112 protein-coding genes (2 of these 112 running past the window's edge) are annotated in these 113,075 nt (G+C 75.5%); 58 read left to right on the top strand and 54 right to left on the bottom strand.

Annotation, left to right across the window (positions count from 1 at the left end; genetic code table 11):
• The 3 genes from KPL57_RS46705 to KPL57_RS46715 form a co-directional block, all read right to left on the bottom strand.
• Positions 1-431: the 5' portion of an ATP-binding cassette domain-containing protein gene (locus KPL57_RS46705; RefSeq protein WP_226356885.1), read on the bottom strand. Its footprint begins 385 nt before the window's first position; 431 of the gene's 816 nt are visible here — the first part of the coding sequence; the start codon lies at positions 429-431; the stop codon falls past the left edge of the window.
• 7 nt (positions 432-438) lie between these two features.
• A complete protein-coding gene (locus KPL57_RS46710) occupies positions 439-1,521 on the bottom strand; it encodes an ABC transporter permease (protein ID WP_226356886.1) in 1,083 nt (360 codons plus the stop codon).
• 68 nt (positions 1,522-1,589) lie between these two features.
• Positions 1,590-2,564 (bottom strand): substrate-binding domain-containing protein, encoded by a 975-nt coding sequence (locus KPL57_RS46715; protein WP_226356887.1) that lies wholly within the window; start codon positions 2,562-2,564, stop codon positions 1,590-1,592.
• A 180-nt stretch (positions 2,565-2,744) separates the two neighbouring features.
• On the opposite strand from KPL57_RS46715, the gene KPL57_RS46720 reads away from it, so the two are divergent.
• Positions 2,745-3,506: a GntR family transcriptional regulator gene (locus KPL57_RS46720; RefSeq protein ID WP_226356888.1), complete on the top strand. Its 762-nt coding sequence runs from the start codon at positions 2,745-2,747 to the stop codon at positions 3,504-3,506.
• Between the two features lie 7 nt (positions 3,507-3,513).
• Here KPL57_RS46720 and KPL57_RS46725 read toward each other — a convergent pair whose 3' ends face one another.
• Positions 3,514-4,551, bottom strand: coding sequence for a LacI family DNA-binding transcriptional regulator (locus tag KPL57_RS46725; protein WP_226356889.1), 1,038 nt, complete (start codon positions 4,549-4,551; stop codon positions 3,514-3,516).
• A 146-nt stretch (positions 4,552-4,697) separates the two neighbouring features.
• On the opposite strand from KPL57_RS46725, the gene KPL57_RS46730 reads away from it, so the two are divergent.
• Genes KPL57_RS46730 through KPL57_RS46740 form a run of 3 tightly spaced genes read left to right on the top strand, consistent with a single transcriptional unit; the run spans position 4,698 to position 7,539 of the window.
• Positions 4,698-5,624, top strand: coding sequence for a sugar phosphate isomerase/epimerase (locus KPL57_RS46730; protein WP_226356890.1), 927 nt, complete (start codon positions 4,698-4,700; stop codon positions 5,622-5,624).
• A gap of 35 nt (positions 5,625-5,659) precedes the next feature.
• On the top strand, positions 5,660-6,655 hold the full coding sequence (locus KPL57_RS46735) for a Gfo/Idh/MocA family protein (protein WP_226356891.1): 996 nt from the start codon (positions 5,660-5,662) through the stop codon (positions 6,653-6,655).
• Positions 6,652-7,539 (top strand): sugar phosphate isomerase/epimerase family protein, encoded by an 888-nt coding sequence (locus KPL57_RS46740; protein WP_226356892.1) that lies wholly within the window; start codon positions 6,652-6,654, stop codon positions 7,537-7,539. Before KPL57_RS46735 ends, KPL57_RS46740 begins: the two co-directional genes overlap by 4 nt.
• Before the next feature lie 6 nt (positions 7,540-7,545).
• Here the strand turns inward: KPL57_RS46740 and KPL57_RS46745 are convergent, their stop codons facing one another.
• Positions 7,546-8,028, bottom strand: coding sequence for an Lrp/AsnC family transcriptional regulator (locus KPL57_RS46745; protein WP_226356893.1), 483 nt, complete (start codon positions 8,026-8,028; stop codon positions 7,546-7,548).
• Between the two features lie 81 nt (positions 8,029-8,109).
• On the opposite strand from KPL57_RS46745, the gene KPL57_RS46750 reads away from it, so the two are divergent.
• The 3 genes from KPL57_RS46750 to KPL57_RS67965 all read left to right on the top strand — a co-directional run bounded on the left by KPL57_RS46750 (position 8,110) and on the right by KPL57_RS67965 (position 9,594).
• Positions 8,110-8,730, top strand: a complete 621-nt coding sequence (locus KPL57_RS46750; RefSeq protein ID WP_226356894.1) for a LysE family translocator — start codon at positions 8,110-8,112, stop codon at positions 8,728-8,730.
• Between the two features lie 30 nt (positions 8,731-8,760).
• The gene (locus tag KPL57_RS46755) at positions 8,761-9,324 is read left to right on the top strand and encodes a hypothetical protein (protein ID WP_226356895.1); all 564 of its coding nucleotides are present in this window, start codon (positions 8,761-8,763) and stop codon (positions 9,322-9,324) included.
• A gap of 141 nt (positions 9,325-9,465) precedes the next feature.
• Entirely contained in the window at positions 9,466-9,594 is a 129-nt protein-coding gene (locus tag KPL57_RS67965) for a hypothetical protein (protein WP_255655334.1), read from the top strand.
• A gap of 13 nt (positions 9,595-9,607) precedes the next feature.
• Here KPL57_RS67965 and KPL57_RS46760 read toward each other — a convergent pair whose 3' ends face one another.
• The 4 genes from KPL57_RS46760 to KPL57_RS46775 all read right to left on the bottom strand — a co-directional run bounded on the left by KPL57_RS46760 (position 9,608) and on the right by KPL57_RS46775 (position 13,547).
• Entirely contained in the window at positions 9,608-10,408 is an 801-nt protein-coding gene (locus tag KPL57_RS46760) for a glycosyltransferase family 2 protein (RefSeq protein ID WP_226356896.1), read from the bottom strand.
• Positions 10,405-11,439: a glycosyltransferase gene (locus KPL57_RS46765; protein WP_226356897.1), complete on the bottom strand. Its 1,035-nt coding sequence runs from the start codon at positions 11,437-11,439 to the stop codon at positions 10,405-10,407. The genes KPL57_RS46760 and KPL57_RS46765 overlap by 4 nt, the downstream gene beginning before the upstream one ends.
• Complete coding sequence (locus KPL57_RS46770) at positions 11,436-12,497, bottom strand: glycosyltransferase (protein ID WP_226356898.1); 1,062 nt, start codon at positions 12,495-12,497, stop codon at positions 11,436-11,438. Before KPL57_RS46770 ends, KPL57_RS46765 begins: the two co-directional genes overlap by 4 nt.
• Positions 12,498-12,644: 147 nt before the next feature.
• On the bottom strand, positions 12,645-13,547 hold the full coding sequence (locus tag KPL57_RS46775; RefSeq protein ID WP_226356899.1) for a WcbI family polysaccharide biosynthesis putative acetyltransferase: 903 nt from the start codon (positions 13,545-13,547) through the stop codon (positions 12,645-12,647).
• Between the two features lie 75 nt (positions 13,548-13,622).
• Between KPL57_RS46775 and KPL57_RS46780 the strand changes: the two genes are divergently transcribed.
• Genes KPL57_RS46780 through KPL57_RS46795 form a run of 4 tightly spaced genes read left to right on the top strand, consistent with a single transcriptional unit; the run spans position 13,623 to position 17,976 of the window.
• On the top strand, positions 13,623-14,636 hold the full coding sequence (locus KPL57_RS46780) for a glycosyltransferase family 1 protein (protein ID WP_226356900.1): 1,014 nt from the start codon (positions 13,623-13,625) through the stop codon (positions 14,634-14,636).
• A complete protein-coding gene (locus tag KPL57_RS46785; protein WP_226356901.1) occupies positions 14,633-15,592 on the top strand; it encodes a hypothetical protein in 960 nt (319 codons plus the stop codon). Before KPL57_RS46780 ends, KPL57_RS46785 begins: the two co-directional genes overlap by 4 nt.
• A complete protein-coding gene (locus tag KPL57_RS46790; protein WP_226356902.1) occupies positions 15,589-16,842 on the top strand; it encodes a glycosyltransferase family 2 protein in 1,254 nt (417 codons plus the stop codon). The genes KPL57_RS46785 and KPL57_RS46790 overlap by 4 nt, the downstream gene beginning before the upstream one ends.
• A gap of 45 nt (positions 16,843-16,887) precedes the next feature.
• Positions 16,888-17,976 carry a hypothetical protein gene (locus KPL57_RS46795; RefSeq protein ID WP_226356903.1) on the top strand — a complete coding sequence of 363 codons (1,089 nt, stop codon included), beginning with the start codon at positions 16,888-16,890 and terminating at the stop codon, positions 17,974-17,976.
• Between the two features lie 347 nt (positions 17,977-18,323).
• Here KPL57_RS46795 and KPL57_RS46800 read toward each other — a convergent pair whose 3' ends face one another.
• The 5 genes from KPL57_RS46800 to KPL57_RS46820 all read right to left on the bottom strand — a co-directional run bounded on the left by KPL57_RS46800 (position 18,324) and on the right by KPL57_RS46820 (position 24,029).
• The gene (locus KPL57_RS46800; protein ID WP_226356904.1) at positions 18,324-19,577 is read right to left on the bottom strand and encodes a hypothetical protein; all 1,254 of its coding nucleotides are present in this window, start codon (positions 19,575-19,577) and stop codon (positions 18,324-18,326) included.
• A gap of 111 nt (positions 19,578-19,688) precedes the next feature.
• On the bottom strand, positions 19,689-21,431 hold the full coding sequence (locus KPL57_RS46805; RefSeq protein WP_226356905.1) for a DUF222 domain-containing protein: 1,743 nt from the start codon (positions 21,429-21,431) through the stop codon (positions 19,689-19,691).
• 155 nt (positions 21,432-21,586) lie between these two features.
• On the bottom strand, positions 21,587-22,561 hold the full coding sequence (locus tag KPL57_RS46810; RefSeq protein WP_226356906.1) for a heme-dependent oxidative N-demethylase subunit alpha family protein: 975 nt from the start codon (positions 22,559-22,561) through the stop codon (positions 21,587-21,589).
• Positions 22,558-23,496: a PDR/VanB family oxidoreductase gene (locus KPL57_RS46815; protein WP_226356907.1), complete on the bottom strand. Its 939-nt coding sequence runs from the start codon at positions 23,494-23,496 to the stop codon at positions 22,558-22,560. The genes KPL57_RS46810 and KPL57_RS46815 overlap by 4 nt, the downstream gene beginning before the upstream one ends.
• A complete protein-coding gene (locus KPL57_RS46820; protein ID WP_226356908.1) occupies positions 23,493-24,029 on the bottom strand; it encodes a dimethylamine monooxygenase subunit DmmA family protein in 537 nt (178 codons plus the stop codon). The genes KPL57_RS46815 and KPL57_RS46820 overlap by 4 nt, the downstream gene beginning before the upstream one ends.
• A gap of 72 nt (positions 24,030-24,101) precedes the next feature.
• On the opposite strand from KPL57_RS46820, the gene KPL57_RS46825 reads away from it, so the two are divergent.
• The 3 genes from KPL57_RS46825 to KPL57_RS46835 all read left to right on the top strand — a co-directional run bounded on the left by KPL57_RS46825 (position 24,102) and on the right by KPL57_RS46835 (position 27,260).
• Positions 24,102-25,082 (top strand): hypothetical protein, encoded by a 981-nt coding sequence (locus tag KPL57_RS46825; protein ID WP_226356909.1) that lies wholly within the window; start codon positions 24,102-24,104, stop codon positions 25,080-25,082.
• A 55-nt stretch (positions 25,083-25,137) separates the two neighbouring features.
• Complete coding sequence (locus tag KPL57_RS46830) at positions 25,138-25,800, top strand: SDR family NAD(P)-dependent oxidoreductase (RefSeq protein ID WP_226356910.1); 663 nt, start codon at positions 25,138-25,140, stop codon at positions 25,798-25,800.
• A gap of 101 nt (positions 25,801-25,901) precedes the next feature.
• On the top strand, positions 25,902-27,260 hold the full coding sequence (locus KPL57_RS46835) for an AI-2E family transporter (RefSeq protein WP_226356911.1): 1,359 nt from the start codon (positions 25,902-25,904) through the stop codon (positions 27,258-27,260).
• Here the strand turns inward: KPL57_RS46835 and KPL57_RS46840 are convergent.
• Positions 27,245-29,788: an HAD-IC family P-type ATPase gene (locus KPL57_RS46840; protein WP_226356912.1), complete on the bottom strand. Its 2,544-nt coding sequence runs from the start codon at positions 29,786-29,788 to the stop codon at positions 27,245-27,247. The genes KPL57_RS46835 and KPL57_RS46840 overlap by 16 nt on opposite strands.
• 82 nt (positions 29,789-29,870) lie before the next feature.
• On the bottom strand, positions 29,871-31,043 hold the full coding sequence (locus KPL57_RS46845) for an acyl-CoA dehydrogenase family protein (protein ID WP_226356913.1): 1,173 nt from the start codon (positions 31,041-31,043) through the stop codon (positions 29,871-29,873).
• 126 nt (positions 31,044-31,169) lie between these two features.
• On the opposite strand from KPL57_RS46845, the gene msrA reads away from it, so the two are divergent.
• Positions 31,170-31,682, top strand: coding sequence for a peptide-methionine (S)-S-oxide reductase MsrA (msrA, locus tag KPL57_RS46850; RefSeq protein WP_226356914.1), 513 nt, complete (start codon positions 31,170-31,172; stop codon positions 31,680-31,682).
• A 90-nt stretch (positions 31,683-31,772) separates the two neighbouring features.
• Here the strand turns inward: msrA and KPL57_RS46855 are convergent, their stop codons facing one another.
• The gene (locus KPL57_RS46855) at positions 31,773-32,345 is read right to left on the bottom strand and encodes a L,D-transpeptidase (RefSeq protein ID WP_226356915.1); all 573 of its coding nucleotides are present in this window, start codon (positions 32,343-32,345) and stop codon (positions 31,773-31,775) included.
• A 314-nt stretch (positions 32,346-32,659) separates the two neighbouring features.
• Here KPL57_RS46855 and KPL57_RS46860 point away from each other — a divergent pair, with 314 nt between their 5' ends.
• On the top strand, positions 32,660-33,238 hold the full coding sequence (locus KPL57_RS46860) for a hypothetical protein (RefSeq protein WP_226356916.1): 579 nt from the start codon (positions 32,660-32,662) through the stop codon (positions 33,236-33,238).
• Between the two features lie 34 nt (positions 33,239-33,272).
• On the opposite strand, the gene KPL57_RS46865 is transcribed toward KPL57_RS46860, so the two are convergent.
• Positions 33,273-33,731 (bottom strand): pyridoxamine 5'-phosphate oxidase family protein, encoded by a 459-nt coding sequence (locus tag KPL57_RS46865; RefSeq protein WP_226356917.1) that lies wholly within the window; start codon positions 33,729-33,731, stop codon positions 33,273-33,275.
• Positions 33,732-33,812: 81 nt separating this feature from the next.
• On the opposite strand from KPL57_RS46865, the gene KPL57_RS46870 reads away from it, so the two are divergent.
• The 12 genes from KPL57_RS46870 to KPL57_RS46925 all read left to right on the top strand — a co-directional run bounded on the left by KPL57_RS46870 (position 33,813) and on the right by KPL57_RS46925 (position 44,996).
• Positions 33,813-34,820 carry an AraC family transcriptional regulator gene (locus tag KPL57_RS46870; RefSeq protein ID WP_226356918.1) on the top strand — a complete coding sequence of 336 codons (1,008 nt, stop codon included), beginning with the start codon at positions 33,813-33,815 and terminating at the stop codon, positions 34,818-34,820.
• A gap of 11 nt (positions 34,821-34,831) precedes the next feature.
• Positions 34,832-35,416 (top strand): dienelactone hydrolase family protein, encoded by a 585-nt coding sequence (locus tag KPL57_RS46875; RefSeq protein WP_226356919.1) that lies wholly within the window; start codon positions 34,832-34,834, stop codon positions 35,414-35,416.
• The gene (locus KPL57_RS46880) at positions 35,413-36,363 is read left to right on the top strand and encodes a LysR family transcriptional regulator (protein ID WP_226356920.1); all 951 of its coding nucleotides are present in this window, start codon (positions 35,413-35,415) and stop codon (positions 36,361-36,363) included. Before KPL57_RS46875 ends, KPL57_RS46880 begins: the two co-directional genes overlap by 4 nt.
• An 85-nt stretch (positions 36,364-36,448) precedes the next feature.
• Entirely contained in the window at positions 36,449-37,756 is a 1,308-nt protein-coding gene (locus KPL57_RS46885; protein WP_226356921.1) for an FAD-dependent oxidoreductase, read from the top strand.
• Positions 37,757-37,804: 48 nt separating this feature from the next.
• Positions 37,805-39,085 carry an aconitase X catalytic domain-containing protein gene (locus tag KPL57_RS46890; protein WP_226356922.1) on the top strand — a complete coding sequence of 427 codons (1,281 nt, stop codon included), beginning with the start codon at positions 37,805-37,807 and terminating at the stop codon, positions 39,083-39,085.
• Positions 39,082-39,534 (top strand): aconitase X swivel domain-containing protein, encoded by a 453-nt coding sequence (locus KPL57_RS46895; RefSeq protein ID WP_226356923.1) that lies wholly within the window; start codon positions 39,082-39,084, stop codon positions 39,532-39,534. The genes KPL57_RS46890 and KPL57_RS46895 overlap by 4 nt, the downstream gene beginning before the upstream one ends.
• Complete coding sequence (locus KPL57_RS46900) at positions 39,531-39,971, top strand: Rieske (2Fe-2S) protein (protein WP_226356924.1); 441 nt, start codon at positions 39,531-39,533, stop codon at positions 39,969-39,971. The genes KPL57_RS46895 and KPL57_RS46900 overlap by 4 nt, the downstream gene beginning before the upstream one ends.
• A complete protein-coding gene (locus KPL57_RS46905; protein ID WP_226356925.1) occupies positions 39,968-41,104 on the top strand; it encodes an amidohydrolase family protein in 1,137 nt (378 codons plus the stop codon). Before KPL57_RS46900 ends, KPL57_RS46905 begins: the two co-directional genes overlap by 4 nt.
• Complete coding sequence (locus KPL57_RS46910; RefSeq protein WP_226356926.1) at positions 41,101-42,216, top strand: amidohydrolase family protein; 1,116 nt, start codon at positions 41,101-41,103, stop codon at positions 42,214-42,216. Before KPL57_RS46905 ends, KPL57_RS46910 begins: the two co-directional genes overlap by 4 nt.
• Entirely contained in the window at positions 42,213-43,241 is a 1,029-nt protein-coding gene (locus KPL57_RS46915) for an ABC transporter substrate-binding protein (RefSeq protein WP_226356927.1), read from the top strand. The genes KPL57_RS46910 and KPL57_RS46915 overlap by 4 nt, the downstream gene beginning before the upstream one ends.
• Before the next feature lie 47 nt (positions 43,242-43,288).
• A complete protein-coding gene (locus KPL57_RS46920) occupies positions 43,289-44,137 on the top strand; it encodes an ABC transporter ATP-binding protein (RefSeq protein WP_226356928.1) in 849 nt (282 codons plus the stop codon).
• 4 nt (positions 44,138-44,141) lie between these two features.
• Entirely contained in the window at positions 44,142-44,996 is an 855-nt protein-coding gene (locus KPL57_RS46925; protein ID WP_083474056.1) for an ABC transporter permease, read from the top strand.
• A 32-nt stretch (positions 44,997-45,028) separates the two neighbouring features.
• Here the strand turns inward: KPL57_RS46925 and KPL57_RS46930 are convergent, their stop codons facing one another.
• From KPL57_RS46930 to KPL57_RS46960, 7 genes are all read right to left on the bottom strand, one after another.
• Complete coding sequence (locus KPL57_RS46930) at positions 45,029-45,871, bottom strand: alpha/beta fold hydrolase (protein ID WP_226356929.1); 843 nt, start codon at positions 45,869-45,871, stop codon at positions 45,029-45,031.
• Between the two features lie 31 nt (positions 45,872-45,902).
• On the bottom strand, positions 45,903-46,529 hold the full coding sequence (locus tag KPL57_RS46935; RefSeq protein ID WP_226356930.1) for a TetR/AcrR family transcriptional regulator: 627 nt from the start codon (positions 46,527-46,529) through the stop codon (positions 45,903-45,905).
• On the bottom strand, positions 46,522-48,471 hold the full coding sequence (locus KPL57_RS46940) for an MFS transporter (protein ID WP_226356931.1): 1,950 nt from the start codon (positions 48,469-48,471) through the stop codon (positions 46,522-46,524). The genes KPL57_RS46935 and KPL57_RS46940 overlap by 8 nt, the downstream gene beginning before the upstream one ends.
• 188 nt (positions 48,472-48,659) lie before the next feature.
• Positions 48,660-49,607, bottom strand: coding sequence for an acyl-CoA desaturase (locus KPL57_RS46945; protein WP_374203879.1), 948 nt, complete (start codon positions 49,605-49,607; stop codon positions 48,660-48,662).
• A gap of 76 nt (positions 49,608-49,683) precedes the next feature.
• Complete coding sequence (locus tag KPL57_RS46950) at positions 49,684-50,763, bottom strand: LLM class flavin-dependent oxidoreductase (protein WP_226356932.1); 1,080 nt, start codon at positions 50,761-50,763, stop codon at positions 49,684-49,686.
• The gene (locus KPL57_RS46955) at positions 50,764-51,405 is read right to left on the bottom strand and encodes an isochorismatase family protein (RefSeq protein WP_226356933.1); all 642 of its coding nucleotides are present in this window, start codon (positions 51,403-51,405) and stop codon (positions 50,764-50,766) included.
• Entirely contained in the window at positions 51,402-52,058 is a 657-nt protein-coding gene (locus tag KPL57_RS46960; RefSeq protein ID WP_226356934.1) for a GntR family transcriptional regulator, read from the bottom strand. Before KPL57_RS46960 ends, KPL57_RS46955 begins: the two co-directional genes overlap by 4 nt.
• Positions 52,059-52,196: 138 nt before the next feature.
• Between KPL57_RS46960 and KPL57_RS46965 the strand changes: the two genes are divergently transcribed.
• From KPL57_RS46965 to KPL57_RS46980, 4 genes are all read left to right on the top strand, one after another.
• Entirely contained in the window at positions 52,197-53,096 is a 900-nt protein-coding gene (locus KPL57_RS46965; RefSeq protein WP_226356935.1) for an oxaloacetate decarboxylase, read from the top strand.
• Positions 53,097-53,278: 182 nt separating this feature from the next.
• Positions 53,279-53,479 (top strand): hypothetical protein, encoded by a 201-nt coding sequence (locus KPL57_RS46970; protein WP_226356936.1) that lies wholly within the window; start codon positions 53,279-53,281, stop codon positions 53,477-53,479.
• A complete protein-coding gene (locus KPL57_RS46975) occupies positions 53,476-53,916 on the top strand; it encodes a hypothetical protein (protein WP_226356937.1) in 441 nt (146 codons plus the stop codon). Before KPL57_RS46970 ends, KPL57_RS46975 begins: the two co-directional genes overlap by 4 nt.
• 351 nt (positions 53,917-54,267) lie before the next feature.
• Complete coding sequence (locus KPL57_RS46980; protein ID WP_226356938.1) at positions 54,268-54,723, top strand: sodium-independent anion transporter; 456 nt, start codon at positions 54,268-54,270, stop codon at positions 54,721-54,723.
• Positions 54,724-54,743: 20 nt separating this feature from the next.
• On the opposite strand, the gene alc is transcribed toward KPL57_RS46980, so the two are convergent.
• Genes alc through KPL57_RS47010 form a run of 6 tightly spaced genes read right to left on the bottom strand, consistent with a single transcriptional unit; the run spans position 54,744 to position 60,771 of the window.
• Positions 54,744-55,736, bottom strand: a complete 993-nt coding sequence (alc, locus tag KPL57_RS46985; protein ID WP_100877899.1) for an allantoicase — start codon at positions 55,734-55,736, stop codon at positions 54,744-54,746.
• A complete protein-coding gene (locus KPL57_RS46990; protein ID WP_226356939.1) occupies positions 55,733-56,905 on the bottom strand; it encodes a glycerate kinase in 1,173 nt (390 codons plus the stop codon). The genes alc and KPL57_RS46990 overlap by 4 nt, the downstream gene beginning before the upstream one ends.
• Positions 56,902-58,692: a glyoxylate carboligase gene (gcl, locus tag KPL57_RS46995; protein ID WP_226356940.1), complete on the bottom strand. Its 1,791-nt coding sequence runs from the start codon at positions 58,690-58,692 to the stop codon at positions 56,902-56,904. The genes KPL57_RS46990 and gcl overlap by 4 nt, the downstream gene beginning before the upstream one ends.
• Positions 58,689-59,573 carry an NAD(P)-dependent oxidoreductase gene (locus KPL57_RS47000; RefSeq protein WP_264199408.1) on the bottom strand — a complete coding sequence of 295 codons (885 nt, stop codon included), beginning with the start codon at positions 59,571-59,573 and terminating at the stop codon, positions 58,689-58,691. The genes gcl and KPL57_RS47000 overlap by 4 nt, the downstream gene beginning before the upstream one ends.
• Complete coding sequence (locus KPL57_RS47005; protein ID WP_226356941.1) at positions 59,570-60,358, bottom strand: hydroxypyruvate isomerase family protein; 789 nt, start codon at positions 60,356-60,358, stop codon at positions 59,570-59,572. Before KPL57_RS47005 ends, KPL57_RS47000 begins: the two co-directional genes overlap by 4 nt.
• 20 nt (positions 60,359-60,378) lie before the next feature.
• The gene (locus KPL57_RS47010) at positions 60,379-60,771 is read right to left on the bottom strand and encodes an amidase (protein WP_226356942.1); all 393 of its coding nucleotides are present in this window, start codon (positions 60,769-60,771) and stop codon (positions 60,379-60,381) included.
• 288 nt (positions 60,772-61,059) lie between these two features.
• Here KPL57_RS47010 and KPL57_RS47015 point away from each other — a divergent pair, with 288 nt between their 5' ends.
• From KPL57_RS47015 to KPL57_RS47035, 5 genes are all read left to right on the top strand, one after another.
• A complete protein-coding gene (locus KPL57_RS47015) occupies positions 61,060-62,535 on the top strand; it encodes an NCS1 family nucleobase:cation symporter-1 (protein ID WP_226356943.1) in 1,476 nt (491 codons plus the stop codon).
• Entirely contained in the window at positions 62,535-63,269 is a 735-nt protein-coding gene (locus tag KPL57_RS47020; protein WP_226356944.1) for an aspartate/glutamate racemase family protein, read from the top strand. The genes KPL57_RS47015 and KPL57_RS47020 overlap by 1 nt, the downstream gene beginning before the upstream one ends.
• The gene (gene allB, locus KPL57_RS47025; protein ID WP_226356945.1) at positions 63,266-64,675 is read left to right on the top strand and encodes an allantoinase AllB; all 1,410 of its coding nucleotides are present in this window, start codon (positions 63,266-63,268) and stop codon (positions 64,673-64,675) included. The genes KPL57_RS47020 and allB overlap by 4 nt, the downstream gene beginning before the upstream one ends.
• Positions 64,676-64,684: 9 nt before the next feature.
• On the top strand, positions 64,685-65,506 hold the full coding sequence (locus tag KPL57_RS47030) for an IclR family transcriptional regulator (protein WP_226356946.1): 822 nt from the start codon (positions 64,685-64,687) through the stop codon (positions 65,504-65,506).
• Positions 65,507-65,649: 143 nt separating this feature from the next.
• Positions 65,650-66,528 carry a type IV toxin-antitoxin system AbiEi family antitoxin domain-containing protein gene (locus KPL57_RS47035; RefSeq protein WP_226356947.1) on the top strand — a complete coding sequence of 293 codons (879 nt, stop codon included), beginning with the start codon at positions 65,650-65,652 and terminating at the stop codon, positions 66,526-66,528.
• Between the two features lie 59 nt (positions 66,529-66,587).
• On the opposite strand, the gene KPL57_RS47040 is transcribed toward KPL57_RS47035, so the two are convergent.
• From KPL57_RS47040 to uraD, 4 genes are read right to left on the bottom strand one after another with little or no spacing between them, the layout of a single operon-like run.
• The gene (locus tag KPL57_RS47040) at positions 66,588-68,066 is read right to left on the bottom strand and encodes a nucleobase:cation symporter-2 family protein (RefSeq protein ID WP_226356948.1); all 1,479 of its coding nucleotides are present in this window, start codon (positions 68,064-68,066) and stop codon (positions 66,588-66,590) included.
• Between the two features lie 28 nt (positions 68,067-68,094).
• On the bottom strand, positions 68,095-69,009 hold the full coding sequence (gene pucL / locus KPL57_RS47045; protein ID WP_226356949.1) for a factor-independent urate hydroxylase: 915 nt from the start codon (positions 69,007-69,009) through the stop codon (positions 68,095-68,097).
• Positions 69,010-69,011: 2 nt separating this feature from the next.
• On the bottom strand, positions 69,012-69,317 hold the full coding sequence (locus tag KPL57_RS47050; RefSeq protein WP_100877890.1) for a hydroxyisourate hydrolase: 306 nt from the start codon (positions 69,315-69,317) through the stop codon (positions 69,012-69,014).
• Positions 69,314-69,820: a 2-oxo-4-hydroxy-4-carboxy-5-ureidoimidazoline decarboxylase gene (uraD, locus tag KPL57_RS47055; protein ID WP_226356950.1), complete on the bottom strand. Its 507-nt coding sequence runs from the start codon at positions 69,818-69,820 to the stop codon at positions 69,314-69,316. The genes KPL57_RS47050 and uraD overlap by 4 nt, the downstream gene beginning before the upstream one ends.
• Before the next feature lie 359 nt (positions 69,821-70,179).
• Between uraD and KPL57_RS47060 the strand changes: the two genes are divergently transcribed.
• Positions 70,180-71,823: a cytosine permease gene (locus tag KPL57_RS47060; protein WP_226356951.1), complete on the top strand. Its 1,644-nt coding sequence runs from the start codon at positions 70,180-70,182 to the stop codon at positions 71,821-71,823.
• A 58-nt stretch (positions 71,824-71,881) separates the two neighbouring features.
• On the opposite strand, the gene KPL57_RS47065 is transcribed toward KPL57_RS47060, so the two are convergent.
• Genes KPL57_RS47065 through KPL57_RS47090 form a run of 6 tightly spaced genes read right to left on the bottom strand, consistent with a single transcriptional unit; the run spans position 71,882 to position 76,368 of the window.
• Entirely contained in the window at positions 71,882-72,634 is a 753-nt protein-coding gene (locus KPL57_RS47065) for an urease accessory protein UreD (RefSeq protein WP_226356952.1), read from the bottom strand.
• Position 72,635: 1 nt separating this feature from the next.
• Positions 72,636-73,361 (bottom strand): urease accessory protein UreG, encoded by a 726-nt coding sequence (gene ureG, locus KPL57_RS47070; protein WP_226356953.1) that lies wholly within the window; start codon positions 73,359-73,361, stop codon positions 72,636-72,638.
• Positions 73,351-74,034 carry an urease accessory protein UreF gene (locus tag KPL57_RS47075; RefSeq protein ID WP_226357488.1) on the bottom strand — a complete coding sequence of 228 codons (684 nt, stop codon included), beginning with the start codon at positions 74,032-74,034 and terminating at the stop codon, positions 73,351-73,353. The genes ureG and KPL57_RS47075 overlap by 11 nt, the downstream gene beginning before the upstream one ends.
• A complete protein-coding gene (locus KPL57_RS47080; protein WP_226356954.1) occupies positions 74,031-75,746 on the bottom strand; it encodes an urease subunit alpha in 1,716 nt (571 codons plus the stop codon). The genes KPL57_RS47075 and KPL57_RS47080 overlap by 4 nt, the downstream gene beginning before the upstream one ends.
• Positions 75,743-76,069, bottom strand: coding sequence for an urease subunit beta (locus tag KPL57_RS47085; RefSeq protein ID WP_226356955.1), 327 nt, complete (start codon positions 76,067-76,069; stop codon positions 75,743-75,745). Before KPL57_RS47085 ends, KPL57_RS47080 begins: the two co-directional genes overlap by 4 nt.
• Positions 76,066-76,368, bottom strand: a complete 303-nt coding sequence (locus KPL57_RS47090) for an urease subunit gamma (RefSeq protein WP_020622559.1) — start codon at positions 76,366-76,368, stop codon at positions 76,066-76,068. The genes KPL57_RS47085 and KPL57_RS47090 overlap by 4 nt, the downstream gene beginning before the upstream one ends.
• A 249-nt stretch (positions 76,369-76,617) precedes the next feature.
• Between KPL57_RS47090 and KPL57_RS47095 the strand changes: the two genes are divergently transcribed.
• The 3 genes from KPL57_RS47095 to yidC all read left to right on the top strand — a co-directional run bounded on the left by KPL57_RS47095 (position 76,618) and on the right by yidC (position 79,970).
• Positions 76,618-78,543: a solute carrier family 23 protein gene (locus tag KPL57_RS47095; RefSeq protein WP_226356956.1), complete on the top strand. Its 1,926-nt coding sequence runs from the start codon at positions 76,618-76,620 to the stop codon at positions 78,541-78,543.
• A gap of 91 nt (positions 78,544-78,634) precedes the next feature.
• Positions 78,635-78,973, top strand: a complete 339-nt coding sequence (locus KPL57_RS47100; protein WP_226356957.1) for a DUF6412 domain-containing protein — start codon at positions 78,635-78,637, stop codon at positions 78,971-78,973.
• 97 nt (positions 78,974-79,070) lie between these two features.
• Positions 79,071-79,970 carry a membrane protein insertase YidC gene (gene yidC / locus KPL57_RS47105; RefSeq protein WP_226356958.1) on the top strand — a complete coding sequence of 300 codons (900 nt, stop codon included), beginning with the start codon at positions 79,071-79,073 and terminating at the stop codon, positions 79,968-79,970.
• 7 nt (positions 79,971-79,977) lie between these two features.
• Here yidC and KPL57_RS47110 read toward each other — a convergent pair whose 3' ends face one another.
• Positions 79,978-81,531 carry a PucR family transcriptional regulator ligand-binding domain-containing protein gene (locus tag KPL57_RS47110; RefSeq protein ID WP_226356959.1) on the bottom strand — a complete coding sequence of 518 codons (1,554 nt, stop codon included), beginning with the start codon at positions 81,529-81,531 and terminating at the stop codon, positions 79,978-79,980.
• A gap of 92 nt (positions 81,532-81,623) precedes the next feature.
• Here KPL57_RS47110 and KPL57_RS47115 point away from each other — a divergent pair, with 92 nt between their 5' ends.
• Genes KPL57_RS47115 through KPL57_RS47125 form a run of 3 tightly spaced genes read left to right on the top strand, consistent with a single transcriptional unit; the run spans position 81,624 to position 86,531 of the window.
• Entirely contained in the window at positions 81,624-83,000 is a 1,377-nt protein-coding gene (locus tag KPL57_RS47115; RefSeq protein ID WP_226356960.1) for an 8-oxoguanine deaminase, read from the top strand.
• 4 nt (positions 83,001-83,004) lie between these two features.
• Positions 83,005-83,811, top strand: a complete 807-nt coding sequence (locus KPL57_RS47120; protein WP_226356961.1) for an FAD binding domain-containing protein — start codon at positions 83,005-83,007, stop codon at positions 83,809-83,811.
• Positions 83,808-86,531 (top strand): molybdopterin-dependent oxidoreductase, encoded by a 2,724-nt coding sequence (locus KPL57_RS47125; protein ID WP_226356962.1) that lies wholly within the window; start codon positions 83,808-83,810, stop codon positions 86,529-86,531. Before KPL57_RS47120 ends, KPL57_RS47125 begins: the two co-directional genes overlap by 4 nt.
• A gap of 25 nt (positions 86,532-86,556) precedes the next feature.
• Here KPL57_RS47125 and hchA read toward each other — a convergent pair whose 3' ends face one another.
• Entirely contained in the window at positions 86,557-87,435 is an 879-nt protein-coding gene (hchA, locus tag KPL57_RS47130; protein WP_226356963.1) for a glyoxalase III HchA, read from the bottom strand.
• A gap of 140 nt (positions 87,436-87,575) precedes the next feature.
• Between hchA and KPL57_RS47135 the strand changes: the two genes are divergently transcribed.
• Positions 87,576-88,631: an alcohol dehydrogenase catalytic domain-containing protein gene (locus KPL57_RS47135; RefSeq protein ID WP_226356964.1), complete on the top strand. Its 1,056-nt coding sequence runs from the start codon at positions 87,576-87,578 to the stop codon at positions 88,629-88,631.
• A gap of 733 nt (positions 88,632-89,364) precedes the next feature.
• On the opposite strand, the gene KPL57_RS47145 is transcribed toward KPL57_RS47135, so the two are convergent.
• Complete coding sequence (locus KPL57_RS47145; protein ID WP_202968498.1) at positions 89,365-90,099, bottom strand: GntR family transcriptional regulator; 735 nt, start codon at positions 90,097-90,099, stop codon at positions 89,365-89,367.
• 125 nt (positions 90,100-90,224) lie between these two features.
• Here KPL57_RS47145 and KPL57_RS47150 point away from each other — a divergent pair, with 125 nt between their 5' ends.
• The 5 genes from KPL57_RS47150 to KPL57_RS47170 are packed head-to-tail and all read left to right on the top strand — an operon-like array spanning position 90,225 to position 94,564.
• Positions 90,225-91,400, top strand: coding sequence for a TIGR03364 family FAD-dependent oxidoreductase (locus KPL57_RS47150; RefSeq protein ID WP_226356965.1), 1,176 nt, complete (start codon positions 90,225-90,227; stop codon positions 91,398-91,400).
• Between the two features lie 14 nt (positions 91,401-91,414).
• Positions 91,415-92,326: a phosphate/phosphite/phosphonate ABC transporter substrate-binding protein gene (locus tag KPL57_RS47155; protein ID WP_226356966.1), complete on the top strand. Its 912-nt coding sequence runs from the start codon at positions 91,415-91,417 to the stop codon at positions 92,324-92,326.
• The gene (locus tag KPL57_RS47160; protein ID WP_226356967.1) at positions 92,323-93,066 is read left to right on the top strand and encodes a phosphonate ABC transporter ATP-binding protein; all 744 of its coding nucleotides are present in this window, start codon (positions 92,323-92,325) and stop codon (positions 93,064-93,066) included. The genes KPL57_RS47155 and KPL57_RS47160 overlap by 4 nt, the downstream gene beginning before the upstream one ends.
• Positions 93,063-93,893: a phosphonate ABC transporter, permease protein PhnE gene (phnE, locus tag KPL57_RS47165; protein WP_226356968.1), complete on the top strand. Its 831-nt coding sequence runs from the start codon at positions 93,063-93,065 to the stop codon at positions 93,891-93,893. The genes KPL57_RS47160 and phnE overlap by 4 nt, the downstream gene beginning before the upstream one ends.
• Positions 93,890-94,564: a phosphonatase-like hydrolase gene (locus tag KPL57_RS47170; RefSeq protein ID WP_226356969.1), complete on the top strand. Its 675-nt coding sequence runs from the start codon at positions 93,890-93,892 to the stop codon at positions 94,562-94,564. Before phnE ends, KPL57_RS47170 begins: the two co-directional genes overlap by 4 nt.
• Here KPL57_RS47170 and KPL57_RS47175 read toward each other — a convergent pair.
• Both KPL57_RS47175 and KPL57_RS47180 read right to left on the bottom strand, forming a co-directional pair.
• On the bottom strand, positions 94,552-94,839 hold the full coding sequence (locus KPL57_RS47175; RefSeq protein WP_226356970.1) for a YrhK family protein: 288 nt from the start codon (positions 94,837-94,839) through the stop codon (positions 94,552-94,554). The genes KPL57_RS47170 and KPL57_RS47175 overlap by 13 nt on opposite strands.
• A 56-nt stretch (positions 94,840-94,895) precedes the next feature.
• On the bottom strand, positions 94,896-95,369 hold the full coding sequence (locus tag KPL57_RS47180; RefSeq protein ID WP_226356971.1) for a MarR family winged helix-turn-helix transcriptional regulator: 474 nt from the start codon (positions 95,367-95,369) through the stop codon (positions 94,896-94,898).
• 84 nt (positions 95,370-95,453) lie between these two features.
• Here KPL57_RS47180 and KPL57_RS47185 point away from each other — a divergent pair, with 84 nt between their 5' ends.
• Positions 95,454-97,256 carry an ABC transporter ATP-binding protein gene (locus tag KPL57_RS47185; RefSeq protein WP_308253110.1) on the top strand — a complete coding sequence of 601 codons (1,803 nt, stop codon included), beginning with the start codon at positions 95,454-95,456 and terminating at the stop codon, positions 97,254-97,256.
• A 19-nt stretch (positions 97,257-97,275) separates the two neighbouring features.
• Here KPL57_RS47185 and mdlC read toward each other — a convergent pair whose 3' ends face one another.
• Positions 97,276-98,865 (bottom strand): benzoylformate decarboxylase, encoded by a 1,590-nt coding sequence (gene mdlC, locus KPL57_RS47190; RefSeq protein WP_226356972.1) that lies wholly within the window; start codon positions 98,863-98,865, stop codon positions 97,276-97,278.
• Between the two features lie 40 nt (positions 98,866-98,905).
• Entirely contained in the window at positions 98,906-99,127 is a 222-nt protein-coding gene (locus tag KPL57_RS47195; RefSeq protein ID WP_226356973.1) for a hypothetical protein, read from the bottom strand.
• Between the two features lie 199 nt (positions 99,128-99,326).
• Between KPL57_RS47195 and KPL57_RS47200 the strand changes: the two genes are divergently transcribed.
• The gene (locus tag KPL57_RS47200) at positions 99,327-100,244 is read left to right on the top strand and encodes an MEDS domain-containing protein (protein ID WP_226356974.1); all 918 of its coding nucleotides are present in this window, start codon (positions 99,327-99,329) and stop codon (positions 100,242-100,244) included.
• Positions 100,241-101,182, top strand: coding sequence for an ATP-binding protein (locus KPL57_RS47205; protein ID WP_226356975.1), 942 nt, complete (start codon positions 100,241-100,243; stop codon positions 101,180-101,182). Before KPL57_RS47200 ends, KPL57_RS47205 begins: the two co-directional genes overlap by 4 nt.
• A 21-nt stretch (positions 101,183-101,203) precedes the next feature.
• Here the strand turns inward: KPL57_RS47205 and KPL57_RS47210 are convergent, their stop codons facing one another.
• Both KPL57_RS47210 and KPL57_RS47215 read right to left on the bottom strand, forming a co-directional pair.
• On the bottom strand, positions 101,204-101,971 hold the full coding sequence (locus KPL57_RS47210; RefSeq protein ID WP_226356976.1) for a PIG-L deacetylase family protein: 768 nt from the start codon (positions 101,969-101,971) through the stop codon (positions 101,204-101,206).
• A 14-nt stretch (positions 101,972-101,985) separates the two neighbouring features.
• The gene (locus tag KPL57_RS47215) at positions 101,986-102,408 is read right to left on the bottom strand and encodes a hypothetical protein (RefSeq protein ID WP_226356977.1); all 423 of its coding nucleotides are present in this window, start codon (positions 102,406-102,408) and stop codon (positions 101,986-101,988) included.
• 49 nt (positions 102,409-102,457) lie between these two features.
• Here KPL57_RS47215 and KPL57_RS47220 point away from each other — a divergent pair, with 49 nt between their 5' ends.
• Entirely contained in the window at positions 102,458-103,621 is a 1,164-nt protein-coding gene (locus KPL57_RS47220) for an SGNH/GDSL hydrolase family protein (protein ID WP_226356978.1), read from the top strand.
• A 27-nt stretch (positions 103,622-103,648) separates the two neighbouring features.
• Here KPL57_RS47220 and KPL57_RS47225 read toward each other — a convergent pair whose 3' ends face one another.
• Entirely contained in the window at positions 103,649-104,338 is a 690-nt protein-coding gene (locus KPL57_RS47225) for a DUF4190 domain-containing protein (protein ID WP_226356979.1), read from the bottom strand.
• 183 nt (positions 104,339-104,521) lie between these two features.
• Between KPL57_RS47225 and KPL57_RS47230 the strand changes: the two genes are divergently transcribed.
• From KPL57_RS47230 to KPL57_RS47240, 3 genes are all read left to right on the top strand, one after another.
• Positions 104,522-105,199 carry a maleylpyruvate isomerase family mycothiol-dependent enzyme gene (locus KPL57_RS47230; protein WP_226356980.1) on the top strand — a complete coding sequence of 226 codons (678 nt, stop codon included), beginning with the start codon at positions 104,522-104,524 and terminating at the stop codon, positions 105,197-105,199.
• 70 nt (positions 105,200-105,269) lie between these two features.
• Positions 105,270-108,680 carry a bifunctional proline dehydrogenase/L-glutamate gamma-semialdehyde dehydrogenase gene (locus KPL57_RS47235; RefSeq protein ID WP_226356981.1) on the top strand — a complete coding sequence of 1,137 codons (3,411 nt, stop codon included), beginning with the start codon at positions 105,270-105,272 and terminating at the stop codon, positions 108,678-108,680.
• A gap of 40 nt (positions 108,681-108,720) precedes the next feature.
• Complete coding sequence (locus KPL57_RS47240; protein WP_226356982.1) at positions 108,721-109,569, top strand: CBS domain-containing protein; 849 nt, start codon at positions 108,721-108,723, stop codon at positions 109,567-109,569.
• A 3-nt stretch (positions 109,570-109,572) separates the two neighbouring features.
• Here the strand turns inward: KPL57_RS47240 and KPL57_RS47245 are convergent, their stop codons facing one another.
• Positions 109,573-109,878 (bottom strand): hypothetical protein, encoded by a 306-nt coding sequence (locus tag KPL57_RS47245; RefSeq protein ID WP_226356983.1) that lies wholly within the window; start codon positions 109,876-109,878, stop codon positions 109,573-109,575.
• 190 nt (positions 109,879-110,068) lie between these two features.
• Between KPL57_RS47245 and KPL57_RS47250 the strand changes: the two genes are divergently transcribed.
• Complete coding sequence (locus KPL57_RS47250; RefSeq protein WP_226356984.1) at positions 110,069-110,746, top strand: class II aldolase/adducin family protein; 678 nt, start codon at positions 110,069-110,071, stop codon at positions 110,744-110,746.
• On the opposite strand, the gene mtnA is transcribed toward KPL57_RS47250, so the two are convergent.
• Positions 110,664-111,719, bottom strand: a complete 1,056-nt coding sequence (gene mtnA, locus KPL57_RS47255; protein ID WP_226356985.1) for an S-methyl-5-thioribose-1-phosphate isomerase — start codon at positions 111,717-111,719, stop codon at positions 110,664-110,666. The genes KPL57_RS47250 and mtnA overlap by 83 nt on opposite strands.
• Before the next feature lie 104 nt (positions 111,720-111,823).
• Positions 111,824-113,075, bottom strand: the 3' portion of a protein-coding gene (locus KPL57_RS47260) for a sorbosone dehydrogenase family protein (RefSeq protein ID WP_226356986.1). It continues 101 nt past the right edge of the window; only the last 1,252 of its 1,353 coding nucleotides appear in the window; its start codon lies beyond the right edge, outside the window; it ends in the stop codon at positions 111,824-111,826.

Raw genomic sequence — 113,075 nt, forward strand, 5'->3', positions numbered from 1 at the left:
AGCTCGGCGTCGGCGATCTCGCGCATGCCGGCGATGTCGAGCGGAGCCAGGGGGTAGTTGCCCTTGCGCAGCTCGGAGCCGAGGAAGAAGTTGCGCCAGACCTCCATCAGCGGGACGACGGCGAGGTCCTGGTAGACCGTCGCGATGCCGAGGTCCAGCGACTGGCGCGGCGAGGAGAACGTGGTGTCGCGCCCGTGCACGGTCAGGGTGCCCTCGGAGTGCGGGTGCAGCCCGGACATGATCTTGATGAGGGTGGACTTGCCGGCGCCGTTGTCCCCCAGCACGCAGGTGACCTCGCCGGCGTTGACGGTCAGGTCGATGCCCTCCAGGGCCCGGATGGCGCCGTAGGCCTTGCCCACCCCGCGCATCCGCACCAGGGGCTCGCCCGCGCGCAGGTCGGAGGCGGCGTTCTCGGCGATCGTGTCGGTCATCTCGGGCTCACTTCCGCGTCGTCGCGTAGTTCTTGATGTAGAGGTTCAGCACGACCGCGAGCAGCAGCATCGCGCCGAGGAAGGCGTAGAACCAGTTCGGGTCGAAGCCCGCGAACACGATGCCCTGGGTGGTCATGCCGAGGATGAACGCGCCGATCGCGGCACCGATCGCCGAGCCGAAGCCACCGGTCAGCAGACAGCCGCCGACGACCGCCGCGACGATGTAGATGAGCTCGTTGCCGACACCGAGGCCGGACTGCACGGAGCTGAAGTTGAACAGGATGTGCATGCCCAGGATCCAGCCGACGAAGCCGACCCCCATGAACAGGCCGATCTTGACCTTCTTCACCGGGACGCCGACGGCGCGGGCGGACGGGGCGTTGCCACCGACCGCGAAGATCCAGTTCCCGAGACGGGTGCGGAACAGGATCCAGGAGGCGACCGCGGCCAGCGCCAGCCACCACAGCACGGTGACCTTGACCGTCATGAAGCCCAGCGGGATGTCCGAGGCGAAGATCGCGTGTGCGGAGGCGAAGCCGTCCAGCTCGGAGGCGTTGTTGGTGGCCACCGTGCCGGTCACGGCCTTGGTGACGCCGATGTTCGCGCCGCGCAGGACGAAGAACATCGACAGCGTGATCAGGAAGCTCGGGATGCCGGTGGTGACCACCAGCCAGCCGTTGATGAAGCCCACCAGCAGCGCCGCCACCAGGCTGAGCACCACGCCGACCCACATGTTCAGCGAGAGCTGGTAGGCGAACAGTGCCGCGGTCAGCGCCGAGGTGGTGACCCCGACCCCGGACGACAGGTCGAACTCGCCGCCGATCATCAGCAGCGCCACACCGACGGCCACGATCCCGATCGTCGAGGCGGCGTAGAGCACGGTCGCGAACGAGTCCAGCGTGCGGAACGGCTCGGCGATCGCGAAGAAGAACACGAAGATCACGACGGCGGCGATGATCGTCCCGAACTCGGGGCGGGTGAACAGCCGGGCCGAGAGCGAGCGGGACTGCGGGGCCGCGGGCGCCGGTTCGGGCGCGGGCGGGGTCGGGGTGGACGCGCCGGCCTCGCCGGCGGCGGTGGGTGTGCTCATGGGAGGCTCCTGGTCGAGGCGGACGTCCGGGGGCGGCCGGTGCGCGGGCCGCCCCCGGACGCGCCGGGTCAGCGCTTGTTGGCCTGGGTGTAGGGCAGGATCTGTCCGATGTTCGAGCTGTCCACCAGCGACGGGCCGGTGAGCACGGGCTTGCCACCGCCGAGGTCGTTGCCGTTGGAGAGGTTCAGCCACAGCGACTCGACGGCCATGTAGCCCTGGACGTAGGGCTGCTGGTCGACCGAGAAGAGGATCTTCCCGTCCTGGATGGCCTTGGCCGCGTCCTGGTTGAGGTCGAAGGTCGCGATCTTCGCGGTCGAGCCGGTGCCCTCCTGGGCCTGCATCGCGGCCAGCGCGATCGGGGCGCCGAGCGTGACGATGTCGGTGATCGACTTGTCCTCGGAGAGCTTGGCGTTCAGCGTCTGCTGCACCGACGGCAGGTCAGCGCCGTTGACCTGGATGTTCTCGGTGTTCGGGTAGGCCTTCTTGACACCCTCGCAGCGGGTCTCCAGCGCGACCGAGCCCTGGGCCTGGATCACACAGAGGACCTTGCCGCCGGGGCTGGTCTGGGAGAGCTTCTGCCCGACGGTCTGGCCGGCCAGGCTCTCGTCGGACCCGAAGTACATCTTCGCGCCGGCGGCCTTGTACTGGTCGATGCCCTGGTTGAAGGCGACGACGGGGATGCCCGCGTCGGCGGCCTTCTTGGCGACCGGGACGACGGCGTCGGCGGAGGAGAGGGTGACGGCGATGCCGTTCACCTTGGAGTCGATGGCGTTCTGGACGAGTGTGGCCTGCTCCGGGCCCTGCTCGTTGTTCGAGTACTTCAGGTCGATGCCGTGGGTGGCGGCGGCGTCCTCGGCCCCGGCGCGGATCTTGTCCCAGAAGGTGTCGCCCGCCTGCTCGTGGGTGATCATCGCGATCGTGTAGCGCTGCCCCTGGGTCGCCGCGGCGTCGTTCTGCGCGCCTCCCTGGCTGCTGCAGGCCGTCAGTCCGAGGACCAGCGAAGCTGCGGCCAGTCCGGCGCCGATCTTCCGAATACTCCTCATCGAGCATCTCTCTCTGTGATCGCGACGCGGGTCGACCGGTCGCGGCGAGTGTGGCGGTCTCCTCCGAGGGCCCCGATGTCGGAGGGTGATGCGGACCACGCATAGATGTACGCTCACCGCACTGTCTCGTCAATGGTTTGTCAGGACAAACTGACGCCCTCATCAGAAATGGGGAGTGCCGTGCCCGACCCGGTCGGCGTCCGCGTGGACCGCGGCAGCCCGGTGCCGCTGTACTTCCAGGTCGCGAGCCGGCTGCGGGCGATGGTGGAGTCCGGCGAGCTGCCCGCCGGGTCCCGACTGCCCGGCGAGGCCGAGCTCGTCGGGCGCCTCGGGGCGACCCGCCCGACGCTGCGCCGGGCGGTGTCCTACCTGGTGGAGCAGGGGGTACTGGCGCGCAAGCGCGGCGCCGGGACGCGGGTGCTGCCGCCCCCGCTGGCGCGACCCGCCGACCTGACGAGCCTGCACGACGACCTGCTGCGCGCCGGCCGGACGCCCGCGACGGTGCTGCGGCGGTGCACCACCGGGCCGGTCGACGACGGCGTCGCGCGTGCCCTCGGGGTGCCGCCCGGCACCGTCGCCACCCGGATCGAGCGGCTGCGCCTGGCCGACGGCGAGCCGCTCGCCCTGATGACCAACGTCGTGCCGGTGTCGGTCCTCGCGCCGCGCGTGGAGGACCTCGTGGCGCACGGGCTCTACGCGCTGCTGCGCTCCGCCGGTCACGCTCCGCGACTGGCCCGGCAGGTCGTCGGGGCCCGGGCGGCGACCGCGGACGAGGCGTCCGCGCTCGGCGAGCCGCCCGGCGCGCCGCTGCTGACGACGGTGCGCACCGCCTGGGACGAGTCCGGGCACGCCGTCGAGTACGGCACGCACCTGTACCGGCCGAGCCGCTACGCCATCGAGGTCACGCTGCCCGCCGGGGCCGCCGCGCCGGCCCCGGTCTGACGGCCGCTCAGCGGACGGGGCCGGTCGTGCCCCGCACCACCAGGTGCGGGTCCAGCACCAGCTCCACCGGCCCGGCCGCCGGGTCGTCGAGCCGGGCGCGGACGGCGTCGACCGCGCCCCGGGCCAGCGCGGCCGTGTCCTGGCGGACCGTCGTGAGGTCGACGTGCGCGAGCCGCGACACCCGGTCGTCGTTGTAGCCGGCGACCGACATCCGCCCGGGGACGTCCACCCCGGACCGGCGCAGCGTGTCCAGCAGGCCGATCGCGCACCGGTCGTTCCCGGCCACGACGGCCGTCGGCGGCGCGGGGTCGCCGGGCCCGCCGGCCAGCAGCCGGTGCGCGGCGGCGATGCCGGCCTCCTCGTCGTAGGCGCCGGGCAGCACGCGCACCTCCCCGGACAGCCCGGCGGCGGTCATCGCGGCGGTGTAGCCGTCGCGGCGGGCCGCGGCGTTCGGGCCCGGGCCGCCGTCGACGTGGGTGATCCGGCGGTGACCGGCGGCGATCAGGTGCTCGGTGACGGCGCGCAGGCCCGCCTCGTCGTCGGTGTGGGCGCTGTCCACCCCGCGCACCCCGCGCCCGACGACGACGAGCGCGGTCCGCCGGGCCAGCGCGATCAGCTCCGCGTCCGGGGCCTCGGGGCCGAGCAGGACCAGCGCCTCGCAGCGGTGGGCGAGCAGCTCGTCGACCGCGGTCCGCTCGTCGTGCCCGGGGGTGCGGGCGCTGAGCAGCACGCCGTAGCCGTAGCGGCCGGCCTCGGCGTAGAGGCACTCGATCAGCGCCGCCTCGAACGGCTCGCCGACCGTGGTGAGCACGCCGATGGTGCGGCTGCGCCCGCGGGCGAGCAGCCGTGCGGCGCTGTCGGGGGTGTAGCCGAGCTCGTCGGCGGCGGTGAGCACGCGGGCCCGGGTCGCGTCCGAGGCCCCGGGCCGGTCGCGGAACACGATCGACACCAGGGCGCGCGATACGCCCGCGCGCTCGGCGACGTCGGACATCGTCGGGCGCCGCCGCCGGGGCGTCGCGGCGGCGGGGGGATCCAGCTCGGGCACGGGGCCTCCCGTTCGTGCCGACGCGGCCAATCTTTGTCTTGACATAGTCGGTACGGCGCCGGATAGTTGCCGACCGAGCGTACTAGCGCGCTCTAGTTGTTTGCCGGTGGTGCCCCACCGGCGCACCGAGGACCGGGAGAGACACCGTGGCCACCCCCTCCAGGATCACCGTCGGTTCGGCACCGGACTCGTGGGGAGTCTGGTTCCCGTCCGACCCCGAGCAGACGACCGCGGACCGCTTCCTGCGCGAGGTGTCCGGCGCCGGCTACGACTGGATCGAGCTCGGGCCCTACGGCTACCTGCCCACCGACCCGTCGGAGCTGGCCGATGCGCTCAGCACCCACGGGCTGCGGGTCTCGGCGGGCACCGTGTTCGAGCACCTGCACCGCCCGGACTCCTGGGAGGACGTCTGGAAGCAGGTCACCGACGTCGCCGCGCTGACGAAGGCGGTCGGCGGCGGGCACATCATCGTCATCCCCGAGCCGTGGCGCGACCACCGGACCGGGGCGGCCATCGAGAGCCCGGAGCTGCCCGCGGAGCAGTGGCGCGCGCTCACCACCGGCATGGACGAGCTGGGCCGGCGCATCCTCGACGAGTACGGCCTCCACGTGCAGTTCCACAGCCACGCCGACTCCCACGTCGGGTACCAGCGCGACATCGAGCGCTTCCTCGCCGACACCGACCCCCGGTACGTGAACCTCTGCCTCGACACCGGGCACGTGTCCTACTACCGCGGGGACAACGTCGACCTGATCCGCCGCCACCCCGACCGGATCGGCTACCTGCACCTCAAGCAGGTCGACCCGGCCGTGCTGGACCAGGTCGAGGCCGAGGACCTCACCTTCCCCGAGGCCGTGCGCCGCGGCGTCATGTGCGAGCCCCCGCACGGCGTGCCCGCGATGGAGCCGCTGCTCGACGCCGTCGCCGCGCTCGGCCGCGACCTCTACGCGATCGTCGAGCAGGACATGTACCCCTGCCCGCCCGACGCGCCGCTGCCGATCGCCCGGCGCACCCACACCCACCTCGCCGGCTGCGGCAACCGCGCCGTCGAGATCGGCACCCCCCGCCCCTGACCACGGGCACCGAAGACCGAGCAAGGAGGCTCACCATGTCCGAGCTGCGCGTCGCCGTGATCGGCGTCGGAGCGATGGGCGCGTTCCACGTGGACTCGCTCGCCCACCGGGTCCGGGGCGCCCGCGTCGCCGTCGTCGCCGACGCCGACGCCGACCGGGCCGCCGGGGTCGCCGCCGGGGTCGGGGCCCGGGTCGAGACCGACCCGATCGCCGCGATCACCGCCGACGACGTCGACGCCGTCGTCCTCGCCAGCCCCGGGGCCGCCCACGAGAAGCAGGTGCTGGCCTGCCTGGAGGCCGGCAGGCCGGTGCTCTGCGAGAAGCCGCTGACGATGGACGAGCCGAGCGCGCTCGCCGTCGTCCGCGCCGAGGCCGCGACCGGGCGGCGCCTGGTCCAGGTCGGGTTCATGCGCCGCTTCGACCGCGAGTACGCCGCACTGCGGGCGCTGGTCGAGTCCGGCGGGATCGGGGATCCGCTGATGCTGCACTGCGTGCACCGCAACCCGGCGGTGCCCGAGCACTTCACCTCGGTGTTCGCGATGGCCGACTCGGTGGTGCACGAGGTCGACTGCACCCGTTTCCTGCTGGGCGAGGAGATCACCGCGGTCACCGTGCTGACCCCCCGCGCGAGTTCGGCCTCGCCCGCGGGCAACGCCGACCCGATGCTGGTGCTGTTCGAGACCGCGTCCGGCCGGCTGGTCGACGTCGAGTCCTTCGTCCGTACCGGCGTCGGCTACGAGGTCCGCACCGAGCTCGTCGCCGAGCGCGGCCAGGCCACCATCGGGCTCGACCAGAACCTCGTCCTGCGTTCCGCGGGACGCTGGGGAGGGTCCATCGCGCCGGACTTCGTGGTCCGCTTCGGGCAGGCCTACGACACCCAGATGCAGGCGTTCGTCGACGCCGCCGCCCGCGGCACGGTCGCCGGCCCCGGCGCCTGGGACGGCTACGCCGCCGTCGCCGTCTGCGCGGCCGGGGTGCAGGCCGTCACCACCGGGCGCCGCGTCGAGGTCCGGCTGGGGGAGCGGCCGTGAAGCTGGCGCTCGACCCGCAGATGTTCCACGCGACGCACGCGGTGCACGAGCTGCCCGACGTCGTCGCGCGGATGGGCTACTCCTGGATGGAGCTCTCGCCCAAGGACGACTTCCTCCCGTTCTTCCGGTACCCCCGCGCCGACGACGCCGCGGTCGCGCGGCTGCGCAGGCGGGCCGCCGACGCCGGGGTCGGGATCGCCTCGGTGCTGCCGGTGCTGCGCTGGTCCGGGCCCGGTGAGGACGAGCGGCAGGCCGCGGTCCGGGCCTGGAAGCGGGCGATCCGGATGACCGTCGACCTGGGCGTCGAGGTCATGAACTCGGAGTTCAACGGGCGCCCGGAGTCCCCGGAGCACGCCGAGAGTCAGTTCCTGCGCTCGCTCGACGAGCTCGCGCCGGTGTTCGAGCGCGAGGGTGTGCGGCTGGTGCTGGAGCCGCACCCCGACGACTTCGTCGAGGACGGGCACGCCGCGGTGAACCTGGTGCGCGGGCTGAACGCCGACTGGATCGACTTCCTCTACTGCACCCCGCACACCTTCCACCAGGGCGACGACGCCGCCGGGATCATCGCCGCGGCGGACGGGAAGCTCGCCCACGTCCACCTCGCCGACACCCTGGACCACACGGCGTCGCACGGACTGCGCTACATCGTCAACCCGCCCGGGTCGACGGTCCGGGTGCACCAGCACGCCGAGATGGGACGCGGCGAGGTCGACTTCGACGCGGTGTTCGCCGCGCTCGCCGCGACCGGGTTCGACGGCGTGCTGTCCAGCTGCGTGTTCGGCTGGGAGGAGCACGCCGCCGAGATCAGCGTGCGGCAGCGGGAGACGATCGTCGCGCTGGTCGCGAAGCACTTCGGCGAGGGGCACCTCCCGGCCGGCCGCTAGCCCGTCTCACCCCGCCCGGCCGGGGGTGAGCCCGTGCTCCAGCGGCAGCCCCCGGTCGGCGACGACGTCCTTCATCACCAGCGTCGAGGACAGCCGCTGCACCCCGGGCAGCGTGGTGAGGCGCTCGTCGTAGAGGCGCTGGAACGCGGGCAGGTCCCGGGTGATGATCCGCAGCAGGTAGTCCGGGTCGCCGAACAGCCGCTGGGCGGCGACGACCTGCTCGATGGCGTCGACGGCCGACTCGAACGCCTGCACCGTGTCCTGCACCGCCTCGTGCATGGTCACGAACACCAGCGCGTCGAAGCCCAGGCCGAGCCGGTGCGCGTCGAGGTGGGCGCGGTAGCCCGCGATCGCCCCGGACGACTCCAGGGCACGCAGCCTGCGGTGGCACGGCGACACCGACAGCCGCACCCGCTCGGCCAGCTCGGTGACGGTCAGGCGGCCGTCGGCCTGCAGCTCGGCAAGAATCTTCCGGTCGATCGCGTCCACGGAGAGGAATCTTGCACCATCCGGGGCGCGCGGTGGGAACATCGGGAACACCTGTCGGCGCATCCTGCCTAGCGTCGGGGCATGCCGATCGGAAGCGTGCTGGGGTTCTCCGGCCTGTCGTTGCTGCTGGTCCTGACGCCCGGCGCGGACTGGGCGTACATGATCCGCGCGGGGCTGCGCGGGCGGACGGTGCTGCCGTCGCTGGCGGGTCTGCTCAGCGGGCACCTGGCACTCGCCGTGCTCGTCGCGGCCGGGATCGCGGCGGTCGTCGCGCGCCGGCCGGAGGTCCTCACCGTGCTCACCGCTGTCGGTGCCGCCTACCTGCTGGTCCTCGGCGCGACGACGCTGCTCCGCCCGGCCGGCCCCGCCGCCGCGGCCGTGGACACCGGCGGGTCCGGCCTCGGCGACCTGGTCCGCGGCGCCGGGGTGAGCGGGCTCAACCCGAAGGCGCTGCTGCTGTTCCTGGCGCTGCTGCCGCAGTTCACCGACCCGGCGGCGCCGGTCCCCGTCGGCGGGCAGATCCTCCTGCTCGGTCTCGTGCACGTGCTGGGCTGCGCCCTCGTCTACACCGGCGTGGGCGTCGGCGCCCGCACCGTCCTGGCCGCGCGGCCCGCCGCGGCGCGCGTGGTGTCCCGGGTCGCGGGCGCGGCGATGGTGACCCTCGGCGCCGTCCTGCTGGCGTCCCAGCTCATTACAGTGTAATCCTGTAATCATCGATGCAGGAGGTGCGCGATGACAGGACGAGGACGCGGACGGGGTGGCTGGCAGCAGGCCGACCTCCCCCCGGCCGACGACGCCGCGGCGTGGTTCACCGGACGGCTGCCCGACGGGTGGTTCACCGGCGCGCCGGAGGTGACGGTCGACCGGGACGAGATCGTCGTGGTGGGGGAGCTGCCCCCGCCGGGCGGCGACCACCCCGACACCGATGCGGGACGGGCCGACGCCGCGGCCGCCGAGAGCGGGCGGATCTCGCGGTTCCGCGAGGAGACCCGGGACGCGCGGATCGAGATCGCCCGCCAGGCCGAGAGCCGCTACCGGCGCAAGGTCGCCTGGGGTGCGCGGATCGGCGGGACCACCGAGCTGTTCACGACGATCTCGGTGCCGGTGATGACCCGGCTGCGCCAGCCCGAGCGGGCGGTGCTCGACACCCTCGTCGACGCCGGTGTGGCCCGGTCCCGGTCGGACGCGCTGGCCTGGTCGGTGCGCCTGGTCGGCCGGCACGCCGACGAGTGGCTGACCGAGCTGCGCGAGGCGATGGGACGGGTGGAGGAGCTGCGCTCGCAGGGCCCGGAGTGACCCCGCGCTGAGACGGTCGGCCGCAGCCGCTCGCCCGGACGTCGCGGCGGTTGCGGCCGTCCGCCGCAGCTGCGGGGCCGTCCGTCCCCTCGACCGGTCCGGTCGCGTGTGACGGCGGTGTCCCCGGGAAAGGTCCCGGTCATGTCGATCCTCGCGTTCGCACACCGGGCGCTGACCCGCCGTGCGCGGCCGGGCCGGGCGTCGGACCTGTGCTACTCGTGCATGCGGCCGGTGCAGTTCTGCGCCTGCCCGCCCCGCACCGCCCGCTGAGCCCCGGCCGGTCTCACCCGACCCGCAGCACGTCACGCCGCGGGTCGAACTCCACTGCGCCCGTCGCGTGCAGCTCGCGCAGCCAGCCCGCCATGGGCCACCACCCCCAGCGGTCGTGGAACAGCCGGGCGTTGCCGACGATCTCGGCGATCCGGGCCGGGTCGGTCCGGGCCGGCGGATGGTGCTGGTGGTACGCGTGCGCCCCGCCCACCCACACCAGGTCCAGCCCGCAGGACAGCGCGAAGTCGGTGTCCTCGCCGCCGTAGCCGGCGTAGTCCTCGCAGAACCCGCCGCCGGCCCGCCACGCGCCGGCGGAGACGGCGAACGACAGCGACCAGAACAGCTCCCGGCGCGGCTCGGCGACCAGCACCCCGTCGGCCGGTGCCGGGCGCGCCGGGTGCGGGTCGGTGTGGTGGTGCAGGTCCCGCTCCGGCAGCACCCCCGCCGGCAGGTAGGTGACCGGCCCGCACAGCAGCGCGTCCGGGCGTCGTGCCGCGGCGCGGAGGTAGCCGTCGACCAGGCCGTCCCCGGGCAGGCAGTCGACGTCGAGGAACACCAGCAGCGTCGCCCCGCCGGCGAGCGCGGCGCCCGCCCCGGCGTTGCGCGCCGTCGCCAGCGGCAACGGCCCCGGCGCGGGCACGGTGAGCATGTGGGTCGGCGGGCCCGCACCGTCGGTGGCGGGCTCTTCGCCCATCCCGACGACGACGTGGGTCACCGGCGGTCCTGCGGCGAGCACCCGGCGCTGGCGGGCGAGGTGGTCGGCGCGGCCGCGGACCACGGTGACCACGGCGACCCGCGCTCCGGTCGCGCTCACGTGGCGATCCGGTCGAGCACCGCGGCCGCGCGTTCCGCGGCCCGCCCGTCGGACCAGCGCGACCAGCCCGCCCCGCCGCGGGAGACCGCCTCGTCGAGCACCCCGGGCCAGTCGGCCGCTGCGGGCCAGTGGTCGCGGACCGTGGCGAGCCCGGCCGCCCGCAGCACCGCGCCGGTCGCGACCTGCTCGCCGTAGGGACGCTCGGCCGGGACGATGACGGCGGCGCGGCGCGCGGCGGCGATCTCGGCGACGACGTTCTGCCCGGCGTGCCCGACGACGACGTCGGCGTCCTGCAGCTCGGCCCACACCCCGCCCGTCCACCCGGCGCAGGCGAGGTTCGGCGGGGCGTCGCGCAACGCGCCGGTGAGGCCGCCGGCGACCCGCCAGGTCCAGTCCGGGGTGGCGGCCGCGGCGGCGGCGAGTGCGGCCGGGTCGGCGCCGCCGTCGCCGCTGCCGGTCAGGACCAGCACCCGGCGACGGCCCGGACCCGGGCGGGCGGTGCGGTCGTCGTAGCGGGACAGGCCGCCCAGGTGCACCGTGCGGCGGGTCAGCTCCGGGCGCCACGGCCGCGGCGGATCGGCGGGCCACGGCGCGAGCAGGACCTCCGCCAGGTCGTAGACGGTGCGGTGCGCCCGGTCGAGCCGCTCCCCGGGCTGCGCGACGACGGCGACCGGCACCCCGTGCAGCCGGGCCAGCAGCGCGATCTCCACCGACACGTCGGCGACGAGCAGCCGGGCCGGGCCCGCGGCGAGCAGCGCCGAGACCGCGGCGGTCCGGGCGCGCAGACCGTCGTGGTGGCGGGGCACCCAGTGCAACGTCCCGCCCGCGGTCACGTCGGCGGTGCCGGCGGTGTCGCTGTCGCTGCCGCCGGTGTCGAGGGGCAGCTCGTGCCAGGTGCCGGGCCAGCCGTGCGGGGCGGGCCGGGACCCGACCCCGACGACCGGGGTGCGGCAGTGCGCGGCGATCGCGGCGGCGCGGTGGGCGTGCCCGCTGCCGTGGTGGTGCACGTAGTAGACGATCGTGCCGGTCATGCCGCGGCCAGGGCCTGGTAGAGCCGCTCGTAGCCGTCGATCATCACCTCGGCCGAGCAGGTCGCCTCGGCGTGCCGGCGGGCGTCGGTGCGGTGGAGCAGCGACGCCGCGCGGATCGCCTCGGCCAGCCCCTCGACGTCGCCGGGCTCGGCCAGCACCCCGCTGAGCGGGTCGACGATCTCGGGCAGCGCACCCCGGGCGAACCCGGCGATCGGGGTGCCGCAGGCCAGCGCCTCGGCGACGACCAGACCGTAGGGCTCGTCCCAGCACGGCGACACGACGGCGACGGTCGCGTCCCCGACCAGGCGGGCCAGCGCCCGGTGGTCGAGGTGCCCGACGTAGTCGACGCCGTCGCCCAGCAGCGGGGCGACGCAGGCGTCGAAGAACGCCCGGTCCGGGCACGGCCCGGCCAGCCGCAGCCCGGTCCCGGCCAGCCGCGCCGCCCGGATCGCCTCCACCGGGCCCTTCTCCGGGACGACCCGGCCCGACCACACCGGGACCCCGCCGCCCGGCCCGTACTCCCAGGCCGCGGTGTCGACCCCGTTGCGGACCACCGTCGCGCGGGCACCGGTCGGCGCCCAGGCGCGGGCGGTGTGCGCGCTGACCGCGGCGAACCGCAGCCGGTGCGGGTCGCCGAGCCGCACGGCGGACTCCATCCACGGCGTCGGCGGCGTGTGCAGCGTGGTCAGGACGGGTGCGTCGAGGGTGTCGGCCAGCGCGAGCGGCAGGTAGTGCAGGGAGTTGTTGTGCACCACGTCGTAGCGGCCGCGCTCGCGCGAGAGCGCCAGCAGCAGCTCCAGGTAGGAGTGGTGCTCGGCGAGGAACCACTCCGGCGGCATGCCGACGTCGCTGCGGGCGGCACGCGAGATGGGGGGCAGCACCGCCATCTCCCGGACCCGCAGTCCGGGGTCGGAGCCGGGCGCGCCGAAGACGGTCACGTCGTGACCGCGGCGTCGCAGCCGGGACGCGAGCCCGGCGGTGTGCGCCTCGAGCCCTCCCGGGAACGGTTCACGGATCGGGTAGCGGGCGGAGGCGATGAGCGCGATCCGGGCGGTCACCGGTGGAAGGCGGACGGGATCATGGGTCGATACGCTCCGAGGCTCGTAGGGCGGAACCGTGCGAGCTGGCGGCTGAACCCGGACGTTCCACCGATCATGCGGTGCCCCGGGCCCTCCCACAACTCGACCTTGGGCCCCCCTGTCCGGCTACAGCCCCAGCAGGTCCAGGGTGTCGGCGTGCCGGGCCAGCCCGGCGTCCACCCATCCGGGGTGCGTGGCGTACCAGGCCCGTTGCGCGGCGGCGACCTCGTCCTCGCCGATCGCCCGGTCGGAGACGCACCAGCGCGGGCGCGGCGGCGTGTCCAGCCCGAGGGCGTCGACGACGTCGGCGCGCAGCGGGGCCCGGATCCCGCCGAGCAGGGTGCGTCCGGGGTCACACACGACGCCCGGCATCCCGGCGGCGTCGAGGATCCGCCCGGCGAGCAGCATCAGCACCCCGTTGCCGGGGTGGTTGAGGGTGTGCGCGGCCGCCGCGCCGAACCCGGCGATCGCGTCGGACACCCCGGCGTCGGTGTCGCGGGCCTCCCGCCGGGCGAGCTCGGCGATGCCGCGGCGGCCCACCTCGCGCAGCGCGTCGGGCGTCGGCGGCGGCCCCGGCTCGCGTCCCGCGGCGGCCGCGAGGGCCCGCAGGTCGTGGTAGGGCACCCCCGGCGGGACGGCGGCCGGGTCGGACGGGTGGCGCACGATCGCCGACCACGGGTGCAGTGCGGGATGGCGGATCACCGGCCAGCGCACGACGACCGCCCCCGGCGCCAGCCCGTCGGCGATCTGGGCGGTGCCCAGCGGCAGGTCGCGGTAGTCGTCGCGGACCGGCTGGGACGCGAGCAGCCGGGTCCGGGACAGCAGCCGGCGCAGGTGGGGCAGGTCCTCGGCGGTGAGCTCGTGCACCGGCGGGATGCGCACCGGGGTGACCGGCAGGCCGTCGACGCCGGCGAGCAGCACCCGGACCGACTCGGCCTGGCAGTTGCCCCACACCAGGGCGAGCGGTCCCGGCGGCGGCGCCTCGAGGCCGTAGAGGACGCCGTAGTGGCGGCGGCGCGGATCGGTCACCCGGTCATCGTGGCCCGCGCGGTTGATCCGCGCCCGGACGGGCATCCCGGGGGACCCGAGGAGAGGAGCCGTCGCGTGCGCGTGGCGTCCGTGCCCACCGCCCATCCCTACGTGGCATCGCTGCACCACCCCGAGGTGGTCCGGCTCCCGGACCCGCCGGTCCCGGGTGCCCGTCCGGGGGTGTGGTGGCCCTCGCCCTGGCTCGACGCCGACCACCTGCGCGCACACGCCGCGGACGTCGACCTGCTGCACGTCCACTTCGGCTTCGACGACCGCACCCCCGACCAGCTGCGGGCACTCGTCGCGGCACTGGGGGAGACGGGTGTACCGCTGGTGCTGACCGTGCACGACCTGCGCAACCCGCACCACGCCGACCCCGCGCCGCACGCCGCGGCCCTCGACGTGCTGGTACCGGCCGCCGCCGGGCTCGTCACGCTGACCCCGGGTGCCGCCGCGCGGATCCGGGAACGCTGGGGACGCGAGGCGCTGGTGCTGGGGCACCCGGCCGTCGTCGGGCCGGAGTGGCTGCGCCGCCCCCGGCCCCGCCGCGCCGACGGGTTCGTCGTCGGCCTGCACGCCAAGAGCCACCGCACCAACGCCGACCCGGTCGGGGTGGCCCGCGCGCTCGCCGCGACCGCCCCGCGGGACGTCCGGCTGCGGGTCGACGCGCACGACGACGCGCGCGGCCGCGCCGTGGCCTACGCCCTGCGCGACGAGCCCCGCCTGGAGCTGCGGGTGCACCCCCCGTTCGACGACGACGGCCTCCACACCTACCTCCAGGAGCTCGACGTGTCGGTGCTCCCGTACCGGTGGGGGACCCATTCCGGCTGGCTGGAGGCCTGTCACGACCTCGGCACGACCGCGCTGGTGCCCGACGTCGGGCACTTCCGCGAGCAGGCGCCCTGCCTGACCTACACCCTCACCGACGACGGTCCCGACCACGCCTCGCTGCGCGCCGCCGTCGCGCTGGCGCACCGGACCCGCCCGGCCTGGCGGGCCGACCCCGGCGACCGGGAACGGCGCCGCGCCGAGGTCGCCGACGCCCACGCCCGCGAGTACCGCCGCGTCCTGGCCGGGGTGGCGCGGTGACCGTCACCGTGCGGGTCGTCGCGCCCGGGGCGTCCGGGCACGGCGTGGTCCGGCACGCCGCCGCCGTCGCCGCCGCGGTGGTCGCCGACGGCGTCGTCCCGGTCGGCTCCGGCCAGGCCGACCTCACCCACGCCCAGTTCACCGACGCGCTGTGGGGCGCCGGGGTCGCCGCGGCCGCCGACGCCTTCGTCGAGCAGGCGCAGGTCCTGCCGCGGCCGCTGGTCGTGACCCTGCACGACCTGCCCGGCGCCGACCCCGACCCGGCCCGCGACGTCCGCCGCTGCGCCGGGTACCGGCGCGTGGTCGCGGTCGCCGACGCGGTCGTCGTGTCCGCGGGGCACGAGGCCGATAAGGCCCGCGCGCTCGGCGCGGCCGACCCGGTGACCCTGCCGCTGCCGCTGCCGGTCGTCGTGCCCGCGGAGCAGGCGCCGGGCTGGGCGGGGCGCTCCACGCTGGGCGTGCTCGGGTTCGTCTACCCCGGCAAGGGGCACGAGGCCGTCATCGACGCGGCGGCGGCGCACCCGGACCGGCCGGCGGTCGTCGCCGCGGGGGCGGTGTCCGACGGGCACGACGAGCTCGCGCGGTCCCTCGCCGGGCACGCCCGATCCCGCGGGGTGGACTGGATCCTCACCGGGCACCTGGAGCCGGCGGCGCTCGCCGCGGCCGCCGCCGCGGTCACCGTCCCGGTCGCGCCGAGCCGCACCGTCAGTGCCAGCGGCTCGCTGCTGGCGTGGCTGGCCCACGGCCGCCACCCGCTGGCCGCAGCCGGTGCCTACGCCCGCGAGGTCCACGCCGCCGCCCCGGGCGCCCTGACGCTCTACGACGACGACACCCGCCGCGACGCCCTCGTCGCCGACGCCCTGACCCGGCCCGGCGCGACCCGCGGCCCGGTCCCGGACTGGCCGGACGCCGGGGCCGGGCACGCCGCCCTCTACCGGCGGATGGTCGCCCGGTGAGCGTGCCGGGGAACCGCTGGGACCTGCTCGCGCCGCACACCGGGCCGCCGCCGTCGGTGGGGGTGGTGGTGTGCCACTACCGCCAGCCCGCGCAGCTGGCCCGCACCGTCGCCGCGCTGCAGACGCAGACCCGGTCGCCGGTGTCGGTGGTCGTCGCCGACGACGGGTCCCCGGAGCCGCCCGACCCGGGCGCGCCGGCCGGGCCGGTCCCGGTGCGGGTGGTGACCCAGGAGGACCGCGGCTTCCGCGCCGCCGCTGCGCGCAACCGCGGCGCCGCGCAGGTCGAGGGTGACGTCCTGGTGTTCCTCGACGCCGACACCGTCCCCGGGCCCGGCTTCGTCGCGGCGCTCACCGCGCGGATCGCGGCCTGCCCGGACGTGCTCGCCGTCGGGCGTCGCCGGCACGCGGACCTGTCCGGCACCGCCCCCGGCGACGACCCGGCCGCCGCGCCGCAGCTGCCCGACCCGGCCTGGCTCGCCGACGGCTACCGCCGCACCCGCGACCTGCTCGACGCGTCGGGCACGGACTGGCAGCTGGTCATCAGCGCCGTGCTCGCCCTGCACCGCAGCCTGTTCGACGACCTCGGCGGCTTCGACGAGCGCTACGTCGGCTACGGCGGCGAGGACTGGGATCTGGCCTACCGGGCCTGGAACAACGGTGCGCTGCTCGTCCACGAACCGGCCGCGGTGGCCTGGCACGACGGCCCCGACTGGGGTGCACGTCCGGAGGACCACGACGCCGTCGGCGGGGGCAAGGACGGCGAACGCATCCGGATCGCCGCGCTCGTCCCCGACCCGGGAGTGCGCGGCGCACCGCTGCCCGGCGCGGTCCCGGACGTGCTCGCGACCGTCGACGCGGATGCGCACGGCTGGGAGCTGGTGGAGATCGTCGACGCGGTGCTGAACCAGACCCATCGCGACGTGCGGGTCCGGCTGCCCGGCGGCGACCCGCGGCTCGACGAGCTCTACCGCGGCGTCGCCGACACCGGCCCGTGGAGCCCCGACCGGCTGCGTCGCGCCCGGGCCCGGCTGCACGTCCACGCGCCGCTCCCGCCAGACGCGCTGGCCCGCGCCATGGACCTGCTCACCGGCCACGACCTCGGTCGCGTCGAGATCGCCGGTCCGGACGGGCGGACCCTCGCCGCACTCGTCTCCAGCCGGGCGGCGGGCCGGGCCCGGCGCGGGCGGGTCGACGACGCCGTCACCCAGCACCGGCAGGGCGTCGCGACCCTGCTCGCCGGGATGCCGTAGCCCTACGGAGGCCCGACCGCCCCGGATGGCCCTAGCCTCGCCGGCATGACCGCACCAGCTGCCTCCCCGGTCCGCGGGGCCCGCCGCGCGATGATCGTCGCGGTGGTCGCCTCGCTGCTCGTCGCCTCGCTCTGCGGGATCGTCGCCCTGCTCGGCGGCGGCTTCGGTGACCTGCAGGCCCGGATCGTCGCGACCACCCTGATCGTCGCCGCGTTCGGCACCTCGGCGCTCTGCCACCTCGCCGTCGTCACCCGCGCCGTGCGGGCCCTCGGGTTCGCCGGCCTGGCGGCGAGCGTCGTCGCCGCGGGGGCCGCGCTGTGGCTGGTCTGGGGCGGCGACGGGCTCTTCGAGGGCGACGGCGACGGCTCGGTGCTGAAGACCCTGCTGGTGGCGACGATCGTCGCGATCAGCCTGGCGCACGCAAACCTGCTCCTGCTGCTCGCCGAGCGGCGCCGCACCGTGATCCGCGCGGGCCTCGGGCTGACCCTGGCCGCGATCGCCGTCGTCGCGACGATGCTGGCGCTGCCGGTGATCACCGACGGCGCGGTCGGCGACCGCGAGTGGTACTGGCGCTGGTTCGGTGTCGCGGGGATCGTCGACGCGCTCGGCACCATCGCCCTGCCCGTGCTGGCGCTCGTCCTGCGCGGCCGGCGGCACGAGCCCGCTGCCACCGAGCCCGCCGCCACCGAGCTCGCGCCCACCGAGCCCGCGCCCACCGAGCCCGCGCCCACCGAGCCCGCCGCCACCGAGCCCGCCTCCGCCGGGACTCAGCCCGCCTCCGCCGGGGCCGCCACCGAGGCGGTGTCGTCCGGGACCGCCTCCGCCGGGTCCACGTCTCCCGGGCCCGCGTCCGCCGGGAACACGGCCACGCGGGCCGCGACCGCCGGCACCGCGTCGGCCGGTGCGCGGGCCGACGGTGAGGCGACGACGGCACCCACTGCCGCTGTGGTGGGTTCCGACGGCGCCGGGGGCGACGACGCCGGTACCCCGAGCGCGGAGTCGGACGTGGCGCCGGTCCGGATCGTGCTCGACCTGCCTGCGGACCTGGTCGCCCGGCTCGACGCCGCCGCGGACGGGCAGGCACGGGACGCCGCGGCGCTGCGCGTTCTGCGGAACGCTCTCGCCCAGGGCTGACCCGCCGGATCCACCCCGGTTCCGGGTTCACCGCACCGCACCGCGCGTGACGGACGGCGTCCTCGATGCGGTGCTTGCGCTCCTTGAGCTCGACCTCGGTCGCCGCGCCGGCCTCGCCAAGCTGGCCGGCGGCGTCGCCGTCCGCACCGCACCGCGACACACCGCGCCGCACCGCCGGTCCGGCCGTCACGACCGCTGCCGGAGCCGCGCGGACACCGTCGTCATCGGCACTGTCGCCGCCACTGCCCGGGAGTGCAGTCGGTGCGACAGCCGGTCCGCCGTCGTCAGGGAGCGACCGCAAGCCGCAGCCGCGGCCGTGGCCGGAGCGGGCGCGTGGCCGGTGTCGGTCAGGCCGGGGTGCCCCCGCCGTGGTCACCGTCGTCGGCCCGGTCCAGCCGTGCCCGCCGTTCCTGCTCCCGGCGGCTGTATGCGGCCTGGCGGACCGCGCCGTCGTCGGCGAACCCGGAACCGAGTGCCCCGGCGACCGTCCCCATGGACGTCGACAGCCAGGCGATCATGATCCAGTCGTCCGGCCCGGACTCGCGCATCAGCGTCGAGGAGAGGTAGTCCGGCGGGATGACGAGGACTGCCGCGACCAGCGCGAGGACGAACAGCAGCGCGAACATCGCCAGCACCCCGCACGCCACCGTGATCACCGTCGACAGGTTCGACAGCAGCATCTCCTCGCGCAGCGAGCGGTGTCGCCGCGACTCCCACAGCCGGTTGTCGAGGATCAGCCACGCGGTCATCCCGACCAGGGCGATCAGCATGACCGTCACCTGCCGGGCGGTCCCGAGCGCGGTCGCCAGCTCCCAGATGTTGGAGTAGAAGATCCCGAACGCGGCACCGGCCGCCGCCGCGGCGATGGCGGGGGACAGGCTCGGCACCAGCCGCCACGGACGGTTCGCGCGGACCATCCCGGCCAGCAGTCGGACCCGCCCGCGGAGCCCGGTGAGGGCGAGGCGGACGTCGACGTCGTCCTCCACCCCGCCGCTGCCGGCATCGGAGTCGTCCGCGGGCCCGCGCCGGGCGGGGTCGCTGTCCGCCCGATCCCGATCCCGATCCCGGTCGCGGTCCTGATCGCGGTCCTGGTCGTGGTGGTCGCCGTCGGTCCCGGCCCGGGGCCCCGAGTCGATCCGGGTCAGCGGTCCTGCATGACCGGCGTCCGGTGCTCCGCTCTCCCCGGCGCCCGCGCGGTCCGGGGGCACCAGGTGCCCGGTCACGAGACGGACCACCGTGTCGCGGCACCGCCGGTACTGGTTGATCGCGCCCAGCGCGGGCAGCGACACCAGGCCCACCCGGTGCCCGGTCCCGCCGTCGGCGACGACCGGATCCGCCCCGGAGCGGCGCGGCAGGTCGGTGAGCAGCACGACGGCGTCGGCGCCGTCCCGCTCGCGCACCCGGTCGCCGATGTCGAGAGCGGGCAGCGCGCCGCGCTCGTCCAGGACGATCGGCTCGTCGGCGAGGCGGACCTCCCAGCGGGCGTCGTCGTGCTCCCCGAGCGCGGCGGGCAGGTCGCGGACGAGCCGGTGGGCGAGCTCGGTCGGCAGCCCGGGGTCGGCGACGAGGTCGAGCACGGTGGTGCGGGTCGCGTCGGTCACGGCGCGCGAGGCTAGTACCTGTCGGTCGCGATCGGGCGGTGGGTGGTCGGGCGGTGCAGCGCGATGCCGTCGCGTTCCGCGGAACGCGGGCGGCGGCACCTGCTCGTGGTGTCAGGCCGCGGCCGCCGGAGCGGTGACGGGAGGCAGGAGCGCGTCCAGGATGGGGCCGGGATCGAGGCGGTCGCCGTACCAGTCGGGGGTCAGGGTGTCGCGGTCGATGCGGAGCCGGGCCCGGGTGTTGATCTCCAGGAGGGTGTCGGCGCAGCCGTCGAGCGGAGCTCCGGTGGGACGGACGACGGTGCCGTCGGGGCGGTGGAAGGTCCAGGTCTCCCCGGGCGGCCGGAGGATCGCGTAGCCGTGGTCGTGCACGAGCCGGTGGTGGAAGCTGCACAACAGCACGAGGTTGTCGACGTCGGTGGGGCCTCCGTGCAACCAGTGGCGGACGTGGTGTGCATGCAGGTGCCGGGTGTGTGCGCAGCCGGGGAAGCGGCACCCGGGCCGGCCCTCGGCGACGCCTGCGGCGCTGAGCGCGGCGATCTGTCCGGGTCCGGCGAGCCGACGGGAGCGGCCCAGGTAGAGGTGGTTCGCGTGGCGGTCGGTGAGCAGGACACGGGCCCGCGCGTCGCAGGCGAGCCGCTCGGCCGTCGGCGCGGGGATCTCGGGGCCGCCGTCGAGGCGGGCGGTGCCGGTGGCGGCGTCGACGACGACCGTGACCCGGGTGTCGGGACGGGACACGACCGGTCCGCCGGTGTCGTCGCCGTCGCGCGTGGCGAGGTGCAGCAGTGCATCGGCGCGGCGGGCGGCCAGGGTGTCGACGACGGCGCCCGGGGCGTGCTCGGCGGCCTCGCGGGCCCGCTCGTGGGGACCGACCCGCGGGTCGGGTTCGGGGGACGGCGCCGCGGTCGAGGGAGCCACGGCGACGACATGTGCCTCGATCGCGGCGACCAGGGCCGCGCCGTCGTCGGGAGTGAGGCGGGCGCGCAGGACGAACGAGCCGTCCGTGTCGTGGTACCAGCTCACACCACGCAGGGCCGCGGTGTGCGCGGGCGGTGCGACGCGGCGGCGGGCCGCGCGGACCACGGTCTCGACGTGGCTCGCGGTGCCGGTCAGGGCCAGGTCGAGCAGGACCTGCTCCGCGGACGGGGGCGCGGATGCCGGCGACGCGGTGTCCGCAGCGGGGTCGGTCGCGTCGGTCGGGCCGTCGGTCGGTCGCGCGGGCGCGGGTGGGGTGCCGTCGGTGCCGAGCCCGGCCGGGTCGGGGCCGCCGGTGGGTGCAGCACGCGTCGCGGGTTCGGGGGCCCTGTGCGATCCGGTTCCCGCGGGGGCGCCCGCTCCGGCCTCGGTCCCCGGGGCGGTGCTGGTGTCGGGGGTGATGTCGGCAGTGCGGTCGTCGGCCGGAGGGTCGGTGCCGGGGTCCGTGTCGGAACGGGTGGATGCGGCGGTCCGGGACGGGGCGGCGGCCGGTGACGTGTGGGTGGCGGTGATGCGGGCCAGGACGGAGTCCTCGGCGCCGGCGAGGCGGGTGATCGCGCGGACCTTGGAGTAGGAGATCCGGCCGGCCGCGAACGCCTCGGTGATCCGGGGCAGCCGGGTCAGCGCGTGCGCGACGCGCAGGTGCTCGGTGGCGGTGCGCAGGCTCATCCCTGCGCGCCAGGTCAGCCAGTGGGCGCAGGACCGGACGCCGACGCCGCACCAGCCGCCGCGGTCGTCGAACTCGGCGAGCAGGCGCAGGAACCGGCACTCGGCGGCGGCGATGTGGCCGGCGAGACCGAGCAGCTCCGACTCGAGGGCGTGCAGACTGAGCGGTGGGCCGGGCTCCGCTGCGGGGGTGGTCGGGTCGATGGACGGATCCACTGCGGCCTCCTGTATCGAACGTGTGTTCGCATCAGCGTGGCCGAGGGGTCCGACAGTTCGGGGCGAGCCGTAGGGGAGACGGGGCTCTGGGGCGCGTTCCGCGGAACGCGCACGGACGCCCCGCGCACCGGTAGGGACGCCACCGCCGGTGCCGGTCAGGACCCGGCGCGCAGCCACCCCGCGGCGATCGAGGCCAGCGGCTCCAGCTCCTTGTACTCCGCGACCTCCGGCGGCAGCGTCTCCAGGACCGACACGAGGCGCTCGCGCCAGGCCGGGACCCGCGCGACCTCGTCCAGCGGCAGCAGGCGGATCCCGATCAGGAACAGCACCGCGCCGGTCAGCGGCAGCCGCACCAGGTGCTGCACCTCGGTGCGCAGGTGGATCTGCCGGCCGGGGTCGGAGAGGTCGAGCCGGGTCCGGGCGGGCTGCCACAGCGGGGCGGCGTCGAGGGACAGGTCGCGGCGGTCGTCGGGCTGCAGCCCCCAGTTCAGACGGCGGTAGGCCTCGCCGGGATGCAGCCGCAGCAGGAAACGTTCGGCGCGCTCGAACACCCCGCCCGGACCGTTGCCGGGGACCGGGCCGTGCAGCTCCCGGAAGCTCATGCCGGCGTCGAACCCGAGCGACCAGACCGAGGCGAACGCGACGGCACCGGCGTCGAGCCACAGCGCGTCGTCGCGGGCGCCGAGCACCACCACGTCCTCCGCGACGAGCCGGGACACCCAGCGCAACGGGTGCTCGGGCAGGGTGGCGTCGTCGCCGAACACGAACTCGTGGTCGGTGCCGGTGGCCGCGTCACAGAACCGCCACCCGCCCGTGCTGCCGGGCCGGCCGGGGGTGCGGGTCAGGGTGCAGGTGCCGGGCTGCTCGGCGGCGAGGCGCCCGAGCAGGTACAGGCAGGCGTCCCAGCAGGACGCGCGGGCGTGCGGTGCGGCGACGAACCGGGCGGGTTCGCGGTCCAGGGTCGACGCACGTTCGGCGGCGACGGCGGGACGGTCCGGGCCGTCGTGCACGATCCGCGCGCCCCAGCGTCCGGCCTCGGTGCGGCGCTCGACCCCGGCCGGTTCGACGTTCGCGCTGATCCGGTAGGTCGGGTGCGGCAGCGGGAACGGGTAGTCCTCGACGCCGGTCACAGGTCCAGCTCCAGTGTCGTCCCGGCGGCGCGGGACACGCAGAGCGCCATCCGGTCGGCGCGCTCGTCGGCGGTCAGGACCGTGTCGCGGTGCTCCACCCGGCCGTCGACGACGGGTGTCACGCACTCGCCGCAGACCCCGCGCCGGCACATCGCGGGCGCGGTGACCCCGGCGCGGTGCACGGCGTCGAGCAGGGTCTCGCGGGCACCGACCTCGACCGTGCGACCGCTGCGGCGCAGCACCGCACGGAACGGGGTACCGGGCTCGGGTTCGGGAACGAACGCCTCGGCGTGGATGCGGGCGTCGACCCAGTGCGCGGCGCGGGCGGTCCGCGCGGCCGCGGCGATCAGACCGGGCGGGCCGCAGGTGTGGACGTGGCTGCCGAACGGCGCCGTGGTCAGCAGCCGCTCCAGCGTGGCGTGGGCCTCGACGCGGCCGGTGGCCTCGACGAGCCGGTCCCCGCAGAGCGCGCGCAGCTCGTCGCGGTGCGGGGCGGGACCGGGGCGGTGGACGGTGAGCATTTTGAACGGGTTCCCCCAGAACGCGTGCCAGCGGGCGTGGGACAGGACCGCGGTCACCCCGATCCCGCCCGCGACGAGCAGGTGGTGGCGTGCGGTGTCGACCGGCGGGAACGAGCTGCGCGGCGTCGTCGCCACGACCGCGTCGCCGGGGGTGAGACCGTGCGCCCACACCGGGCCGCCGCGGGAGTCCGGGCGTCGCGCGACCGAGATGTGCCAGCGGTCGGGTGCGGGGGACGGCGCGGTCAGCGAGTAGGAGTTCCAGCGGCCGGGCGCCCACTCGACGCCGATGTGGCCGCCGGGCGGGGCCGCGGGCAGCGGCCCGGTCCCCGGTGCGGCGGCGAGCTCCAGGGAACGGACTCCGGGCGCGGCGTCGGTGACCGCGGCGACCCGCAGGTGCACGGCGGGCCGGGTCACGGCGCCCGCTGCGGGGTGGGCGCGCCGAGGAACGCCGCGAGCCGGCGCGAGTGGTGCCCGGCGACGTGCAGCACGAGTCGGCAGCCGGGGCAGGCCACGGCGTCCCCGACGTCGGCGTGCACGACGACGCGGTGGTGGCAGTGTCCGCAGTGCACCGTCCGGTCCCGGGTGGGGTCGGCGACGTCGGTCGGGATCAGGACGAGTTCCTCGTCGAGGGCGCCCCGGTGCAGCGCCGCGGCGCGCACGGCCTGCACGACGGTCTCGGGGCCGGTGACCAGGATCCTGGTGCCGGTGACCAGCGTCGCGAGCTCCCGGTCCAGCAGGCTCGCCGCGTCCCCGCCGGTGGGCAGCCGGACCAGGCGGTCGTCGGGTCCGAGGCCGGGATCCGGTGCCGACCCGGCGACGACGACCAGGTGCGGCGCGTCGCCGCGGCCGGCCGGGCCGGCGTAGCGCGGCACCGTGGTCCGGCCCGGTGCGACGTGCGCGGACGGGGCGGCCGCGCCGGTGCGCAGCGGGCGGACGGGATCGGCCATGACGGGCGCGATGTTACGAGCGTCGCGTGAACGGTGGATGGCGCCCAGCGAATGCGCGGGTCGCCATTTCTGGTGAAACTGTCGGGAGTCGGTGACGATCTCGGCGCCGGCGCGATGAACTGCGTGAAGCGCCCGCACGCCGGAGAGGGGGACGTCATGGACGGCACGTCGTACCGCCCGCGGCACGCCCTGCGTGAGACCCCGCCCACGATCGCCGTCCCGGCGCAGCGGGGCGCCCCGCGGGCCGAGGCCGTGACCCGGCCGGACGTCGACGACCACCGCGCCGCCGCACCGCAGCGGGAGGTGTCCGCCCACCGGATCGCCGTACCGCAGCCCCGCCCGGCGCCGCGGACCACCGCGCAGCAGCACGGCGCCGCGCCGCAGCACGGCACGGCGCCCTGGTGGGCGGCCGTCCCCGCACCCCGTGACGGGGCGCACCCCGCGCCGCCCGCCCCGGCACCGGAGCGGCCCTGGTTCACCCCGGCCCCGGTCGTCGTCGAGCCCGCCGCCGGGCCCGGCGCCGACGGGAGGCTGCCCGGCTTCCCGACCACGCTGCTGCCGCGCCGCCGTCGTCCGCTCGCGGTCGGTGCGGGCCTGGCCGCCGGGATCGCCGGGATGCTCGTCGTGTTCGCGGTGGTCGTCGGCGCCGCGGGTGCGGCGGGCCGCGGGATCGACGACGCCGCCACCGCGACGGCCGCGGTCGGCGACTGGCGGGCCGCGGGCGGCCAGGTGCACGTCACCGCGATCACCGAGGCCCTGCGTGACATCGCGCGCGCCGGGTCCGGCGGCGGGACCGTCGCGCTGGTCGAGGCCTGCCGCGACCTGCGCGACGAGGTCGCCTCCGCGCAGGCGTACCCGGCGATCCCGGACGCCGTCGCCCAGGTGTACTGGCGTGACGGGCTCGCCGCGGGCGCCGACGCCGCCCGGCACTGCATCGCGGGCGCCTCCCTCGGCGACCCCGGGCTGCTCGGCGACGCCGCCCAGGAGCTCAACGGGATGAGCACCCAGCTGGGTGCCGTCGCGGACCGGCTCACCCTGCTCTCGGGCGGCTGACCCAGCGGGCACCGCGGACCGTGCGCGTCCGCGCCACGACCCGCATGATCACGCCATGACCACCATCGCGATCGTCGGTGCCGGACCGGGGCTCGGCGCGGCGACGGCCCGGCGCTTCGGGCGCGAGGGGTTCGACGTCGCCCTGATCGGACGGCGCCGCGACCGCGCCGAGGCGCTGGCCGCCGAGCTGGCCGCCGACGGCGTCGCCGCGCACCCCTTCACCGCCGACGCCCGCGACCCCGCCGCCCTGGCCGCGACGCTGGAGCGGGTCGCGGAGACCGTCGGGCCGGTCGAGGTGCTGCAGTACAGCCCCGCACCGCAGAAGGACTTCCTGCGGCCGCTGCTCGAGACCACCCCGGCCGACCTCGTCGGGCCGGTCGAGATGTCGGTGTACGGCCCGGTCGCGGCCGTGCACCAGGTGCTGCCCGGGATGCGCGCGCTGGGCCGCGGCACGGTGCTGTTCGTCAACGGCGGCAGCGGGGCCCGGCCGTCGTCGCGGGTGGCGGGCACCTCCATCGCCTTCGCCGGGCTCGGCGCGTTCGCGGCGATGCTGCACGACGAGCTGGCCGGCGACGGCGTGCACGTCGCCCAGCTGATCGTCCCCGGCGCGATCGAGCCCGGGCACCCCCGCAAGGACCCCGCCGTGCTCGCCGGGACCCTGTGGACCCTGCACCGCGACCGGCCCGCCGGGTTCCGCCATCTCGCCGACGACCTCTGAGCGCCCTCCCGGGGGTGTGGCGTAGTCGTTGCGGCGGGCACCGGGGCCCCTGCGCCGCTAGGGTTCCCGCCGCAGATCAACCGGTACGAACGGAGTGGGTCATGGATTCGGGGTCGCAACCGACCGCGCGTGCCGGGAACCGTGGGGCGCGGCGGGACCCGGCGGGGGGCGGGCTGCTGAGCCCGTCGCCGACGGCCCCGGCCGCGAGCCGCGGCACCGTCATCGGCAACGGGCTCACCTGGCTGGCGGCGTGGAGCCTGCGGGTCGCGCTGATCGCCGTCGGGCTGGTGATCCTCGGCTACGTCATCGGCATGCTGTGGGTCGTCGCCTGGCCCGTCGTGCTCGCGATCCTGCTGGCCACCGTCCTGCGTCCGCCCGCGGCGCTGCTCATCAGGTGGCGGGTGCCGGCCGCGGCGGCCTCGGCGATCGTGCTGCTCGTCGGCATCGCCGCGGTGACCGGGCTGTTCGTGAGCATCGCGCCGTCGATCGCCGGGCAGACCCAGCAGATCACCTCCGGGGTGATCGCGGCGCTCGGGCAGATCCAGCAGTGGGTGTCCGGGCCGCCGCTGAACCTCGGCGACGGCCAGATCGGTGACATCGTCAACCAGGTCACCCAGCAGCTGCAGCAGAGCGCGACCGCCATCGCCGGTGGCGTCCTGACCGGGGTGTCCACCCTGGCGTCCGGGCTGATCTCGCTGGTGCTGGCGCTGGTGCTGACGTTCTTCTTCGTCAAGGACGGGCCCCGGTTCCTGCCGTGGCTGACCTCGATCACCGGGCGCAGCGCGGGCGGGCACATCGCCGAGGTGCTGCGCCGGATGTGGGACGTCCTCGGCGGCTTCATCCGCGTCCAGGCCCTGGTGAGCCTCATCGACGCCGTGTTCATCGGCATCGGCCTGGTGCTGCTGGGCATCCCGCTGGCGCTGCCGCTCGCCGTGCTGACCTTCGTCGGCGGGTTCATCCCGATCGTCGGTGCGGTCGTCGCGGGCTCGCTGGCGGTGCTCATCGCGCTGGTCACGCAGGGCTTCGGCACCGCGGTCGCGGTGGCGGTGCTGGTCGTGGCGGTGCAGCAGATCGAGGGCAACGTGCTGCAGCCCTTCCTGCAGGGTCAGAGCCTCAAGCTGCACGGCGCCGTCGTGCTGCTGGCGGTGACGGCGGGCGGGTCGCTGGCCGGGATCGCCGGTGCGTTCCTGGCGGTGCCGATCGCGGCCGTCGTCGCGGTGCTGCTGCGCTACCTCGGCGAGCAGATCGACCTGCGGGACCGCCGGTTCTCCGGTGTCGACGACGTCGCCGCGGGCACCCCGGTCACCGCCGCCGACGGCGCGGCCCCGGCCTCCGCCGCAACCGGCACCGGCACCGACACCGGCACGAAGACCGAGACCGAGACCGACACAGCCACCGGGAACGAGAACAAGACCGCCGTGCCCGCCCCGCCGGACTCCGCCCGTCAGGACGGCGGCTGACCGACCCGCCCGGGCAGCCGGTCGGTCCCCAGCATCCGGTCCATCAACCGGAACCGCAGCACCACCCACATCAGGGCGAACCAGCAGACCAGGACCGGCAGCACCACCAGGAACACCGGCCGCGCCGCGCCGGTGAGCCCGAAGTACGACGACAGCGTCGGGGTCCCGACCACGCCCGCGAACACCACGATCAGGCCGAGCACCAGCCAGGCCGGGCGACGGTCGGACACCGGCGCCGTCCACGCCGCGAGGAACCGGTGCGGCGGCAGCAGGAAGAGGATCAGCACGAACGACGCCAGCCCCACGAACGTCGACAGCCCGGTCTGCGCGCCGAGCGTCGCGGCCGCACCGGCGAAGTCGGCGTCGGCGCCGTAGGTCAGCCCGGTGTAGCTCTGGAACTGGTCGATCACCTGCGCCGGGGTCCGCCCGCTGGTGAAGCCCTGCAGGATGCCCTGGTAGAGCACCGTGTAGACGACCGTCCCCGCGCCCGCGGTCACCACCGACGCCGGCACCACGAAGCGGGCGAGGTTGCCCAGCAGGTCCGGGTCCGGTTCGGACGGCGTCGCCCACAGCGTCAGGAACAGCGTGGGCACGCCGACGGTCAGCAGCGTCAGCGCGACCTGGGTGGGGGAGTAGGGGAACCCGAGCCCGAGCATGGTCACGGCCATGATCACCAGGCCCTGGGTGGCGACCCGGGTGAGGAACACGTACATCGACACCGCGATGCCGTCGATGATCCGGCGGCCCTCGGTGCGCGCCGGCAGCAGCGCGGCGAACGAGTCGTCGACGAGCACGATGTCGGCGACGTCGCGGGTCACCGCCGAGCCGCTGCGCATCGCGACGCCGACGTGGGCCCGTTTGAGGGCACGGGCGTCGTTCACACCGTCGCCGAGCATCGCGACGTGCGCACCGCCCCGGCGCAGGCTCGCGACGACCCGCTCCTTCTGCTCCGGGGTGACCCGCCCGAACACCGTGGTCCGGGCGACGAGCGCGTCGAGCGCGGCCCGGTCCCCGGCGGAGTCGTCGAGCTCCTCGATCTCGGACCCGGCGACCGCCTCACCCACGTCGAGTCCGGCCTTCGCGGCGAGCGCGGCGACGGTGCGCGGGTCGTCGCCCGAGAGCACCTTCACCGCGACCCCGTCCGCGGCGAACCGCTCCAGGGCGTCGGCGACGCCGGGACGCAGCTCGTCGGACAGCACCACCAGCGCCACCGGCTCCAGGGCGGGCAGGGTGGGACGGCCGTCGTCGTCGCGCAGCCCGGCGCCCGCCCGCGCGGCCCGGGCCAGCAGCAGCACCCGCAGCCCGGCGGTGGCACGGGCCTCCACCCGGTCGGCGACGGCGTCGGGGTCGCCCAGGTGCGGCGCGAGCGCGTCCGGGGCGCCGAGCACGAACGCCTCCCCGCCGGAGGTGACCTGCCCGGACCAGCGCAGCGACGAGGTGAACGCGACCTCGTCGCGCAGCTCCCACGGCGTGCCGGGCAGTGCCGCGGCGAGCGCGGCGGAGGTGAGGTTCGGGTCGGCCACCGTCGCCGCGAACCGCGCGAGCACCGGCCCCGGGTCGGTGCCGTCGAGCGGGTCGAGCCCGTCGAGGCGCAGCGCACCGGTGGTCAGGGTGCCGGTCTTGTCGGTGCAGACGACGTCGACGTGGGTGACCGCCTCCACCGCGTTGACCTGCTGCACCAGCGCGCCGCGCCCGGCCAGCCGGGCCGCGCCGCGGGTGTAGGCGACGGCGATCAGGAAGAACAGGCCGTAGGGGACCAGCCCGGACAGCACCGCGGTGATCTGCACGACCCGCAGCAGCGAGAACCCCTCCAGGAACGCCTGGGCCAGGATCGCGCCGCTCATCAGCACGACCAGCACCATGGTCAGCCGGACGACGAAGTCGATGCGCCGCTGCAGCGGTGTCGCCTCGGTGGTGTCCGCGCGGGCCTGCAGCGTCAGCCGGCCGGCGTAGCTGTCGGCACCGACGGCGGCCGCGCGCTGGCGGGCGGTCCCGGCGACGCAGTGGCTGCCCGAGCGCAGCAGGTCGCCGGGGGTCTTGACGACCGGGTCGGACTCGCCGGTGAGCAGCGACTCGTCGGCCTCGGCGCGCCCGGTCAGTACCGGCCCGTCGACGACGACCTGCTCGCCCGCCCGCACCACCAGCACGTCCCCGGCGACGACGTCGGCGGCGGGCACCCGCTGCTCGGCCCCGTCCCGCACGACGGTGACCTCCGCGGCGTCGAGCAGCTGCAGCCGGTCCAGCTTCCGCTTGGCCCGCATCTCCTGCACCGCCCCGACGACGGCGTTGACCAGGCCGAGACCGACGCTGGTCAGGGCGTCGCCGTAGCGGCCCAGCACCAGCAGGACCAGGCCGATCGCGAACAGGATCGTGTTGTAGGAGGAGAAGACGTTGGTGCGCAGGATCCGCCCGTAGCCGCGCGTCCCGGCGGTCACCGGCGCGTTCGTCCGGCCCGCCCGGCGCGCCGCGGCGACCTGTGCCGCACTCAGCCCGTCGTCGGGTGCCGCCTCCACGATCCCGGCCGCCACGCCGTCCCCTCCCCGCCGTCGGTCCCTCGAGTGGCGATCATGGCAGGCCCCGATGTGTGCCGACTGTGCGTGAGCTGAAGGCTCACCAGCGTTCCAGGCCCCCGCGCTTGACGAGCTGGGCGGCGATCACGTTGCGCTGGATCTCGTTGGTGCCCTCCCCGACGATCATCAGCGGGGCGTCGCGGAAGTACCGCTCGACGTCGAACTCGGTGGAGTAGCCGTAGCCGCCGTGGATGCGCACCGCGTCCAGGGCGACCTCCATCGCGGTCTCGGAGGCGAACAGCTTCGCCATGCCCGCCTCCATGTCGCACCGCTGTCCGGACTCGTACCTCCGGGCGGCGTGCAGGATCAGGGTCCGTGCGGCGGTGATCTTCGTGGCCATGTCGGCGAGGTGGTTGCCGACCGACTGGTGCTGCCAGACCGGCTTGCCGAACGACTCGCGTTCCTGGGCGTAGGCCAGGGAGTCGGCGAGCGCGGCGTCGGCGACGCCGAGTGCGCGCGCCGCGACCTGGATCCGGCCGGTCTCCAGGCCCTTCATCATCTGGGCGAAGCCGCGTCCGGGCTCCCCGCCGAGCACCGCGTCGGCGGGGACGGCCATGTCGGTGAACACCAGCTCGCAGGACTCGACGCCCTTGTAGCCGAGCTTGGGCAGGTCCTTGGACACGGTCAGGCCCGGGCCGTGCTCGACGAGCAGCACCGAGATGCCGCGGTGGCGAGGTTCGGCGGCCGGGTCGGTCTTGCACAGCAGCGCGATCAGCCCCGAGCGCCGCGAGTTGGTGATCCAGGTCTTGGCCCCGTTGACCACCCAGCCGTCGTCGGTGCGACGGGCGTGGGTCGTCATCGCCTGCAGGTCCGAGCCGCCGCCGGGCTCGGTCAGCGCCATCGTCGCGCGCAGCTCACCGGTCGCCATCCGCGGCAGGTACCGGTCCTGCTGCTCGCGGGTGCCGAAGGCGACCAGCAGCTTCGCGACGACGGTGTGCCCGCCCATCGCGCCGGCCAGGCTCATCCAGCCACGGGCCAGCTCGGCGGTGACCAGGGCGTAGCAGGGCATCGACACCGGGGCCTCGCCCCACGGCTCGGGGACGGCGAGCCCGAAGATCCCGAGCTGCTTCATCTGCTCGATGAGCTCCTCGGGATAGGTGTTCGCGTGCTCCAGCTCCCGCACCACCGGGCGGACGTCCCGGTCGACGAAGTCGCGCACCGTCTCCACGACGGCCTGTTCCTCGGTGGTCAGTTCACCCGTGCCCGCTCCCATGTGTGTGAGCATCGGTCATCGGCGGGGCCGGCGCGAGACCGGGGAGACCCGTCGTGCGCGACGGAACATCGGCGGTGCCCGCACCGTTGTAGCCGTCGAGACCCGATACAGGGAGGTTCAAGCCTGATGACCGAGACCGCGATCCTCGCCGGTGGGTGCTTCTGGGGTGTCCAGGAGCTGCTCCGCGAGCGCCCGGGCGTCGAGTCCACCCGGGTCGGCTACTCCGGCGACCCGAACACCCCGAACGCGACCTACCGGCGCCACGGCGACCACGCCGAGGCCGTCGAGATCGTCTTCGACCCGGAGCGGATCTCCTACCGCGAGATCCTGGAGTTCTTCTTCCAGATCCACGACCCGTCGACGAAGGACCGGCAGGGCAACGACATCGGCCGCAGCTACCGCTCCGCGATCTTCTACACGAGCGAGGAGCAGAAGGCGGTCGCCCTGGACACCATCGCCGACGTCGACGCGTCCGGGCTCTGGCCGGGCCGCGCGAGCACCGACGTCGAGCCGGCCGGTGACTTCTGGGAGGCCGAGCCGGAGCACCAGGACTACCTGCAGAAGTTCCCCTACGGCTACACCTGCCACTTCCCGCGCCCGAACTGGGTGCTGCCGCGGCGGGCGGCCAGCACCAGCTGAGCACCCACCGCTCCCACCGCACCCGGACCGGCCCGCGACCCCAGGTCGCGGGCCGGTCCCGTGTGGGGGGCGGGCGCCGGCCGGCGTCGCTCAGACGCGGCCGCGGGCCTCCGCGCGGTGCCTGCGCTCCACCGACCCGTTCACGACCTGCACCTTGTCCCCGACCTGTAGGGTCTCGAAGAACCGCTTCGCGTCGCGGGCGCCGAGCTTGACGCAGCCCGCCGACTCGCGGCTGAGGTCGCCGCCGTGGAAGGCGATCCCGCCGTCGGCGAAGAACACCGACCACGGCATCCGCGCCGGGCGGCCGTCCGGGCCGGGGAACTCGCCGCTGCGGTGGTCGGCCTCCTTGCGGTACACCCGGAACGAGTGCCCGACCGGGGTGGCCTTCCCCTCGCCCCCGGTGGTGACCCGGAACGGTCCGCCGGTGACCTTCCCGTCGCGGACCAGCCACGCCTGCCGCGTCTCGAGGTCCACGCACGCCCGCACCGACGCCGCGCACGGTGTTCCGGGGGCGGCCGGCTCGGCGTGCGCCTGCTTCGCGACCCGGCTCTGCTCCGGGTCGGCGGTGGCGATCGCGGTGCCACCCAGCCCCACCCCGGCCACGAGCACGAGCCCGGTCACCAGAACGCCACGACGGCGACGGAGCCGCTCGGTCCGGGACATGCCCACCTCCACGTCACAGATCACCCACCCGGGTGACATCGGGGCAGACGCCCGTCCGGGTGTCGCGGTTGCCCGGGCGGGCCCCGCGGCGGCGAGTGGGCAGCGGTGCACGGCGAACGGGTGGGCGGCGGGCCCGGCGGCGGATCGTTGCGCGGCCGACCGTCCGGGTACGGGAGGGGACCGCACGGCGTCCGGAGGGCGTGATCTCCGTCCCGAGGGGATGTCACGGGGCGATAACGGGGGTAGTTCTCGGTGACCGCCCCCTCACCCGCGGTGCTGGGGACGACCCGTCGTGACCGACCCCTGGAGGAACGATGCGCGCAGCCGACCGGCCGGGCTCCGAGCCGGGACCCGCTGACCGGCTCCGCCGTCGGGCGTCCCGTCGCGAGGACCTGCTGGCGGTGCTGCTCGGGCTGCTCGCCGCCTGCGGGCTGGTCGTGGCGTGGCTCGCCGGTGCCGCGGCCCACGGGTCGGTCCTGGAGCGGGGCGCGGTCGAGGCCCACCAGCGGGTGCCGGTCGCGGCGACGGTCACCGCGCGGGCGAGTGCGGTGGGCGACCTGCAGACCGGCCAGCAGTCGCTCACGCTGAGCTGGACCGGCCCCGACGGGCAGCCGCACTCCGGCGGCAGCACGCTGCCCGGCGTCTACGACGTCGGCGACCGGGTGCCGGCCTGGGTCGGCACCGACGGACGGCTGGCGCCGCCGCCGTCGACCCCCGCCGACGCCGTCACGGTCGCCGTCGCGGCCGGGTTCATCACCGCGGTCGTGTGGGCCGCCGGGGTGCTGGTCGCCGGACGGCTGGTCTTCGCCTGGAACGGGCGTGCGTTCGCCCGTGCCTGGGAGGAGGACTGGGCGGCCGTCGAGCCCGAGTGGTCGGGCCGCCGCACCCCCTGAGCCGGGCGCCCGGAGCGGCGGGGTCGGACCGGGGTCAGAACATCAGCCGCCGCACCCGCTCGGGGTGGATCACCAGCCGCACCTGGTCCTCGGCGAGGATCGCCGCGAGGTCCGCGGCGCGCGTGGGGTCGTCCAGGTCCCAGTAGCGCTGCGCCAGCCGCTGCGCCAGCGCGTGCGCCCCGTCGGTCTCGACGGTCGTCAAGCCCTCGACCGCGACCCAGCGCTCGCGTTCCCCGACCGGCGCGGCGACGACGATCGAGGCCCGCGGGTCCTTGCGCCTGCGGCGGATGTGCAGCGACTCCGGTCCGGTGAACAGCTGCACGGTGCCGTCGTCGGTCGCCTCGAACCAGACCGGGCGGGGCTGCGGCGGCACCGGGCCGCCCGCGACGCTCAGGAAGCCGTGCAGCGGGCGGGCGAGGAAGACGCGGTCGTCGTCGGTGAGTGCGGTGCGGTCGTCGGTGTGGGTGTCGGTGTGGACGTCGGTGGTGGGCATGGGTCCACGACACCACCGCGGCGCGGACGACGACATGGGTGAGACGCCGGAACTCCTGTCCGGTCGTCTAACCTCGGTGCGGTGGACCCCTTCGGTGACCTCGTCCGCGGGCTGCGGTCGCACGGCTCGCTGTTCGGCAGCACCACCCTGACCCCGCCCTGGTCGCTGCACTTCGTCGACGGCGCACCGCTGACCCTGTGCGCGATGCTCACCGGCGCGGGGTGGATCCTCGTCCCCGGTGCCGACCCGGTGCGGCTGGCCGCGGGGGAGACCGCCGTCGTGCGTGGCCCGGCCGGTTTCCACGTGGTCGACGAGGTCGGCACCCCGGCCGAGCCGATCGTCTGCGGCGTGGACTGCGCGACGCCCGAGCAGGGCGGCACCCGCCACCGGCTCGGCTGGCACGACCCGGCGCCGGCGCCGGGCAGCGACGCGAGCACCCTGATCACCGGGGCCTCCCCGGCCGGGGGCGAGGTCGGTGCCCGGCTGCTCGACGCGCTCCCGCCGGTGCTGCGGGTCGGTGCCGGGGGCAGCGGGGACACGGTGCTCGACCACGTCGCCGCCGAGGTCGCCGTCGACGCCCCCGGCCAGCAGGTGGTGCTCGACCGGCTCCTGGACTGGCTGCTGGTCTGCACCCTGCGCGAGTGGTTCGACCGGCCGGACGGACGCCGTCCGCGCTGGTGGACGGCCCAGCACGACCCCGTGGTCGGGCGGGCGCTGCGGCTGCTGCACGCCGACCCCGCCGCGGCCTGGACCGTCGCCGGGCTCGCCGCCGCCACCGGGGTGTCCCGGGCGACGCTGGCCAAGCGGTTCACCGACCGGGTGGGCGAGCCGCCGCTGACGTACCTCACCGGCTGGCGGATGACCCTGGCCGCGGACCTGCTGCTCGCCGAGCCCGGCGCGACGCTGGCCGGGATCGCGCGCCGGGTCGGGTACGCCGACCCGTTCGGCTTCAGCGCGGCCTTCACCCGGGTCCGCGGCGTCACCCCGAGCGCGTTCCGCCGGGGCGAGCGGCAGGGTGGGGGACAGGGCGGGGGACAGCGCGGACGGCACGGTGACCGGGTGGGTGCTCCGGACGGGGTGAGCGGCTAGCCTGCGGCGCCGTGACCACCGTCGCCGTCCTGCACCACGCCCTCGGCCGCACCACGGGTGTGACCGGCTTCGCCGAGACCCTGGCCGCCGACGGGCACACCGTCGTCGTGCCGGACCTGTTCGACGGCCGCACCTTCACCGAGGTCGCCGACGGGGTCGCGTACGCGGACGCGCTCGGGCCCGAGGCCGTGGCCGCCGGCTTCGACGCCGCGGTCCCCGCCGGGACGGACCCGCTGGTCGTCGTCGGGTTCTCACTCGGGGTGCTCGGCGCGCAGCGGATCGCGCAGACCCGCCCCGGTGTCGCCGGCGCGGTGCTCTGCCACTCCTGCATCCCGGCGGCCTGGTTCGGCGCCTGGCCCGCCACGGTCCCGGTGCGGGTGCACGCCTGTGCGGCCGACCCGTTCTTCACCGGCGACGGCGACGACGCCGCCGCGCGCGAGCTCGTCGCCGCCGTCCCCGGCGCGATGCTGCACCTGTACCCGGGCGCCGGGCACCTGTTCGCCGAGCCGGGCACCCCCGACCACGTCCCGGCCGCCGCGGCGCTGCTGGAGCGACGGGTGCGCGCCTTCGTCGCCGCCGTGAGCGGCCGGTCGTGACGACCCCGCCCACGGTCCGGCTGGCCAACCTCGACCTCAACCTGCTCGTCTCGCTGCGCGAGCTGCTGCGCGAACGCAACGTCACCCGCGCCGCCGCCCGCATCGGCATCTCCCAGCCCGCCGCCAGCGCGGCCCTGTCCCGGCTGCGCCGCCACTTCGACGACGACCTGCTGTCCCGCCACCCCGGCGGCTACGTCCTCACCCCGCTCGCCGCCCAGCTCGTCGAGCAGGTCGAGGGCGTCTGCTCGGCCGCCGAGCGGCTGTTCGGCACCGGCCACGGCTTCGACCCGTCGAGCGCCCGGCGCGGGTTCACCCTGCTCGTCGCCGACTACACCGTCGCCGTGCTCGGGCCCGCGCTGTCCGCGGCGGCGGCCCGGCGCGCCCCCGGCATCGAGCTGCGGCTGCGGCTGGTCCGCGAGTCGTTCTCCGCCGACATCGGCGAGACGATCCGGCTCATCGACGGCCTCATCGCCCCGCCCGCCGCCCGCTTCGAACGCCCCGAGCTGCGCTCCACCGCCCTGTTCGACGACCGCTGGGTCTGCGTCGTCGACGCCGCCAACCCGGTCGCCGCCGGGCCGGACCCGACCCTGGACCTCGACGAGCTCGCCGCGATGCCCTGGGTGGTGCCGTTCGCCCCGGACCGCGGCATGTCGGCGGCCGCGCCGATGACCCGCCAGCTCGCCCGCCTCGGCGTCGAGCCCGACATCAAGGTGCGGGTCGAGAGCTACCTGTCGGTGCCCTACCTGGTCGCCGGGACCGACCGCGTCGCGCTGCTGCAGGAGCGGCTCGCCCGCCAGGTCGCCGACCGTCTCGGGCTGGTCGTGCTGCCCTGCCCCGGCGATCCCGGACCGATCCACGAGCGCCTCTGGTGGCACACCGACCTCGACCCGGACCCGGCCCACCGGTGGCTCCGCGAGCTCATCGTCGAGCTGTCGGGCACCCTGTAGAGCTGCGACTATTCGTCCGGTCGATGGTCCGGCAGGCGAACGTTCTATTTCCGGGACGGCGCGCGCCGTTCCTAGTGTGTGAGCCATGCCTCACCCGCTGACGCCCCTGCCGGTCCACACCGTGATCCGGGACGCCCCCCTGCGCGCCGGCGACCCGGCCGAGCACGCGGTGACCGCCGACGTCTGCGTCGTCGGCTCCGGCATCGCCGGGCTCTCCGCCGCCGTCGAGTCCGCCCGCCTCGGCCGCGATGTCGTCCTCGTCGACGCCGCCCCCGTCCTCGGCGGCCAGATGGTCAACTCGCTGATCGGGCTGTTCTGCGGGGTCTACGGCAACGGCCCCGAGTTCCGGCAGCTGACCCACGGCCTGTTCGACTCGATGTTCGCCGACCTCGAGGCCGGCGGCGACCTGTTCCGCCGCACCGGCCACACCCTCACCGTCGGCTACGACGAGGTGCGCCTCGGCCGCTGGGTCGAGGACACCGTCCGCGCCCACGGCATCCGGGTGCTCACCAACGCCACCCTCACCGGCGTCGAGCGCGACGGCGACCGCGTCCTCGGCGCCCGCTTCGCCACCCGCTACGGCGCCGTCGACGTCACCGCGGCCGGGTTCGTCGACGCCAGCGGCGACGCCGCGCTCGCCTGGGCCGCGGGCCTGGAGTGCCGGCTGCCCGACCGGGAGATCTACGGCAGCCAGCAGCTCGTCGTCGAGCACCTCGACGCCAGCGCCGCCCCGCCGCCCGCCGAGCTCGCCGACCGGGTCGCGGCCAAGGCGGGCGACTACGGCCTGCTCCGCCGCGACGGCCTCGCCTTCTACTTCCCCGGCCGCGACACCGCGGTGCTCAACATGACCCACATCGAGGCGCCGCTGGACCCGATCGCCGCCGCCGAGGCCCAGCTGGAGGGCAAGGCCCAGGCCGACCGGGTCGTCGAGTTCCTGCGCGCGGAGTTCCCCGAGGTGTTCGGCAAGGCCACGGTGCGCTCCTACGGGCTGCCCGGCCGTCGCCAGACCCGCTGGATCGCCGCCGCCCACCAGCTCACCGTCGAGGAGGTGCGCGCCGGGGTCCGCTTCGACGACGCCGTCGCCCGCACCGCCTGGCCGATCGAGCTGCACGACAGCCCCGACGGCTACGTCTGGGAGACCTTCGACGCCGACCACCTGCACTACGTGCCGCTGCGCTCGATGCTGCCGCCCGCCGCGTCGAACCTGGTCGCCGCCGGCCGCTGCATCGACGGCGACGCCGCCGCGCTGTCCAGCGTGCGCGTCATGGGCCCGTGCGCGGCGATGGGCCACGCCGCCGCGCACGCCCTCGACCTCGCCGGACCGCAGGGCAGCCTGCACGACGTGCCCGCCGACGCCCTCACCGACCGCATCCGGGAGAACGTCGAGGACTGACCCCACCCCCACCACGAGGAGACAGGCAACGATGCCCGGAGGCGCCCCGTGATACTCACCGACGACGACCGCAGGATGCTCGACGGGGCCGAGGGGCCCGCCGTCGCCGCCGCGATGGACCTGCTCACCCGCTACGCCGAGGCACTGGACGCCGAGCGGCTCTGCTCGGTCCGCAACGTGGCCGGAACCGCCACCCAGCCCTCCCCGCTCAAGGCCCGCCTGGTCGCCGAGGGCGGCTGGGACCGCGCCTTCTCGGTGATCAACCTCGACAGCGACGAGACCCACGAGATCCCGCCGATGGCGGTGCCCACCTGCCAGCTCCAGCAGGGCTTCGGCGCCGACGCGGCCGCCGTCGCGCCCTACCCGGCCGAGTTCGTCGAGCTGCAGGCCGACGCCGAGACCTTCTACGGCCGACGCGGCGTCTCCATCCTCGCCACCTGCACGCCGTACCAGGTCGGGAACCTCCCGGTCCGCGGCGAGCACTGCGCCTGGATGGAGTCCTCCGCGGTCGTCTACGCCAACTCGGTGCTCGGGGCCCGCACGAACTGCGAGGGCACCGCGTCGACCGGCGCGGCCGGCCTCACCGGGCGCGTCCCGTGCTGGGGCAACCACCACGACGAACACCGGCGCGGCACCCACCTGGTCCGGGTCGACACCCCGGTCGGCGGGTTCCTCGACTGGGGCCTGCTCGGCTACTTCACCGGCGACGTCGTGCAGGAGGCCCGCCCGGTCGTCACCGGCGACCTCGCCCTGCCCGACCTCACCGACCTCAAGCACTTCGGCGCCGCGGCCGCCTCCTCCGGCGGGGTCGAGATGTACCACGTCCCCGGGGTCACCCCGGAGGCGCCGACCGTCGAGGCCGCGTTCGGCGGCGACGTCCCGGCCGACGCGGTCGTCTACGGCGCCGCCGAGCGGGCCGCCACCTACGCCCGGCTCAACGACCAGGGCACCAGCACGGACGTCGACTTCGTCCTGCTCGGCTGCCCGCACGCCTCGCTCGACCAGATCCGCGACGTCGCCCGGCTCCTCGACGGCCGCAGGCTGCACGACGGCACCTCGCTGTGGATCATGGCGCCGCGGGCGCTGGCCGCGGTCGCCGAGCGCAGCGGCTACACCGCCACCATCGAGGCCGCCGGCGCGAAGGTCCTCACCGACTCCTGCCCGGCGATGTCCCGCCTGGCCCCGCCCGGGACCCGGGTCTTCGCCACCGACTCCGCCAAGCAGGCCCACTACCTGCCCGCGATCCTCGGGATCGAGGCGTGGTTCGGCACCACCGAGGACTGCGTGCGGGCCGCGGTCACCGGCCGCTGGTCGGGTGAGCTGCGATGACCGCGACGGTCGGGACCGTCCTGCGCGGACGGACCGTGGTGCCCGGCGTGGTCACCGGCGAGGCGCTGGTGTCGCCCGAGACGATCTCCGGCTGGGGCGGCATCGACCCGGCGACCGGCACGATCGTCGAGGCCCGGCACGCCCTGCAGGGCGTCTGCTTCACCGGGAAGATCCTCGTGTTCCCCGGCGCCAAGGGGTCCTCGGGCTGGTCGGCGTTCTTCCAGAGCACCCGGCTGCTCGGCACCGCCCCGCTCGGGATGGTCTTCACGGTCACCACGACGAAGGCCGCGCTCGGCGCCGTCGTCACCCGCGTCCCTGCACTGGCCGACCTCGACGCCGACCCGGTGCAGGTGCTGCGCACCGGTGACCGCATCCGGCTCGACGCCACCGCGGGCACCGTCGAGCTCCTCGCGCGGGCGGGCGAGCACCGGGCGGGGGAGGGGACGTGAGGCTCGCCGTGCTGCCCGCCGACGAGCTCGCCCCCGGCGAGCACCGCGTGGTGCGGGTCGGCACCCGCTCGATCGGCGTCTTCCGGGTCGGCGACGACTACTACGCCCTCGCCGACCACTGCCCGCACCAGGGCGGCCCGCTGTGCCGCGGCTCCGTCGCCGGGGCCCCGGTGGCGACCGGTCCCTCGGACGTGCGGCTCGACGAGGGCCACGTGCTCGTCGCCTGCCCCTGGCACGGCTGGGAGTACGACGTGCGCACCGGCCGCTCCTACCAGCCCGGCGACGCGCCCGCCCGCAGCCTCCCGGCGTCGGTCGAGCCGGGCCCGCCGGGCATGACACCCGGCCCGTACACCGCCGAGACCTTCGAGGTGACCGTCGAGGACCGCTGGGTGGTCGTCGACACCGGCCGTCGCCCCGCCACCGAGGAGACGTCATGACCACCATCGACTCCACCGCGGCCACCACCCGGGCCCCGGCCCGGCGTCGCGCCCGGACCCCGATCGTCGACGCCGACATCCACCCGGTCGTCACCGCCGACCGGCTCGCGGCCGCGCTGCCCGAGGCCTGGCGGCGACGGTTCCTGCGGTTCGGGCTGCGCGGCGCGCCGCCGCCCGCGGTCTACCCCCGGGTCCGGCACGGCGGCATGCGCCGCGACTCCCACCCCGAGGCCGGCCCGCCCGGCAGCGCCGTCCGGCCCCCGGGCAGTGACCTGGACTTGATGCGCAGCCAGCTGCTCGACCCCTACGACGTCGTCGCCGGGGTGCTCATCCCGATGCAGGGCCACACCGCGGGCGCCGAGGAGCCCGCGTTCGCGGCCGCGCTGTGCCGCGCGTACAACGACGTGCTGGTCACCGACTGGCTCGACCCCGAGCCGCGGCTGCGGGCCAGCATCTGCATCCCGCACGAGTCGCCGGCCGAGGCCGTCGCCGAGATCGAGCGCCGCGCCGCGGACCCCCGGTTCGTGCAGGTCCTGTTCCCCAGCGGCACGTTCCTGCCCTGGTCGGACGCCAAGTACCGGCCGATCTACGCCGCGGCCGCCGCGCACGGGCTGCCGGTGGCGATCCACCTCGGCGGCACCGAGGGCCACCGCGGCGACGGCTGGCCGTCGTTCTACCTGGAGCAGCACGCGTGGTACGGCAACGCCGTGGCCGTCGCGCTGACCGGGCTGGTCGCCGGCGGCGTCCTCGAGGCGGTGCCGGACCTGCAGTTCGTGCTCGTCGAGGGCGGGGTGTCCTGGCTGCCGTCGCTGCTCTGGGGGCTCGACGACGCCTGGGAGCTGTGCCGCGACGACGTCCCGTGGCTGACCCGCCCGCCGTCGGAGATCGTGCGCGAGCGGGTGTGGTTCACCACCCAGCCGATCGACGAGCCGCCGGTGCCCGCACACCTGGCGACGACCTGGGAGCAGACCGGGATGACCGACCGGATCCTGTTCTCCTCCGACTACCCGCACTGGGACTTCGACGACCCGATCACCGCGCTGCGGGTGCTGCCCGCGGCGCTGCGCCGGCCGATGGCGGCCGCCAACGCCGCCCGCCTCTACGGCCTGACCCTGCCCGGGAGCGACGCATGAGCGCCGACCAGCCCGAGGAGTTCTTCGACGCCGACACCCACGTCGCGCCGGCCTCGTTCGCCGACCTCGCGGGGCTGCTGAGCCCGTACTGGCGCGACTACGCGGCGGGCGCCGCCCTGCGCGCCGACCCCGTCCAGGGGGGTGCCTACCCGCCCGCGATGGTCGACGGGCCCGCCCCGCACGACGTCGCGGCCCTGCGTGCCGCGGTCCTCGACGCGCCCGCACCCGGGGGCGGCCGGATCGGTACGGCGGTCCTGACCTGCACCACCGCGTTCGACGTCAGCCGCAACCACGCCTTCGAGGCCGCCCTGTGCCGGGCGGTGAACACCTGGACCGCGCAGCGGTTCCTCGACCACGAGCCCCGCGCCCGCGGCTCGGTCGCGGTGCCGCTCGGCGACCCGGCCGCGGCCGTCGCCGAGATCGAGCACTGGGCGGACGACCCGCGCTTCGTGCAGGTGCTGCTCCCGGTGCGCGGGCACGACCTGCGCTGGGGCCACCCGGTGTTCCGGCCGGTCCTCGCCGCGGCCGCCGCGGCCGGGCTGGTCGTCACCCTGCACGCCTGGGGCCGGGTCGGCAGCGCCCCGACCACGACCGGGTTCACCCACACCTACCTGCAGGACTACCTGTCCCACGGGCAGGTCGCCCAGTCCCAGCTGGTGTCGCTGGTCGCCGAGGGTGCCCTCGGCGCGCTGCCGGGGCTGCGGGTGACCGTCGCCGAGTGCGGCTCGTCCTGGCTGCCGCCGCTGCTGTGGCGGCTGGACAAGGAGTGGCGCGGCATCCGCCGCGAGGTGCCGTGGGTGGACCGGATGCCGTCGGAGTACGTCCGCGAGCAGGTCCGGTTCACCACCGCGCCGGTCCACCTGCCGCGCGACCCCGGCGAGCTGCGCGACGCCCTCGACGTCCTGGGCGCCCCGGAGCTGCTGCTGTACTCCGGCGACCACCCGCACCGCCACGGCGACGGGGTGGACCGACTCCTCGCCGCCCTCGACCCCGCCGCCCGCGCCGCGGTCACCCACCACAACGCCGCCGCGTGGTACCGCGGCAGCCACACCGTCGGCGCATCGGCACCGTCGCCCGCGTCGGCCCAGCACGCACCGGAGGTCCCCCGATGACCCGCACGACGACCCGGCTCGCCGCGGTCCTGCTCGCCGCCTGCCTCGTCCTCGCCGGGTGCGGCGCCGGCGGCGGCCAGGACGGCCGCGACCGGATCACCTTCCTCAACATCCTCCCGATGGAGTCGCTCGGCTACGCCGCCGAGATGATCGCCGACACCAAGGGCTTCTTCGCCGCCCACGGTCTCGACGTGACCTTCGAGGCCACCCAGGGCTCGGCGCCGGCCATCCAGACCCTGCTCGCCGGGTCCGCGGAGATCTCCCGGATCGGCGACATCGAGACGATGGTCGCGGCGGGCGAGCGCGGCGCACCGCTGGTCGCGATCGGCGGTGTGGTGCACAACGGGCCGTTGCGCCTGGTCTCCTCGCAGCGGGCGCCGGTCACCGACGCCGCGCAGCTGCGCGGCAAGCTGGTCGGGACGCCGTCGGAGGGCGGCACCAGCTCGATCACCCTCGACCTCGTCGCCGGGTCGGCCGGGATCGCCCCCGCCGAGCTGCGCCGCCAGGTCGTCGGGCTCAGCCCCGGCGTGTTCGACCTGGTGAACACCGGCCGCGTCGACGCGTTCATCGTCTCGCTCGACACCGCGATGCTGCTGCAGGCGACCCGGCCCGAGGCCGTCGTCTACGACCCCAACGACGCCATCTCGGCCGGGTCGCAGATCTACGCCACCTCGAAGGCCACCGCCACCGATCCGCAGGAGCAGGACAAGCTGCGCCGCTACCTCGCGGCGATCGCCGACGCCACCGCGTTCATCACCGCCGACGAGGCGAACGGTTTCGCCGAGACGATGCAGCTGATCGGCTCGAAGTACCAGGTCTCGGCGCTGGACCGGCCCGAGGTCGCCCGCGCCGCGCTCGCCGCCTACGTCGACGGCTACGCCGCGGGCCAGGGTCCGACCGGCATCTCCCCGCAGCGCTGGCAGGCCACCTACGACGAGGTGTCCTCGGTCGGTCAGGTCCCCGCCGGTCTGGACCCGGCGCAGTGGCTCGACGCCGGCCTCAACGGCACGGAGGGCGCCCGATGAGCACCCCGACGACACGACGGTCCTCGGCACCGGAGCAGGAGACGAGCATGACCCAGGAGACAGCGACCCAGGCGACGGCGACCCGTCCCGGGGCGCACGCGGCCCCGACCGGAGGCGCGGTCGGCCTGCGGGTGTCCGGTGTGGACAAGGTGTACCCGACCCGGCGGGGGGAGGTGCGCGCACTGTCCGGGATCGACCTGGACGTCGCCCGCGGCGAGTTCGTCTCGCTGGTCGGGCGCTCGGGCTGCGGCAAGACGACGCTGCTGCGGATCCTGTCCGGCCTGCTCGCCCCGTCCGCGGGACTGGTCGAGGCGGGCGGACGGCCCGCGTGGGCCGCCGGCCGTCGTGACGACGCGGTCTTCGCCGAGTTCGGCCTGGTGTTCCAGGAGGCGAACCTGTTCCCGTGGTTCACGATCACCGACAACGTCGCGCTGCCGCTCAAGCTGCGGGGGGTGCCGCGTGCCGAGCGCCGCGCCCGGGCCGCCGAGCTGTGCGCCACCGTCGGGCTCGGCGGGTTCGAGGACTCCTACCCGCGGGAGCTCTCCGGCGGCATGCGCCAGCGGGCCGCGATCGCCCGCGCCCTGGCCTGCGACCCGTCGGTGCTGCTGATGGACGAGCCGTTCGGCGCGCTGGACGCCCTGACCCGCGACCGGATGAACCTGGAGCTGCAGCAGATCCACGCGGTCTCCGGCGCCACCGTCGTGTTCGTGACCCACTCGATCCCCGAGGCGGTGTTCCTGGCCGACCGGGTCGTGCTGCTGACCCCGCGCCCGGGACGCATCCGGTCGATCACCACGATCGACCTGCCCCGGCCGCGGTCCGCCGCGACCGAGACGACACCGGAGTTCGGCGCGCTGGTCGCCGGGCTGCGCACCGAGCTGGACCGGGAGGACTGAACCGATGACCACGACCGAACGGCCCGCTCCGGCGACCGACCCCGCCACCCCCGTCACCGACCCCGGCGGCCCCGAGAAGGAGTCGCCCTGGCTGCGGCGCCTGCCGTGGATCTCCGGGCCGGTGCTCCTGCTGCTGCTCGTGGGGGCCTGGCAGTTCACCGTCTCGGTGGTCGGGGTCTCGGAGTTCATCCTGCCCGCACCGGCCGCCGTCGTCGGCGCGCTGGGGGAGCTGCTGGCCGACCCGGCGATCTGGGGCCACATCGGCGTGACGCTGCTGGAGGTCCTCGTCGGGTTCGGCGCCGCGCTCGTCGCCGGTGTCTGTGTCGGCGCGCTACTCGGGCGGATCGAGTGGCTGCGCCGCGCGGTGCAGCCCGCCCTGGTCGCGCTGCAGGTCGTGCCCAAGGTGGCGTTCGTGCCGATCTTCGTCATCTGGTTCGGCTTCGGCCCCACCTCGAAGATCATCATGGCCGGGCTGCTCGCGTTCTTCCCGATCATGCTCAACGTGATGCTGGGGGTGCGCTCGGTCGAGCGCGGGCACCGCGACGTCATGACCGGGCTGGGCGCCTCGCGCTGGGCGACGTTCCGGAACCTGGAGCTGCCCGCGACCCTGCCGTACGTGTTCGCCGGCGCCGAGGTCGCGATCGTGTTCTCGGTGATCGGTGCGATCGTCGGTGAGTACCTCGGCGGCAGCGCCGGGCTCGGCTACCTGGTGGTGTCGAGCCTCAACGCCCTCGACGCGCCACGGCTGTTCGCGGTGATCGTGCTGCTCGCGGTGCTGGGGTCACTGCTCTACCTGATGGTGACCACCGCGAAACGCCTGGTCATCCCGTGGCACGAGTCGGTGAACACCGGGGTCTGAGCCGCAGCGCCCGCACGCCGACGCCGCCGGGGTCACGCCCCGGCGGCGTCGCGGGCCCAGCCGGTCAGCACCGGCACGACGACGTCGAGCGCCCCCGGCTCGCGCGCCCACCCGAAGTGCGGGCGCGCCGCGGGCACGTCGAGGTGGTGGCGGCGCAGGGTCGCCGCGCCGAACATGTCCAGCAGCGCGTCGACCGAGGCGGGCGGGGCGAGCCCGTCGCGCTCGAACCCGATCCCGAGGACCGGCAGGTGCACCGCGGCGATCGACGGGGTGTGGTCGATCCGCGGCGTGCCGAACGCGAGCCGCCCGGTGCGGGCCCACCGGCCCCAGTCGCGCATCTGCCCGCGGGCCTCCCGCCCGGCGAAGCCGACCCGGTCGCCCGGGAAGTGCCCGATCAGCATCGCCGCGGCCACGACGGCCTGGGTCCGCAGCAGGTGCGCGGGCCCCCAGACCCGCCAGTCGACGCTGCCCGACCCGACCAGGGCGACACCGTCGACGCGGTCGGGGTGCCGCGCGGCGTGGGCCGCGGCGAGGTGCCCGCCGAGGCTGTGCCCGACGACGAACACCGGCGCGCAGGGCCGCTCGGTGTGCACCGCCTCGACGGCGGCGGCGAGGTCGCCGACGAGGTCGTCGTAGCCGAAGTCGTTGCGGCGCCCGGGCGGGGGAGCGGGGCGGGCCTGGTGCCCGCGCAGCTCGGTGACCGCGGCGGCGACGCCGTCGTCGGCCAGCGCCCTCAGCAGCGGGGTGTAGAACGACGCCCGCATCCCCATCGCGGGCACGACCAGCAGCACGGGTGCACCGGGGTCGGGCACCGGGTGCAGGGTCAGCTCCAGCGGTGCCGGGGCCGGGCGGTCCAGGACGGTGGTGACGGGCACGCCGGTGATCCTCTCCCGGCCGCCCGCCGGGTCAGGCCGGGGCCCCCGCCAGGGCGCGCAGGCCGGCGTCGAACACGGCCATGGCCTCGTCCACCAGCTGGGTCAGCGACGGCGAGCGCGGGTCCGTGCCGTGGTCGCCCAGCCAGTGCTGCACCGCGACGCGCAGCCCGGTCACCGCGGCGGCCGCGGCCAGGGTCGGGTAGAGGTCGCGGGCCGGGTCGGACCCGGTCCGGGCGACGACGGCGTCGGCCAGCGCCCGCTCCTGCGCGGCGAACGCGGCCATCTGGTGCGCGACGATCGTCGGGTGCTCCCGCAGCGCCCGGAGCGCCTGCACCCGGTCGAGGTAGCAGGGGTCGGTGACCACGGCACGCAGCGCGTGCCGCAGCGACTCGGCGACCGGCTCGTCGTCAGGGCGGGCGGCGAACGCGGTCAGCAGGGTGTCCGCCGACGACGCGTTGCCCGCGACGACCGCCTCCTCCTTCGAGGTGAAGTAGTTGAAGAAGGTGCGGGGCGCGACGTCGGCGGCGTCGGCGATCTGCTCGACGGTCACCGCGTCCGGGCCGTGGGCGCTGCACAGCCGCAGCGCGGCGCCGGCGAGCGCGGCCCGGGTGGCGGCCTTCTTGCGCTCGCGACGCCCGGGGGCGGCCTGCTCAGCCACGGTCGGCCCCCGTCCGCTCGCGCTGGGGCGCCTCGATGACCGAGACGAGCTCGTGCCGGCCCGGATGCCCGCCGGCGGTGCGTGTCGTGCCGTCGGCGGGTGCGCCGGCCGGCAGGTCGACGTCGAGCCGCAGCCCGTCCGCGCCGACCCTCACCCGGTGCGCGGCGGGACGTCCCTCCCAGCGGTACACGGTGGACACGATGCCGGTGGCGACGCAGATGCGGTAGTGCCCGTCGGCGTCGGCGCGGGTGCGGCCGACCTCGTCGCCGGTGCCGTCGAGGACGGTCAGCACGGCACCGCCCGCCGGGGCGCCGTCGGCCCGCACGAACCCGTGCAGCACCGGACCGGTCGGACCGGTCGGCGGGGCCGGGGTGGTGGCCGCGGCACCGGCCGCGGGGTCGGCGGGCTTCTCGATGTCGAGGGTGTCGCGCAGCGGGACCTCGCGCAGGGCCAGGATCGCCAGCAGGGCCAGGAAGGCCAGCGGCGCGGCCACCAGGAAGATCATCGAGGTGGCGTGGCCGTAGGACTCCATGACGATCGAGCGCACCGGCTCGGGCAGGTCGGCCAGGTGCGGCACCTGCCCGCCGCCGACGGCCGCCCCGCCGTCGACACCGGCGTCGGCCAGCCCGGCCGCGGTCCGGGACCCGACCACGGAGGCGAGCAGCGCGCCCAGCCCCGCGACGCCGGCCGAGCCGCCGAGCGAGCGGAAGAACGTCACCGTGGAGCTCGCGGCGCCCATGTGCCGCAGCGCGACGGTGTTCTGCACGGCGAGCACCAGGTTCTGCTGGGTGGTGCCGACGCCGATGCCGACCAGTGCCATCGCGACCGCGACCAGCCAGTACGGCGCGGTCGAGGAGATGACCGCCGCCCCGAGCGACAGGCCCGCGGTCAGCGAGACCGCGCCGCCGACGAGATAGCGCTTCCAGACGCCGGTGCGGGTGATCAGCTGGCCGGCCACGTTCGACGCGCCGAACATGCCGACGATCATCGGCAGCGTGAGCAGCCCGGCCTCGGTGGCGCTGGCGCCCCGGGCGAGCTGGAAGTACTGGGACAGGAAGATGGTGGAGCCGAACATCGCGACGCCGACGAACAGGCTCGCGACGGTGGCGAGCACGACGGTGCGGTCGCGGAACAGGAACGGCGGCACGACCGGGTCCTTGGCCCGACGCTCGACGACGATCGCGCCCACCAGCAGCACCAGGCCGGCACCGATCAGGCCGAACGAGGTCGGCGAGGCCCAGCCGAACTGCTTGCCGGCCAGCGAGGTCCACAGCAGCAGGGCCGACACCGCGGCGGCGATGAGGGTGGCGCCCAGGTAGTCGATGCTGGGGCGCTCACCGTCGGCGCGCACGGGGGTGGGCACGTTCAGGGTGCGCTGCAGCACGAGCAGCGAGAGCGCGGCCAGCGGGACGCCGACGAAGAAGCACCAGCGCCAGCCCAGCGGCGAGTCGACGATGATGCCGCCGAGCAGCGGACCGCCGACGACGGCGATCGACATGATCCCCGAGAGGTAGCCCATGTAGCGGCCGCGCTCGCGCGGGGTGATGATCGCCGCGATCACGACCTGGGTCAGCGCCTGCAGCCCACCCATGCCGAGGCCCTGCAGCACCCGGAAGCCGATGAGCTGCCCGGTGGAGACCGCCAGCCCGCAGAGCAGCGAGCCGACCAGGAAGATCCCGATCGCGGCCTGGACCAGCAGCTTCTTGGAGTAGAGGTCGGCGAGCTTGCCCCAGATCGGGGTCGAGGCCGTCATCGCCAGCAGTGACGCCGAGACCACCCACGTGTACTCGGCCTGGGTCCCGCCGAGGTCGCCCAGGATGCGGGGCAGCGCGTTCGACACGATCGTGCTGGACAGCACGCCGACGAACAGCGCCATCAGGAGGCCGGTCAGGGGGAGCAGTACGTCGCGGCGGTGGGCCGCGGCCTCCTCGGGGGTGCGCACGGGGCGGGTAGTTGACGTCACGCAACGAGTCTGGCCCAAAGATGCAGGCTGTGCAACTTTGCCGGACGTGCGTCCGCGCACAGTCTGCACGGTTGCGCCGGCCCGTCCGCGCGACGACGCCCCGCGACCGGCGGGGGCCGGTGGCGGGGCGTCGCCTGCGCCGCGTGCGGGCCCGGACGGCCCGGCGGTCAGGCCGCGGCGGTGCCCTCCGGGTGGACGGCCAGCCTGGCCAGGCGCTTCTCGGTGGGCCAGCGGACGTTCCACGCCCAGCCGAGCCGCTCGAACAGCCGGATCGTGCCGGCCGAGATGTCGATCTCGCCGCGGCCGACGCCGTGCCGGGCCGAGGTGGGGTCGGCGTGGTGCAGGTTGTGCCAGGACTCGCCCATGCTGGGGATGGCGAGCAGCCAGACGTTGGTGGAGCGGTCCCGGGCCTTGTACGGCCGCTCACCGACGAGGTGGCAGATCGAGTTGGTCGACCACGCGACGTGGTGCGACACCGCGACCCGGACCAGCCCGGCCCAGAAGAACGCGGTGAACGCGCCCCACCAGGACCAGGTCACCAGGCCGCCGACGACGCCGGGCCCGAACACGGACAGGATCGTCAGGACGGTGAAGCCGCGGTGGACCCGGTCGATGTCGGGGTCGGCGAGCAGGTCCGGGGCGAAGCGGCGCTGGTCGGTCAGCGACCGGTCGAAGATCCAGCCCATGTGGGCGTGCCAGAAGCCGCGGACCAGCGCGGCGGGGGAGGTGCCGTAGCGCCACGGCGAGTGCGGGTCGCCCTCGGCGTCGGCGTAGGCGTGGTGACGGCGGTGGTCGGCCACCCAGTGCCGGACCGGCCCCTGCACGGCGAGGCTGCCCGCGAGGGCGAGCGCGATCCTCAGGGGCCGGTTCGCGGTGAACGAGCCGTGGGTGAAGTAGCGGTGGAAACCGACGGTCACCCCCAGCATGGACACGACGTACAGGCCGAGTGCGAGGCCGGCGTCGAGCCAGGTCAGGCCCCAGCCCCACGCGAGGGGGACCGCGGCGACGAGCGCGATCGCCGGGACGATCGCGAACGCGTAGACGAACAGGTGCGGAACGGGATGCCGGAGCCGGTCGGAGAAGTCGGAGCGCGGCGCGGGCCGGGTGTCGGTCACACCCTCCGATGGTTCCGGCTCGCACCAGAACGGACAGTGGGGACAACCCCCCTCACGCACCGTGAGTGGGGACTCCTCAGGCCGTGGCGGGCTGGGCCGCCTCCCGCAGCAGCGGCTTCACGCGCTCGCCGAACTTGGTGACGCCGTCGACGAAGTCGGGCCAGGTGAGCAGCGCCCCGTCGATGCCGGTGGTCGCGGCGATCTCGTCGAGCTGGGCCGCGACCCGCTCGTAAGAGCCCTTCACCACCGGCAGTGACAGGAACGCCATGTTCCCCTCCGACGCGGGACGCTCCAGCGAGGCCAGCAGCTGGGCCGAGGTGCCGTCCGGGTTGGTGTCCAGCGACGCCCCGGTGGTCATGTAGCTGATGGCCTCGAGGTCGGCGTTCTCGACGATGTGCGCGCACAGCCGGTCGGCCTCGTCGTCGGTCTCCTCGGCGATGATGCAGTACAGCGCGTAGGTGCCGACGTCGCGGCCCGCCTCGTCGCCGAGCCGGCGCACCCCGGCGGCGATGTCCCCGACCTTCGAGCGCTCGGCCATGATGAAGTTCCGGTCGCCGTGCTCGGCGGTGAACGCCTGGCCCGCCGGCGACTGGCCCGCGCAGACGATCGTCGGGGTGTGCAGCGGCTTGGGACGCATGTCGGCGTCGTCGAAGGAGAAGAACTCGCCGGAGAAGGTCGCGGTCCCCTCGCTCCACAGTGCCCGCAGCGCCCGGACGTACTCGGCGGCGTAGGCGTAGCGGCGCTCGAAGTACTCGTCGCCGGGCCACAGCCCCATCTGCGTGTACTCGGGCTTGTTCCAGCCGGTCACGATGTTGAGCCCGCAGCGCCCGCCGGAGATCTCGTCGATCGTCGCGACCATCCGGGCGGCCATGATCGGGTGGGTGGCCAGTGTGGTCACCGACGGGTAGAGCCCGATCCGCTCGGTCACCGCGGCGAGCCCGCCGAACAGGGTGAACGACTCCAGGCACTCGCCCCAGAAGTCGCTCGGCCCGCCCGACCCGCGGTGCTTCATCATCGAGAGCACGAAGTCGAGGCCCTGGCGCTCGGCCTCCTGGGTGATCGCCACGTTGTGGGCGAAGCTCGGCCGGTACTGCGGGCTGCCGGTGGACAGGATGTAGCCGTTGGTCGCGTTCGGGATGAAGACGCCGTAGTGCACTCAGACCTCCGGGGTGGACAGCTGTGTGACGGTGCTGGGCAGGTCGGCGACGTCGGCGTACTTGGCGTCGAGGTCGGCGAGGTTGCGGGCGTGGACGCCGGCGTCGCGGTCGGCGCAGGCGTCGGCGACGACGACCGGGCGGAACCCGGCGGCGAGCGCGTCGGTGGCGGTGGCGCGGACGCAGCCCGACGTCGACACCCCCGTGACGACGACGGTGTCGACCCCGCGGGCCCGCAGCGTCGCGGCGAGCGAGGTCCCGGCGAAGGCGGACGCGTGCTGCTTGGCCAGCAGCGTCTCGCCCGGCGCCGGGTCGAGGACGAGCCGGCCCCAGTCCCCGGGGGCGCCCTCGGCGAAGCAGGACAGTGCGGGGACCTTCGCGGCGAAGAACCCGGCGTCGGCGAGGTCGGCGGCGTAGCGCACGACGGTCCAGACGACCGGGTGCCCGCCCGCGCGGGCCGCGGCGACCACGGCGTCGCAGCCGCCGGTGACCCGCTCCGCGGTGGCGGCGTCCCCGAGGAAGAAGGGCCCGTCCGGCTCGGTGTAGGCGGCCACGAGGTCCACCACGACGACGGCCGGTGCCGCGCCCCAGCCGACCCGGCCCGAGAACGGCGCACCGTGCGGTCCCGCCCCGGCGCCGGTCACCGGCGGTCCCCGGTCATCACGGCGCGGGCGTTGGCGATGTGGCTGACCATCACCGCGGCGGCCCAGGCGCCGTCCCCGGCGCGCAGTGCGGCGACGATCTCGGCGTGGTGGGCGAGGCTGCGGGCCAGCGACGCCGCGTCGTAGGTGTGGAAGGTGCGCAGCACGACCGGTGCGTGCACCACGCCGGCCAGCGCGGAGGCGAGCGCGGGGGTGTCGGCGATCTCGAGCAGCCGGGCGTGGAACCGCCGGTTCAGGGCGACCAGGGCGTCGAGGTCCTGCCCGGGGCCGGGGCCGCCGACGGCGAGCATGCGGCCGGCGAGGTCGTCGAGCTGGTCGAGGTCGGCGGCGGTGGCGCGGGCGGCGGCCAGCGCGGTGGCCCGCGGCTCCAGCGCGGTACGGACGCCGAAGATGTCGTCGAGGTCGGCCTCGGAGAACGTGGCGACCCGCGCACCGCGGTGCGGGTGCAGCTCGACCAGCCCCTCCGCGGCGAGCCGGGACAGCGCCTCGCGGACCGGGGTGCGCGACACCCCGAGCCGGTCGGCGAGCTCGACCTCGCCCAGGTGGGCGCCCGCGGCCAGCGCGCCGGTGAGGATCTCCTCGCGCAGCGCGGCCTGGGCGCGCTCGGAGGCGCGCCGGGGAGTCGTGTCGACCATCGTCACCTCCGGCGTCGGAATGTATGCAACCTACGAGTGCCGCCGGTCACGCACAAGGCTCCACCTGTTGTTACGTCCGGATGACGGGCAGAGTGGGCGATGCGTGTACACAATCCAGCTCGACGAAGGGACCCCGCCGTGGCCGACCTCCTCAGCCGACCCGGGAACCGCCGGGCGCGCCTGCGTGCCCTGCTCGACGCCGGCACCCCGGTGCTCGCCCCCGGCGCCTACGACGCGCTGTCCGCGCGGCTGGTCGAGCAGGCCGGGTTCGACGTCGTCTACATGACCGGGTTCGGGACGACGGCCGGGCTGCTCGGCCGGCCCGACGTCGGCCTGCTCGGGGGAGCGGAGATGGCCGCGCACGCGGGCAGGCTGGCCGACGCCGTCGACCTCCCGCTGATCGCCGACGCGGACACCGGCTACGGCAACCCGCTCAACGTCATCCGCACCGTCCGCGACTACGAACGGGCCGGGGTCGCCGCGCTGCACCTGGAGGACCAGGTCATGCCCAAGCGGTGCGGGCACCTCGCGGGCAAGCAGGTGGTGTCCGCCGCGGAGATGGCCGCGAAGGTGCGGGCCGCCGTCGACGCCCGCACCGACCCGGACCTGCTGGTGATCGCGCGGACCGACGCCGCCGCCGTCGACGGGCTGGACGCGGCGATCGACCGGGCCCGCCGGTTCGCCGACGCCGGCGCCGACCTGCTGTTCGTGGAGGCGCCGACGTCCGAGCGCGACATCGAGACCGTCGCGACCGCGCTGGCCGGGCACCGGCTGGTGTTCAACTGGGCCGAGGGCGGCCGCACCCCGCCGCTGTCGCGCGACCGGCTCGCCGAGCTCGGGTTCGCCCTGGTCCTGTTCCCGGTGGGCACCCTGCTCGCGGCGACGGCCGGGATGCGGGAGCTGCTGGAGCGGCTGCGGGCCGAGGGCACCCCGGCGTCGCTGATCGACCGGCTCGGCGGTCTCGACGAGTTCGCCGAGCTCGCCGGGATCGGGGAGGTCCGCGAGCTGGAGCAGCGCTACCGGGCGGAGGGGGAGTGAACAGTTCCCGGCCGCCTCACGCCGCAAACGTCCCTCTACGGAAGGGTCGGTAATACACGGCCAGGAGTGGCGGGTCGATATGTCGTCCACCACACTCAGCGGAGATGACCTTGCTGACCTGCGGACGTCGACCGGAACGGGTCAGGCAGGCAGGGTCCCGGAATCGCCCCAGGCGGTGGATCGTGCAGCAGAACACTCCCCGGCTCCGCATCTGCGAACGATGCTGGTCGTCGGTCGCGGACGGCTCGGTCTGTCGGATCTTCCGGCACTCCGACCCCGCGACCCCGCTGGAGAGGCCCACCTTCTCCTACCGACACCTCGACGGTGACCCGGCGTGCAGCGGGGCGCAGCAGCCCGAGCTGGAGAGGGGGTGGGCCGCGTGAGCGCACCCCCCGTGCCGGGACGCGCGCTGCGCCCGGTCGCCGCGCCGGTGCCGGCCGCCCGGACCGTGCTGTCGCCGGTCGACCCGCTGCCGGTGTCGCCGGGCGACCTGGACCGGCTGCGCGAGAACCTCGGACGCGTGCTGGCCGGTCTGCGCTGGCCCGCCCACCGCTGGCAGGTCCTCGCCGAGGCCGAGGCGTGGGGGGTGAGCGGCGTGGTCCGCCAGCAGCTCCTCCCGCTGCCCGACGGGCGGTACCCGTCGTTCGAGGCCGTCGTCGAGGTGCTCACGGCCGCGGCGCGGGGCCGGCTGCGCCCGGCCCCGGTCCGGCCCGCGATCGGCGCCGACCGGCTGCACCCCGCCGAGCGGGCCGGTGTCCCGCCGCGCCTGCCGCGTGCCCACGGCAGGCCCGCACCCGCGCCGGGGCACCGCCCGGCCTGACCTCCGACGGGGCCGTGCGACCGCCCCGGACGGCGGCGGGTGGGGCCGAGTCGGCCGGGGTCGGCGGTCCCGAATCCGCCGGCCCCGGCCGGGGCGGCCACCCGTCCGCTCCCCAGCGACGGGTGGTGGGTCCTCGGGGTGCGTGGCCCGCGACGAGGCGGGTGCGTGCCGGTGGGAGACCGGCTGCTCACGCGAGGTGATGTATATCACGCGGTGCGGCCGGATTGGTCCGGTTTCCCCGAACCGGGCGACGGTATCGATCAAGCCGTCCGTGCGCGTGTAGACCGCGGAGCACCGGGAAGGCCGGGGGTGTCCGGGCCCGGGCGGGCCCGGCGCGGCGAGGAGGCGGACGTGGCGGGGCAGACGGCGATCGGGCTGGCGGTCGAGACGGCGGGACCGGGGGTGCGGCTGGTCCGGGTGTCCGGGCGGCTGGACCGTCCGGGAGTGGAGGCGCTGGCGCGGATGCTCGACGCCCAGGCGCGGTGCGGCCGGACCCCGGGGCACGTCGTCGTCGACCTCTCCGGGGTCAACGCCTTCGACGGGCCCGCCACCGAGCGGCTCGGCGCGGTCGTCGCCCGCTCGCGTGCCGACGGCGTGCGTCTGCACCTGGCCGGGTGCGGCGGCCGGGCGGAGCTGCTGCCGCTGCGCGCCCGCCAGGTCCTGCAGCGCTGCAGCGCCTTCCCCTCCGCCGAGGTCGCCGTCCGGACGCTGACCGCGGCCCGCGCCGGTGCTGCCGGGACCGTGCCCGGACCGCGCCGGGCCGGCGACGACCGCGCCGGTGGCCGGCCGGTCGCCTCCGGTACCTGACCCCGGCCGGCCCGGGGCCGTCAGCCCGCCGCGTCGAGGGCGCGGCGCACCGCGGCCGCGCCGTCCTCGTCGAGCTCGCCCCAGCACCGCAGCCGGGACAGCCCGCCGTCGGGGAACACGTCCAGACGCAGGTGGGTGGCCGGTGCGGCGCCGGGCAGCAGGAACCGGTGCCGGGTGTCGGGCTGCACCCGCTCGCGGTCGCGCAGCACCGTCCACGACCCGCCGGTGCGTTCGTCGCGGGTGCTGACCGAGACCCAGCCCGGCGCGTTCCCGACGAACCAGGTCGTGTCGACCTCCACGTGCCGCGGGACCCCGCCCGCGGCGAGCGCGAACTCGACCCAGTCGTTGCCGCCGTCGCGGCGCCGCGCGTTCTCCCAGCCCTCGCCCATGTGCCGCGCCTTCCCGGGCAGCAGCAGGTTGCCGGGGGAGGAGTAGAACTCGTCGGAGCAGCCGGTGACGTGCCCGCCGTTCTCCGCCGCGAGCAGGTCCACGGTGCCCTCGAGGAACCGCGGGTCGGGCAGCACCCGGCCGAGGACCCGGAACCGGGCGATCCCGCCGTCCGGGTGCATGATCAGCCGCAGGTGGGTGGCCCGGCGGGTGTCGGTCACCGGGTAGACGTTCGCGGTGTGCCCGGCGCACGCCGAGCGCGGCACGATCTCGTGCCAGGGCGCCTTCTCCAGCTCGTCAGGGGAGGGGTGGCCGTCGACGGCGGTCGCCTCGACGGCGATCTCCGGCGGGTAGTTGCCCCTGAACCAGGAGGTGTCGACGACGACGTGGTCCACCACCCCCGGCGCACCCAGGCGGACCAGCGCCCAGTCGTGGCCGGGCTCGCGGCGGCGACGGGTCTCCCAGCCGTCGTAGACCTTGCCTTTGAGACCGAACTCGTCGGGGTCGAAGCGGGGCGGGGCGGCGGTGATGAGGTTCTCGCGCTGGGCGAAGAACTCGTCGTTCGCGGCGACGACCGAGCCGCCGAGCGCGCGGGAGGCCAGGTCGATGAGCGAGGGGTCGGTCACGGTCTGCTCCTGATCATCGGGCGGGTGGGGGACGGGTGGTCGGTGGCGATCCGGGCGCCGAGCAGCCGCAGCAGCTCGGCGGCGCGGTCGACCGCGTCGCGGTGGTCGAGGGCGGTGTCGGTCAGGGCGTAGGTCGCGACGAAACCCGCGGCCCGCAGTGCGGCCGGGCCGAGGGTCACCTGCCCGGCGACGGCGACGACCGGCGTCCCGGCCGCGCGGGCGGCGGCGGCGACCCCGGCCGGGGCCTTGCCGTGCAGGGTCTGGGCGTCCAGCCTGCCCTCCCCGGTGACGACGAGACCGGCGCCGGCCAGCTCGTCGTCGAAGCCGGTCAGCTCCAGGACGGTACCGACGCCGGGTGCGACACGCGCCCCGCAGACGGCGGTCAGCGCGAGCCCCGCCCCGCCCGCGGCCCCGGCGCCGGGTGCCGCGGCGAGCGCGTCGGCGTCGGCGTCGGTGCCGGTGGCGGCGGCGAGCACCCGCACCCAGCGGGCCAGCGCGTCGTCGAGCGCGGCGACCCCGGAGGCGTCGGCGCCCTTCTGCGGGCCGTAGACGGCCGCGGCGCCGTGCGGGCCGAGCAGCGGGTTGTCGACGTCGGCGGCGAGCCGGACCCGCACGGCCGGGTCCCGCAGCCGCGGGTGCAGCCCGGCCAGGTCGAGCCGGTCGGCCCGGGCAAGCGCCGCGCCGCCCCGCCCGACCTCGGCGCCGCCGGCGTCCAGGACCCGGGCGCCGAGCCCGCGCAGCAGCCCGGCTCCGCCGTCGGTGGTGGCACTGCCCCCGAGCCCGACGACGACGTCGGTGCACCCGGCGTCGAGCACCGCGGCCAGCACGGTGCCGAGCCCCTCGGTGCCCGCGCCGCCCGGGTCGCGCACCCCGCCGGGCAGGACCGCGAGCCCGGCCGTCGAGGCCAGCTCCACCAGCGCGGACACGCCGTCGCGGGCCCAGACGGCCGTCAGCGGAGCCCCGGTGGGGCCGGTCGCGGTGGTCGTGACCGGCTCCCACCCGGCGGCGAGCGCCGCGGCGACGGTGCCCTCGCCGCCGTCGGCGACCGGGCAGCGGCGTACCGGACGGCCCGGGTCGGCGTCGGCGATCCCGGCCGCGAGCGCGGCGGCGACGGCGGCGGCGTCCAGCGAGCCCTTGAACTTGTCCGGGGCCAGCAGGATCGCGTTCACCGGCGGTGGGCCAGCGCGGTCGGGGCGTCGGCGGGGGTCTCGGCGAGGTCCTCGAACTCGGTGACGGCGTCGATCTCGGTGCCCATCGCGATGTTCGTGACCCGCTCCAGCACCACCTCGACCACGACCGGCACCTTGTGCTCCGAGGCCAGCTGCGACGCCCGGCGCAGGGTCGTGGCGATCTCGTCGGGCTCGGTGACCCGCAGCCCCACGCAGCCCAGCCCCTCCGCGACGCGGACGTGGTCGACGCCGTAGCCCTTGGGCAGCCCGGTCAGCTCCTCGTCGGCGTGCATGTTGTCGAAGGCCAGGGAGACCTGGAAGTCCATGTCGAACGCGCGCTGCGCCTGCCGGATCAGTCCCAGGTAGGAGTTGTTGACCACGACGTGGACGTAGGGCAGCCCGAACTGGGCGCCGACCGCGAGCTCCTCCAGCATGAACTGGAAGTCGTAGTCGCCCGAGAGCGCGACGACCGGGGTCGACGGGTCGGCGACGACGGCGCCCAGCGCGGCCGGGATGGTCCAGCCGAGCGGTCCGGCCTGGCCGCAGTTGACCCAGTGCCGGGGCCGGTAGACGTGCAGGAACTGGCCGGCCGCGATCTGGGACAGCCCGATCGTCGTCACGTAGCGGGTCTCCGGGCCGAAGACCCGGTTCATCTCCTGGTACACCCGCTGCGGCTTGATCGGGACGTGCGGGAAGTCGGTGCGCCGCAGCAGCGTCGCCTTCCGCTCGCGGCACGACTCCGCCCACGCGCCGCGGTCCGGCAGGGTCCCGGCGTCGCGGCGGCGGCGGGCCTCGGCCAGCAGGGCGCGCAGGGCGGCCCCGGCGTCGGAGACCACGCCGTAGTCGGGGGCGAAGACCCGCCCGATCTGGGTGGGCTCGATGTCGACGTGCACGAACCGGCGCCCGCGCCGGTAGGTGTCCAGCCCACCGGTGTGCCGGTTCGCCCAGCGGTTCCCGATCCCGACGACGACGTCGGAGGCCAGGAAGGTGGCGTTGCCGTAGCGGTGCGCGGTCTGCAGCCCGACCATCCCCGCGGCGAGCGGGTGGTCGTCGGGGATCGTGCCCCAGCCCATCAGGGTCGGCACGACCGGGACGCCGAGGATCTCGGCGAGCTCGACGAGCTCGGCGGAGGCGTCGGCGTTGACGATCCCGCCGCCCGCGACGATCAGCGGCCGCTCGCCCTCGGCGAGCAGGTCCAGCACCCGCGACGCCTGCGGGCCGGTCATCGCGGGGCGGTGCACCGGCAGCGGGGCGTAGGTGTCGGGGTCGAAGTCGATGACGGTCTGCTGCACGTCGATCGGCAGGTCGATCAGCACGGGACCGGGCCGGCCGGACCGCATGAGGTGGAACGCCTGGGCGAACGCGCCCGGCACCTGCGCGGCCTCGCGCACGGTCATCGCCATCTTGGTGACCGGTGCCGCGATGGCCGCGATGTCGACGGCCTGGAAGTCCTCCTTGTGCAGCCGTGCGACCGGCGCCTGCCCGGTGATCGCCAGGATCGGGATCGAGTCCGCCGACGCCGAGTACAGACCGGTCACCATGTCGGTGCCCGCGGGACCGGAGGTGCCGATGCAGACGCCGATGTTGCCGGGGCCGGACCGGGTGTAGCCCTCGGCCATGTGCGAGGCGCCCTCGACGTGCCGGGCGAGCACGTGGGAGACGGTGCCGCGGGCGCGCATCGCCGCGTAGAACGGGTTGATCGCCGCGCCGGGCACGCCGAACGCCTGCGTGGCGCCCTCGGCCTCCAGGATGCGGACGGCGGCCTCGGCCGCGGTCATGCGGGTCATGACGGGTCCTCTCCGTTGAGGCGCTGGGTGGTGCGGTGCAGGGCGGAGTGGTCGAGTCCGCCGTCGCCGGCGGCGCGGGTCGCGGCCACCAGCTGCGCGACGAGCGCGGCCACCGGGGCGACGACGCCGGCCTCGCGGGCCGAGTCGGCGACGATGCCCATGTCCTTGTGGTGCAGGTCGATCCGGAAGCCCGGCGCGTAGTCGCCGGACAGCATCTTCGACGCCTTCTGGTCGAGCACCTTCGAGCCGGCGAGCCCGCCGCCGAGCACCCGCACCGCGGCGTCGAGGTCCGCGCCGTGCGCCCGCAGGAACTCCAGCGCCTCGCCGAGCAGGGCGATGTTCCCGGCGACGATCAGCTGGTTCGCGGCCTTGACGGTCTGCCCGGCCCCGGACGGGCCGACGTGCACGACGGTCGCACCGACGACGTCGAGCAGCGGGCGGGCGGCGGCCACGTCGGCCTCCTCCCCGCCGACCATGATCGACAGGGCGGCGTTCTCGGCGCCCGCCTGGCCGCCGGAGACCGGGGCGTCGAGCATCCGCAGGCCGCGTTCGGCCGCGCGGGCGGCGAGGTCGCGGGCGACGTCGGGGCGGATCGTGGAGAAGTCGACCACCAGGGTGCCCGGCTCCGCGGTGTCGAACACGCCGCCGTCGCGGGTGCAGACGTCGACGACGTCGGGGGAGTCGGGCAGCATCAGGGCGACCACGTCGGCGCCGGTCACCGCCTCGGTGACCGTCGCGGCGGCCCGGCCGCCGTCGGCGGCGAGGGCCTCGGCCTTCTCCGGGCTCCGGTTGTGGCCGACGACGTCGTGCCCGGCCTTCACGAGGTGGCGGGCCATCGGGCCGCCCATGATCCCGAGGCCGACGAAGGCGATGGTGCTCATGCGGGGGCTCCTTCCCTGGTCAGCCAGCCGAACGGGTCGGCGGTGACGGGCTTGTACTCCAGGCTGACCGGGCCGTCGTAGCCGGCGGCGACGACCCGGGCGAGCAGGTCGGCGATCGGCAGGTCCCCGGTGCCGGGTTCGCCGCGGCCGGGGGCGTCGGCGATCTGGACGTGGCCGATCCGGTCGGCGTGGCGGTCGATCGCGGCCGCGGGGTCGTCGCCGTTCACGGCGAGGTGGTAGACGTCGAGCAGCAGCCGCAGGTGCGGCGACCCGACCCGGTCGAGCACGGCGACGGCGTCGTCGGCGGTCCTCAGGGGGTAGGCGTCGACGCCGCTGACCGGTTCGAGCAGCGCGACCGCGCCGATGCGGGCGGCCGCGTCGGCGGCCAGTGCGAGGCTGCGGACGGCGGTCTCGTCCTGGACGCGCGGGTCCAGGTCGTCGCTCCGGTTGCCGTACAGGGCGTTGAAGCCGAGCGTGCCGAGCCGCTCGCCGATGCCGACGGCCACGGCGACGTTGTCGGCGAACTCGCTCGCGCGGGCCGGGTCGGACAGGATGCCGCGCTCGCCGGCGGGCATGTCGCCCGCGGTGAAGTTGAGCCCGGTGAGGGTGACGCCGGCGTCGGCGACGGCGGTGACGAAGGCGTCGACCTCGTGGTCGCCGGGCACGGAGTACGCGAACGGCCACCAGAACTCGACGGCGTCGAAGCCGGCCGCCGCGGCGGCCGCGGGCCGGTCGAGCAGCGGCAGGTCGGGGAACACGATGGAGCAGTTGACGGTGTAGCGCACTTCAGGGGCCTCCTCGGTCCTCAGGCGGGCTCGGGCAGTCCCCGGTAGGCCCGCCACCCGCCGTGGGTGGTGATGTCGGTGAGCTCGTCGCGCTGGCGCTCCAGCACGCCGGGCCGCAGCCCGACGGCGAGGACGTCGCGGCCGTCGTCGAGCTCGATGACGGTGAGCTCGAGCTCCGGCGGCTCGTCGGGCAGGAAGTCGGTGCGGATCGCCGAGAGCGGGACGTCGTAGATCTCCCCGGCCAGCGCCACGCCGCCCGACGGGTCCTCCAGCAGGGCCGGGAACTGGTCGCGTACCGAGTACATGCGGTAGTGCGGAGCGGTGCGGACCCCGCCCAGGAACGGGTGGGCGGACACGTTGTGGTGGAGCCGGCCGCCGCGCATCGCGTCACCGGAACAGAAGAGGGCAGTCACCGGAGCCTCCAATCATTCCGCAATGCGGAAAAGTGATTCCGTTGTGCGGTGTGAATCGGACCACGGCATCCGGGGGCTGTCAAGCATCGTCGTCGGCGGCGACCCCTTGACGCTTGCGTGACCGGCGCCATAGCTTGATTCCGCTAGGTAAGAGATTCGTTTCACATCGCGGAAATCAGCGCGTTACGTTGGACGCGCCACGACGTGGGAACCGAGGTGGCCCCGATGACGGGACCCGGAACGAGCGACCGATCCGCAGCAGCCCCGACCGGTGAGCGGGTGGCCGCCGTGCCCGTCACGCAGGACGGGGCGGACGCACCGAGCCCCCGGCTCTACAACCGCGACCTCGCGCCGACCACCGTCGAGGGACGGTCGTGGAAGGCCTACAACATCTTCACCCTGTGGGCCGTCGACGTGCACAGCCTGGGCAACTACGGCTTCGCGCTCGGCCTGTTCGCGCTCGGCCTCGGCGCCTGGCAGATCCTGGTCTCGCTCGGCATCGGTGCGCTGGTGCTGTTCGTGCTGCTCACCGTCGCCGGGTACATGGGCTACCGGACAGGCCTGCCGTTCCCGGTGATGAGCCGGATCTCCTTCGGCGTGCGCGGCGCCCAGCTCCCGGCCCTGGTGCGCGGCGCGGTCGCGATCGCCTGGTTCGGCATCCAGACCTACCTCGCCACCCGGGTGCTCGTCGTGATGGTCCTGGCCGTGGCTCCCTCGGCCGGTGCGCTGGAACAGGTGTCGTTCCTGGGGCTGTCGGTGCTGGGCTGGATCTGCTTCGTCGTCCTGTGGGTCGTGCAGGTGGCGATCCTGCTGCGCGGCATGGACGGCATCCGCCGCTACGAGGCCGTCGCCGGCCCGATCGTGCTGGTGACCCTCGCGGTGCTCGCGGGCTGGGTGCTGTGGCAGACCGGTGGCGACATCGCGCTGTCGGTGCCCGAGCCGCTGACCGGCGGGGCGATGTGGGTGCAGATCCTCGCCGGGGCGTCGCTGTGGACGGCGATCTACGGCACCTTCGTCCTCAACTTCTGCGACTTCACCCGCGGCGCGGTGTCCACCGGCGCGGTCCGGCGCGGCAGCTTCTGGGGGATCCTGCCGAACACCCTGTTCTTCGGTGTCGTCGTCGTGGTGCTGGCGGGCGGCCAGCTGCGGATCGGCGGCCAGGTGATCTCCAGCCCGGCCGACGTCGTCAACACCATCCCCAACACCCCGCTGCTGCTGGTCGCCTCCGCCGCGCTGCTGATCCTGACGATCGCGGTCAACCTGATGGCGAACTTCGTGGCCCCCTGCTACGCCCTGTCGAACCTGTTCCCGCGGGTGCTCGACTTCCGCCGGGCCGGGGTGGTGAGCGCGCTGATCGGGCTGATCATCCTGCCCTGGAACCTGTACGACTCCCCGGTGGTGATCACCTACTTCCTGGGTGTGCTCGGCGCGCTGCTCGGCCCGCTGTTCGGGATCGTGATGGCCGACTACTGGCTGGTCCGGCGCGGACGCATCGACGTCCCCGCGCTCTACACCGAGGCGAGCACCGGCGCCTACCACTACCGCGGCGGGGTCAACCGGCGCGCGGTCGCGGTGTTCGTGCCGTCCGCGGTGGTCGCCGTCGCCGTCGGGTTCGTCCCCGCGCTGGAGCCGGTCGCGCCGTTCAGCTGGTTCCTCGGCGCCGGGATCGCGGCGCTGCTGACCGTGCTCGTCGCCCCGCGCGGACGGGAGTACCGCGCGGTCTCCGGGGAGTCGCTGGCCGTCGCACCGACCGGGGGGCACTGATGCGCATCGTCGTCGTCAACGTCAACACCACCGGGTCGGTGACCGAGGCCATCGCCGCCTCCGCCCGCGCCGTCGCGGCACCGGGCACCGAGATCGTCGGGCTGACGCCCCGGTTCGGCGCCGAGTCGGTCGAGGGCAACCTGGAGAGCTACCTGGCCGCGGTCGGGGTCGCCGACGCCGTCGCGCGCTACGCCGCCTCCGGCGAGCGGTTCGACGCGGTGATCCAGGCCGGCTACGGCGAGCACGGCCGCGAGGGCCTCCAGGAGATGCTCGACGTGCCCGTCGTCGACATCACCGAGGCCGCCGCGACCACCGCGATGTACCTCGGCCACCGCTACTCGGTGGTGACCACCCTGGACCGCACCGTCCCGCTGATCGAGGACCGCCTGCTGCTGGCCGGGCTGGACCGGCGCTGCGCCTCGGTGCGCGCCTCCGGGCTCGCGGTGCTGGAGCTGGAGCAGGACCCGGACCGCGCGGTCGCCGCGATCGTCGAGCAGGCCCGGGTCGCGGTCGAGCAGGACCACGCCGAGGTGATCTGCCTCGGCTGCGGCGGCATGGCCGGGCTGGACGCGAAGGTCCGCGCCGAGACCGGGGTGCCCGTCGTCGACGGGGTGCAGGCCGCGGTCACCGTCGCCGAGTCGCTGGTCCGGCTCGGCCTGACCACCTCGACGAGCCGCACCTACGCGGCACCCCGTACCAAGAAGATCACCGGATTCCCCCTGGAGATGTCATGACCAGCTACGACCTGGTGGTCCGCGGGAAGCGGATCATGACCACGGCGGGCGAGCAGCCCCGCGAGATCGGCGTGACCGGCGGGCGGATCGTCGCCATCGAGCCGCTCGGCAACGGCCTCGACGGGGCCCGGGTGATCGACCTCGCCGACGACGAGGTGCTGCTGCCCGGCCTCGTCGACACCCACGTGCACGTCAACGAGCCCGGCCGCACCGAGTGGGAGGGCTTCGCCTCGGCGACCCGGGCCGCCGCGGCGGGCGGGGTCACCACGATCGTCGACATGCCGCTGAACTCGATCCCGCCGACCGTCGACGTCGCGGCGCTGGAGGTGAAGCGGAAGGTCGCCGAGCACCAGGCGTTCGTCGACGTCGGGTTCTGGGGCGGCGCGGTGCCCGGCAACCTCGGCGACCTGCGCGGTTTGCACGACGAGGGCGTCTTCGGGTTCAAGTGCTTCCTGCTGCACTCCGGCGTCGACGAGTTCCCGCCGCTCGACGCCGACGAGATGGAACGCGACATGGCCGAGCTGGCCACCTTCGACGCCGTCATGATCGTGCACGCCGAGGACTCCCGGGCCATCGAGAAGGCCCCCACCCCGCACGGCGCGAAGTACGACACCTTCCTGCGCTCGCGCCCGCGCGGCGCGGAGAACCTGGCGATCGCCGAGGTCATCGAGCGGGCCCGCTGGACCGGGGCGCGCGCGCACGTGCTGCACGTGTCCTCCTCCGACGCGCTCCCGATGATCGCCACCGCGCGGCGCGACGGCGTCCGGATCACCGCCGAGACCTGCCCGCACTACCTCACGCTGTTCGCCGAGGAGATCCCCGACGGCGCCACCACGCACAAGTGCTGCCCCCCGATCCGCGAGGCGTCGAACCGGGAGCTGCTGTGGGAGGGGCTGCTCGACGGGACGATCGACTGCATCGTGAGTGACCACTCGCCCAGCACCGCCGAGCTGAAGCTGCTCGACTCCGGGGACTTCGGGCTCGCCTGGGGCGGGGTGTCGTCGCTGCAGCTGGGGCTGTCGCTGGTGTGGAGCGAGGCCCGCCGGCGCGGCATCGGGCTCGCGCAGGTGGTGCAGTGGATGGCGTCGAAGCCCGCCGACCTGGTCGGGCTGCGCTCCAAGGGCCGGATCGCACTGGGCTACGACGCCGACCTCGCCGTCTTCGCCCCCGACGCCGCCTACGTCGTCGACCCGGACCGGCTGCACCACAAGAACAAGGTGAGCGCCTACGCCGGCCGGTCGCTGTCCGGCGTGGTCCGGCGCACCGTCTTGGGCGGCCGCGACGTCGACGTCTCCGGTGAGCCGCACGGCAGGCTGCTGCGCCGCGGCTCGGTGGAGCGGGTGACGGGTGCACCCGGCGCCCCGGACGGCCCCGAGGTCCCGGCCGCACCGCCCGAGCAGGGCTAGACTTCCGTCATGCGGAAGAACGATCCCGACAGCCGTGTCGACGCCGGTGCGGACGTCACCGCGTCCGCACCGGCCCGCTCGGGCACCGTGCAGTCCGTGGAGCGCGCCGTGGACCTGCTGGAGGCGATGGCCGACGCGGGCGGCACGGTCAGCCTGTCCCACCTCGCGGCCACCTCCGGGCTCCCGCTGCCGACCATCCACCGGCTCGTCCGGACCCTGGCGGGGCGCGGCTACGTCCGCCAGCAGTCCTCGCGCGAGTACGCCCTCGGCCCCCGCCTGGTGCGCCTCGGCGACACCGCGGGACGCCTGGTGGGCATGTGGGCTCGCCCGCGGCTCGCCGGCCTGGTCGACGACCTGGGGGAGAGCGCCAACCTGGCGCTGCTGGAGGGGAACCAGGTCGTCTACGTCGCCCAGGAGCCCGGCCGGCACTCGATGCGGATGTTCACCGAGGTCGGACGACGGGTGTCGCCGCACTGCACCGCCGTCGGGAAGGCGCTGCTGTCCCGGATGCCGGTCGAGCGGGCGCGGGAGGTGCTGCGGCACACCGACTTCGTGCGGCACACCGACAACACGATCACCTCGCCCGAGGAGTACTTCGCCGAGCTCGACAAGGTCCGTGCCGCCGGGTACGCCGTCGACGAGGGAGAGCAGGAACTCGGGGTGCGGTGCGTCGCCGTCGCGCTCGACGGGCCGCTGCCCGCCGCGGTGTCCATCTCCGGCCCGACGACCCGGATGACCGACGCACTCCTCGACTCCGCCGTGCCGAAGCTGCAGTCCGTGGCCGACGCGCTGGTGGCCGAGCTGGCCCGGCAGGACGCCGCGGGGGCCTGAGGCCCGAGATGATCGCGACGGGTGAGGGGATCGGTGCCACATCCGGCACCGATCCCCTCACTCGTGATGATCACCCGATCGCACGTGTGACGGCTTCGGGCCGATCGGCCGTGGTGGGCCGGCCCGTCGGTCACCCTGCGCCGGTGACCGAACTGGAACGTCTCCTGGTGCGGCAGGGCGGACTCGTCACCCGTGCCCAGGCGATCGCCTATGGTGTCCCGGCCCGAACGGTGGCCCGGCGGGTGTCCTCGGGGACCTGGCGGGAGCGGTTCCCCGGGGTGTACCTGGTCGCCGGGCACCGGGCCACCCCGGAGACCCGGGTCCGGGCGGCGTGGCTGTGGGGCGGCGCCCGCAGCACCGTGACCGGGCTCGCGGCGGCCTTCTGGCTGGGTCTGCGCCCGGGCGCCCCGCCCGAGGTGCTGCTCGCCGTCCCGCCGACCGTGCAGCGGGGCAGGCGGCCGGGAGTCCGGCTGCGTCGACGGGCACTCGACCCCGCCGACCGGGTCGTCCACCGCGGGATCGTCGCGACGGCGCTACCGCTGACCGTGCTGGAGAGCTCCGCCGAGCTGGACGGCGACGCCGCCGCGGCGTTCCTCGACCGGGCCCTGCAACGGTGGGTCTCGTTCGCGCAGCTGCACGAGGCCTACTGCCGGGTGGCCGGTACCCGGGGTATCGGCCCGGCCGGGCGGCTGCTCGTCGCCGCGGGGGACCGGGCCGACTCCGCCCTGGAACGTCGGCTCCTGCGGCTGCTGCGCGAGGCCCGGCTCCCCGGGCTCGTGCGCGCGGTGCCGTTCGGGCCCTGGACGATCGACCTCGCCTTCCCCGCGGCGCGGGTGGCGGTCGAGGTCGACGGGTGGGCCTGGCACAGCGACCCGGAGCGGTTCCGCACCGACCGGCGCAAGCAGAACGCACTGGTCGCAGCCGGGTGGACGGTGCTGCGGTTCACCTGGTCCGACGTCCACGACCGGCCGGCGGAGACGGTGGGGCGGATCCGGCGGGCCGTCGATGATCGCGCCGCCTGAGGGGTCCGGTGCCATATCCGGCACCGAACCCCTCGCGGACGACGATCATGCGGCGGCGCTCAGTCCTCCTTGACCTGGGTGCCCGGCTTCGCCGTGACCGGCTCGTAGGAGTCCGGGCCCAGCACCTCGCCCGAGGCCAGGATCCGGATCTCCCCGGTCTGCACCAGCACCGGCGGGCCCGCCGCGACGACCGACGGCGCCGACGGCCGCCCGGGGGCGAACACGTTGAAGAACAGGTTGAGCAGCACCGCGACGATCGCCGCCGAGCTGATGCCGGAGTGGAAGATCGTCGCGAACCAGTCCGGGAAGTTCGCCCAGAAGTCCGGCGACACCACCGGGACCAGGCCGAACGCCAACGACGCCGCGACGATCACCATGTTGTTGGTCCCGCGGTACTCGACGGCGGCGAGCGTCCGGATCCCGCTGGCGGCGACCGTGCCGAACAGCACGATGCCCGCCCCGCCGAGCACCGGCTGCGGGATCGCCGAGAACACCGCGGACGCCATCGGCGAGAGCCCCAGCACCAGCAGGAGCAGCCCACCGGCGGCGACGGCGAACCGGCTCCGGATCCCGGTCAGCGCGACGAGCCCGACGTTCTGGGCGAACGCCGTCGCCGGGAAGGAGTTGAACACCGGCGCGACCACCGAGGCGGCCATGTCGGCGCGCAGCCCGTCGCCGACCCGGCGGGCGTCCACCCGGGTCTCGACGACCTCGCCGACCGCGAGGATGTCGGCGGTGGTCTCCACCATGATCACCAGGACCACGATGACCATCGAGACGGTCGCCCCGACCGTGAACAGCGGGGTGCCGAACGCGAACGGCGCGGGCAGCGCGGCGACGCTCGCCCCGCCGACGCCGGAGAAGTCGCTCAGCCCGGCCACCAGCGCGACGACGGTCCCGACCAGCAGCCCGAGCAGCACCGACAGCCGCGACAGTACCGCGATCTTCCCGGCGACGACCACCACCAGGAACGTGAACCCGGCCAGCGCGATCGAGGGCAGCGCGGCGAACTCGGGGTTGGGCACCGTCGCCCCGCCCACGGTGATGGTCTCCCGGCCGGTGATCCAGCCGGTCGCCACCGGCATCAGCGACAGCCCGATCACGGTGATGATCGACCCGGTCACCACCGGCGGGAACAGCCGTACCACCCGGGCGAAGAACGGGGTGATCAGCAGCCCGACCGCGGCCGCGACGATCACCGCGCCGTAGACGGTGCGCAGGCCGTCGGTGCCGTCGTCGCCGACGATCGCGATCATCGTCGACACCGAGGCGAACGAGGTGCCCTGCACCAGCGGCAGCTGCGACCCGAAGAACGGCAGGCCGAGGGTCTGCAGCAGGGTGGCGAGCCCGCTGACGAACAGCCCGGAGGCGACGAGCACGGCGCTCTGCGCGGGGGTGAGCCCGGCCGCGCCGCCGATGATGATCGGTACCGCGATCACGCCGCCGAACATCGCGAGGATGTGCTGGACGCCGTAGCCGACCGTCGGCCCGATCCCGAGCCGTTCGTCCTCCGGACGTGGTGCCTGTTCCGTGCTCATGGCGGATCCCCTCGGTGGGAGTGGCGGGTCAGACGGAGGACGGCACGTCGGTCCACGCCTCCGGCGCCGGGGTCACGCCGTCGCGGACGACGGTGCCCTCGATCAGGCCGTAGGGGCGGTCCGCGGCGTGGAACACCTCGTTCGGGTTCTTGAGCCCGAACGGCGACAGGTCGGACAGGAAGTGGTGCTTGTTGGGCATCGCGAAGCGGATCTCGGCGACGCCGTCGCAGGCCTCGATCGCGGCCCGGCCCATCTCGTAGAGCGACTGCTGCAGCGCGAGCGAGTGGGTGGTGGCGAACGACGACAGCATCGCCGCGCCGATCGCGTCGTAGGCGCCGTTGAAGTCGATCCCGGCGGCGACGGCGTCGGGCAGGTAGCGCCAGCGCGCGGTGACCGAGGTGGCGAGGATGCGGTCGTCGGTCTCGACGAGGGTCGTGTACCGGTCGCGCGGGAAGCCGTGGAACTCGCTGCCGGTGGACTTCAGCACGGTGAGGTCCTTCAGCCCGGCGGTGACGTGGGTGGCTCCGCCGGTCTTCTGCACCGTCGCCAGCCGGGTGGCCCGGCCCTTCCGGACGAACGAGTGGTCGTGGCCGGCGCCGTCGACGACGATCCGCTCCCACTCGTACTGCTCGGCCTGCCAGAGCCCGCCGGTGATCCAGTCGAACTCGCCGGTGAAGTGGTTGCCGAGCAGCAGCAGGAACTCCTCGGGCGAGGTGATGCCGTGCTCGGACGCGAAGGCGTACACCACGTTCTTCTGGGTGTCGGTGGCGACGACCTTGGAGTTGTCGCCGGTCAGGTAGCTGCTCTCGAGCGCGGCGCCGCGCAGCTGGCTGGTCACGTTGAGGTCGGTGATCTCGTGCCGGGCGGTGTCGCGCACGACCCGCACCACGCGGACCTCCGCCTTGCCGTACTTGTTGTCGCCGAGGTGGACCGAGACGGACATGATCAGCTCCCGAGATAGGTGGAGTAGGAGTAGGGCGACAGCAGCAGCGGGACGTGGTGGTGGCGGTCGGTGCGCTCCGGGCGGAACGCGATCGACACCTCCGGGAAGAACGGGCTCGGCGTGGTGAACGTGATCCGGTGCAGCACCCCCGCGGTGAGCGCGGCGGACTCCGGGGCGCGCCAGCGGCCGTCGTCGTCGGTGGTGCCCGACGCCAGCACGGTCCCGTCGGCGCCGGTCAGGGTGACCGGGACGCCGGTGGCCGGGCGGCCCGCCGCGGCGTCGAGGACGTGGGTGGAGAAGCTGCTCATGCCAGCACCTGCCGCATCCGCAGCGCGGTGATCTCGGCCAGCTGCCCGGCGGCCTCGGCGCGCTCGGCGGCCGGGTCGTTGCCCAGCCTGCGCTCCAGCTCCGCGAGGATCTGCCCGGCGTCGCGGCCGGCGGCCCGGATCAGGAACACGTGGCCGAAGCGCTGCTCGTAGGCGGCGTTGCCGGCGGCGAGCCGGGCGGCGGTGTCCGCGCCGCTGTCCACACCGGACTGCTCGGAACGGGAGAACGCGGCGCCGTCGGCGTGGGCGCCGCCGGGTCGCTCGCCGATCCGGGGGTGCCCGGCCAGCGCGGCGTCGATCTCGGCGCTGTCCAGGGCGAGGACCGCCTTCTCCGCCGCGGCGACGGCGTCGTCGACGCTGCCGTACGGGCGCCCGGCCAGCATCCGGTCCGCCCACACCGGCGAGGTGGCGCAGGCACGCAGGGCCGGGCGCAGCTCGTCGGGCGGGGCGGTGTTGAGTCGGTCGAGGGTCAGGTCGTCCGGCATGGGTCCTGCTTCCGTGCTCGTTCCGTGAGTTTCACGATGCGGAATCGTGGTTCCGAAGTGTCATCAGTGTTGGTTTCGCGACGGGGAGGTGTCAAGGGTCACTCCGTCGAGCGGCTCCGTCCGCGGCGGGGTCCGGCCGACCAGGCTGCGGGACACGGCGCCGGGGGACACCGGACCCGGCCGGTTCGTCACGTACTCGTCCCGCCGCGCAAGGAGATCGTCATCCGACGCCGGTTGTGTCCGGTGTGCGTGGTTCCGGCGTCACGCAGTCGTGACCCGCGGGCAACCGGCGCCGTCGTTGCGGAACGCAGCATTCCTCATCGGTGGTCCCACCGACCCGGCCACCGTGGGGGCATCGGATGACACAGGAGATGAACCGGCCGGCACCGGCGGCGTCGGAGGCCGGGGCCGCGCGCGAGACGCTGGAGGACTACACGCTGCGGTTCGCGCCGCGCAGCTACCGCCGCTGGTCGCCCGGCGTGGTCGGGGTGACCGCGCTGGGCGGCATCGCCTACCTCGCGGACTTCGCGATCGGCGCCAACATCGGCATCGCCTACGGCACGACGAACGCGCTCTGGGGCATCGCGGTGTTCGCGCTGGTCGTCATCGCGACCGGGCTGCCGCTGGCGTACTACGCGGCCCGCTACAACCTCGACCTGGACCTGATCACCCGCGGCAGCGGCTTCGGCTACTACGGCTCGATCCTGACCAACGTCATCTTCGCGACGTTCACCTTCATCTTCTTCGCCCTCGAGGGCTCGATCATGGCCCAGGGCCTGCAGCTGGGCCTCGGCGTCCCGCTCTGGGCCGGCTACGCCGTCTCCACGGTGATCATCTTCCCGCTGGTCGTGTACGGGATGTCGCTGCTGTCGACCCTGCAGGTGTGGACGACGCCGCTGTGGCTGGTCCTGATGGTGCTGCCGTTCGGCTACCTGCTGGTCGCGCACCCGGACTCGGTCTCGACCTTCCTGGCCTACCAGGGCGAGGACGGCCGGGGCGCGCCGAGCCTCGGCTCGGTCATGCTCGCCGCCGGGGTCTGCCTGTCGCTGATCGCCCAGATCGCCGAACAGATCGACTACCTGCGGTTCATGCCGCCGAAGACGCCGGAGAACGCGCGCCGCTGGTGGGCCGCGACCCTGCTCGCCGGGCCGGGCTGGGTGCTGTTCGGCGCCGCGAAGCAGGTCGTCGGGCTGTTCCTGGCGGTGTACCTGATCGCGAACGTCGCCGACGGCGCGACCGTCGCCAACGAGCCGGTGCACCAGTTCCTGTCGATCTACTCCGACCTGATGCCGGGCTGGCTGGCGATCACCCTGGCCGTCGTGCTGGTCGTCATCAGCCAGATCAAGATCAACGTCACGAACGCCTACTCCGGCTCGCTGGCCTGGACGAACTCCTTCACCCGGATCACCGGGACCTACCCCGGCCGGCTGGTGTTCCTCGGCGTCAACCTGGTGATCGCGCTGGTGCTGATGGAGGCGAACATGTTCGACTTCCTCAACACGATCCTCGGGTTCTACGCCAACATGGGCATCGCGTGGATCGTCGTCGTCGCCACCGACATCGTCGTGAACAAGTACCTGCTGGGGATCTCGCCGAAGGTCCCCGAGTTCCGCCGCGGGATGCTCCACGCGGTCAACCCGGTCGGGTTCGGATCGGTCGTCCTGGCGGGCGGGCTGTCGATCGCGGCGTTCTTCGGGCTGCTGGGGGAGGCGCTCGCGCCGTTCTCGCCGCTGGTCGCGATCGTGCTCGGCGTCGTCCTGCCGCCGGTGATCGCGGTCGCCACGAAGGGCCGGTACTACCTGCGCCGCCCGGACGACGGCATCGACCTGCCGATGTTCGACGAGCACGGCAATCCCTCGGACGCCGTGCTCGGCTGCCACGTGTGCGGCCAGGACCTGGAGCGCCCGGACATGACGGCCTGCACCGCCCACGACGCGCACGTCTGCTCGCTGTGCCTGAGCACCGACCGGGCGCGGGAGCACGTGCTCCCGGCCCAGGGGTGATCACGACCGGCGAGGGGATCGGTGCCGGATCCGGCACCGATCCCCTCACCGGTGCCGATCATGGTCCGACGGGGTGCGAGGCCGCCGCGGCGACCGCCCCGGCCAGCCGCCGGGCGGCGGTGACCGCGTCGTGGCCGACGGCCGTCGCGAGCATCCCGCGCACGGCCAGGGGCGACAGGCTCCAGCCCTCCCCGCAGGCCGGGGACACCGGCTCGCCGCCGGGGCCGATCACGACCTCGGTGCCCAGCACCCGGTGCCCGGCCAGGTGGGCGGGGGAGGCGTCGAGCAGCGGGTCGCCGATCTCCTGGGTCTGCACCAGCAGTGGGCGGCCGTCCTCGGTGACCCGGACGGTGCCCCGGTAGCGGCCGGCCCGCTCGCCGGTCCGCCCGGCGACGAGCACGTCACGGGCGTGCAGCGTCGCCGTCGGGGCCAGCCGCACGTCCAACACGGTCTCGTGGTCGGCGCGGGCGGTGACCACCGTCGGCTCGGGGCGGTAGGTCAGCGACCCGCCGTCGGCGACGGTGGCGCGCAGCACGGTGCGGCTCGGTCGTCCCGCCCCGGGCAGCGCGACGGCGGCGGCGACGCCGGTCAGCACCAGGTGGGCGCCGGGCCCGACGGTGACGGTGAGCTCGACGTCGTCGCCGGCCAGCGGGGTCGACGCCGACCCCACCAGGTGCACGACGGCCTCGGGGCACGCCGCGCCGGCCACCCCGCGCCGCGGCACCAGCGCGAGCGGGGCCTGCGCCCGCAGCGCCGTCACGACCGTGCGGCCCTCCCGCGCCACGACGCCCAGCTGCGCGCAGGCCCGCACCTCAGACCGTCGCCCGGACCGCGGCGACCTGCTCGCACACCCACGCCCCGACCCGCGCGGCGCCCGGGTCCTCGACCAGCGACTGCGCGATCACCGGCAGCTCCCCGCGGATCCGCGCGGCGTCCCCGGTCATCACGGCGAGGTCGGCGCCGACCAGCGGCGCCAGGTCGGTCTTGTTGATCACCAGCAGGTCGGCGGTGGTGACACCAGGGCCGCCCTTGCGGGGCACCTTGTCCCCGCCCGCGACGTCGACGACGAAGATCTGCCGGTCCACCAGCCCCCGCGAGAACACCGCGGTGAGGTTGTCCCCGCCGGACTCGACGAGGACCAGCTCCAGGGCCTCGTCACCGGAGAACCGCTCCTCGAGCAGGTCGATCGCGTCCAGGTTGGCGGTGATGTCGTCGCGGATCGCGGTGTGCGGGCAGCAGCCCGTCTGCACCGCCTCGACCCGCTCCGGGGGCAGGACGGCGTTGCGGCGCAGGAAGTCCGCGTCCTCGGTGGTGTAGATGTCGTTGGTGACCACGGCCAGGCGCACCCGCCCGGCGAGGCTGCGGGCCAGCGCCGCGACCAGGGCGGTCTTGCCCGAGCCGACCGGGCCGCCGATGCCGATGCGCACGGCGCGGCCGCCGGTCGGGGCGGGTGCGTGGTGGTCGTGGTCGGCGACGGTCGGGTCGAAGCTGATCACGTGACCGTGCCCGTGACCGGCGCCGGTGGGTTCAGGAGGCAAACAGACGCACCCTCTCGCGGTGGTGGTGGACGTGGGACTCGGCCATGAGGTCGAGCACCGGCGCACCGGGCGCCGGGAGGTCCTCGGGCGGGCCGTCCGCCAAGGACGCGGCCTCGTCGACGACGGCGGCCAGGTCGTCGCCGAGCGCGACGATCGCGGCGTTCACGGCGAACGGGTCCAGCCCGAGCAGCCGCACCGCCGCCGACGCCGGTCCGGAGACGGCCAGGTAGGCGACGCAGCGGGCCGCGGCCGACGGCGGCTCCCCGGTCCCGCCGATCACCGCGCCGGTCAGCAGCGGGTGGTGCGGGCGGGGGTGGGCGGTGAGCAGGGCACCCAGCACCGGCGCCGGCCACGCCGCCCGCACCGCCCGCAGCGACGCCCGGCCCTGGGCCCGGGACGCCTCCCGCTGCGCCACCGAGGGGGTGCGGGCGTCGAGCGCGGCGTCCAGGGCCGCCCACCCGTCGCCCCCACCGTCGACGGCGAGCTGCGCGGCCGCCGCGGCGGCGCAGGCGGCGACCCGGCCCGCGGTGCGCAGCCGCCCCCGCAGGAACGCGTGCAGCGAGGCGACGTCGCCGACCAGGCCGCGCTCGGCGGCCTCCTCCAGGCCACCGGAGTGCACGTGCCCGCCGCCGGGGAACCGGGCGTCGGACAGGACGAGCGAGGCGAGCATCAGAACAGGAAGTACCGCTGCGCCATCGGCAGCTCGGCGACCGGGGCGGGCTCGACGACGTCCCCGTCGATCGTCACGGTGAACGAGTCCGGGTCGACCCGCACGTCCGGGGTGGCGTCGTTGAGCAGCATCCCGGCCTTGCGCACCGAGCGGGTGTCGGCCACCGGCACCGCGGGCGTCGCCAGGCCGAGCCGGTCGGGGACGCCGTCGGCCAGCGCCGAGGGGGCCATGAACGTCAGCGATCCCAGCGCCGCGGGGATGTGGGCGTAGCCGAACATGGGCCGCCCGTAGACCGGGCCCGGGGTCGGGATGGAGGCGTTCGCGTCGCCCATCTGCGCCCACACGGCGAACCCGCCCTTGAGCACGACCTCGGGGCGCACCCCGAAGAACTTCGGCTCCCACAGCACCAGGTCGGCGAGCTTCCCGACCTCCACCGAGCCGACGTGGTCGGCGGCACCGTGCGCCAGCGCCGGGTTGATCGTGTACTTCGCGACGTAGCGCCGGGCGCGCAGGTTGTCGGCGCGGTCGGAGTCACCGGGCAGCGGCCCGCGGGCGGCCTTCATGACGTGTGCGGTCTGCCAGGTCCGGATGACGACCTCGCCGATGCGGCCCATCGCCTGGGAGTCCGAGCTCATCATCGAGATCGCGCCCAGGTCGTGCAGCACGTCCTCGGCGGCGATCGTCGTCGGGCGGATCCGGGACTCGGCGAAGGCCAGGTCCTCGGGCACCGACGGGTTCAGGTGGTGGCACACCATGAGCATGTCGAGGTGCTCGTCGAGGGTGTTGACGGTGTGCGGACGGGTCGGGTTCGTCGACGACGGCAGCACGTGCGAGGTGCCGACGACCTCGATGATGTCCGGGGCGTGCCCGCCGCCCGCGCCCTCGGTGTGGAAGGCGTTGATCGAGCGGCCGTCGATCGCGGCCAGGGTGGACTGCAGGAACCCGGCCTCGTTGAGGGTGTCGGTGTGGATCGCGGCCTGCACGCCGGTCTCCTCGCACACCCGCAGACAGACGTCGATCGCCGACGGGGTGGTGCCCCAGTCCTCGTGCAGCTTGAACCCGCCCGCCCCGGCGCGCAGCTGCTCGTGCAGCGCCCCGGCCGAGGTGGTGTTGCCCTTGCCCATCAGCAGGAGGTTCACCGGCTGGTGGTCCATCGCCTGCAGCATCCGGGAGATGTTCCACGGGCCGGGCGTCACGGTCGTGGCCTTGGACCCGTCGACCGGGCCGGTGCCGCCGCCGAACAGCGTGGTGACCCCGGAGGCGAGCGCGGTCTCGACCAGCTGCGGGCAGATGAGGTGCACGTGCGCGTCGATCGCGCCGGCGGTGAGGATGCGCCCGTTGCCCGACAGCACCTCGGTCCCGGGCCCGATCACCAGCGCCGGGTCGACCCCGTCCATGGTGTCCGGGTTCCCGGCCTTGCCGATACCGACGATGCGGCCGTCCTTCACCCCGACGTCGGCCTTCACCACGCCCCAGTGGTCGAGCACGACGGCGCCGGTGATCACCAGGTCCGGGCAGTCCGCGGCCAGGACGGCCGCCTGACCCATCGACTCCCGGATCACCTTGCCGCCGCCGAACATGACCTCGTCGCCGGACGCCGGGCCGCGCGAGCGGTCCTCGGTGACCTCGATCAGCAGGTTCGTGTCGGCGAGCCGGATCCGGTCCCCGACGGTCGGGCCGTAGAGGTCGGCGTAGCGCGCGCGGTCGATGCTCACTGCTCGTAGCTCCGCTCGTCGAGGGCGCCGGCACGTTCCGGACGCAGGCCGGGGACCCGGCGCGCCCCGGCGATCGGCACCAGCGTCACCTCGCGCTCCACCCCGGGCTCGAACCGCACCGACGTCCCGGCGGGGACGTCGAGCCGGTGCCCCCACGCGGCGTCGCGGTCGAAGGACAGGCCGGGGTTCGCGGCGGCGAAGTGGTAGTGCGACCCGACCTGCACCGGGCGGTCCGCGGCGTTGACCACGGTGAGCGTCAGCCGGGGGCGGCCGGGGTGCAGCTCGACCGGCTCGGTGCCGACGAGGATCTCGCCGGGGGTCACGCGATCGGCCCGTGGACGGTGACGAGCTTCGTGCCGTCCGGGAAGGTGGCCTCGACCTGCACCGAGTCGAGCATCTCCGGGACGCCGTCGAGGACGTCGTCGCGGGTCAGGACCTCCCGGCCGCTGCTCATCAGCTCGCTGACGGTGCGGCCGTCGCGGGCGCCCTCCAGGACGTGCTCGGTGATCAGCGCGACCGACTCCGGGTAGTTCATCCGCAGACCCCGCTCCCGACGCCTGCGGGCGACGTCGGCGGCGACGTGGACGAGGAGCTTGTCGCGCTCGCTCGGGCTGAGGTGCATGCCCCGCATTGTCTCCGGTCCCGGGTTGCGACGGGATTGCCGGGAGGTTCCGAACGGTGTCCCGCCGGGGGCCCGATGTCCGGGTCGACTGTCGGAACCTACGAAAGCCCCGCGACGAGCGGCCCGGGGTTCGTCGGGGACGGCGGTGCCGGGCGGTCCCGGCCCGGGCGCATGGTGATGCAGGTCGCAATCCGGCCCCCTCAGCGCGCCCTGCCCCGTCACACCCTCCGGCTCCCATCGAGGTCACCGATGCGCCTGCGCCGATCCACCAGCCGAACCACCGATCCCGCCCGTCCCGTCCACCCGGTCGACCGGGTGCCGCCCGCCGGACGGCTCGCCGTCTACGGCATGCAGCACGTGCTGGCGTTCTACGCCGGCGCCGTCGTCGTGCCGATCCTGCTCGCCAACGCCATCGGTCTCGACGAGCGCCAGCTCATCCACCTGATCAACGCCGACCTGTTCACCTGCGGCATCGCCTCGATCCTGCAGTCTGTCGGGATCGGCCGGATCGGGGTGCGGCTGCCGCTGCTGCAGGGCGTCACGTTCACCGCGGTCTCGCCGATGATCGCGATCGGGCTCGCCGCGGGTGGTGGCACCGCCGGGCTCACCACCATCTACGGCGCGGTGATCGTCGCCGGGCTGGTCACCTTCCTCGCCGCGCCCTACGTCGCGCGGCTGCTGCGGTTCTTCCCGCCGGTCGTCACCGGCACGGTGATCACCGTGATCGGGCTGGCGCTGCTGCCGGTCGCCGCGACCGACGCCGTCGGCGGCGCGAACGCCCCCGACCCCGGCAACCCGCTCTACCTGGGGCTCGCCCTCGGGACGCTCGCGGTGATCGTGCTGATCCAGCGGCTGTTCCGCGGCTTCCTCGCCACCGTCGCGGTGCTCGCCGGGCTCGTGCTCGGGACACTCGCCGCGGTGCCGTTCGGGCTGGTCGACCTGTCCGCGGTGGGGGAGTCGGACTGGGTCGGGGTGACCACGCCGTTCCACTTCGGCTGGCCGCAGTTCTCGATCGCCGCGATCCTGTCGATGATCGTCGTCATGATGATCACCGCGGTCGAGACGACCGGCGACGTGATCGCGACCGGCGAGATCGTCGACCGGAAGGTGGGCCCGGACGACGTCGCCCGCGCCCTGCGCGCCGACGGCGTCGCCACCACCCTGGGCGGGGTCCTCAACTCCTTCCCCTACACCTGCTTCGCCGAGAACGTCGGCCTCGTCCGGCTCACCCGGGTCTCCAGCCGCTGGGTGGTCGCCGCCGCGGGCGGCTTCATGATCCTCATCGGGCTGGTGCCGAAGGCCGGGGCGCTGGTCGCGGCGGTGCCGCACCCGGTGCTGGGCGGGGCGGCGCTGGCGATGTTCGCGACCGTCGCCGTCGTCGGGATCCAGACGCTGTCGCGGGTCGACTTCCGCGACCACCGCAACGTCGTCGTGGTCGGGTCCGGGCTCGGGGTGGCGTTGTTCGTGACCGTGCAGCCGGACGTGGCGCAGGCCCTGCCGGAGTGGGCGGGCATCGTGCTCGGCTCCGGGATCACCGCGGGCAGCGTCGTCGCGATCGGGCTCAACCTGCTGTTCTTCCACACCGGGCGCCGCCGCGGCGCCGCCCCCGCGACGGCCGGCGGGGACACCGTGACCTTCGACCGGCTCGCCGCCGCCGACGCCGGTGAGTTCGCCGCGGTCCTCGGGCGGCTGTTCGAGGGACCGACCGCGGTGCCCGGGCGGGTGCACGCCCGCGGCCCCTTCACCGACGCCACGGCGCTGCGCGCCGCGGTGCAGGACGAGCTGTTCGCCGCGCCGCCCGAGGAGCAGCGGGCGCTGATGGGCCACTACCCCGATCTGGGCGGTCTGGTGGGCACCGGCTCCGCCGCCCCGGCGCCCGCCCGCGACGGGGGCACCGCGACCACGGGCGCCGGCGCGGCGGCACTGCGCGACCGGGCCGGTCTGGCCCTGCTCGACGGCGACGACCGCGCCGAGCTCGGCCGGCTCGCCGCGGCCTACCGGGAGCGGTTCGGCTTCCCACTGATCGTGTGCCTGCGCGACGCCGGGGACCGCGGCGCCCTGCTCGCGACCGCGCGACGCCGGCTCACCCACCCGCCGGCGCAGGAGCACGCGGCCGCGCTCGTCGCCGTCGCGACCGTCGCCGGGCACCGCTTCGACGACCTCGTGTCCGGCTGAGCGTCCGGCCGGGCCACCGACCGGGCCGTCCGGCCGGCGCGGGACGTCCGCGCCGGCCGTCGCGGTCGTTCCGGGCCGGTACGGTGGCGGCGTGGACCTGGCGATCGGACGGCGCGCGCGGGCGGGGGCGGCCCTGCTGGTCGCGTCGCTGCTCCTGCTCGCCCCGGTCCTGCTGCCCGCCGACGTCGACACCGGTCTCGTCGGCGCCGTCGTCGCGCTCGCCGTCCTCGCCTGGGCGGGGCACCGCGAGCTCGGCGCGATCCACCTCGTCGCCACCGCCGCGACCACCCCGGTCCGCGAGGCCCGCCGGGCCCGGACCCGGGCCGGGACCGTCCGCCAGACCGACCCCGACGCGGCCGGCCGTGCCCGGCCCCGCGCCCCGGGAGCGCTCCGCCCGGAGCAGGTCCCCGGCACCGTCGCGGCCGCCTGACGCGCGCGGTCCGCCGGCCGGTGCGCGGTGCGCACCGGACCGTCGTCGTCCCTGCTCCGGGACCCGTCCCGCCCCTCGGACGTCCCTGGAGTGATCCGTGCTCGACTTCCTGTACTACCCCGTCTCCTTCGTCATGCGCTTGTGGCACGAGCTGTTCGGCGCCCTGTTCGGACCCGCCACCGGGCTGTCCTGGGCGCTGTCCGTGGTGTTCCTCGTGCTCACCGTCCGGGCGCTGCTGGTGCGCTCGGCCTGGACCCGGATGCGGGCCGCCCGGATCGGCCGCGCACTGGCCCCGCAGGTCGCCCGGCTCCGCGAACGCCACCGCGGCGACGCCCGGGCCCTGGCCGAGGCGACCGCCGCGCTGCACCGCACGCACGGCTCGTCGCCGGTCGCCGGGCTCGGGGTGGTCTTCCTGCAGATCCCGGTGTTCGTCGCGCTGCTGCACGTGCTGCGCTCGTTCAACCGGCCCGGCCTGACCTTCGAGCAGAACGCCGCGATCGCCAACTACGCCTTCCCGCCCGACCAGGTCGCCTCGTTCCTGCAGGCCCGGCTGTTCGGGGCGCCGCTGTCGGCGTGGCTGCGGATGCCCGCCGAGCAGCTCGCCGCGTTCGGGGGGACGCCCGTGGACGGGGCGGCGGTCGCCGTCGTGGTGGTCGTGCTGACCGTGCTCGCCGCGGTCTGCACCCACCTCAGCATGCGCTACGCCCGGGTCGACCCGGGTGCCGCGCCGCAGGGCGCCGCCCGGGTCCTCGCGACCCTGCCCTGGATCGCACCGGTCGGCGTCCTCGCCGGCGGGCTGCTCTACCCGGCGCCGGTCGCGCTGCTGCTCTACTGGATGACCGGCAGCGTCGCGACCCTGGTCCAGCAGCTCGTGCTCACCCGGCTGCTCGACCGCAGGCCACCGGTCGTCGTCGCCCCGCCGGCCCCGGAACGCAGCCGGGCGCCACGGCCGGGGGCCAAGCCGGTGCGCCGCCGCCCCGCCGGTGCCCGCCGCTGAGCCGCCGTCAGCGCGAGCGCAGCGCCAGGTAGAGGTCGACGCGGTCGGCGAACGACGACGGGTCGCGCCCGGTCAGCTCCGCCACCCGGCCGATCCGGTACCGGACGGTGTTGACGTGCAGGTGCAGCCGGGCCGCGGTCCGGTTCCACGACCCGGACTCGTCGAGGAAGACCTCCAGGGTCTCCAGCAGCCCGGTGCCCGACCGCGCGTCGTGGTCGAGCACCGGGCCGAGGACCTGGGCGGCGAAGCCGCGCCGCACGTCGTCGGGGACCCCCGCCAGCAGCGCCACGTGCGAGGTGATCTCCCCGGCCCGCACCGAGGTCACCGGGCCGGACCGGGCCGCCGCCAGCCCCGCGGCGTGCCCGGCCTCGGCGAGCGCACCGGACAGCGCGTCCGCCGCCGACGGCCGCGACACCCCGGCCGAGAGTCGGCCGCCGGCCAGGCCCGGCCCGAGCCGGTGCACCGCGGCCAGCACCTGCTCCACCGGGTCCGGGGCGTCCCGGGCCCCGGGCACCGCGACGACGGCGACCGCGTCGCCGCCCTGCACCCCGACCGCGGCCGGGCCGGTGCCGACCAGCGCGTCGAGCAGCACGGTGTGCGCGGTGTCGGCCGGGTCCGCGACGCCCGAGGCGCGCAGCACGACCACGGCGAGGGTCCCGTCCGGCTCGACCCCGGCCTGGCGCAGCCGCACCCGGGTCTCGGGGCGGTCGCCGGTGTCGGCGGCGATCCGGGCCAGCGCGTCGTCGGCGATCGGGCGGGCCACCGCCGCACCCTCCCGGCGCCGGGACCGGTCCAGTGCGGCGATCGCGGCCAGCTCCCCGACGGCGTCGACGGCGTCGGTACCCGCCTGCTGCACGCCCGGCGGCAGCTGGGCCGCGACCAGCCAGCCGGTGGCCCGGGCGGTCCCCGGTGCCGCGGGCACCACCAGGTGCGCCGCACCCGCCGGGGCGGCCGGGACGGTCACCGGCAGCCGGCCCGCGGTGAGGAACCCGGCGACGACGGCGTCCCGCTCGGCGTCGGGCAGGCCCGGCCCGGCGAGCAGCCCGCCCGCCGCGGTCAGCACCCGGCAGACCAGGCCGGTGCCCGCCGACACCGACCCGGCCAGGTCGGCCAGCTCCGCGCCGCCGGCGAACGCGGCGAGCAGCCGCCGGTGCCGGCCCAGGGTGTGGGCGAGCCGGTCCCCGCGGGCCGCGGACAGCGCCCCGATCACCGCCTCGGTCACCGCGCCGAACGACACGTCCACCGGCACCGCGACCAGCACGAGGTCGTGGCGTCGGCAGGCGTCGACGACGTCGGCCGGGATGTCGCCGAACACGGCCTCCCCGGCCACCAGCGCCGCCGCCCCGGACCGCGCGACCGCCGCGACGAACCGCTCCGAGTCCGCGGGCGTCCGCCGCCACACCAGGCCGGACACGACCAGCTCACCGCCGCCCAGGTAGCGCGACGGGTCGGGCAGGTCGGTCGGGTACACCCAGCGCACGGACCGGTCCAGGTCGGCCGCCGAGCCGTGCAGGACCCGCAGCCGCAGCTCCGGACGTGCGACGAGCTCCGAGAGCAGCATGGGAGGAACCTACAACTCGGTGCGCCGCGGGGGACCCCGATTCGTCACGGCGGTGCCTTCTCCCGGTGACCGGCGCGCGGTGCACTGGGTCCATGCAGCAGCCGAGCGCCGGCCGGACCGCACACCGGATCGCCATCGAGGGTGCCCACGTCGTCACCGTCACCGGGGAGGAACTCCGCGGGGGGCACGTCGTCGTCGAGGGGGAACGGATCGCGGAGGTCGGGTCCGGTCCCGCCCCGGCGGGGTCCTACGACCGCCGGGTCGACGCCCGCGGCTGCCTGCTCACCCCGGGCCTGGTCAACACCCACCACCACCTCTACCAGTGGGTGACCCGCGGGCTCGCCGTCGACCACACGCTGTTCGAGTGGCTGACCACGCTGTACCCGGTGTGGGCGGGCATCGACGAGCACGCCGTGCACACCGGCGCCACCGGCGCGCTGTCCGCGCTCGCGCTGTCGGGCTGCAGCACCACCACCGACCACCACTACGTCTTCCCCCGCGAGGGCGGTGACGTGCTCGGCGCCGAGATCCGTGCCGCGCAGCAGGTGGGGCTGAGGTTCCACCCGACCCGCGGCTCGATGGACCTCGGGCGCAGCGCGGGCGGGCTGCCGCCGGACCACGTCGTCTCCGACCGCGACGAGATCCTCGCCGCGTCCGCCGACGCCGTCGCCCGCTGGCACGACCCGTCGCCGGGGTCGATGCTGCGGATCGCGCTGGCCCCCTGCTCGCCGTTCTCGGTGACGGCCGAGCTGATGCGCGAGTCCGCGACGCTGGCCCGCGAGCTCGGGGTGCGGCTGCACACCCACCTCGCCGAGACCGACGACGAGGAGGCGTACTGCCGGGAGCGCTTCGGCGCCACCCCCACCGAGTACGTCGCCGACCTGGGCTGGACCGGGCCCGACGTGTGGTTCGCCCACACCGTGCACCTCGACGACGACGCGGTGAAGACGATCGGCGCGACCGGCACCGGCGTCGCGCACTGCCCCACCTCCAACGGCCGTCTCGGCGCGGGCATCGCGCGGGTCCGCGACCTCGTCGACGCGGGCGCCCGGGTCGGGATCGGTGTCGACGGCGCCGCCTCCAACGAGGGCACCCACCTGCTGGAGGACGTCAAGCACGCCGTCCTGTTCGCCCGCGCCGCGGTCGGCCCCCGTGCCCTGTCGGTGCGCGAGGCCCTGGAACTGGGCACGCTCGGCGGCGCCCGGGTGCTCGGTCGCGAGGACGAGATCGGGTCGATCGAGACCGGCAAGCTCGCCGACCTCGCCCTGTGGCGGCTCGACGGGTTCCGGCACCGCGACGTCGCCGACCCGGTCGCCGCCCTCGTCCTGGGCACCCCGCCGCCGCTGGAGCTGCTGCTCGTGCACGGCCGCCCGGTCGTCGAACGGGACACCGTGCTCACCGTCGACACCGACACCGTCGCCGCCGAGTGCGCCGCCGTGCACCGCGACCTCGTGGCCAAGGCCGGGTGAGCGGATGGACCTGCACACCGTCACCGGGTTCCGGCGCGCCCGCGAGCGCGCCGACCTGGCGCTGGCGCCGGGGGAGCGGATCCTCGCCGGCGGGACGTGGCTGTTCTCCGAGCCGCAGCCCGGCGTCACCGGCCTGGTCGACCTCACCACGATGGGCTGGGAGCCGCTGTCCGACCTGCCCGGCGGCGGCCTGTCGGTGGCCGCGACCTGCCCGATCGCCGACCTCGCCGCGCACGGCGAGCGCACCGGGACCCCGCTGTTCGCCCAGTGCGCGCACGCCCTGCTCGCGTCGTGGAAGATCTGGCACACCGCGACCGTCGGCGGGAACGTGTGCCGCGCCTACGCCGCCGCCGGGATGGTCGCGCTCGCCGCGACGCTCGACGGGCTCGCCGTCGTCTGGCCCCCCGACGGCGAGGAGCACCGCGTCCCGGTCGCGTCGCTCGTCACCGGCAACGGCACCACCGCGCTGGGCCCCGGCGAGGTCCTGCGCGCGGTCGAGCTGCCCGGCGCCGCGCTCCGCGCCCGCACCGCGTTCCGCAAGATCGCACTCGCCGAGCTCGGCCGCTCCGGCGCCGTGCTCACCGGGCGGGTCGACACCGCACCCGACGGCGGCGCCGCCACGTTCGTGATCACCGCCGCGACCGAGGCGCCCACCGTCCTGCGCTACCCGGCCGGCGTGCCCGACGCGGACCGGCTGCGCGCCGACGTCGACGCCGTCGACGGCTGGTACACCGACCCGCTCGGTTCCGCGGACTGGCGCCACGGGGTCAGCGCGGTGCTGCTGGAGCAGATCCGGGAGGAGCTGTCGTGAAGCTGCACGTCAACGACACCGAGCTGGAGGCGGAGCCCGCCCCGGGGCAGTGCACCCGCACGTTCCTGCGCGAGCACGGGCACCTGGAGGTCAAGAAGGGGTGCGACGCCGGGGACTGCGGCGCCTGCACCGTCCTGCTCGACGACCGGCCCGTGCACTCGTGCCTGATCCCCGCCCAGCGCCTCGACGGCGCGCGGGTCACCACCGTCGCCGGGCTGGCCGGGGCGGACGGGGAGCTGCACCCGGTCCAGCAGGCGTTCGTGGAGAAGTTCGGGTTCCAGTGCGGGTTCTGCACGGCCGGCCAGATCGTCACCGCCACCGCGCTCACCCCCGACGACCTCGACGACCTGCCGCGGCGGATGAAGGGCAACCTGTGCCGCTGCACCGGCTACCGCAGCATCCGCGAGGCGATCGAGACCGGCGTCCGTGGCGGCTGCACCCCGCGCGCCCCGGGCGGGACCGCCGGCACCGTCGGCTGCTCGGCGCGGCCGCCGGCGGCGGAGCGCATCGTCACCGGCAGCGAGCCGTTCACCTTCGACACCGACCTCACCGGGGCCCTGCACCTGCGGATCCTCGGCTCCCCGCACGCCCACGCCCGCATCCGGTCGATCGACACCACCGCCGCGCAGTCCGCGCCGGGCGTCGCGCTGGTGCTGACCCACCACGACGTGCCGGACCTGCGCTACTCCACCGCCCGGCACGAGCACCGCACCGACGACCCCGACGACACCCGGATGCTCGACGACGTCGTCCGCCACGTCGGGCAGCGGGTCGCCGCCGTCGTCGCCGAGACCCCGGCGCAGGCCGAGGCGGCCTGCGCGCTGGTCGCCGTCGACTACGAGGTGCTGCCCGCCGTGCTCGACCCGGAGGCGGCCCGGCGGCCCGGTGCGCCGCTGGTGCACCCGGACCGGAGCCCGGCCGACCGCGTCGACGACGCCGGGCGCAACGTCGTGCTCGCCCTGCACGGCGGGCACGGCGGCGACGTCGACGCCGCGCTCGCGGCGTCCGCGCACACCGTCACCGGCACCTGGCGCACCAGCCGCGTCGCGCACGCCCAGCTGGAGTGCCACGGCGCGATCGGCTCGCTCGACGCCGACGGCAGGCTCGTCGTGCGGGCGGGCACCCAGGTCCCGTTCCTCACCCGCGGCGAGCTCGCCCGGGTGCTCGGCCTCGACCCGGACCGGGTCCGGGTGCACACCGCGCGGGTCGGCGGCGGGTTCGGCGGCAAGCAGGAGATGTTCGCCGAGGACCTCGTCGGGCTCGCGGTGCTGCGGACCGGGCGCACCGTCGTCCACGAGTTCACCCGGTCCGAGGAGTTCACCCGCACCGCGCTGCGCCACCCGATGCGGGTCGCGGTCACCCTCGGCGCCGACGACGACGGCCGGCTCACCGCGATGAAGCTCGACGTCCTGTCCGACACCGGCGCCTACGGCAACCACTCCCGCGGGGTGCTGTTCCACTCCGTCGCCGAGTCGGTCAGCGTCTACAACTGCCCCGTCAAGCACCTCGACGCCGAGGTCGTCTACACCCACAACGTGCCCAGCGGCGCGTTCCGCGGCTACGGCCTGGGCCAGGTGATGTTCGCCGTCGAGTCCGCGATGGACGAGCTGGCGATCGCGCTGGACGTCGACCCGTTCGACCTGCGGCGACGCAACATGGTCCGGGCCGGGGACCCGCTGCACGTCGCCCACCACGGCGAGCCCGAGCACGACCTGCACTGGACGAGCTACGGCATGGACCAGTGCCTCGACCTCGTGGAGGACGCCCTGGCCGACGGCACCGGTGACCCGGTCCCCGACGGCCCGACGTGGCGGGTCGGCGAGGGCGTCGCCCTGGGCATGATGACGACGATGGCCCCGTTAGGGCACGCCGCCACCACCACGGTGACGCTGCTGCCCGGCGGGCGCTACCGGCTCGGCGCCGGCACCGTCGAGTTCGGCAACGGCACCACGACCACGCACCGCCAGGTCGTCGCCACCGTGCTCGGTACGACCCCGGACCGCGTCGACGCCCACCACGGCGACACCGACGCCTGCGGCTACGACACCGGGGCGTTCGCCTCGGCGGGCACCACCGTCGCGGGCAAGGCACTGCACGCCGCGGCGACCGCGCTGCGGGAGCGGATCCTCACCGTCACCGGCGGCGGGGAGCTGCACGCGGCCGGTGTCACGGCACCCGGCGGCGAGTGGACGCTCGACGACGTGCTGGCCGCCGCGTCGTCGCCCGCGGGGCTGGCGGCCACGGGGGAGGAGCCCGGCACCGCGCGGGCGATCACCGCGAACTGCCACGGCGTGCGCGCCGCGGTGGACACCGCGACCGGCGAGGTCCGGGTGCTGCGGTCGGTGCAGGCCGTCGACGCCGGCACCGTCCTGAACCCCGAGCAGCTGCGCGGGCAGGTCGAGGGCGGCGCCGCGATGGGACTCGGCAGCGCGCTCTACGAGGAGGTGTACGTGGGAGAGTCCGGGGAGGTCCTCAACCCGGTGTTCCGCACCTACCGGGTGCCGCAGATGGCCGACGTCCCGGATACCGAGGTGCGCTACGCCCGCACCCACGACGCGCTCGGCACCTACGGCGCGAAGTCGATGAGCGAGGCTCCCTACAACCCGGTGGCACCCGCGGTCGCGAACGCGATCCGCCGGGCGCTGGGGGTGCGGCCGTACCACCAGCCGTTCAGCCGCGACCGGGTGTGGCGGCTGGCGGCCGGCGGCACGGCGCCCTGAGGCACGGCGTCCCGAGACGCAGTGGTCAGCCGCGGCGGCGGGCGTGCTCCAGCAGTGCGGTCGCGGTGAGCTTGCCCAGCTCGTTCGCGGCCAGGGGGCTGTCGCCGGTGATGAGGTTGCGGTCGGTGGTGCAGCGGCCGGTCATGTCGTCGTTGACCACACGGACGCCCTCGTCCTGCAGGGCCTTGCCGAGCAGCCACGGCATCTCGCCGGGCAGGTAGCCGATGTCGATGTTGGCGCCGGCGTCGAGCGAGTCGGGGAACACGCACATCTCGTACCCCTCGAACACCGACCGGCCGCGGCCGATGCGGGTCGAGAGGAACGCGGCGGGCCCGTGGCACAGCGACACCACGAGCCGGTCGCTGCGCATCGCCCACTCCAGGGTGTCGCGGACGTCGGTGGAGAACGGCAGCCCGGACAGCGCACCGTGCCCGCCGGGGACGAACACCGCGAGGTAGTCCGAGTCCTCGCCCAGCTCGCGCTCGACGACCTCGGCCAGCGACTTCGGGGCCCGCCACTGGGCGATCAGCTTGTCGCGGGCACTGCCGACCGCCTCGTCCTCGCCGGGGTAGGCCCACCACTCGAACTTCGCCGGGTTGCCGGTGAGCGTCGCGATCTCGACGCCGAACCCGGCCTCCAGGACGTGGTGCAGGGGGAGCAGGGTCTCCACCGGGTGGTTGCCGGTGGAGAAGAAGGTGCCGTTGCCCATGCGCAGGTAGCGCTCGTCGGTGGCCAGGACGAGCACCTTCCAGCGGCCGCCGGTCCAGGCGTGCCGCTCGGTGGCGAGACCGTCGAAGTCGGTCCTCGGCGCGGTGTAGGCGTCCAGCGAGTACGGCGACGGGAAGTAGGCCTCGTGCTCCGCCGGGTCCGCGGTGGGGTCCTTGCTGAGCGTGCTGTCGGACATCGGGGTGCCTCCGGGTCGTTCGTGCGGTGCCCGCGCGGCGTACCCCCGCCCGGTGCCGGTGAACCGCGCCGCCGTGCGTTCACCAACTTGTCCATACAGGGTGGTGGACGGCCCGGCGAGGTGGTGCGACCGTCGCGGGCATGGCAGCTCCCGTGACGACCGCCCGCTACGCCCGCTGGGACGGCGTCGGCGCCCCGTTCCGCCTGGTCACGACCGCGCTCGGCGAGCCGGGGCCGGGTGAGGTCCTGGTGGCGGTCGACCTGGCGACGGTGTGCGGTTCGGACCTGCACACGACCCGCGGGCACCGCTCGTCGCCGGTGCCGGGGGTGCTCGGGCACGAGCAGGTCGGGCGGGTCGTCGCGACGGCGCCGGGCCTGCACCACGTCGACGGGTCGCCGGTGCGGACCGGCGACCGGATCGTCTTCTCGGTCGCCGCGTCCTGCGGGGAGTGCCGCCGCTGCCGTCGCGGGATCCCGCAGAAGTGCACCGACCTGCACAAGTACGGCCACGCCCCGCTGGACGAGGCCCGCCCGCTGACCGGCGGGTTCGCCACCCACTGCCTGCTGGCGCCGGGCACGGCGACGGTCGTCGTCCCCTCGGCGGTGCCCGACGAGGTCGCCGCACCCGCCTCGTGCGCGACGGCCACGGTCGCCGCGGTCCTCGACGCCGCCGGCTCGCCGGGCCCGGGAGCGCGGGTGCTGGTGACGGGTGCGGGCATGCTCGGTGTGACCGCGGCGGCGATGGCCTCCCGCGCGGGCGCCGAGGTCGTGGTCGCCGACCCGCACGCCGACCGCCGCGACCGGGCCCGCCGCTTCGGCGCCGCGGACACGGTCGGGACCCCGCCGGAGCGGGCGTTCGACGTCGCGCTGGAGCTGTCCGGTGCACCCGCCGCCGTGCGCGCCTGCCTCGACGCGCTCGACGTCGGCGGCACCGCCGTCCTCGCCGGTTCGGTGTCGCCCGGCCCCGCGGTGGGACTCGACCCGGAACGCCTGGTCCGCGGGCTGCACACGGTCGTCGGCGTGCACAACTACGCCCCCCGCCACCTCGCCGCCGCGGTCGCGTTCCTCGTCGCCGAGCACACGCGGTTCCCGTTCGCCGAGCTGACCGGTGGCCCGTGGTCCCTCGACGCGCTCGACGACGCCTTCGCCGCCGCCGGGGCGCCGGGTGCGGCGCCGCGCCAGGCCGTGCGGCCCTGACGTCGCTCCCGATCGTCGGGCCGGGCCGGGCCGGGCCGGACCGGGTCTGGCTGGGCTGGGCCGGGTCTGGTTGGGTCGGGGCCGGGCCGCCTCGGGCCCGGTCCGGGTCCGGTCGGGCGCGGGTGCGGGTCCGGTGGGGCCGGGGCGCTGCCGTCGCCGCCGCCCGCCCGACGAGGTCCGGAGCACCATGTCTGGGCTTCTCCGGGCGTACGGATGCCGGCCGTTGGTGTGGCGCTCGTATCCACCCGATGCGCCACGGCGGACCCGACTCCGGGGGTCTGCGGGAACAGCTCATCGCACGAACCGATTCGGCAGGGCGGTCGTCCTCCCGGCTCCGGAGGGGGATGTGTGTCGATTCGCTTACCCGGTAAGCGAATTCAGAACAGGGGCACCTCTGCGTGGCGGCGGCAGCGACAGTGGCGGTGGCAGGGGTGGCGGCGGCGAAGGCGGCGGCGACTGTGGCGGCGGTGCGACTCCGGTCCGGCGCCGTCGTGCACCGGCCCGCGGGCGCGCTCCCGGCGGCGGTCGATCATCTCGGAGCCGGAGCCGGAGCCGGAGCCGGAGCCGGAGCCGGAGCCGGAGCCGGGCCGGGCCGGGCCGAGCCGAGCCGGGGCCGGGGGGGGCGAGCCGGAGTCCGAGCCCGCGGGCCCCGATCCGTGGCGCGACCGGGCCCGGGCACCGCGGTCGCCGACGGGTGCCCGTCGCCGCCCACCCGCGGGCGCCCCCCACCCGCTCACTCCCGCGCGAACCCACCCCGCCCGCTGCGGGTGTTCGTCACCGTCACGGTCGCGACGTCCGGGCGGTAGCGGTCCTCCGACCACTCGAGGGCGTCCCCGGCGGAGTCCCAGGTCAGCCGTCGTTCGCGGAGCAGGGGGTGTCCGACCTCGACGTCGAGCAGGGACGCGTCGAGCTCGTCGGCGGCGACGGCGTCGAAGGTGTGCCGGGCCGCGTGCAGGTCGACGCCCTGGCCGGTGAGCAGGGCGTAGATCGACCCGGCGTTGAGGTCGGCGTCGAGCAGGGCGCGCCCGACCTTCTCCACGTAGGTCATCCGCTCCAGCATCGCGGGACGGTCGTCGAGCAGGCGCAGCCGGATCAGCTGGACCGCGTAGTCCTCGGGCTCCAGGCCCAGCGCCGCCGCGACCGCGGGCGACGGGTGCCGCAGCGCGATCTCGTGCAGGCGCTGGCCCGGGACGTGGCCGGTCAGCTCCGCGCGCCGGGTGAAGGACAGGAACGACTCGAACGGCTGGGCCGGCACCGCGTCGAGCACCACCGGGCGCCGGCCCTGCCCGCCGCCGATCAGGCCCTCGTCGCGCAGGGCGGCCAGTGCCTGGCGGACGGGGCCGCGCGAGGCCGAGAACTCCCGGCACAGCTCGGCCTCGGACGGCAGCGCCTCGCCGACACCGATCGCGCCGCTGCGGATCCGGGTGCGCAGCTCGTCGGCCAGTGTGCGGTGCAACGGGGTCCCCACGGACGGTGACTCTACAAGCGTCAGGCCGCTGAGCACGACGTCCAGGGGTCGGGCAGGTGAACGGATCCCGACTTGTATCGACAAGTCATTGCGGTGCGGGACATCCGGCTGGCACCGTCGCCGCCGTGACCCGGACGAGTGACCTCCTGATCGTCGGGGCCGGCGTCGTCGGCCTCGCCCACGCCGTCGAGGCCGTCGAGCGCGGCCTGGCCGTGACCGTGCTCGAGCGCGACGAGCACGCCGTCGGGGCCTCGGTGCGCAACTTCGGCCACGGCTGCCTCACCGCCCAGACCGGCGACGCGCTGGAGTTCGCCACCCGTGGCCGTGGCACCTGGTTGCGGCTGGGCGCCGAGGCCGGGTTCGGCGTCGCCGAGTGCGGCACCGTGGTCGTCGCCCGGTCGGTCGAGGAGCGCGCCGCGCTCGAGGAGCTCGCGGCCACCCGGGGCGACGACGTCGAGCTGCTCGACCCGGCGCGGGTCCTCGACCGGGTCCCGGTCGCCCGCGAGGGACTGCACGGCGGGGCGTTCCTGCCGCGTGACCTGCGGGTCGAGCAGCGCCGGGCGGCCGGGGCGATCGCGGCGTGGCTCGCGGCCCGGCCCGGTGCCGAGATCCACTTCGGCTGCCCGGTGCACGGCATCGACGCGGCCGGCGCCGGGTCCGGCGAGACCGGGATCGGCGCGGGCGGGATCGGGGACGCGAGCGGCGACGGCCCGGTGGTCGTCCGCACCGGGCGCGGGGAGTTCCGGGCCCACCGGGTCCTCCTCTGCGTCGGTCACGACCTGGACCGCCTCGTCCCCGGCCTCGCCGACGACGCGGGCCTGCGGCGCTGCGTCCTGCAGATGCTGCAGGTCCGCCCGCGCACCCCGCTCACGATCGGCCCGGCCGTGCTCACCGGCAGCTCGATGCTGCGCTACCCGGCCCTGTCGGGCACAGCGGGCGCCGCCGCGCTGCGCGAGCGCTGGCGCACCGAGCGCCCGGAGCTGCTCGACGCGGGCGTCAACCACATGCTCACCCAGCTGCCCGGCGGCGACCTCGTCGTCGGCGACACCCACCACTACGACCGCACACCCGAGCCCTGGACCGACGAGACCCTCGACGACCTGCTGCTCGCCGAGACCCGGGCGCTGCTCGGGACCGGCGTCGACGTCGTCCGCCGCTGGCGGGGCGTCTACGCCGACGCCCCCGGCGAGTTCCTGATCCGCCCGGTCGCACCGGCGACGACCGCCGTCGCGGTCACCTCCGGCATCGGCATGGCCACCGCGTTCGGCCTCGCACCGGCCGTGCTCGACCGCGTCCTCTGAAACGGGAGACCCCCATGCGCCGCCCCCGCCTGCTCGTCGTCGCCGCACTGGCCGCGAGCCTCGCCCTCACCGCCTGCGCCGGCCCGTCCGGCCCCGCCGCCGCCGAGTCGCCCACCTGCCCCGGTGGGCGGATCCGGATGGGCATCGAACCCTTCGAGGACCCGGCGAAGCTCGTGCCCGCCGCGGAGATCCTCGGCGACGCCCTCGAACGCCGGCTGAGCTGCCCGGTCCAGGTGCAGGTCACCGACGACTACGCGGCCGAGGTCCTCGCCATGCGCAACGACCGCCTGGAGATCGGGATCTTCGGCCCGCTCGGCTACGTCTTCGCGTCCGAGCGCGCCGGGGCCGAGCCGGTCGCCTCGTTCGGCACCGCGACCGGTGAGCTGTCCGCCTACACCGCCGGGATCTGGGTGCCGCGCGGTTCCGACGTCACCACGGTGGCCCAGCTGCGCGGCCGCACCCTCGCCCTGGGCTCGGTCGGCTCCACCTCCGGTGACGCCCTCCCGCGCAAGGCGCTGCTCGACGCCGGGCTCGCCCCCGCCGACGTCCGGGTCGACTACGCCGGCGGCCACCCCGAGGCGCTGCTCGCGCTGACCAACGGCACCGTCGACGCCGCCGAGATCAACTCCCAGCAGCTGGCCTCGGCGACCGCGTCGGGGACGTTCGACCCGGCGGGGTTCCGCCGGGTCTGGACCTCCGCGCCGATCCCCAACGACCCGGTGACCGTGCGCGGCAACCTCGACCCGGCGTTCAAGGCCGCCGTCACCGACGCCCTGCTGAACCTCGACCCGCAGGCGGTGGGGGAGATCGGCGCACTGCTCGACGTCACCCCGCCCGGGAAGCTCGTCCCGGTCACCCGCGACACCTACGCGCCGCTGTTCGAGCTGGCCCGCACGCTCGGCCTGACCGAGAAGGACGTCCAGTGAGCGCGCTGCTGGCGGTCCGCGGCGCCCGGGTGCGCTACGGCGACCGCGAGGTCCTCCACGGCGTCGACGTCGACGTCCACGCCGGGGAGCTGCTCGCCGTCCTCGGCGCCAACGGCTCGGGCAAGTCGACGCTGCTGCGCGCCGCCGCCGGGCTGACCCCGCACCTCGGACGGGTGCTCGTCGGCGGCCGGCCGCGCGGACGGCTCGACGTCGCGCTGGTCTTCCAGCGGATCCACCTCGTCACCCGGCGCACCGTGCTCGACAACGTCTGCGCCGGCGCGCTGGGACGGCTCCAGCTGCGGTCCTCGCTGGTCCCGGCCCTGTTCCCGCGGGCGCTGCGGGAGGAGGCGATGGGCTGCCTGGACCGCGTCGGCCTCGCCGACCGCGCCCACGACCGCGCCGGGTCGCTGTCCGGCGGGCAGCAGCAGCGGGTCGCCGTCGCCCGTGCACTGTGCCAGCGCGCCCGGGTCCTGCTCGCCGACGAGCCGGTGTCCGCGCTCGACCCGGCCGCCGCCGAGCAGGTGCTCGGCCTGCTCGCCGAGCTCGCCCACACCGAGCGCCTCGCCGTGCTCGCCGTCCTGCACCAGCCCGACCTCGCCGCCCGGCACGCCGACCGCGTCGTCGGGCTGCGGTCCGGGCACGTCGTCCTCGACGGACCCCCCGGCGGCGACGTCCGCGCGCTCTACCCCGACACCGCCGACCACCGCGAGCCGGCGGCCGCCCTGGAGGCCGCACCGTGACCACCACCGCACCGGACGTCCGCCGCGTCCCCGTCCCGCCGCGGCGCCGCGACCCGCGCACCCTCGCCCTGGCCGCGACGGTCGTCGTCGTGCTGCTGGTCGTGCACGTCATCGCCTGGCGCACCACCGAGATGTCGTTCGCGACGCTGCTCGGCGGCGCCGACGGCATGGCCGAGTTCCTCACCGAGGCGATCCCGCCCGACCTGTCCTGGGCGGTCCTGGGTCCGAGCCTGCAGGGAGCCCTGGTCACGCTGTGGATCGGGCTGCTCGGCACCACCCTGTCGATCCCGTTCGCGCTGGGGCTCGCCCTGGCCGCCGCGCGCGGCACCGCCCCCGGGCCGGTCACCTACCAGGCCGCCCGTGGCCTGCTGTCGTTCCTGCGCGCCGTGCCCGACGTCGTGTTCGCACTGGTCTTCGTCACCGCGGTCGGGCTCGGCCCGTTCCCCGGGGTGCTCGCGCTGGTCCTGCACAACATCGGCGTGATGGGCAAGCTCTGGGCCGAGACCGTCGAGGACGCCGACCCCGGCCCGCCCACCGCGCTGCGCTCCGCGGGCGCCGGACGGCTGCAGGTCGCCGTGCACGCGCTGCTGCCGTCGGTCACCCCGCAGCTGGTGGGGCTGCTGCTCTACCGCTTCGACGTCAACGTCCGCTCGTCGCTGGTGCTCGGCCTGGTCGGCGCCGGCGGCATCGGGTTCCTCATCAACCAGTCCATCCAGCTGTTCCGGTTCGACGAGATGCTCACCCACATCCTCGTCGTGCTGGTGCTGATCGTCGCGGTCGACCAGCTGTCCGCGCTGGTCCGCCGCCGTCTCGGGAGTGACACGTGATCCGACTCGCCGCACTGGACATCGCCGGGACCACCGTCGACGAGGGGGGAGCGGTCTACCGGGTCCTCGCCGAGGTCGTCCGGGAGGCCGGGCACGCGGGCGACGACGCGGCGATCCGCCGCTGGATGGGCGCCGACAAGCGCGAGGCGCTGGCCGCGCTCACCGGATGCGGCGACCCGGCGCACGTCGAGGAGCTGCACGACGCCTTCGTCGCCGCGCTCGCCGACGCCTACGCCGCCGCACCGCCGCGCCCGCTGCCCGGCGTGACCCGGGCGTGCGCGGCGCTGCGGGCCGCCGGGACCGCCGTCGTGCTCACCACGGGCTTCGACCGGCAGGTGACCGACCCCCTGCTGGCCGCGCTGCCCGCGGCGTTCACCGGCGCGCTCGACGCCGTGGTCTGCGCCGAGGAGGTCGGCGCGGGCCGCCCCGACCCGGCGATGGTCCACCGGGCGATGGCGCTGACGGGGGTCGAGGACCCCGGTGCGGTCCTGACCGCGGGCGACACGGTGCTCGACGTGCAGGCCGGCCGCAACGCCGCCGCCGGGCGGGTGGTCGCGGTGCTGTCCGGCGCGCAGACCCGCGCCGAGCTCCTCGCGGCCGGGCCGACCGACGTCGTCGACGGCGTCGCCGACCTCCCCGGGCTCTGCGCGGTGGCCGGTCAGAAGTCGTGACCGGCCTCGGGCGGGTTGCCCGAGATCCGGCGGAGGTGCAGGTGCCGGGCCAGCCGGATCACCGGGCGGACGAGCATCTCGATCGACCCGACGACGAACAGCCACGTCCCGGCGTAGCTCGTCGCGTCGGAGAGGAACAGCACGCTGCCGACGACGAACCAGATCCCGATCAGGACGTCGTTGGCGATGCTGAGCGCCTCGTAGCGGCGGCGGACCACCAGCTCCGCGTGGCCGACGGTGAGGGTGAGGGTCCGGCCGTTCTCGGCGATGTCCATGCCGGGGGACTACCCCGCGCCGGGCCTGTCCGACGCGCGGTGTGACCCGGGTCGGGTCAGGGGGCGGCGGGTGCGTCGCAGCCCGGCCCGCGGTGCGCGTCGCGGTGCACCTCGTCGCGCAGGGTGCCCAGGATCCGGGCGAGCTCGGCCCGGTCGTGGTCGCCGAGCCTGCCGAAGAACTGCTGCGCCTCGTCGGCGCGGCCCGCCCGGATCGCACCGGCGGTCGCCGCGCCGTCGCCGGTCAGCCGCAGCAGCACGGCCCGGCGGTCGCCCGGGTCCGCCGCGCGCTCCACCATCCCGAGCCCGGCCAGCGCGTCGACGACCTCGGTCGCCGAGCGGGGCGCGATGCGCAGGTGCCCGGCCAGCTCGCCGGGGCGCATCTCGCCGTGCCGGGCCAGCACCATCAGCGCCCTGGCCTGCGACGGCGACAGCCCCCAGTCCGCCAGCCGCTCGGCGGAGGTGTGCCGCAGCCGCCGCGCCACGGCCCAGAACGCGTCGACGAGGTCACTCGGAAAGTCGGGTTCCGGCACGGGAACAGACTAGCAAGCGACACTGTTGTTGCCTCATAGTGAGGTAACCACAGCATTGTGGCGCAGCATCGTGAGGAGCTCCCCTTGGACCCCCGACCCCCGAACCGGCCCGGCCGGCCCGACACCCGCACCTCCTCACCGGAGGAGAAGGAACAGGCCCGCGCGGTCTCGCTACGGCGCATCGGCGCCCTGTTCGCCCCGCACCGGGGCCCGCTCTCGGTCGTCGTCGTGACGATCGTCGCCTCGTCGATCGTCGGGATGGCCTCGCCGTTCCTGCTGCGCGAGGTCATCGACGTGGCGCTGCCGCAGCGCGACGTCACCCTGCTCGCCTGGCTCGCCGGCGGGATGGTCGCGGTCGCCGCGGTGACCGCCGCGCTCGGCGTCGCCCAGACCTGGATCTCCACCCGCATCGGCCAGGAGGTCATGCACGGGCTGCGCACCGGCGTCTTCGCCCACCTGCAGCGCCAGAGCCTGGCCTTCTTCACCCGCACCCGCACCGGTGAGGTGCAGTCGCGCATCACCAACGACATCGGCGGCATGCAGTCGGTGGTCACGAACACCGCGACCTCGGTCGCGTCGAACCTGACCACCACCGTCGCGACCCTGGTCGCCATGCTCGCGCTGTCCTGGCAGCTCACCCTGGTCTCGCTGGTCGTGCTGCCCCCGGCGATCCTGCTGACCCGCCGGGTCGCCCGCACCCGCCGCGCGATCACCGCCGCCCAGCAGCGGGAGCTGGCCGACCTCAACGTCACCGTCGAGGAGAGCCTGTCCGTCGACGGCGTCGCGCTGTCCAAGACCCTCGGCAGCGGACCGGAGCTGACCCGCCGGTTCAGCACCTCGTCGTCGCGGCTGATCGGGCTGGAGCTGCGCTCCCAGCTCGCCGGACGCTGGACGATGGCCGTCACCCAGGTCGTGTTCGCCGCCGTCCCGGCGGTCATCTACCTCGCCGCCGGCCTGCCGTTCGCGGCCGGGACGATGAGCATCGGCACCCTGGTCGCGTTCACCGCGCTGCAGGGCGGGCTGTTCCGGCCGGTCATGGGGCTGCTCAGCGTCGGGGTCCAGATCGTGGCGTCGCTGGCGCTGTTCGCCCGGATCTTCGAGTACCTGGACCTGACCGTCGACGTCGTGGAGCCCGAGCACCCGGTCGCGGTGGACCACGACCGCGTACGCGGGCACGTGCGCCTCGAGGGCGTCACGTTCGCCTACCCGGGCAGCGACGCCGCCGCCGTCGCCGGGATCGACCTCGACGTCCCGGCCGGGACCACCCTGGCGCTGGTCGGCGAGACCGGCTCGGGCAAGACCACCCTGGCGGGGCTGGTCGCGCGGCTGCACGACCCGACCGCGGGCCGGGTCACCATCGACGGCGTGGACCTGCGGGACATGGCCGCCGCCGACCTCACCCGGATCGTCGGCGTCGTCGGGCAGGACACCTACCTGCTGCACGCCACCGTGCGGGAGAACCTGCGCCACGCCCGTCCGGACGCCACCGACGCCGAGATCGAGGCCGCCGCGCGCGCCGCGCAGGTCCACGACCTGATCACCGGCCTGCCCGACGGCTACGACACCGTCGTCGGCTCGCGCGGGCACCGCTTCTCCGGCGGGGAGAAGCAGCGCATCGCGATCGCCCGCACGCTGCTGCGCGACCCGAAGGTGCTGGTCCTCGACGAGGCCACCAGCGCGCTGGACACCCGCACCGAGCGCGCCGTGCAGGCCGCGTTCGACGCGCTGGCCCACGGCCGGACGACGATCACCATCGCGCACCGGCTCTCCACCGTGCGCGGCGCCGACCGGATCGCCGTCGTCGACCACGGACGGATCGTCGAGTCCGGCAGCCACGACGAGCTGCTCGCCGACGCGGGCCGCTACGCCGCGCTGGCGACGGTGTGAACGGCGACGGTGTGAGCGCCTACGCCACGCCCGGGGCCGTGACGACCTCGACCAGCCGCGGCCCGTCGGCGGCGAACGCGTCCTTGAGCGCGGCCGCCGCCGACGCGGCGTCGGACACCGACACCGCCGGGACGCCGTAGCCCTCGGAGATCTTCACGAAGTCCAGGCCGGGGACGTCCAGGCCCGGTGTCTCCCCGGTGCCCAGCAGCCCCGCGAAGCCGCGCAGCGCGCCGTAGGTGCCGTTCTTCAGGATCACGAAGACCACCGGCACCCGGTACTGCGCCGCCGTCCACAGCGCGGTGATGCCGTAGTTGGCCGACCCGTCGCCGACGAGTGCGACCACCCGGCGCGCGTCGCCGTGGGCCAGCTGCGCCCCGACGGCGGCGGGCAGCCCGAACCCCAGGCCGCCGGAGGCGGGGAACAGGTAGCTGCCCGGCTCGGTGAGGTCGGCCTGGGCGACGAAGTCGTCGATGGTCGAGGTGGACTCGCAGACGTGCACGGTCCCGGCCGGGGCCGCGTCGCGGACCAGCGCGAACAGCTGCTGCGGCGGGACGTGGTCCTCGGCGCCCTGCGGTGCGGGCGGCCCGGACCGGGGCGGCAGCGGCTCCCGCCCGGAGGCGGGCACCCGTCCGGCGAGCGCGGCCAGCGCCGGGCCGACCGGGCCGACCCACGCCTCGCCCATCGGGGCCCGCGCGGCCTCGGCCGGGTCCGCGGTCAGGTGCAGCAGCCGGGTGCCCGCCGGCAGCAGGTCACCGGGGACCCACTGGTGGTAGCGGAACACCGGAGCGCCCGCGACGAGCACGACGTCGTGCCCGGCCAGCCGGTCGGACACGTCGCGCACCGAGGCCGGGAGGATCCCGCGGAACGCCGGGTGCCGGGTCGGGAACGGGCACCGCGACGCCGACGGCGCGATCCAGACCGGGCAGGCGAGCCGCTCGGCGAGGGCGACGGCGTGGTCGTTGGCCCGGTCCGCGTCGACCTGCGGGCCCAGCACCAGCACCGGGTTCGCCGCCCCGGCCAGTGCTCCGGCCAGCTCGGAGAGCGCCGCCTCGCCGAGCTCGGCGGCGGCGGTCGCACGCCGGGACGGCAGGTGCGCGGCGTCCGGGCCCGCCTCGCGGGACCAGTCGTCGTAGGGGACCGAGAGGTAGACCGGCCCCCGGGGGGCCAGCAGCGCGGTGTGCACCGCCTGGGACAGCGCACGCGGCACGTCCTGGGCCGACGCGGGCTCGGCGGCGTACTTGACCAGCGGGCGCGGCAGCGCGGCCGCGTCCACGTTGGTCAGCATGACCTCCTGGCCGACCGTGGACCGCACCTGCTGGCCCGCGGTCAGCACGAGCGGGGAGTGGGAGTAGACGGCGTTGGTGAGCGCGCCCATCGCGTTGCCCGACCCGGACGCCGCGTGCAGGTTGACCAGCGCCGGGCCGCCGGTGGCCAGGGCGTAGCCGTCGGCCATGCCCAGTACGGCGCCCTCGTGCAGGCCGAGCACGTAGCGCACCCCGTCGGGCATCGCCGCGAGGAACGGCAGCTCGTTCGAGCCGGGGTTGCCGAACACGGTGTCGATGCCGTGGGCGGTCAGCACCTGCCAGCCGGCCTCGCCGACGGTCGTCATGGGGGCTCCTCGGGTCGCGGGACCCCCACCGTAGGTGCCGTCAGCGGCGCGCGGCGACCCGCTCGGCCCGGGCGCCGCGGCGTACGTGGGCGACGACCAGCGGCCGCACGGCCAGCGCGGCGGCGGCCAGGACCAGGGTGACGGCGGTGGGGGCCAGCGGCACGGAGACGATCGTGGCGACGGCCAGCAGCACCATGAGCACACCGGCGAGCACGACCGTGCGCACCTCGGTCGCCCGCGACTGCGGAGCGGCTCGGAACATGGCGTCCACCTCCTGATCGGCGCCCGTGCCCCCTGCTCGCACCGTGCGCCCCGAACACCGGAGTTCGGTCCGGCTAACTCTACGCCTCGGCACGCCTGAACAACAGCGTCGGGTCGCCGTCGGACCCGTGATCACTTATCGTGTACGCAGCGTCACACCTGTCGGGGGGCCGTCGGGGACGCCACGACGGGGGTGACGTGTGACCGCACCGGTACGGGATCCCCACCGGCACGTGCTGACCGTGCCGGTCAGCGACGAGCAGCTCGCCGAGGACGTCGCCGCGTTCCTGGCCGAGGGGCTCACGGCGGGGGAGCGGGTCGCCTACTTCGACGACGACACCGCCGGGCTGGTCTTGTCCCGCCTGGCCGACGACGGCGTCGACGTCACCGGGCCGCTGCGGTCCGGGCAGTTCCAGCTCGTCCCGGGCGAGTTCACCCGCGCCGCCCTGCACGCCCCGCTCGACGAGCTGACCGGGGTGATGGAGCAGAACGTCACCTCCGCCCTCGACGACGGCTGGGCCGGGCTGCGCTTCAGCGGCCAGATGGACCACGGCCTGCGCCGGCCCGGGGGACAGGTGCTCGACGAGTACGACCGCAGGCTCGACGACGCCGTCCGCGACCACCCGCTGCGCGCGCTGTGCGTCTACGACCACCTGCGCTACCCCGACGAGCTCATCGCGACGATGCGCAGCCTGCACCCCGCCGAGCTGACCGCCGCCCCGCTCTACGACGACAGCCTGCTGCGCGTCACCGAGATCGGCCCGGCCCGGGTCCGGCTGGCCGGCGAGGTCGACCACGCCAACCGGCCCCAGGTCCGCCGGGTGCTGGCCAGGCTGATCGACCGGGTCGTGCGCGGCGACGTCGGCGAGGGCACGCTGACCGCGGACCTGTCCGCGCTGCGGTTCGTCGACGTCGCCGGTGCGGTCAGCCTCGTGCACGCCGCCGACGAGCTCCCGGTCAGCGTGCGGCTACGGCTGGTGAACCTGCGTCCCGGTGTGGCCCGGCTGCTCGAACGCTGCGGTGCGGGGTTCGCCCCGCAGCTGGAGATGAGCACCCGCGAGCGGCACGCCCTCTGCCCCGCCGACGCGCTGGGCCTCGCCGGAGGTGGGTCGGAGTGAGCGGGCTGGTGCACGCCCTGTGCCGGCACGGCGGCGACGGCGACCTGACCGACCGGCTCGCCGACACCGTGCTCGACGCGCTCGCCGCGGGCGGGTCGGTGGCGACCCTGCTCCGCCCGGTCACCGAGGTCGCGCTGCGCGGCCGGGTCGCCGAGGCCCTCGGCGCGGACGCCGTCGCCGGGCTGCTGCGGCTGCGCCGCGACTGCGGGCCCGACGGTCCGTCGGGCCAGACCGAGGCGGCGCGCCTGGCCCGGGTCCTGCGGGCCCGCCACCGGGCGGTCGCGGGGCCGGTGACCGTCGTCGTCGAGCACTCCGCGGACCTCGACGACCCGCGCGGCGCCTACTGGGGCGAGGTCGAGGCGGCCGCGGCGCTCGCCCTGGCCGACCTGCCGCTGCGGCTGCTCTGCTTCTTCCCCGCGGACCTGCCCGGGCCCATCGCCGAGGTCGTGCGCCGCGCGCATCCGTTCGTCCTCGACGACGGCCGGCCCGTCCCGACCGGTGTCGACGCCGACCCGCGCCGGCTGCTCGACGGCCTCGGCGCCCCGGTGCCCGCCGAGCTCGGCGCCCCCGCGCAGGAGTTCCGCTTCGACGCCACGCAGCTGCGCGACGTGCGCCGCGCCGTCGACGAAGCACTGCGCGGCCAGGGGTTCCCCGACAGCCGCGCGGAGGACGTCACCGTCGCGGTCAACGAGGTCGCCACCAACGCCGTCCACCACGGGACGCACACGGCGCGGCTCATGCTGTGGACGCCCGAGCAGGACGTCGTCTGCGAGGTCCACGACGGCGGCCGGCTCGCCGACCCGCTGCCCGGCCTGGCCCCGCCGGACCCGGGCCGCGCGCACGGGCGCGGGATCTGGATCGCCCGCCAGCTCTGCGACCTGCTGCACGTGTGGGGCGACGACGCGGGCACCCACGTCCGCATCCGCGCCGCCGCCTGAGCGCACCCGGGCCCGGGGGTCTCAGCGCGTGTCGAGCGCGTGGAAGGACTCCACCAGCCGCCCGGACGGGAACCCGGCCCGCTCGGCCATCGACCCGGACCAGTTCCCGATCATGTCCTCCAGGCCGGACATGTGCGCGGTCTGGCTCGCGTGCGCGCGCAGCGCCGCGATCTTCACGTCGATGGTGTCGGTGATGTCGACGTGCCGTGCACCCCCGGGGTCGTCGGCGGGGGCCGGACCCAGGACCCACACCTCGCCGACCGTGTGCGCCTCGTACCCGGCCTCGGCGAGCTCGGGGAAGGCGTAGGGGTTGCGTGCGTCGGGGTAGACCGCGCACAGGGCGGCCTCGCCGGTCGCGGTGTGGTCGGGGTGGCTGCCGTACATGCTCCGCAGGTCGCGCACCGGCTGCGGGACGACGACCCGGTCCGGGCGGACCTGCCGGATCACCCGGGCCAGGTCGCGGCGCAGCTCCAGGGTGACGGTCAGCCGCCCGTCGGGATGGCCGAGGAACACCAGGTCGGTGACACCGGCCTCGGCGGCCGCGGCGGTCTGCTCGGCCCGGCGGATGCCCGCGATGTCGCCGCGCGGCACGGCCGGGTCGAAGCCGCCCGCGTCGCCGTCGGTCACCAGGCAGTAGGTCACCGCGACCCCGGCCGCGGTCCACACCGCGACGGTGCCGCTGCAGGAGAAGTCGATGTCGTCGGGGTGCGCGGCGATCACCAGCACGCGCTCCACCCCGGTGTGCGCGCGGTCGTCGACCGCCGTGCGCTCGTCCTCGGTCGCAGTCACCCGGCCATCCTGGGTCACGCGCCGGAGGCGGTCACCAGCAGGACCCCCACCACGGACCCGGCCGACCACACCAGCGCACGGACCAGGTTGACCCGCAGCAGCCGGCGCAGGTCCCCCGGGCGCGCGGCCGGGTCGAGCCGGCGGTGCAGCGACACCGCGGGCAGGGTCACCGCGACGCCCGCGGCGGCCGCCACCGCGGCCACCCACACCAGCGGCTCGCCGGGTCCGAGGACCAGCAGCACCGCCGTCGCGAGCCCCTGCGCGACCCACGGCGGCCCGACGACGAGCGTGACCGCCCGGCTGTGCGCGGCGTGGTAGCGGACCCAGGACCCGGCCGGGACCAGCGCGAACGCCGGGTAGACCACCACCTGCACGGTCCAGGCGATCCCGGCCAGCAGCACGGTCGCGACGGCCTGGACGACGGCGGCGATCAGCACCGTCCGATTCTCGGGTGAACCGGCGCCGCGCGCGTGCCAGGCTGCCGGGGTGATCACCACCGCGATCGGGCCCGAGCTGCTGCACGGCGTCCTCGACGCCGTCGACGGCGAACGGGGCCTGCTCCCGCAGCGGCTGCCCGCCTCCGCCCGCGCCCGCAACACCGACCCGCAGCTGGCCGGCGCGCAGAGCCAGCCGTCCGGGGTGCGCGTCGTGTTCCGCACCGCCGCGCGGACCGTCGAGCTGGAGACCCTGCGCACCCGGATCGGTCTCGTCGGCGCCCCGCTGCGGCCCGACGGCGCCTACGACCTGCTCGTCGACGGCCGGCCGGCGGGCAGCGCCACGACCTCCGGCGGCAAGCTCCTCATGACCGACCCGGCGACGGGGGAGGTCACGGTCACCGACGGCCCACCCGGCCCGGTGCGGTTCACCCTGCCCGGCCGCGACGCGCTCGTGGAGATCTGGCTGCCGCACAACGAGATCACCGAGGTCGTCGCGCTGCGCACCGACGCGCCGGTCGCCGTCGTCCCGCCCGGCGGGCGCCCCGTGTGGCTGCACCACGGCAGCTCGATCAGCCAGGGCAGCAACGCCGCGGGCCCCAGCACCACCTGGCCCGCGCTCGCCGCCCGCTCTGCCGGTGTCGAGCTGGTCAACCTGGGGTTCTCCGGCAGCGCGATGCTGGACCCGTTCGTCGCCCGCACGCTGCGCGACACCCCGGCCGCGATGATCAGCGTCAAGATCGGGATCAACATCGTCAACGCCGATCTGATGCGCCGACGGGCCTTCGGACCCGCCGTGCACGGGTTCCTCGACACGATCCGCGACGGGCACCCCGACACCCCGCTGCTGGTGGTGTCCCCGGTGCTGTGCCCGATCCACGAGCACACACCGGGCCCGGGAGCGCCGGAGGTCGTCGACGGGCGGCTGCAGTTCCGGGCGACCGGCGACCCGGCCGAGGTGGCGGCGGGGAAGCTGACGCTGTCGGTGATCCGCGAGGAGCTGGCCCGGATCGTGGCCGGCCGCACCCCGCAGGACCCGGCGCTGGCCCACCTCGACGGCCGCGAGCTCTACGGCGACGCCGACGCGGCCGAGCTGCCGCTGCCCGACCGGCTGCACCCGAGTCCCGAGGCGCACCTGCGGATGGGGGAGCGGTTCGCCCGGCTGGTGTTCGGTGCGGGGGGTGCGTTCCACGCCGCGGGCCCGCGCGACCGGTGACCGGCCACGGGGCCCGCGGGCGCGGGCTCAGTTGCCGTCCTGGTCCAGCTGCCCCCGGAGGCGGTCCTCGAAGTCCTGCTGGCACTGCGCGATCGCGGACTGATCGGTGCCCGCCTGCTGCACGCAGCTGACGTACTCGTCCCCGCCGACCTGGTTGAACACGCTGAGGCCGAAGGCGACGACGGCGATCGCGATGATGATGCCGACCAGGCCGAGCACGAGCCCGGCGATCGCGACCCCGCGGTTGGTGGCGGCGCCCTTGGACGCCCGGCTGATCCCGACGATGCCGAGCGCGACCGCGACGACACCGAACAGGGCGCCGATCAGGAAGAACCCGAGCAGCACGGCGAGGATGCCGAGCACCAGCGCGGCGATCCCGATGCCGTTGCGCGGCGGGGTCGCGGGCGCCCCGCCCTGCGGCCACCCCGGCGGCCCGGCGGGCGGCCGGTCCGGGTAGGCGGCCGGGTCGTGGCCCTGCGCGCCGTAGGGCTGCTGCCCGTACGGCTGCTGCCCGTACTGCTGGCCGGGGGGCTGCTCCCCGTACTGCGGCTGCTGTCCGTACGGCTGCTGTCCGTGTGGCTGCTGCCCGTACTGCTGACCGGGCTGCTCGCCGTACTGCTGCCCGCCGTAGGGCTGGTTCTGCTGCGTCGGCTGGTCCAGGTTGTTCGGGTCCTGCGGGTCCCCGGGGCGACCCGGGTACGGGGGTGGGCTGCTCACGCTCGTCCTCTCCTCACCGACGCACCGGGTGGTCCCCGGTGCCGGCGGTGCCGTCCGGCGGAGTCGCCGTGACCGTCCTCGCCGTCGTGTCCGGTTCGATGGTCCCCAGGTGCCCGGGCGCGGTCCAGGCAAAACACCCATGGGGGCGGCGCGGGAGCCCCGGTCGTGATGGGATCGGTGCCCGTGAGCGGTATCGACGAGATCGAGGAGTGGACCCGGGCGCAGCGCCGGGTCATCGACCTGGTGCGGGACCTGCCGCCCGAGCGCTCGGAGCTGACGGTCCCGTCCTGCCCGGACTGGACGGTGCGCGACCTGTTCTCGCACATGGTCGGTCTGGGTGCGGACGTGGTGCGCGGCGACGAGCCCGACGACCACAACGAGGAGTGGACGGACCGGCAGGTGCGGGCGCGGCGTGACCACGACGTGGCGGCACTCGTCGCGGAGTGGGAGTCGCTGACCGGCCCGCTGCGCGACTGGATGGCGGGGAACACGACCCGCCCGCTCGGCGACGTGATCATCCACGAGCAGGACCTGCGTGGTGCGCTGCGCGAGCCCGGCGGGCAGCACACCCCCGGCCTCTACGCGATCATGGACAAGTTCCTGGGCCGGTTCGCCGACGCCCTCGGGGACCTCCCGCCGATCGCGCTGGTCGGCGACGGCCGCCGCTGGGTGTCCGCGGGCGACGAGGCGGGGGCCGCGGTCGTCGTGCGGGCCCCGGACTTCGACCTGGCCCGTGCCCTGGTCACCCGCCGGTCGGCGGCGCAGCTGCGGGCCTGGACCGAGCGCGGCGACGTCGAGCCTTACCTGGACGCGTTCGCCCTGCTCGGGTCGCTGCCCGACACCGACCTCACGGAGTCCTGACCACGGTCGTCACCGGATTGTCAGCACCGTCGACGTGACACGGTCCTGACAGTGGGTCCAGACTGGGCGGGTGAGCGTGCACCCCACCCACCCCGTCCCCGCTCTCGACGACGCGCTGACCGGGCGCGCCGTCGAGCGCGTCCGCCGCTGGACCGAGCGCACCGGTACCGCCCCGTCGTCGGGCTCCGGCCGCGGAGCGGACCCGACGCAGCGGCTGGCCGCGCTGATGCACGACCCCGCCGGGGTCGACTTCACGCTGCGCTTCGTCGACCGCGTCGCACGCCCCGCCGACGACCGGGTCGCGGCCCGTGAGCTGGCCCGGTTGGCCGGGGCGGGCGCCGCGCTGCCCGCGTTCGTCGCCGGCACCGACCGGCTGCTCCTGCGGGCCGGCGGCCGGCTGGCGACGGCGCTGCCGCACGTCGTCGTGCCCGCGGCGCGGTCGCGGCTGCGCAGCCTGGTCGGGCACCTGATCGTCGACGCGGGCGGGCGCGGCCTGGACCGCCGCCTCGCCGCGGCCCGGCGCGACGGCCACCGGCTCAACCTCAACCTCCTCGGCGAGGCGGTCCTCGGCCACGACGAGGCGGACCGTCGCCTCGCCCGCACGATCGCGCTGCTGCGCCGGCCGGGCGTCGACCACGTGTCGGTCAAGGCGTCCTCGGTCGTCGCCCAGCTCGTGCCGTGGGACCTCGAGGGCAGCCGGGACCTGCTCGTGGACCGGCTGTTGCCGCTCTACCGGGCCGCCCGCGAGCACGGCGTGTTCGTGAACCTCGACATGGAGGAGTACAAGGACCTCCACCTCACCGTCGCGCTGTTCACCACGCTGCTGGCGCGCCCGGAGTTCCACGACCTGCCCGCCGGGATCGTCCTGCAGGCCTACCTGCCCGACTCCGTCGCCGCGCTCGACGAGCTCGGGGGGTTCGCCGCCCGCCGCGCCGCCGCGGGCGGGGCGCCGATCAAGGTGCGCCTGGTCAAGGGCGCGAACCTGGCGATGGAACGGGTCGACGCCGAGCTGCACGACTGGCCGCAGGCGCCCTTCGCCACCAAGGCCGAGGTCGACGCCAACTACGTCCGGCTCCTCGACCGCGGCATCGGCGGCCCGCACGCCGACGGGATGCGCCTGGGCGTCGCGTCGCACCACCTGCACCACGTCGCGCTCGCCCTGGAACTGGCCGACGCCCGCGGTGCCCGGTCCCAGCTGGACCTGGAGATGCTCCAGGGCATGGCCCCCGCGTTCGCCGACGCCGTCGCGGGCGACCTGCCGGAGTCCGGTCCGGGCTCGCAGCTGGTGCTCTACACCCCCGTCGTGCACCGCGGCGACTTCGACACCGCCGTGTCCTACCTGGTCCGGCGGCTGGAGGAGAACGCCTCCCCGGAGGGCTACCTGTACACGCTGTTCGCTCCCGATTCGGGCGGCCCGGCGACCTACCAGGAGCGGTTCCTCGCCTCGGTGCGCGACCGCGACGCCGTCGCCGACACCCCGCGCCGCACACAGGACCGCACCGTGTCCGCACCCGTCGGGACCGACGGCCCGCTGCCCGGGGACCCCGTGCCCGCCGGGTTCCGCGCCGAGCCCGACACCGACCCGTCGCTGCCCACGAACCGGGACTGGGCCCGTCGCGCCGCGACGACCGCCGTCGCGCGGACCGAGGTCCCCCTCGTCACCGACCCGGCCGCGGTCGACGCCGCGGTCGAGCGCGCCCGCACCTCCGGCTGGCGCGACGTCCCCGCCGCGGAGCGGGCTGCGACGCTGCGCCGCGCCGCCCGCGCGCTGGCCGCCGCCCGCGGGACGCTGTTGTCGGTGATGCTGCACGAGGCGGGCAAGACCGTCGCCGAGGCCGACCCCGAGATCTCCGAGGCCGTCGACTTCGCCGCCTACTACGCCGAGCGCGCCGCCGAGCTCGACGGCGCCCCGTTCACCCCGGACCGGGTCGTGGCCGTGACCCCGCCCTGGAACTTCCCGGTCGCGATCCCGCTCGGCGGCTGCCTCGCCGCGCTCGCCGCGGGCGCCCCGGTGCTGCTCAAGCCCGCCCCGCAGGTCCGCGAGTGCGCCGAGGCGGGCGTCGCCGCACTGCACCGCGGCGGGATCCCGCGCGAGGCACTGCAGCTGCTGCCCACCGACGAGGCCGACGCCGGACGCCGGCTGGTCACCCACCCCGACATCGACCGTGTCGTGCTCACCGGCTCCTCGGAGACCGCCGCGCTGTTCCGGTCCTGGCGGCCCGACCTGAACCTCGTCGCCGAGACCAGCGGCAAGAACGCACTGGTCATCACCCCCGCCGCCGACCCGGACCTCGCCGTCGCCGACCTCGTGCGCTCGGCGTTCGGGCACGCCGGGCAGAAGTGCTCCGCGGCGTCGCTGGCCATCCTCGTCGGCCCCGCCGCGACCGGCTCGGCCATCGGGAGGCGGCTGCGCCGCCAGCTCGTCGACGCCGTCACCACCCTGCGCGTCGGCCCCGGTACCGACCTCGCGACGACCATGGGCCCGCTCATCGAGGCGCCCTCGGCGAAGCTGCACCGGGCACTGACCACGCTGGAGCCGGGGGAGCGGTGGCTGGTGCGCCCGCGCCGGGTCTCGGAGACGGTGTGGACACCGGGCGTGCGGGCCTGGGTGTCGCCGGGGAGCTGGTTCCACCGCACCGAGTGCTTCGGCCCGGTGCTCGGCCTGATGGCCGCCCGCGACCTCGACGAGGCGATCGCCTGGCAGAACGACACCGGCTTCGGCCTCACCGGTGGCATCCACTCCCTCGACTCCGACGAGATCGCGCACTGGCTCGACCGCGTCGAGGTCGGCAACGCCTACGTCAACCGGCACATCACCGGCGCGATCGTGCAGCGCCAGTCCTTCGGCGGCTGGAAGGGCTCGGTGCTCGGCCCGGGCGCCAAGCCCGGCGGACCCAACTACGTCGCCCAGTTCGGCACCTGGCACGACGGCGACCTCCCCGGGCCGGGACCGGCCTCCGGCCCGGCCGCGGACCGCGTCCTGGCCGCGGCGGCCGACCTCGACCCGGCCGCCCGCGACCGCCTCGCCCGCGCCGCCGCCTCCGACGCCCGCGCGTGGGACACCGAGTTCGGGATCGAGCACGACCCGACCGGGCTGGCCGCGGAGTCCAACGTGTTCCGCTACCGGCCCGCCCCGTCGGTGACGCTGTGGTGCGGCACCGGTACCGCCCGCGCCGACGTCCTGCGGGTGCTGCTCGCCGCCGCCACCGCGGGGGTCCCGGTACGGCTGCACGGGCCGGGGATCCCGCCGGGCGAGGTCCCGGGCGGGGTGCACGGCGGCGAGGGGCTCGTCCCCGTCGCGGGCGAGCGGATCCGGGCCCTGGGCACCGTGCCCGAGGGTCTGCGGGCGGCCGCCGCGGAGGTGGGCGCGTCCGTCGTGGACACCCCGGTCGTGCTCGACGGACGCCGGGAGATCCCCACCGTGCTGCGCGAGCAGGCGGTCAGCCGCACCCGGCACCGGTTCGGCCACCTCGAACGGTGAGCGATGGCGGCCGCGACGTCGCCGTGGTTACGGTGCGTCCATGGTGGTGCGTGCCCGCGATGTCATGACCGAACGCGTCGTCACGATCTGGGCGGACGCTCCGCTGGCGCGGGCGCAGGAGCGGATGGCCGAGTCCCGGTTCTCCGCCCTGCCCGTGGTCGACCGGCGGTTCTCCCTGGTCGGGGTGATCTCCCTGGTCGACGTGCTGCGCCACCGCGACGACCCGCACGCCGTCGTGGGCGACGCGATGACCGAGCAGGTCGTGTCGGTGCTCCCGACGACGAACATCTCCATCGTCGCGCACCGCATGCGGGTCTACGGCGAGCTGCGGCTGGTGCCCGTCGTCGACAAGGGCATCCTGGTCGGTGTGATCACCCGCAGCGACCTGCTGCGGCACCGGCACTCCGGGGGGCGGCTGCGCCGCACCGCCCGCCGGATCGGCGGTGTCGTGCCGGTGGCGCCGCTGCCGGAGGCGATGGCGCCGCGCGGGGCGGGCCGGATCGGCGGCCGCCCGACGTCGTCGCTGCGGGTCGCGGACGTGATGACCGACGGCGGGCTGGTCGCGATCCCGCCGGAGCTGGCCCTCGACGAGACCGCCGAGGTCCTGTTGTCCTACCGGTTCACGGCGGTCCCGGTCGTCGACGACCGGGACCACCTGCTGGGCATCGTCTCCGAGGCCGACCTCATGCACGGCTCCCTCGACGGCGGCCGGCGGCTGCGGGCCCGCACCGTCTCGGAGGTGATGACCCGCGACGTCGAGGTCGTGCACCCGGGCGACCCGCTCACCGACGCCGAGGACCTGCTGTCCCGGCGCGGGTTCCGGGTCGTCCCGGTCGTCGACGCCGACGACGTGCTGGTCGGGGTGCTCAGCCGCAGCGACCTGCTCTGAGGATCAGCTCGCGGGCGGGGTGACCGGGGCCGGTGTGCCGGGGGCCCGGACCTTGTCGCACGCCTGCGCGGCCTGGGCGGCCGTCGCCGAGAACCCGATGGGGTCCTTCAGCGCGTCGCCGGTCAGATTCGTGAAGTCCATGTACTTCTGCAGGCAGGCGAACTGGGCGGCCTGGTCGGCGGGGCTCAGCGGCGGCTCGACGGGCGGCGCGGGCTGCGCCGACGCCGTCCCGGCGGTGACGGCGGCCAGGGCGAGTGCGGCGGCGACGGCGCCCGCCGCGGTGGTGGCGGCGCGCAGGGCGGTCCTCACGATGTGCTCGCTTCCTGCGCCGGGAGCCGGCGCGGTCGGGGTCCTACCGCCCTCCGCGTGGCGTCCCGGCCGAGCCCGGCGTCCGCGGTGGCACGATCCTGCGGCCCCGGCGGCACCCGGCGCGCCCCGACGGGCACGGGTCGACCCGGAGGTGTGACCCCCGGTCGGGTGGGCGTGGGATCCTGCCCGGGTGCCCCACTACCACACCCCCGCCCGCGAGCTGCTCTGCACCTGGTCCCGCCGGATGGTCCGCGACGGCCTCGTCGTCGGCACCTCGGGGAACCTGTCGCTGCGCACCGGGGACCTGATCGCGGTCACCCCGTCCGGTGTGGACTACGAGACGATGACCGCCGCGGACGTCGTGCTCGTCGACGCGGAGGGCACCGTCGTCGACGGCACCCGGGAGCCGACCAGCGAGCTCGGGCTGCACGTGGCCGCGCAGGCCCGGCCCGGCACCGTCGCGGTGGTCCACACGCACTCCCCGGCGGCGGTCGCGCTGTCGACGCTGTCCGACCACGTCCCGGCCGTGCACTACCAGCTCGCGATGTTCGGCGACGGCGTGCGGGTGTCGGAGTACGCGCCGTTCGGCAGCCGTGAGCTGGTCGTGAACGCGCTCGCGGCGCTGGGGGAGTCCACCGCCGTCGTCCTCGGCAACCACGGCACGCTGGTGCTCGGCGACACCCTCGGCGCCGCCTACGACGGCGCCCGCCAGCTGGAGTGGCTCTGCGACGTCTGGCTGCGCGCCCGCGCCGTCGGCGAGCCGCGGCTGCTGCCCGACGCCGAGATCAGTGCGGTGCGAGGGCGGTTCGCGGCCCAGCGGGCGAAGGTGCGGGCGACGAGCCCGGTCCCCACGCCCGCTCCTCGGTGACGATCGCGGTCACCAGGTCGAACGGCGTCACGTCGAACGCCGGGTTGTAGACCGGGGTCCCGGGCAGGGTGAGCAGGGTGCCGCCGTGCTCGCGGACCTCCTCGGCCCCCCGCTGCTCGACGACGATGTCGGCCCCGGTCGGGGTGTGCGGGTCGATCGTCTCCTCCGGCGCGACCACCACGAACGGGATCCCGGACCGGGCCGCGGCGCAGGCCAGCATGTAGGTCCCGATCTTGTTCGCGACGTCGCCGTTGGCCGCGATCCGGTCGGCACCGACGAACACCGCGTCGACCAGCCCGGACGCGATCGCCGCGGGACCGGCCGAGTCGACGCACAGCCGGTGCGGCGCCCCGGCCGCGGCGAGCTCCCAGACGGTCAGCCGCGCGCCCTGCAGCAGCGGGCGCGTCTCGCACGCCAGCACCTCGGCCAGCGCGCCGCGCTCGTGCAGGCGCAGGACCGCCCCCAGCGCGGTGCCGCCGTCGCCGGTGGCCAGCGGGCCGGTGTTGCACACCGTCAGCGCCCGCAGCGGGCGGTCCGGGCACAGCTGCTGTGCCAGGTCCGCGGCCCGGCCGGTCGCCGCGGCGTTGACCCGGGCGGCCTCCGCGGCGACGGCGCGGGCCTGCGCGAGCACCGCGGGCGGGCCGCCGTCGAGCGCCTCCAGGGCCTGCGCCACCCCCAGCCCCAGCGGGACGGCGGTGGGCCGGGCGACGGCGATCCGCTCGGCCGCGGCCCGCACCGCGGCGACGGCGACCGGCGTCGCCGTCCCGTGCAGGTGCGCGGCCAGCGCGACCCCGAAGGCGCCGGTGATGCCCAGGCTCGGGGCACCGCGCACGGCCAGCGACCGGATCGCCTCGATCAGCTCGTCGACGGTGCGCAGGTACAGGTGCTCGGTCGCGCCGGGCAGCGCGCGCTGGTCGAGCAGGACCACCGCCGGGCCGCCCTCGTCGTCGCCGGCCCAGTCCACGATCCGCATCGCCCCGTACCCTTCCCGGTCACCCGTCCTCGGGCGACCGGGGTGAACCTACCCCGGCACCGCGGGCGGCCGGGCCGACTGCGGCCCCGGTCACGGGCGGGCGCTCACCGTCCGGGCGGGGCCACCCGGTAGACCGCGCCGGCGTCGTCGTCGGTGACGTAGACCGCGCCGTCCGGCCCGGCGACGGCCGCGACCGGCCTGCCCCAGCGCGACCCCGACGGGTCCTGGAACCCGCCGACCAGCGTCTGCTGCGCGCCGAGCGTCCCGTCGCGCCACGGGAAGAACGACACCTCCGGGGCCCGCGGCGGGTCCGCGTTCCAGGAGCCGTGCACCCCGGCCAGCGCCCCGGCCGCGTACGGCGCGGGCAGCACCCCCTCGGTGAACGACAGTCCCAGCGGCGCCGAGTGCGCCGGGAACGACTGCTCCACCGGGGCCAGCGCCGCACAGTCCATCGCGCGCCCGCCGGGGTTGAGCTCGGCGTCGGCGACCAGGCCGACGTCGGCGAAGTCCTGCGCGGACCCGGCGACACCCGGGTCGGTGTCCGGGTCCGGGTTGCAGAACGGCCAGCCCAGCTCGCGGCCCGGGGTGAGGCGGGCCAGCGGCTCGGCCGGGTGGTCGGTGACGTAGCCGTCGACGACCTTCCCGAACGACGAGCCACCGGCGTCGCCGTAGGGCCGGTCGTAGGGGTAGGGCACGTTGTCGCGGCCGTTGACCGCGGTCCAGACCGACCCGTCGGGCGCGGTGGCCAGCCCGGTGCCGTTGCGGACCCCGGTGGCGAACGGCGCGGCGGGCCCTCCGGTGGGCGGCATCCGCAGGATCGACGCGCGCGGGGGAGTGGCGTCCCGGTCGGCGACCGAGATGTTGCCGGTCGACCCGACCGAGACGTAGACCGCGCCGTCCGGGCCGACGGTGACCGACTTCAGCTCGTGGCCGTAGGCGCCGCGCAGGTCGGGGGAGTTGGCGTCGGGCAGGCCGGGGACGACGACCCGCCGCCCGGTCGCCGCGCCGCGCGCCCAGGCGTACGCCGACACCTGGTTCGACTCGGCGACGTAGAGGGTGCCGCCGTCCGGGGAGAACGCGAGCCCGTGCGGCTGGGTGAGCCCGTCGAGCAACGGCCGCTGCTCACCGGTGCGCGACAGCGCCAGCACCCGGCCGTCGTCGGGCACCGAGACGAGCAGCTCGCCGTCCGGGGTCCAGACGGCCAGCCGGGCGTTCGGGACGCGGGCGAACACCGACACCGTCCACCCGGCCGGGACGAGCGCCTCGCGGGGCTCGTCGAACGGGGCGGTCGCGGCCCCGGGCGGCACCGACACCGTGACCGGCACCAGGCCCGCGCCCGCCGCGGCGACCGGGGCC

Source organism: Pseudonocardia sp. ICBG601 (assembly GCF_020496245.1).

What these genes read in the sequence shown, in the direction of transcription:
- KPL57_RS46710 (WP_226356886.1), bottom strand. Translation starts at nt 1,521, where the DNA reads ATGAGCACACCCACCGCCGCCGGCGAGGCCGGCGCGTCCACCCCGACC.
- KPL57_RS46715 (WP_226356887.1), bottom strand. Translation starts at nt 2,564, where the DNA reads ATGAGGAGTATTCGGAAGATCGGCGCCGGACTGGCCGCAGCTTCGCTG.
- KPL57_RS46735 (WP_226356891.1), top strand. Translation starts at nt 5,660, where the DNA reads ATGTCCGAGCTGCGCGTCGCCGTGATCGGCGTCGGAGCGATGGGCGCG.
- KPL57_RS46750 (WP_226356894.1), top strand. Translation starts at nt 8,110, where the DNA reads ATGCCGATCGGAAGCGTGCTGGGGTTCTCCGGCCTGTCGTTGCTGCTG.
- KPL57_RS46755 (WP_226356895.1), top strand. Translation starts at nt 8,761, where the DNA reads ATGACAGGACGAGGACGCGGACGGGGTGGCTGGCAGCAGGCCGACCTC.
- KPL57_RS67965 (WP_255655334.1), top strand. Translation starts at nt 9,466, where the DNA reads ATGTCGATCCTCGCGTTCGCACACCGGGCGCTGACCCGCCGTGCGCGG.
- KPL57_RS46765 (WP_226356897.1), bottom strand. Translation starts at nt 11,439, where the DNA reads ATGACCGGCACGATCGTCTACTACGTGCACCACCACGGCAGCGGGCAC.
- KPL57_RS46795 (WP_226356903.1), top strand. Translation starts at nt 16,888, where the DNA reads ATGACCGCACCAGCTGCCTCCCCGGTCCGCGGGGCCCGCCGCGCGATG.
- KPL57_RS46820 (WP_226356908.1), bottom strand. Translation starts at nt 24,029, where the DNA reads ATGGCCGATCCCGTCCGCCCGCTGCGCACCGGCGCGGCCGCCCCGTCC.
- KPL57_RS46830 (WP_226356910.1), top strand. Translation starts at nt 25,138, where the DNA reads ATGACCACCATCGCGATCGTCGGTGCCGGACCGGGGCTCGGCGCGGCG.
- KPL57_RS46835 (WP_226356911.1), top strand. Translation starts at nt 25,902, where the DNA reads ATGGATTCGGGGTCGCAACCGACCGCGCGTGCCGGGAACCGTGGGGCG.
- KPL57_RS46845 (WP_226356913.1), bottom strand. Translation starts at nt 31,043, where the DNA reads ATGGGAGCGGGCACGGGTGAACTGACCACCGAGGAACAGGCCGTCGTG.
- msrA (WP_226356914.1), top strand. Translation starts at nt 31,170, where the DNA reads ATGACCGAGACCGCGATCCTCGCCGGTGGGTGCTTCTGGGGTGTCCAG.
- KPL57_RS46855 (WP_226356915.1), bottom strand. Translation starts at nt 32,345, where the DNA reads ATGTCCCGGACCGAGCGGCTCCGTCGCCGTCGTGGCGTTCTGGTGACC.
- KPL57_RS46860 (WP_226356916.1), top strand. Translation starts at nt 32,660, where the DNA reads ATGCGCGCAGCCGACCGGCCGGGCTCCGAGCCGGGACCCGCTGACCGG.
- KPL57_RS46865 (WP_226356917.1), bottom strand. Translation starts at nt 33,731, where the DNA reads ATGCCCACCACCGACGTCCACACCGACACCCACACCGACGACCGCACC.
- KPL57_RS46885 (WP_226356921.1), top strand. Translation starts at nt 36,449, where the DNA reads ATGCCTCACCCGCTGACGCCCCTGCCGGTCCACACCGTGATCCGGGAC.
- KPL57_RS46895 (WP_226356923.1), top strand. Translation starts at nt 39,082, where the DNA reads ATGACCGCGACGGTCGGGACCGTCCTGCGCGGACGGACCGTGGTGCCC.
- KPL57_RS46905 (WP_226356925.1), top strand. Translation starts at nt 39,968, where the DNA reads ATGACCACCATCGACTCCACCGCGGCCACCACCCGGGCCCCGGCCCGG.
- KPL57_RS46910 (WP_226356926.1), top strand. Translation starts at nt 41,101, where the DNA reads ATGAGCGCCGACCAGCCCGAGGAGTTCTTCGACGCCGACACCCACGTC.
- KPL57_RS46915 (WP_226356927.1), top strand. Translation starts at nt 42,213, where the DNA reads ATGACCCGCACGACGACCCGGCTCGCCGCGGTCCTGCTCGCCGCCTGC.
- KPL57_RS46920 (WP_226356928.1), top strand. Translation starts at nt 43,289, where the DNA reads ATGACCCAGGAGACAGCGACCCAGGCGACGGCGACCCGTCCCGGGGCG.
- KPL57_RS46925 (WP_083474056.1), top strand. Translation starts at nt 44,142, where the DNA reads ATGACCACGACCGAACGGCCCGCTCCGGCGACCGACCCCGCCACCCCC.
- KPL57_RS46960 (WP_226356934.1), bottom strand. Translation starts at nt 52,058, where the DNA reads ATGGTCGACACGACTCCCCGGCGCGCCTCCGAGCGCGCCCAGGCCGCG.
- gcl (WP_226356940.1), bottom strand. Translation starts at nt 58,692, where the DNA reads ATGACCCGCATGACCGCGGCCGAGGCCGCCGTCCGCATCCTGGAGGCC.
- KPL57_RS47000 (WP_264199408.1), bottom strand. Translation starts at nt 59,573, where the DNA reads ATGAGCACCATCGCCTTCGTCGGCCTCGGGATCATGGGCGGCCCGATG.
- KPL57_RS47020 (WP_226356944.1), top strand. Translation starts at nt 62,535, where the DNA reads ATGCGCATCGTCGTCGTCAACGTCAACACCACCGGGTCGGTGACCGAG.
- allB (WP_226356945.1), top strand. Translation starts at nt 63,266, where the DNA reads ATGACCAGCTACGACCTGGTGGTCCGCGGGAAGCGGATCATGACCACG.
- KPL57_RS47030 (WP_226356946.1), top strand. Translation starts at nt 64,685, where the DNA reads ATGCGGAAGAACGATCCCGACAGCCGTGTCGACGCCGGTGCGGACGTC.
- KPL57_RS47040 (WP_226356948.1), bottom strand. Translation starts at nt 68,066, where the DNA reads ATGAGCACGGAACAGGCACCACGTCCGGAGGACGAACGGCTCGGGATC.
- pucL (WP_226356949.1), bottom strand. Translation starts at nt 69,009, where the DNA reads ATGTCCGTCTCGGTCCACCTCGGCGACAACAAGTACGGCAAGGCGGAG.
- KPL57_RS47050 (WP_100877890.1), bottom strand. Translation starts at nt 69,317, where the DNA reads ATGAGCAGCTTCTCCACCCACGTCCTCGACGCCGCGGCGGGCCGCCCG.
- uraD (WP_226356950.1), bottom strand. Translation starts at nt 69,820, where the DNA reads ATGCCGGACGACCTGACCCTCGACCGACTCAACACCGCCCCGCCCGAC.
- KPL57_RS47060 (WP_226356951.1), top strand. Translation starts at nt 70,180, where the DNA reads ATGACACAGGAGATGAACCGGCCGGCACCGGCGGCGTCGGAGGCCGGG.
- KPL57_RS47090 (WP_020622559.1), bottom strand. Translation starts at nt 76,368, where the DNA reads ATGCACCTCAGCCCGAGCGAGCGCGACAAGCTCCTCGTCCACGTCGCC.
- KPL57_RS47095 (WP_226356956.1), top strand. Translation starts at nt 76,618, where the DNA reads ATGCGCCTGCGCCGATCCACCAGCCGAACCACCGATCCCGCCCGTCCC.
- KPL57_RS47110 (WP_226356959.1), bottom strand. Translation starts at nt 81,531, where the DNA reads ATGCTGCTCTCGGAGCTCGTCGCACGTCCGGAGCTGCGGCTGCGGGTC.
- KPL57_RS47115 (WP_226356960.1), top strand. Translation starts at nt 81,624, where the DNA reads ATGCAGCAGCCGAGCGCCGGCCGGACCGCACACCGGATCGCCATCGAG.
- KPL57_RS47120 (WP_226356961.1), top strand. Translation starts at nt 83,005, where the DNA reads ATGGACCTGCACACCGTCACCGGGTTCCGGCGCGCCCGCGAGCGCGCC.
- hchA (WP_226356963.1), bottom strand. Translation starts at nt 87,435, where the DNA reads ATGTCCGACAGCACGCTCAGCAAGGACCCCACCGCGGACCCGGCGGAG.
- KPL57_RS47135 (WP_226356964.1), top strand. Translation starts at nt 87,576, where the DNA reads ATGGCAGCTCCCGTGACGACCGCCCGCTACGCCCGCTGGGACGGCGTC.
- KPL57_RS47155 (WP_226356966.1), top strand. Translation starts at nt 91,415, where the DNA reads ATGCGCCGCCCCCGCCTGCTCGTCGTCGCCGCACTGGCCGCGAGCCTC.
- KPL57_RS47175 (WP_226356970.1), bottom strand. Translation starts at nt 94,839, where the DNA reads ATGGACATCGCCGAGAACGGCCGGACCCTCACCCTCACCGTCGGCCAC.
- mdlC (WP_226356972.1), bottom strand. Translation starts at nt 98,865, where the DNA reads ATGACGACCGTCGGCGAGGCCGGCTGGCAGGTGCTGACCGCCCACGGC.
- KPL57_RS47195 (WP_226356973.1), bottom strand. Translation starts at nt 99,127, where the DNA reads ATGTTCCGAGCCGCTCCGCAGTCGCGGGCGACCGAGGTGCGCACGGTC.
- KPL57_RS47240 (WP_226356982.1), top strand. Translation starts at nt 108,721, where the DNA reads ATGGTGGTGCGTGCCCGCGATGTCATGACCGAACGCGTCGTCACGATC.
- mtnA (WP_226356985.1), bottom strand. Translation starts at nt 111,719, where the DNA reads ATGCGGATCGTGGACTGGGCCGGCGACGACGAGGGCGGCCCGGCGGTG.